Annotated in this window: 105 protein-coding genes and 1 tRNA gene (2 of these 106 cut by a window edge); 40 read left to right on the top strand and 66 right to left on the bottom strand. The window is 68.9% G+C overall.

From position 1 onward, the window contains the following. From ACFWZ1_RS03755 to ACFWZ1_RS03725, 7 genes are all read left to right on the top strand, one after another. Window positions 1-225, top strand: the final stretch of a protein-coding gene (locus ACFWZ1_RS03755) for a PhzF family phenazine biosynthesis protein (RefSeq protein ID WP_439665490.1). The gene continues 651 nt to the left of window position 1, outside the view; the window shows 225 of its 876 coding nt (coding positions 652-876); its start codon lies beyond the left edge, outside the window; the stop codon is at window positions 223-225. Window positions 226-369: 144 nt separating this feature from the next. Next, window positions 370-1689: an APC family permease gene (locus tag ACFWZ1_RS03750; RefSeq protein WP_439665489.1), complete on the top strand. Its 1320-nt coding sequence runs from the start codon at window positions 370-372 to the stop codon at window positions 1687-1689. Between the two features lie 147 nt (window positions 1690-1836). Further along, window positions 1837-2364 carry a (2Fe-2S)-binding protein gene (locus tag ACFWZ1_RS03745; protein WP_439665488.1) on the top strand — a complete coding sequence of 176 codons (528 nt, stop codon included), beginning with the start codon at window positions 1837-1839 and terminating at the stop codon, window positions 2362-2364. After that, window positions 2361-4613 carry a molybdopterin cofactor-binding domain-containing protein gene (locus ACFWZ1_RS03740; RefSeq protein ID WP_439665487.1) on the top strand — a complete coding sequence of 751 codons (2253 nt, stop codon included), beginning with the start codon at window positions 2361-2363 and terminating at the stop codon, window positions 4611-4613. Before ACFWZ1_RS03745 ends, ACFWZ1_RS03740 begins: the two co-directional genes overlap by 4 nt. Window positions 4614-4905: 292 nt before the next feature. Further along, on the top strand, window positions 4906-5232 hold the full coding sequence (locus ACFWZ1_RS03735) for a nucleotide pyrophosphohydrolase (protein ID WP_439665486.1): 327 nt from the start codon (window positions 4906-4908) through the stop codon (window positions 5230-5232). 249 nt (window positions 5233-5481) lie between these two features. Next, a complete protein-coding gene (locus tag ACFWZ1_RS03730) occupies window positions 5482-5715 on the top strand; it encodes a hypothetical protein (RefSeq protein WP_439665485.1) in 234 nt (77 codons plus the stop codon). Window positions 5716-5777: 62 nt separating this feature from the next. Beyond that, window positions 5778-6143: a hypothetical protein gene (locus tag ACFWZ1_RS03725; protein ID WP_231323790.1), complete on the top strand. Its 366-nt coding sequence runs from the start codon at window positions 5778-5780 to the stop codon at window positions 6141-6143. A gap of 240 nt (window positions 6144-6383) precedes the next feature. Here the strand turns inward: ACFWZ1_RS03725 and ACFWZ1_RS03720 are convergent, their stop codons facing one another. From ACFWZ1_RS03720 to ACFWZ1_RS03690, 7 genes are all read right to left on the bottom strand, one after another. Then, entirely contained in the window at window positions 6384-6989 is a 606-nt protein-coding gene (locus tag ACFWZ1_RS03720) for a flavodoxin family protein (RefSeq protein WP_231323788.1), read from the bottom strand. An 80-nt stretch (window positions 6990-7069) separates the two neighbouring features. Beyond that, on the bottom strand, window positions 7070-7351 hold the full coding sequence (locus tag ACFWZ1_RS03715; protein ID WP_439665484.1) for a hypothetical protein: 282 nt from the start codon (window positions 7349-7351) through the stop codon (window positions 7070-7072). Between the two features lie 68 nt (window positions 7352-7419). Beyond that, on the bottom strand, window positions 7420-8583 hold the full coding sequence (locus ACFWZ1_RS03710) for an acyltransferase family protein (protein WP_439665483.1): 1164 nt from the start codon (window positions 8581-8583) through the stop codon (window positions 7420-7422). After that, window positions 8576-9328 carry a queuosine precursor transporter gene (locus ACFWZ1_RS03705; RefSeq protein ID WP_231323782.1) on the bottom strand — a complete coding sequence of 251 codons (753 nt, stop codon included), beginning with the start codon at window positions 9326-9328 and terminating at the stop codon, window positions 8576-8578. Before ACFWZ1_RS03705 ends, ACFWZ1_RS03710 begins: the two co-directional genes overlap by 8 nt. A 69-nt stretch (window positions 9329-9397) precedes the next feature. After that, window positions 9398-10558 (bottom strand): erythromycin esterase family protein, encoded by a 1161-nt coding sequence (locus ACFWZ1_RS03700; RefSeq protein WP_439665482.1) that lies wholly within the window; start codon window positions 10556-10558, stop codon window positions 9398-9400. A 56-nt stretch (window positions 10559-10614) separates the two neighbouring features. After that, window positions 10615-11151: a peptide deformylase gene (gene def, locus ACFWZ1_RS03695; RefSeq protein WP_231323778.1), complete on the bottom strand. Its 537-nt coding sequence runs from the start codon at window positions 11149-11151 to the stop codon at window positions 10615-10617. Between the two features lie 97 nt (window positions 11152-11248). Continuing rightward, complete coding sequence (locus tag ACFWZ1_RS03690) at window positions 11249-12022, bottom strand: DUF4197 domain-containing protein (protein ID WP_439665481.1); 774 nt, start codon at window positions 12020-12022, stop codon at window positions 11249-11251. Between the two features lie 277 nt (window positions 12023-12299). Here ACFWZ1_RS03690 and ACFWZ1_RS03685 point away from each other — a divergent pair, with 277 nt between their 5' ends. Further along, complete coding sequence (locus ACFWZ1_RS03685) at window positions 12300-14384, top strand: carbon starvation CstA family protein (protein ID WP_439665480.1); 2085 nt, start codon at window positions 12300-12302, stop codon at window positions 14382-14384. Further along, the gene (locus tag ACFWZ1_RS03680) at window positions 14381-14575 is read left to right on the top strand and encodes a YbdD/YjiX family protein (protein WP_439665479.1); all 195 of its coding nucleotides are present in this window, start codon (window positions 14381-14383) and stop codon (window positions 14573-14575) included. Before ACFWZ1_RS03685 ends, ACFWZ1_RS03680 begins: the two co-directional genes overlap by 4 nt. Before the next feature lie 82 nt (window positions 14576-14657). Here the strand turns inward: ACFWZ1_RS03680 and ACFWZ1_RS03675 are convergent, their stop codons facing one another. From ACFWZ1_RS03675 to xerD, 6 genes are all read right to left on the bottom strand, one after another. Then, window positions 14658-15554 (bottom strand): DMT family transporter, encoded by an 897-nt coding sequence (locus tag ACFWZ1_RS03675; RefSeq protein WP_439665478.1) that lies wholly within the window; start codon window positions 15552-15554, stop codon window positions 14658-14660. An 87-nt stretch (window positions 15555-15641) separates the two neighbouring features. Next, entirely contained in the window at window positions 15642-16505 is an 864-nt protein-coding gene (locus ACFWZ1_RS03670; protein WP_231325865.1) for a glycosyltransferase family 2 protein, read from the bottom strand. Window positions 16506-17011: 506 nt separating this feature from the next. Beyond that, on the bottom strand, window positions 17012-17698 hold the full coding sequence (locus ACFWZ1_RS03665) for a hypothetical protein (protein ID WP_439665477.1): 687 nt from the start codon (window positions 17696-17698) through the stop codon (window positions 17012-17014). A gap of 25 nt (window positions 17699-17723) precedes the next feature. Next, complete coding sequence (purL, locus tag ACFWZ1_RS03660; protein ID WP_439665476.1) at window positions 17724-21584, bottom strand: phosphoribosylformylglycinamidine synthase; 3861 nt, start codon at window positions 21582-21584, stop codon at window positions 17724-17726. 160 nt (window positions 21585-21744) lie between these two features. After that, complete coding sequence (locus ACFWZ1_RS03655; RefSeq protein ID WP_231323766.1) at window positions 21745-22518, bottom strand: disulfide isomerase DsbC N-terminal domain-containing protein; 774 nt, start codon at window positions 22516-22518, stop codon at window positions 21745-21747. Between the two features lie 154 nt (window positions 22519-22672). Continuing rightward, the gene (xerD, locus tag ACFWZ1_RS03650) at window positions 22673-23584 is read right to left on the bottom strand and encodes a site-specific tyrosine recombinase XerD (RefSeq protein WP_439665475.1); all 912 of its coding nucleotides are present in this window, start codon (window positions 23582-23584) and stop codon (window positions 22673-22675) included. 46 nt (window positions 23585-23630) lie between these two features. On the opposite strand from xerD, the gene ACFWZ1_RS03645 reads away from it, so the two are divergent. From ACFWZ1_RS03645 to ACFWZ1_RS03635, 3 genes are all read left to right on the top strand, one after another. After that, entirely contained in the window at window positions 23631-24131 is a 501-nt protein-coding gene (locus ACFWZ1_RS03645) for an RDD family protein (protein ID WP_439665474.1), read from the top strand. 69 nt (window positions 24132-24200) lie between these two features. Beyond that, complete coding sequence (locus ACFWZ1_RS03640; RefSeq protein WP_439665473.1) at window positions 24201-24947, top strand: class I SAM-dependent methyltransferase; 747 nt, start codon at window positions 24201-24203, stop codon at window positions 24945-24947. A gap of 166 nt (window positions 24948-25113) precedes the next feature. Then, on the top strand, window positions 25114-26391 hold the full coding sequence (locus ACFWZ1_RS03635) for a polyhydroxyalkanoate depolymerase (RefSeq protein ID WP_439665472.1): 1278 nt from the start codon (window positions 25114-25116) through the stop codon (window positions 26389-26391). On the opposite strand, the gene ACFWZ1_RS03630 is transcribed toward ACFWZ1_RS03635, so the two are convergent. From ACFWZ1_RS03630 to ACFWZ1_RS03535, 20 genes are all read right to left on the bottom strand, one after another. Then, on the bottom strand, window positions 26376-27386 hold the full coding sequence (locus tag ACFWZ1_RS03630; RefSeq protein ID WP_439665471.1) for a glycoside hydrolase family 43 protein: 1011 nt from the start codon (window positions 27384-27386) through the stop codon (window positions 26376-26378). The genes ACFWZ1_RS03635 and ACFWZ1_RS03630 overlap by 16 nt on opposite strands. Before the next feature lie 5 nt (window positions 27387-27391). Next, window positions 27392-28420 (bottom strand): low-specificity L-threonine aldolase, encoded by a 1029-nt coding sequence (gene ltaE, locus ACFWZ1_RS03625; RefSeq protein WP_439665470.1) that lies wholly within the window; start codon window positions 28418-28420, stop codon window positions 27392-27394. 96 nt (window positions 28421-28516) lie between these two features. Next, window positions 28517-28592: transfer RNA gene (locus ACFWZ1_RS03620), tRNA-Lys, on the bottom strand. A gap of 140 nt (window positions 28593-28732) precedes the next feature. Next, window positions 28733-29413 (bottom strand): 7-cyano-7-deazaguanine synthase QueC, encoded by a 681-nt coding sequence (gene queC / locus ACFWZ1_RS03615; protein ID WP_231323752.1) that lies wholly within the window; start codon window positions 29411-29413, stop codon window positions 28733-28735. Between the two features lie 106 nt (window positions 29414-29519). Beyond that, window positions 29520-30203 (bottom strand): 7-carboxy-7-deazaguanine synthase QueE, encoded by a 684-nt coding sequence (queE, locus tag ACFWZ1_RS03610; protein ID WP_439665469.1) that lies wholly within the window; start codon window positions 30201-30203, stop codon window positions 29520-29522. Between the two features lie 10 nt (window positions 30204-30213). After that, entirely contained in the window at window positions 30214-31074 is an 861-nt protein-coding gene (ybgF, locus tag ACFWZ1_RS03605; RefSeq protein WP_439665468.1) for a tol-pal system protein YbgF, read from the bottom strand. Further along, window positions 31074-31580: a peptidoglycan-associated lipoprotein Pal gene (pal, locus tag ACFWZ1_RS03600; RefSeq protein ID WP_439665467.1), complete on the bottom strand. Its 507-nt coding sequence runs from the start codon at window positions 31578-31580 to the stop codon at window positions 31074-31076. The genes ybgF and pal overlap by 1 nt, the downstream gene beginning before the upstream one ends. Window positions 31581-31837: 257 nt before the next feature. Beyond that, window positions 31838-33154, bottom strand: coding sequence for a Tol-Pal system beta propeller repeat protein TolB (tolB, locus tag ACFWZ1_RS03595; protein ID WP_231323744.1), 1317 nt, complete (start codon window positions 33152-33154; stop codon window positions 31838-31840). Window positions 33155-33161: 7 nt separating this feature from the next. Continuing rightward, the gene (tolA, locus tag ACFWZ1_RS03590) at window positions 33162-34103 is read right to left on the bottom strand and encodes a cell envelope integrity protein TolA (protein ID WP_231323742.1); all 942 of its coding nucleotides are present in this window, start codon (window positions 34101-34103) and stop codon (window positions 33162-33164) included. Continuing rightward, window positions 34090-34539, bottom strand: a complete 450-nt coding sequence (gene tolR, locus ACFWZ1_RS03585; protein ID WP_231325863.1) for a protein TolR — start codon at window positions 34537-34539, stop codon at window positions 34090-34092. The genes tolA and tolR overlap by 14 nt, the downstream gene beginning before the upstream one ends. Window positions 34540-34558: 19 nt before the next feature. Next, entirely contained in the window at window positions 34559-35245 is a 687-nt protein-coding gene (gene tolQ / locus ACFWZ1_RS03580; RefSeq protein ID WP_231323741.1) for a protein TolQ, read from the bottom strand. Between the two features lie 46 nt (window positions 35246-35291). Next, on the bottom strand, window positions 35292-35702 hold the full coding sequence (gene ybgC / locus ACFWZ1_RS03575; RefSeq protein WP_439665466.1) for a tol-pal system-associated acyl-CoA thioesterase: 411 nt from the start codon (window positions 35700-35702) through the stop codon (window positions 35292-35294). A 93-nt stretch (window positions 35703-35795) separates the two neighbouring features. After that, window positions 35796-36839, bottom strand: coding sequence for a Holliday junction branch migration DNA helicase RuvB (gene ruvB, locus ACFWZ1_RS03570; RefSeq protein WP_231323737.1), 1044 nt, complete (start codon window positions 36837-36839; stop codon window positions 35796-35798). A gap of 103 nt (window positions 36840-36942) precedes the next feature. Then, the gene (locus ACFWZ1_RS03565) at window positions 36943-38865 is read right to left on the bottom strand and encodes a potassium transporter Kup (protein WP_439665465.1); all 1923 of its coding nucleotides are present in this window, start codon (window positions 38863-38865) and stop codon (window positions 36943-36945) included. Between the two features lie 24 nt (window positions 38866-38889). Beyond that, window positions 38890-39489: a Holliday junction branch migration protein RuvA gene (gene ruvA / locus ACFWZ1_RS03560; RefSeq protein WP_231323733.1), complete on the bottom strand. Its 600-nt coding sequence runs from the start codon at window positions 39487-39489 to the stop codon at window positions 38890-38892. Further along, complete coding sequence (gene ruvC / locus ACFWZ1_RS03555; RefSeq protein ID WP_231323731.1) at window positions 39486-40028, bottom strand: crossover junction endodeoxyribonuclease RuvC; 543 nt, start codon at window positions 40026-40028, stop codon at window positions 39486-39488. The genes ruvA and ruvC overlap by 4 nt, the downstream gene beginning before the upstream one ends. 60 nt (window positions 40029-40088) lie before the next feature. Then, window positions 40089-40811 (bottom strand): YebC/PmpR family DNA-binding transcriptional regulator, encoded by a 723-nt coding sequence (locus ACFWZ1_RS03550; RefSeq protein WP_231323729.1) that lies wholly within the window; start codon window positions 40809-40811, stop codon window positions 40089-40091. Window positions 40812-40914: 103 nt separating this feature from the next. Beyond that, entirely contained in the window at window positions 40915-41541 is a 627-nt protein-coding gene (locus tag ACFWZ1_RS03545; protein ID WP_439665464.1) for an esterase/lipase family protein, read from the bottom strand. Between the two features lie 90 nt (window positions 41542-41631). Continuing rightward, window positions 41632-43386 carry an aspartate--tRNA ligase gene (aspS, locus tag ACFWZ1_RS03540; RefSeq protein WP_439665463.1) on the bottom strand — a complete coding sequence of 585 codons (1755 nt, stop codon included), beginning with the start codon at window positions 43384-43386 and terminating at the stop codon, window positions 41632-41634. 100 nt (window positions 43387-43486) lie between these two features. After that, window positions 43487-43774: an FmdB family zinc ribbon protein gene (locus ACFWZ1_RS03535; protein WP_231323723.1), complete on the bottom strand. Its 288-nt coding sequence runs from the start codon at window positions 43772-43774 to the stop codon at window positions 43487-43489. Between the two features lie 245 nt (window positions 43775-44019). On the opposite strand from ACFWZ1_RS03535, the gene ACFWZ1_RS03530 reads away from it, so the two are divergent. Then, window positions 44020-46440, top strand: coding sequence for a TonB-dependent receptor plug domain-containing protein (locus tag ACFWZ1_RS03530; RefSeq protein WP_439665462.1), 2421 nt, complete (start codon window positions 44020-44022; stop codon window positions 46438-46440). Window positions 46441-46489: 49 nt separating this feature from the next. Here the strand turns inward: ACFWZ1_RS03530 and clpB are convergent, their stop codons facing one another. Further along, on the bottom strand, window positions 46490-49081 hold the full coding sequence (gene clpB, locus ACFWZ1_RS03525) for an ATP-dependent chaperone ClpB (protein WP_439665461.1): 2592 nt from the start codon (window positions 49079-49081) through the stop codon (window positions 46490-46492). 173 nt (window positions 49082-49254) lie between these two features. Between clpB and ACFWZ1_RS03520 the strand changes: the two genes are divergently transcribed. Further along, entirely contained in the window at window positions 49255-50010 is a 756-nt protein-coding gene (locus ACFWZ1_RS03520; protein WP_439665460.1) for a lysophospholipid acyltransferase family protein, read from the top strand. Here the strand turns inward: ACFWZ1_RS03520 and ACFWZ1_RS03515 are convergent. Genes ACFWZ1_RS03515 through ACFWZ1_RS03505 form a run of 3 tightly spaced genes read right to left on the bottom strand, consistent with a single transcriptional unit; the run spans window position 49979 to window position 51720 of the window. Beyond that, a complete protein-coding gene (locus ACFWZ1_RS03515; protein WP_439665459.1) occupies window positions 49979-50497 on the bottom strand; it encodes an adenine phosphoribosyltransferase in 519 nt (172 codons plus the stop codon). The two genes, ACFWZ1_RS03520 and ACFWZ1_RS03515, sit on opposite strands and share 32 nt — an antisense overlap. Window positions 50498-50536: 39 nt before the next feature. Continuing rightward, window positions 50537-51448 carry a DMT family transporter gene (locus ACFWZ1_RS03510; RefSeq protein WP_231323713.1) on the bottom strand — a complete coding sequence of 304 codons (912 nt, stop codon included), beginning with the start codon at window positions 51446-51448 and terminating at the stop codon, window positions 50537-50539. Beyond that, window positions 51445-51720 carry a putative signal transducing protein gene (locus ACFWZ1_RS03505; RefSeq protein WP_231323711.1) on the bottom strand — a complete coding sequence of 92 codons (276 nt, stop codon included), beginning with the start codon at window positions 51718-51720 and terminating at the stop codon, window positions 51445-51447. Before ACFWZ1_RS03505 ends, ACFWZ1_RS03510 begins: the two co-directional genes overlap by 4 nt. A 433-nt stretch (window positions 51721-52153) precedes the next feature. Here ACFWZ1_RS03505 and ACFWZ1_RS03500 point away from each other — a divergent pair, with 433 nt between their 5' ends. The 3 genes from ACFWZ1_RS03500 to ACFWZ1_RS03490 are packed head-to-tail and all read left to right on the top strand — an operon-like array spanning window position 52154 to window position 55189. After that, window positions 52154-53920, top strand: a complete 1767-nt coding sequence (locus tag ACFWZ1_RS03500; protein ID WP_439665458.1) for a glutamine--tRNA ligase/YqeY domain fusion protein — start codon at window positions 52154-52156, stop codon at window positions 53918-53920. Between the two features lie 4 nt (window positions 53921-53924). Next, window positions 53925-54485, top strand: coding sequence for a nucleoside deaminase (locus tag ACFWZ1_RS03495; RefSeq protein WP_231325862.1), 561 nt, complete (start codon window positions 53925-53927; stop codon window positions 54483-54485). Continuing rightward, on the top strand, window positions 54482-55189 hold the full coding sequence (locus ACFWZ1_RS03490; RefSeq protein ID WP_231323705.1) for a TVP38/TMEM64 family protein: 708 nt from the start codon (window positions 54482-54484) through the stop codon (window positions 55187-55189). Before ACFWZ1_RS03495 ends, ACFWZ1_RS03490 begins: the two co-directional genes overlap by 4 nt. A 43-nt stretch (window positions 55190-55232) precedes the next feature. Here ACFWZ1_RS03490 and ACFWZ1_RS03485 read toward each other — a convergent pair whose 3' ends face one another. From ACFWZ1_RS03485 to lptF, 4 genes are all read right to left on the bottom strand, one after another. After that, a complete protein-coding gene (locus ACFWZ1_RS03485; RefSeq protein ID WP_439665457.1) occupies window positions 55233-55901 on the bottom strand; it encodes an HAD family hydrolase in 669 nt (222 codons plus the stop codon). Next, on the bottom strand, window positions 55898-56365 hold the full coding sequence (locus ACFWZ1_RS03480) for an OsmC family protein (protein WP_439665456.1): 468 nt from the start codon (window positions 56363-56365) through the stop codon (window positions 55898-55900). Before ACFWZ1_RS03480 ends, ACFWZ1_RS03485 begins: the two co-directional genes overlap by 4 nt. Window positions 56366-56463: 98 nt before the next feature. Then, window positions 56464-57561 carry an LPS export ABC transporter permease LptG gene (lptG, locus tag ACFWZ1_RS03475; RefSeq protein WP_439665455.1) on the bottom strand — a complete coding sequence of 366 codons (1098 nt, stop codon included), beginning with the start codon at window positions 57559-57561 and terminating at the stop codon, window positions 56464-56466. Then, window positions 57561-58673: an LPS export ABC transporter permease LptF gene (gene lptF, locus ACFWZ1_RS03470; protein WP_231323697.1), complete on the bottom strand. Its 1113-nt coding sequence runs from the start codon at window positions 58671-58673 to the stop codon at window positions 57561-57563. Before lptF ends, lptG begins: the two co-directional genes overlap by 1 nt. 91 nt (window positions 58674-58764) lie before the next feature. Here lptF and ACFWZ1_RS03465 point away from each other — a divergent pair, with 91 nt between their 5' ends. From ACFWZ1_RS03465 to ACFWZ1_RS03450, 4 genes are all read left to right on the top strand, one after another. Continuing rightward, window positions 58765-60258: a leucyl aminopeptidase gene (locus tag ACFWZ1_RS03465; protein ID WP_439665454.1), complete on the top strand. Its 1494-nt coding sequence runs from the start codon at window positions 58765-58767 to the stop codon at window positions 60256-60258. Between the two features lie 57 nt (window positions 60259-60315). Further along, window positions 60316-60738 carry a DNA polymerase III subunit chi gene (locus tag ACFWZ1_RS03460; protein ID WP_439665453.1) on the top strand — a complete coding sequence of 141 codons (423 nt, stop codon included), beginning with the start codon at window positions 60316-60318 and terminating at the stop codon, window positions 60736-60738. A 201-nt stretch (window positions 60739-60939) separates the two neighbouring features. After that, window positions 60940-61788 (top strand): PP2C family protein-serine/threonine phosphatase, encoded by an 849-nt coding sequence (locus ACFWZ1_RS03455; protein WP_439665452.1) that lies wholly within the window; start codon window positions 60940-60942, stop codon window positions 61786-61788. 8 nt (window positions 61789-61796) lie between these two features. Next, on the top strand, window positions 61797-62729 hold the full coding sequence (locus tag ACFWZ1_RS03450; RefSeq protein WP_439665451.1) for a LysM peptidoglycan-binding domain-containing protein: 933 nt from the start codon (window positions 61797-61799) through the stop codon (window positions 62727-62729). Window positions 62730-62784: 55 nt separating this feature from the next. Here the strand turns inward: ACFWZ1_RS03450 and ACFWZ1_RS03445 are convergent, their stop codons facing one another. The 4 genes from ACFWZ1_RS03445 to ACFWZ1_RS03430 form a co-directional block, all read right to left on the bottom strand. Further along, window positions 62785-64515 (bottom strand): protein kinase domain-containing protein, encoded by a 1731-nt coding sequence (locus ACFWZ1_RS03445; RefSeq protein ID WP_439665450.1) that lies wholly within the window; start codon window positions 64513-64515, stop codon window positions 62785-62787. Then, complete coding sequence (locus ACFWZ1_RS03440) at window positions 64500-65024, bottom strand: FHA domain-containing protein (RefSeq protein WP_231323685.1); 525 nt, start codon at window positions 65022-65024, stop codon at window positions 64500-64502. The genes ACFWZ1_RS03445 and ACFWZ1_RS03440 overlap by 16 nt, the downstream gene beginning before the upstream one ends. A 289-nt stretch (window positions 65025-65313) precedes the next feature. Then, a complete protein-coding gene (gene recQ, locus ACFWZ1_RS03435) occupies window positions 65314-67128 on the bottom strand; it encodes a DNA helicase RecQ (RefSeq protein ID WP_231323683.1) in 1815 nt (604 codons plus the stop codon). Window positions 67129-67278: 150 nt separating this feature from the next. Continuing rightward, the gene (locus tag ACFWZ1_RS03430) at window positions 67279-67617 is read right to left on the bottom strand and encodes an MGMT family protein (RefSeq protein WP_439665449.1); all 339 of its coding nucleotides are present in this window, start codon (window positions 67615-67617) and stop codon (window positions 67279-67281) included. A gap of 64 nt (window positions 67618-67681) precedes the next feature. Between ACFWZ1_RS03430 and ACFWZ1_RS03425 the strand changes: the two genes are divergently transcribed. Beyond that, entirely contained in the window at window positions 67682-68086 is a 405-nt protein-coding gene (locus ACFWZ1_RS03425) for a hypothetical protein (protein ID WP_231323679.1), read from the top strand. A 97-nt stretch (window positions 68087-68183) separates the two neighbouring features. Here ACFWZ1_RS03425 and ACFWZ1_RS03420 read toward each other — a convergent pair whose 3' ends face one another. After that, complete coding sequence (locus tag ACFWZ1_RS03420) at window positions 68184-69305, bottom strand: inorganic phosphate transporter (protein WP_231323678.1); 1122 nt, start codon at window positions 69303-69305, stop codon at window positions 68184-68186. 10 nt (window positions 69306-69315) lie between these two features. Next, window positions 69316-69945 (bottom strand): DUF47 domain-containing protein, encoded by a 630-nt coding sequence (locus ACFWZ1_RS03415; RefSeq protein WP_231323676.1) that lies wholly within the window; start codon window positions 69943-69945, stop codon window positions 69316-69318. Window positions 69946-70110: 165 nt separating this feature from the next. On the opposite strand from ACFWZ1_RS03415, the gene ACFWZ1_RS03410 reads away from it, so the two are divergent. From ACFWZ1_RS03410 to ACFWZ1_RS03395, 4 genes are all read left to right on the top strand, one after another. Next, complete coding sequence (locus ACFWZ1_RS03410) at window positions 70111-71433, top strand: hemolysin family protein (protein WP_231323674.1); 1323 nt, start codon at window positions 70111-70113, stop codon at window positions 71431-71433. Window positions 71434-71498: 65 nt separating this feature from the next. Further along, window positions 71499-72353, top strand: coding sequence for a trehalose-phosphatase (gene otsB / locus ACFWZ1_RS03405; protein ID WP_439665448.1), 855 nt, complete (start codon window positions 71499-71501; stop codon window positions 72351-72353). A 69-nt stretch (window positions 72354-72422) separates the two neighbouring features. Continuing rightward, window positions 72423-73808 (top strand): alpha,alpha-trehalose-phosphate synthase (UDP-forming), encoded by a 1386-nt coding sequence (gene otsA, locus ACFWZ1_RS03400; RefSeq protein WP_231323670.1) that lies wholly within the window; start codon window positions 72423-72425, stop codon window positions 73806-73808. A 343-nt stretch (window positions 73809-74151) separates the two neighbouring features. After that, complete coding sequence (locus ACFWZ1_RS03395) at window positions 74152-76107, top strand: CocE/NonD family hydrolase (RefSeq protein ID WP_439665447.1); 1956 nt, start codon at window positions 74152-74154, stop codon at window positions 76105-76107. Between the two features lie 60 nt (window positions 76108-76167). On the opposite strand, the gene ACFWZ1_RS03390 is transcribed toward ACFWZ1_RS03395, so the two are convergent. Beyond that, window positions 76168-76773 carry an HAD family hydrolase gene (locus ACFWZ1_RS03390; protein ID WP_439665446.1) on the bottom strand — a complete coding sequence of 202 codons (606 nt, stop codon included), beginning with the start codon at window positions 76771-76773 and terminating at the stop codon, window positions 76168-76170. A gap of 65 nt (window positions 76774-76838) precedes the next feature. Further along, window positions 76839-77288, bottom strand: coding sequence for a RidA family protein (locus tag ACFWZ1_RS03385; RefSeq protein WP_439665445.1), 450 nt, complete (start codon window positions 77286-77288; stop codon window positions 76839-76841). A gap of 193 nt (window positions 77289-77481) precedes the next feature. Here ACFWZ1_RS03385 and ACFWZ1_RS03380 point away from each other — a divergent pair, with 193 nt between their 5' ends. Both ACFWZ1_RS03380 and ACFWZ1_RS03375 read left to right on the top strand, forming a co-directional pair. Continuing rightward, entirely contained in the window at window positions 77482-77955 is a 474-nt protein-coding gene (locus tag ACFWZ1_RS03380) for a GNAT family N-acetyltransferase (protein WP_231323663.1), read from the top strand. 73 nt (window positions 77956-78028) lie between these two features. Continuing rightward, window positions 78029-78268 carry a hypothetical protein gene (locus ACFWZ1_RS03375; protein ID WP_439665444.1) on the top strand — a complete coding sequence of 80 codons (240 nt, stop codon included), beginning with the start codon at window positions 78029-78031 and terminating at the stop codon, window positions 78266-78268. Here ACFWZ1_RS03375 and ACFWZ1_RS03370 read toward each other — a convergent pair. The 5 genes from ACFWZ1_RS03370 to ACFWZ1_RS03350 all read right to left on the bottom strand — a co-directional run bounded on the left by ACFWZ1_RS03370 (window position 78265) and on the right by ACFWZ1_RS03350 (window position 84947). Next, window positions 78265-78612 (bottom strand): GFA family protein, encoded by a 348-nt coding sequence (locus ACFWZ1_RS03370; RefSeq protein ID WP_439665443.1) that lies wholly within the window; start codon window positions 78610-78612, stop codon window positions 78265-78267. The two genes, ACFWZ1_RS03375 and ACFWZ1_RS03370, sit on opposite strands and share 4 nt — an antisense overlap. A 104-nt stretch (window positions 78613-78716) precedes the next feature. Further along, window positions 78717-81803: an efflux RND transporter permease subunit gene (locus ACFWZ1_RS03365; RefSeq protein ID WP_439665442.1), complete on the bottom strand. Its 3087-nt coding sequence runs from the start codon at window positions 81801-81803 to the stop codon at window positions 78717-78719. A 4-nt stretch (window positions 81804-81807) separates the two neighbouring features. Then, on the bottom strand, window positions 81808-82719 hold the full coding sequence (locus ACFWZ1_RS03360; protein WP_439665441.1) for a hypothetical protein: 912 nt from the start codon (window positions 82717-82719) through the stop codon (window positions 81808-81810). Next, window positions 82716-84128, bottom strand: a complete 1413-nt coding sequence (locus ACFWZ1_RS03355) for a TolC family protein (protein ID WP_439665440.1) — start codon at window positions 84126-84128, stop codon at window positions 82716-82718. Before ACFWZ1_RS03355 ends, ACFWZ1_RS03360 begins: the two co-directional genes overlap by 4 nt. A gap of 75 nt (window positions 84129-84203) precedes the next feature. Continuing rightward, on the bottom strand, window positions 84204-84947 hold the full coding sequence (locus ACFWZ1_RS03350; protein ID WP_231323652.1) for a SapC family protein: 744 nt from the start codon (window positions 84945-84947) through the stop codon (window positions 84204-84206). A gap of 252 nt (window positions 84948-85199) precedes the next feature. Between ACFWZ1_RS03350 and ACFWZ1_RS03345 the strand changes: the two genes are divergently transcribed. Further along, window positions 85200-85796, top strand: coding sequence for an HNH endonuclease (locus ACFWZ1_RS03345; RefSeq protein ID WP_231323649.1), 597 nt, complete (start codon window positions 85200-85202; stop codon window positions 85794-85796). On the opposite strand, the gene ACFWZ1_RS03340 is transcribed toward ACFWZ1_RS03345, so the two are convergent. Continuing rightward, window positions 85793-86320: a low affinity iron permease family protein gene (locus ACFWZ1_RS03340; RefSeq protein WP_231323647.1), complete on the bottom strand. Its 528-nt coding sequence runs from the start codon at window positions 86318-86320 to the stop codon at window positions 85793-85795. The genes ACFWZ1_RS03345 and ACFWZ1_RS03340 overlap by 4 nt on opposite strands. A 126-nt stretch (window positions 86321-86446) precedes the next feature. Between ACFWZ1_RS03340 and dxs the strand changes: the two genes are divergently transcribed. Beyond that, complete coding sequence (gene dxs, locus ACFWZ1_RS03335; protein ID WP_439665439.1) at window positions 86447-88336, top strand: 1-deoxy-D-xylulose-5-phosphate synthase; 1890 nt, start codon at window positions 86447-86449, stop codon at window positions 88334-88336. A gap of 79 nt (window positions 88337-88415) precedes the next feature. Here the strand turns inward: dxs and prmC are convergent, their stop codons facing one another. The 5 genes from prmC to ACFWZ1_RS03310 form a co-directional block, all read right to left on the bottom strand. Continuing rightward, the gene (gene prmC, locus ACFWZ1_RS03330) at window positions 88416-89246 is read right to left on the bottom strand and encodes a peptide chain release factor N(5)-glutamine methyltransferase (protein ID WP_439665438.1); all 831 of its coding nucleotides are present in this window, start codon (window positions 89244-89246) and stop codon (window positions 88416-88418) included. After that, window positions 89239-93255: a hypothetical protein gene (locus ACFWZ1_RS03325; protein WP_439665437.1), complete on the bottom strand. Its 4017-nt coding sequence runs from the start codon at window positions 93253-93255 to the stop codon at window positions 89239-89241. Before ACFWZ1_RS03325 ends, prmC begins: the two co-directional genes overlap by 8 nt. A gap of 202 nt (window positions 93256-93457) precedes the next feature. After that, on the bottom strand, window positions 93458-96139 hold the full coding sequence (locus tag ACFWZ1_RS03320) for a M1 family metallopeptidase (RefSeq protein ID WP_439665436.1): 2682 nt from the start codon (window positions 96137-96139) through the stop codon (window positions 93458-93460). Window positions 96140-96325: 186 nt separating this feature from the next. Next, entirely contained in the window at window positions 96326-96865 is a 540-nt protein-coding gene (locus tag ACFWZ1_RS03315) for a carboxymuconolactone decarboxylase family protein (protein ID WP_231323638.1), read from the bottom strand. Between the two features lie 127 nt (window positions 96866-96992). After that, window positions 96993-97532 (bottom strand): peroxiredoxin, encoded by a 540-nt coding sequence (locus tag ACFWZ1_RS03310; RefSeq protein WP_231323636.1) that lies wholly within the window; start codon window positions 97530-97532, stop codon window positions 96993-96995. Between the two features lie 158 nt (window positions 97533-97690). Between ACFWZ1_RS03310 and oxyR the strand changes: the two genes are divergently transcribed. Next, entirely contained in the window at window positions 97691-98638 is a 948-nt protein-coding gene (gene oxyR, locus ACFWZ1_RS03305) for a DNA-binding transcriptional regulator OxyR (RefSeq protein WP_231323634.1), read from the top strand. Between the two features lie 23 nt (window positions 98639-98661). Further along, window positions 98662-99261 (top strand): hypothetical protein, encoded by a 600-nt coding sequence (locus ACFWZ1_RS03300; RefSeq protein ID WP_439665435.1) that lies wholly within the window; start codon window positions 98662-98664, stop codon window positions 99259-99261. Between the two features lie 29 nt (window positions 99262-99290). On the opposite strand, the gene ACFWZ1_RS03295 is transcribed toward ACFWZ1_RS03300, so the two are convergent. Beyond that, window positions 99291-100049 (bottom strand): RNA methyltransferase, encoded by a 759-nt coding sequence (locus ACFWZ1_RS03295; RefSeq protein ID WP_231323630.1) that lies wholly within the window; start codon window positions 100047-100049, stop codon window positions 99291-99293. 112 nt (window positions 100050-100161) lie between these two features. On the opposite strand from ACFWZ1_RS03295, the gene ACFWZ1_RS03290 reads away from it, so the two are divergent. Both ACFWZ1_RS03290 and ACFWZ1_RS03285 read left to right on the top strand, forming a co-directional pair. After that, entirely contained in the window at window positions 100162-100965 is an 804-nt protein-coding gene (locus tag ACFWZ1_RS03290; protein WP_439665434.1) for an inositol monophosphatase family protein, read from the top strand. A 452-nt stretch (window positions 100966-101417) separates the two neighbouring features. Continuing rightward, the gene (locus tag ACFWZ1_RS03285) at window positions 101418-101609 is read left to right on the top strand and encodes a hypothetical protein (protein ID WP_439665433.1); all 192 of its coding nucleotides are present in this window, start codon (window positions 101418-101420) and stop codon (window positions 101607-101609) included. Window positions 101610-101947: 338 nt separating this feature from the next. Here the strand turns inward: ACFWZ1_RS03285 and hda are convergent, their stop codons facing one another. From hda to ACFWZ1_RS03270, 3 genes are all read right to left on the bottom strand, one after another. Further along, window positions 101948-102652, bottom strand: a complete 705-nt coding sequence (gene hda / locus ACFWZ1_RS03280; protein WP_439665432.1) for a DnaA regulatory inactivator Hda — start codon at window positions 102650-102652, stop codon at window positions 101948-101950. Then, window positions 102649-103827 carry an AI-2E family transporter gene (locus ACFWZ1_RS03275; protein WP_439665431.1) on the bottom strand — a complete coding sequence of 393 codons (1179 nt, stop codon included), beginning with the start codon at window positions 103825-103827 and terminating at the stop codon, window positions 102649-102651. Before ACFWZ1_RS03275 ends, hda begins: the two co-directional genes overlap by 4 nt. A gap of 126 nt (window positions 103828-103953) precedes the next feature. Further along, complete coding sequence (locus ACFWZ1_RS03270) at window positions 103954-104943, bottom strand: DUF2066 domain-containing protein (RefSeq protein WP_439665430.1); 990 nt, start codon at window positions 104941-104943, stop codon at window positions 103954-103956. Window positions 104944-105139: 196 nt separating this feature from the next. On the opposite strand from ACFWZ1_RS03270, the gene purM reads away from it, so the two are divergent. The 3 genes from purM (at window position 105140) to ACFWZ1_RS03255 (ending at window position 107691) form a co-directional block, all read left to right on the top strand. Then, entirely contained in the window at window positions 105140-106183 is a 1044-nt protein-coding gene (purM, locus tag ACFWZ1_RS03265; RefSeq protein ID WP_231323618.1) for a phosphoribosylformylglycinamidine cyclo-ligase, read from the top strand. Between the two features lie 103 nt (window positions 106184-106286). Next, window positions 106287-106952 (top strand): phosphoribosylglycinamide formyltransferase, encoded by a 666-nt coding sequence (gene purN, locus ACFWZ1_RS03260; protein WP_439665429.1) that lies wholly within the window; start codon window positions 106287-106289, stop codon window positions 106950-106952. Window positions 106953-106989: 37 nt separating this feature from the next. After that, complete coding sequence (locus tag ACFWZ1_RS03255) at window positions 106990-107691, top strand: DUF3108 domain-containing protein (RefSeq protein ID WP_231323614.1); 702 nt, start codon at window positions 106990-106992, stop codon at window positions 107689-107691. Window positions 107692-108046: 355 nt separating this feature from the next. Here ACFWZ1_RS03255 and murA read toward each other — a convergent pair whose 3' ends face one another. Further along, window positions 108047-109306, bottom strand: coding sequence for a UDP-N-acetylglucosamine 1-carboxyvinyltransferase (gene murA / locus ACFWZ1_RS03250; RefSeq protein ID WP_231323612.1), 1260 nt, complete (start codon window positions 109304-109306; stop codon window positions 108047-108049). Between the two features lie 41 nt (window positions 109307-109347). Then, entirely contained in the window at window positions 109348-109587 is a 240-nt protein-coding gene (locus ACFWZ1_RS03245; RefSeq protein WP_231323610.1) for a BolA family protein, read from the bottom strand. Window positions 109588-109809: 222 nt separating this feature from the next. Here ACFWZ1_RS03245 and ACFWZ1_RS03240 point away from each other — a divergent pair, with 222 nt between their 5' ends. From ACFWZ1_RS03240 to lptC, 3 genes are all read left to right on the top strand, one after another. Beyond that, on the top strand, window positions 109810-110751 hold the full coding sequence (locus tag ACFWZ1_RS03240) for a KpsF/GutQ family sugar-phosphate isomerase (protein ID WP_439666863.1): 942 nt from the start codon (window positions 109810-109812) through the stop codon (window positions 110749-110751). A gap of 67 nt (window positions 110752-110818) precedes the next feature. Then, a complete protein-coding gene (locus tag ACFWZ1_RS03235) occupies window positions 110819-111370 on the top strand; it encodes a KdsC family phosphatase (RefSeq protein WP_231323608.1) in 552 nt (183 codons plus the stop codon). Then, window positions 111361-111496, top strand: the 5' end (the start) of a protein-coding gene (lptC, locus tag ACFWZ1_RS03230) for an LPS export ABC transporter periplasmic protein LptC (RefSeq protein ID WP_439666862.1). 467 nt of this gene lie beyond the right edge of the window; 136 of the gene's 603 nt are visible here — the first part of the coding sequence; the start codon lies at window positions 111361-111363; the stop codon falls past the right edge of the window. Before ACFWZ1_RS03235 ends, lptC begins: the two co-directional genes overlap by 10 nt.

Raw genomic sequence — 111496 nt, 5'->3', positions numbered from 1 at the left:
GGCATCCCGGAAGATCCGGTCACCGGAAGCGCCAATGCGGCCATCGGCGCCTTGCTGCACCACACCGGCGACGTGGCGCGCTACGGCGGCCGCTACGTCGCCAGCCAGGGCCGCGAAGTGGGCCGGGACGGGCGCGTAGCGGTGGCCATCGACGAGGCGTCCGGCACCGTCACCATCGGTGGCCAGTGCGCGATCGGCGTGCGCGGGACGTTCGCGATCGATTGATCCCGCGCGGACGGCGCCATCGTCGCAGCCGAAAACACGCACGGGGCGGGCGACTGAAGCTGCTCCGACGGGGCCTTTCGCGGTCCAGCGCTTGCCCGGGGTACGCCGCACCGGCGATGCTCCCCGCTCTTTCAGGGGAATAGCATGGACACAGGCAACCACGCACCGCAGGGCTACCGGCGCAGCCTGGGCCCCTGGGATGCCGCCCTCGTCGTGGTCGGCGGCATCATCGGCGGTGGCATCTTCCTCAACCCGGGCATCGCCGCTCAGCGCACCGAATCGGGCCTGGCGCTGCTGCTGGCCTGGATCGGCGCGGGGCTGCTCACGCTGGTGGGCGCGCTGTGCTACGCCGAGCTCGGCGCGCGCCGGCCACAGGCGGGCGGCACCTATGTCTACCTGCGCGAAGCATTCGGGCCGCTCGCGGGATTCCTGTTCGGCTGGACCATGCTGCTGGTGATCTACTCCGGCTCGACGGCGGCGGTCGCCACCATCTTCGCCAGCTACACGGTCGCGGCCTTCGCCCTGCCGGCGTCGGCTGCGCTGCCGCTGACCGTGGGCGCGCTGGTGTTCGTGGCGCTGGTCAACCTGTTCGGGCTCAAGCTGGGTGCGCAGGTGCAGAACCTGTTCGCGCTGCTCAAGCTGCTGGCCGTTGCGGTGCTGGTGGCGTGCGGGCTGTACCTGGCGGGGGCACACGCACCGGCCGCGCTGGCGGTCGATCCGGCGCGCGCCGGCGTGGGGTTCATGGGCGCGGCGCTGCCGGTGCTGTTCGCCTACTCGGGCTTCACCTATCTCAACAACCTCGCCGGCGAGATCGACGCGCCACAGCGCAACCTGCCGCGCGCGCTGCTGATCGGCATGCTGGTGGTGATCGGCGCCTACGCGCTGGTCAACCTCGCCTATCTCGCCGTGCTCGGGCACGCGGGACTTGCCGCCAGCACCGCGCCGGCCGCGCAGGTGATGGACCGCATGTTCGGTCCCATCGGCGCGCGGCTGATGGCGGTGGGCATCGCCATCTCCACGCTGGGCTTCTGCAACATCACGCTGGTCGCCGGCGCGCGCGTGCTGCAGGTGATGGGAGCGGACGGGCTCTTCTTCGGCGCCGTGGCCCGGCTGCATCCGCGCCATCGCACGCCCAACGTCGCGCTGGCCGCGCTTTCGGCCTGGGCGATCGTGCTGGCGCTGTCGGGCAGCTACGGCGCCCTGCTGGACTACGCCACCTTCGGCGACTGGCTGGCCTGCGCGGTCGGCGTGGCGACATTGTTCTGGTACCGCCGCCATGACCGGGGCGAAGTGCCTTTCCGTGTCCCCGGCTACCCGCTGTTGCCGCTGCTGTTCGTCGCCGCGATCGGTGCGGTGGTGATCGCGACCATGCGCGACAACCCCCGCAACGCCGGCATCGGCGTGCTGATCATGCTGGCCGGCGTGCCGGTGTATTACGTGTGGCGCCGCAAGGCTCGTCCGTAGGCCCCCCGTGGCCGGTTCCTGCTTCGCCAAAGCGGCCCTGCAGGCGCGAATGCCGCACCCGGCGGCGCCTGAACGCCTCACCCTCCCCCGGCTGCCTCATCACCCGCGCGATGCCACAATAGGCGACCCTCGCGTGGAGATCCTCCGATGCAGCAAGCGCAAGCCCAGGGCCTGCCGCCCGCCACCACCGGCGACATCACGCCGGAACCGGTGCGCGAGGGCATCGACCTGATCGTCAACGGCGAGCGCTTCCGGCACACCGGCGATCCGCTGATGCCGCTGCTTTGGTACCTGCGCGACGTCTTGCGCCTGACCGGCACCAAACTCGGCGATGCGCACGGCGAGGACGGCTACGACCTGGTACTGGTCAACGGCAAGGCGGTCTCGGCAATCAAGCGGCCGATGGCCAAGCTCGCCGGCGCCCGCGTCACCACCGTCGAGGGCCTGGCGCACTCCGATGGCAGCCTGCACCCGCTCCAGCAGGCCTTCATCGACGAGGACGCGATCGGCTGCGGCTATTGCACGCCCGGCTGGCTGATCGCCGGCATCGACCTGCTTACGCGCAAGCCCAAACCCTCCGACGAGGACATCGACAAGCTGCCCAACCGCTGCCGCTGCGGTGTGCAGACGCGTGTGCGCCGCGCGATCAAGCGCGCCGCCGGAGCGAAGGCATGAGCGGCACCCTGCAGGTTTCGCGCCGTCGCTTTCTCAAGGTGATCGCCGGCACCGCCGGTGCACTGGTCGTTGGCGTTGGATACGCCAAGGCCGAGGTGCCGATCCCACCCGCCATGCTCGGCGACGACTTCGGCCAGCTCGGCGCCTACGTGCGCATCGATCGCGACGGCAACGTGCTGATCGGCGCGCGCGACCCGGACACCGGCACCGGCACCGCCACCGCGCTGCCACGCATCCTCGCCGAGGAGCTGGATGCCGACTGGACCCGCGTCACCGTGGTGCCGCTGGGCCTGGGCGTCGAGGCAAAGGACGGCAAGCCGGTGTGGACGTACGGTCACCAGCGCAGCGGCACCGGGGACTCGATTCCCGCCGCATGGGCCGACCTGCGCCAGGCTGGCGCGCTGGCGCGCTGGCTGATTACCCAGGCCGCCGCGCGACGCCTGGGCATCGCCGCCGACCGGCTGCGCTGCGAAGCCGGGATGGTGGTCACGCTGGACGGTCGGCGCTTCCCTTACGGCGCACTGGTCGAGGCGGCCAGCAAGATCGATCCGCCCAACGCACCGCTTCCGCTGAAACCGCCGCAGCGTTACACGCTGGTCGGCCAGCCCGCCGGCGACGTCGACGCACGGCGCATCGTCACCGGCCAAACCCGCTACGCGCTCGACACGCATTACGCCGACGCACTGGTCGCCGTGCTCGCGCAGTGCCCCTGGCCCGACGGCAGCCTGGCCAGCATCGAGACCGCCCCGGCGCTGGCGATCAAGGGCGTGGTCAAGGTAATGCCGATCAACCCCGAGGCCGGCGTGCTGCCCGGCGAAACCGCGATCGCCCCGGCCGTCGCCGTGCTGGCCGAGAACACCTGGGCGGCGCTGCGTGGCCTGGCTGAACTCAAGATCGAATGGAAGCCCGGCGCCCACAGCGCCGAGCAGGACAGCGGCAAGCTCGAAACACAGGCCCTCGCCCTGCTCGACACCGACAGCGCACCCACTACCCGCCTGCGCGACGAGGGCGACCTCAAGGCCGCCAGCCGCAAGGCCGCGCGCCGCGTCGAGGCCACCTACATGCAACCCTGGCTGGCCCACGCCACGCCCGAACCGATGAACTGCCTGGTGCGCCTGGACAAGGACCAGGCCACGCTGGTCGTGCCCACCCAGTCGCCGAAACAGGCCTGGTCCGTAGTGCAGCGCCTCACCGGCCTGGCGCCGGACAGGATCGCCATCGAGGTTCCGCGCGTGGGCGGCGGCTACGGCCGCCGGCTCGACCACGACTACGTCGCCGAGGCGGTGATGCTCGCCAAGGCCGTCGACAAGCCCGTCCGCCTGATGTGGACCCGCGAGCAGGGCCTGACGCACGACTACTACCGCTCCGGCACCGTGCACAAGATCAAGGCGATCATCGGCCGCAAGCGCAAGCTCATCGCCTGGGACCAGCGCATGGCCAGTGCGTCCGCGCTCGCCGGCCGCGGCGTCGCCGCCGACCGGCTGTGGACGTCCGAGGTCGCCGCCGACCAGCTGCCCGCCGGCCTGGTGCCCGCCTACCGCAACGATTGGTACAGCCTCGCCTCGGCGATGCCGCGCGGCCCGTTCCGCGGCGAGCCGCACGTCACCAATGCCTTCGCGGTCGAGAGCTTCATCGACGAGATCGCCCACACCCTGCGCGAAGACCCGCTGGATACCCGCCTGCGCCTCCTCGGCGATGCGCGCCAGATGCCGCTGGCCGGCGGCGGCATGCTCGACGTCGGCCGCCTGCTCAACGTGCTCAAGCTGGTCACCGACCGCATCGACTGGAAGAACTGGCTGCACAACGTCAACGGCATGGGTCTGGCCTGCTGGCACGTCGACGGGGCCTACGTCGCCCACGCCATCGAAGTGGCGATGCACGGCGAGAAGCTCGAGATCGTGCGCGCGGTCTGCGCCGCTGACGTCGGCCGCGTGATCAATCCGCTGGGCCTGCAAGGCCAGATCGCCGGCGCGACTCTCGACGCGTTGTCCAACGCGCTCAATCCGGCCATCACCTTCAAGAACGGCCAGGTCCAGCAGCAGAACTTCAAGGACTACCCACTGGCCAGCATGGCCCAGCTGCCGAACGACGTGGAAGTCATCCTCGTCCCCAACGACCGCGCCCCCACCGGCGCGAGCTTCCTGGCCATGCCCACTGCGGCCCCCGCCCTCGCCAACGCCGTCTTCCGCGCCACCGCCGTCCGCGTACGCCGCCTGCCGCTGATGAAGGAACTGCTGCGGATGCTCTGAGCCCTGGCGGCGTTGTTGTGGCCATCAGGTTCATCGCGTACCACATCATCTGGTCGGTCGCGCTGTTCCATCTTGGTCGCGTGTCACTGCTTCTTCTTACGCTGGCGCAGTATCCGCGAGACCTAGACGCGCAACGTCACGCCAATCGAATCTCGCTCGTTGGCACTCTCGTACTTGTCTTGGCTTGGTCGGCTGTTGCCATCTACAACAACGCTCTTGGCGCCCATGCCTAACATCTCATTCGAGGCGGACGACTACGCCACCGCTCAACTCCACAGTGAGGCAGCATGAAATGCACTTCAGCAATCTCGAACAAGCAGCGCTGCGTCTCAACGAACTCTATGAACAGTTCGAGGTCAAGCGCTGGGGGCGCGTCTGGACCACCCAAGAGGTCGCGCTCGGCTTCATGGGAGATGTGGGCGATCTTGCAAAGTTGATTCAAACCCATGTGGGGGTCCGCACGATCGAAGATCATCGGGCGAAACTCGGCCATGAATTGTCGGACTGCCTTTGGTCAATTATCGTCTTGGCTAACAAATGCGGTATCGATCTAGAGGCAGAATTCGTCAGGAACACCCGTGAAATATCGGAATACGTATCGGGCGAGCTCGCGAAATAAACGGTAACCGCGCAACAGTTCGTCCACGCTCAAGTGCTAGGCGCTCAATTGTGAGTACGCAGGAAAGATCTCCTGTTCTTCGACAAGAGCCTTAAGCGCAACCTGCAAGGTAAGGAGCTGGACACCCGACAGATTGCTCGATCCATCGCACAACTTCGCCATGCCTCTGAGGCATTTCCTTTGAATCCTGCACCCCGCCCACCGAAGCCGTTTACCGATCCACTCACCGTGCGGGTTGTTGGCGGGGTCTTGCTGTTGATCGCGGCAGCTGGCTTGATGATTGGCGTAAACGCGCTCGACACCGGTTGCATTCGCCTCATGCGGGGGCGGCACGGCCCGGGCGTCCTGCACTGCGTTCCGGAGTCGTCGTACTGGATCGCCACTATGCTGTCGCTGGCCCTGGGCATCGCCGTCGCGATTGGCGGCTTGAAATTCCTGCGCCACGCACGCAGCGCGCGCGACGTCCATGCTGCCCGTCGCTGAGGATTCGTCCGGGCCGATGCCGCTTCGCGACGACGCCTGGATCTGATTGGGGAGAAGGTCGAATGATTGCAATGTTCGTTTTTTTTGCCATGTCGGCAGCGACGCCGCAGCTTGGCTTTGATCAGGCCAAGGCGCTTGCGGATAAAAACGAAGCGTCCCTGGATCGCGCGATGAGTTCCCGGCTGCTTGGGGCGCAGGGCAAGGCACTGGAGGCGGCGATGACCGCTTGCGCCCGCCCGGATGCGGACGTTTCGAAGTTCACGGTGGTCTTGTCGTTGAACGCTGACGGCTCGACCGAAGCAAGCTGGCTCCAGGGGACGACAGCGCTGGCAAAGTGCGTGCAATCGGAACTGGCCGGTGCCGGGCTTGCGGGCCGCTGGCCTACGCCTTTCTACACATCGTTCGAGCTGTCGTTCGATAAGCCCTGAAGGTTGTAGGCATCAACGTCGTTGCTCTTCTGATGGCGCTGTAGCTCTTGCGCCAGACGCCCCGCTTGCCGCCTGACGATTCGCCCAAGCCCATGCCGGTGCCTGACACCGCTTAAGCGTCCCGACGGCACGCACGCCACGGGCTGTGTCGCGGGAAGTGCTGCCTTACGCCGCTGCGAGCTCTTGGGTCCCGGTATGCCGAAAGCTGGATAGCCGGATTGCAGTCATCCACCCGCTGCCCTACCGCGTGGGCGGATACGGTTTGTCCCGCAACAACGCCGCCAGGTGCGCCGCGTTGCACGCCTGCGTCTGGATCGCCCCGGCCAGCGCCTTGGGTGTCTGGTCGAGGTCGATGTAGTTCTTCTTGTGCATGGCCTCGCCTACCCAATAGGTCGAGCTGCCGCCCGGGATGGTGAAGCCGACGTCGGCCAATGCCTGGTAGAGCTCGGCGGTGACGTGGTGGGCGCCATCCTCGTTGCCGACGACGCTGACGATGGCGACCTTGCCGAAAGTAGGATAGATGCCGTGCTCGTCGATTTCGCCGAATACGGCATCGAGCCGTTCCAGCACGCGCTTGGCGATACTGGAGGGCTGGCCCATCCAGATCGGAGTGGCGAGGACGAAGATGTTCGCCTCGTCGATGCGCTTGCGGATCGATGGCCATGCATCGCCCGGGCCTTCGTCGGTTTTTACGCCTGGCTTGATGTCGTGGTCGACCGCGCGCTCGTAGGCGGTGCTCACGCCGTAGCCGTCGAGTGCGCGGAGCACCTGATCGAGCAGCTTCTGGGTCGAGGACGGCTGGTTGTCGCGCTTGAGCGTGCAGTTGAGGCCGAAGGCGGAGAGCATGGCGGCTCCTTGGGCAAGCGGGTCCTCCAGTCTGCGCGTGAGGGTGTCGAGTCGGGGTCGGCGCGGCGGGCCTGGTCCTTTCACAATTGGCAGAAGACCTCGGCCATCGCCGAGTCGTCGCGCCTGTAGTGCGGACCGGGACCGTCGAAGTGTCCTTCCAGCAAGGCCAGGTCGGCGATCCCGGCCACGTCGAACAGTCGCTCGGATGGCTCGCCGCCGTTGACCTGCCGTCCGCGCAGCAGTTCGGTGCCGCGGTGTCCCCTGCCGTGGCACTGCGGCTCCACGACGCGCAGGCTGCCGTGGTAGACAAAGCGGACGGGTCGTCGTTCGCGAATGGCCTGGTCGATGAGGAGGCTGGGCATGGGGCGTTTCGGGGCATATCAATCGGGTGGCCAGACGCAAGCCTGCACCCGGCTGCGTGGAAGCCGAGTCACCCCGCCGGCGAAACGGTCTCGACCGGCTCAGTCACTGGACGCAACCAGCGGCCGCGAAGCCAGCGCTCGCACGGCATCGACCAGCACTGCGCAATCAGCACGCCCAGCATCCAGCATGCGGCGAACGCCGGCAGATACCACATGAAACCGGTACGCGCGTCGGCGCCGCTCCAGCGATACAGCCGCATCAGCGCGAACACCACGAACATATGGCTGAGGTAGATCTCGTAACTGAGCCTGCCCCAGCTGCACACCCAGCGCAGGCCCCGCGGCACGGGCGGCGGCTCGCTGCGGAAGGCAAGCAGCAACGCCAGCGTCGAGCCAGTGAGCAGCAGCATCACGCCCTCGTGCAGCAACGGCCACAGCCAGTGGCCGCCCAGCGTGGCGCCAAGTAGGCCGAGCGCACCGCTCCAACGCAGCAGGCGGACGGTGCGCGGCGACACCGGCGCGCCGCGGGCGAACCACAGCGCACCGAGCACGCCGGTAGCGATCGCCGCCATGCCCGGCAGATAGGCCTTCTCCTGCCAGATCTCGTTGCCGTCCAGTGCACCGCGCGTCCACGGCAGCGACAGCGCCAGCAGGAGCAGCAGCGGCACCAGCGCCCAGGTGCGCCTGACCAGCAGGCAAACCAGCGGAAAGCCCAGGTAGAAGGCCTCCTCGATCGACAGCGACCAGAGCACGTCCCAATTGCCCGGCAGATAGCCGGTCTGGCCTTCGTACCAGTTCAGGTGAAGTCCGAGCGCGGCGATCAGCGCCCCGCCCAGCGACTGTCCGGGGCGATGGATGGTGTAGTCCGCCACGCCCAGGCCGTGCAGCGCGGCCAGCACCGCCAGCAGCGCAACCAGGCAAGGCACGATGCGGGCGAAGCGGCGGGCGTAGAAGACGCCCGGCTCGATCCGCGCCAGGCTGCCCCAGCGCTCCAGCGCGTTGCCTGCGATCAGGAAACCGGAGATCACGAAGAACACGAAGACCGCTTCGTAGCCGTTGTAGTTGAGCGCCTGCAGCAACCGTACCGGCAGCACGTCCGCCAGCGCGGAGGCCTTCAGCGGGAGGCGCATCGGCAGACCCAGGTGGTTGAGCAGCACGAACACGATCGCCAGCCCGCGCAGCAGGTCGATGCCTGCATTGCGCGCAGTGGCGGCATGGCGAGGCTCAGCCATAGCGCTTGAGCTCACCCTCGTCCTTGAGGCTGAACGGGGTGAAGTGGGTGTGCTCGTCGTAGGTGTCCACGCCTTCGCGCGACTTGAGGAAGCCGACTACCGCATAGGTGAGCGGCGTGAACACCACTTCCACCGCGACCTTCATCGCCCAGTTGAAGGCGATCACCTTGACGATGGTCTGGCCTTCCCAGATGCCGGTGAAGGCGATCGGGTAAAACGTCAGGCTGTCCACGCCCTGCCCCACCAGGGTCGAGCCGATGGTACGCGTCCACAGCATGCGGCCGCGCGTCCATATCTTCATGCGCGCCAGCACGAAGGAGTTGGCGAAGTCGCCCAGCCAATAGGCAATGATGGATGCCAACGCGATGCGCCAGGTGCCACCGAAGACGATTTCCAGCGCCGGCTGCAGTTGCGCATTGAACGGCTCGCCCGGGCTCGGCGGCATGTGGATGATCGCCTGCGACATCGCCGTGGCGAACAGCATGGCGCCGAAGCCCGCCCAGATCGCGCGTCGCGCCCGGGCGTAGCCGTACACCTCGGTGAGCACGTCGCCGAAAATGTAGCTGGCCGGGAAGAACAGGTTGCCGGCGCCGAAGGACAGCGCGCCCAGTACCGGCAGCGTGATCGTGCAGACCTTGGCCGGCCCGATCAGGTTGGAACACAGCAGCACGGCGACCATGCCGCCGACCAGCAGGTCGTAGTAGCGGAAGCCGCGCATCGGTGCGGCGGGTGTGGATGCGTCCATCGGGCCCCCTGGCGTGTGGCAACGGCGCAGGATAGCGTCAAGCGAGCCTTGGCCGCTGCGGTGCGGAACTCAGGGCCTCGCAACGGCGGCTGATTCCTCGCGCAGCACGATCACCCCGTCCAGCACCTTCGACCAGTCGAGCGTATACGGCGTGCCGTAGGCCAGGGCACGCCCGGAAACCTTGCCCAATGCCCGCAGCTGGCCGCGGTCGAGAAAGCGCAGCGGGGCCCGCTCCGCACGCGCATACGCCACCGCCTCCAGACTACCGGGCGCTGCAGGAACTAAGGGATGCGCAGGGCCTCGACCGCCGACTTGGCCGTAGCTGCCCGCCAAGGCGCTAAAACCCACGGCAGCCGCGTGATCGCCGAAGCTGGCGTGCACATAGCTGCCGAACGGCCGCACGCCCGGCCTTGCACCCTCCAGCGATCTGGCCGCGTGTACGCTCGCGCACCATACGATGAAGCGGGTGCCTGCCGGCCAGCTTGCGCGTATGCGCTCCAGGTTGGCGTACATCGCGCGGTCGCGAAGGCCGCCGGGGTCACCGTCGGCGAACGCCAGGTAGTCGGCGTACGAATCGACCATCGCCCGCACGTCCGGTAAGGCGCCAGCGGGCCGTGCATCGAGCGCCACGCGGATGTCCCGGAGGCACCCACGCAACTGGCTCAGGGCGCGGCCATCGAACGGATGGGCGTCGTCATACGTCCACCGATCATGGCGCCCGATGTGCTGCTCGCAGGTGCGCCGGCGGCTGCCGGCCAGCACCCCCGCCAGCACCTGAGGCAGCCGCTGCTGCGCGTAGTACGCCGTGATACCGCCGACTTGGGGGTCCAAGCCAGCGACGTAGATGCGGCCCGCCCTGGTCTCCTTGAACAGCCAATCCGCCAGCGGCGCAAAGGACGGATAGCGCGACCAGAGCGCCCCGATCGCGTCGGCGAGTTGCTGGCGGGTGCCCGAGCCCGCGGCCAGGCTGCGCTGTGCCGCGAGCATGTCGTAGAACTGGCTTTCGAACACCACGCCCCGGAAACCGCACTGGGCGACCAGTCGTTCGACCAGTAGGGACTTCACCTGGAGCGTCGTGGCCGCGGCATGGTTGGCGTCCTCGCCGAGCAGCACCACGTCTCTCGAGCACAACGCGTGGATGACGGGGTCCAGTGGCGACGCGGCTGGCGCCGTGTGCGCCCACGACGCCGTCGCCACGATGAAGCACAGGAGGGCCAAGCTCAGTCGCATGCGCATTCCCTTGCAGTTCGCCGACGCCGACGCCGACGCCGGGCCATTATGGCGGGTCAGTCCTCGCGTTCGCCTTGACCGGGGAACAGCACGTCGGTGAAGCCAAACTTGGCGAAGTCGGTGATGCGCGAGGGATACAGGCGCCCGATCAGGTGGTCGCATTCGTGCTGTACCACCCGGGCGTGGAAACCCTCGGCAGTGCGATCGATCGGCTGGCCCTTGGGGTCGATGCCCTGGTAGCGGATCAGCGTGAAGCGGCTCACCGCACCGCGCAGGCCCGGGACCGACAGGCAGCCTTCCCAGCCTTCTTCCATGTCGTGCGAAGCCGGCGTCACCAGCGGATTGAGCAGGATCGTGCGCGGCACGGGTGGGGCGTCGGGATAGCGCTCGGCATGGTCGAAGCCGAAGATCACCAGCTGCAGGTCGACGCCGATCTGCGGTGCGGCCAGGCCGACGCCCCCGGCCGCTTCCATGGTGTCGAACATGTCCTGGATCAGCTGATCCAGCTCGGCGCTGCCGACCATCCCGGGCGGCACGGCGGGGGCGATGCGCGTCAGGCGCGGGTCGCCCATCTTGAGGATGTCGCGGATCATCGGGGGCCTCGCGGTGGATGTCGGTACAGGTTGGCGTGTATGCGCTTCCACCGGCCGACGCGCCATTGGTGGGCCGAAGCCCATCCTGCGCAAGCAGTCAGCGACTGCCGAAGACTTTCTTCAGCAAATCGGTGGTGCGTGCGGCCGGATTCTTGCGGATGGACTGTTCCTGCTCACCGATCACGGTGAACAGCCCATTGAGCGTCTGTGTGGTGACGTAATCGTCCAGGTCCAGCGGGTTGCGCTTGTCGTCGTTGCCGCCCAGCGCGCCGAGCACGTTGCCCAGGCCACTGCCGCTGGCGGAGGTGAGTGCCTTGTACTTCTGCGTGACGCCGACGCGGTCGGTCGCCTGGGCGACGATCGGATGGATGCGAGCGGTCAGGGCGTCGCCGGCGACCCGGCGGAAGAAGTCGGTGGCGGCATGGTCGCCGCCGGTGAGGATGCCGCGCGCGTCCTGCAGGGTCATCTTGCGGATGGCGTCGCCGAAGATGTCGGCGACCTGCGGCACCGCCTTCTCCGCCGCGCGGTTCATGCTCAGCTGGAAGGCGTCCACCTTGTCGCCTTGGCCCAACTGGCGGGCGAGGTCGCCCACCTGCTTGAGCTTGCCCAGCAGAGGAATGCGCACCTTGGCATTGCCCCAGAAACCATCGGTCCGCCCGAGCGAGTTGATCGCATGGGTGGTGCCCTTGGCGAGTGCTTCCTTGAGGCCGGCGGCGATGTCGCTGGTAGGAAGGTTCGCGCCGCGAGTGGCATCGCTGGCGTGGGTGCCCTGCTTGAGTTGCTTGAGCAGGTCCTGCAGCTGGCCGCCGGCGACGGCGGGCAACGCGGCGGTGGCCAGCAGAAGGCCGAGGCAGGCGGGGCGCAGGCGCATGGGAGAACTCCGTGGGATGCGTTGCGAGTGTACGCGGCCCAGCGCCCGCGCGCCGTGATCGCACCCGTGACCGGACACATCCGGAGCGTGCCGTCACGCTTCCTCTCTCCGCCGGGAAGCACGTTGGGACGAGGGGCCGAGGCTCACCGGATATCCGCTCGTTCGTGCCGCCAAAAGCAACGGCAAACGGTCACTCCCAGTGATCCGGATGCGCGCTCCGGCATTGACCCGCCACCTTCCCGAGACGACCCTTGCCTGATCCGTCGAGGAGAAGCCCATGCACACCCGCGCCTCCGTTCCGACCAGCCCCGCGGCAAGGATCCTGTGGGCCTCCATCGCCATCGTCGGTGCGTTCTGCCTGGGCGTTGTCGCACTGCGTCGTGGCGAGCCGATCAATGCGATCTGGCTGGTCGCCGCCGCGGTCGCCGTTTTCGTGATCGGCTACCGGTTTTACGGGCGGTTCGTCGAGCGCCATGTGCTGGCGCTCGATCCGAGTCGCGCGACGCCGGCGATGCGGCACCCGGACGGACTGGACTATGTGCCGACCGACAAGTGGGTGGTGTTCGGCCACCACTTCGCCGCCATCGCCGGCGCGGGCCCGCTGGTGGGCCCGGTGCTGGCGGCGCAGATGGGCTACCTGCCGGGCACGCTGTGGATCCTGTTCGGCGTGGTGTTCGCCGGGGCGGTGCAGGACTTCATGATCCTGGCGCTGTCGCTGCGCCGGGACGGGCGCTCGCTCGGCCATATGTTGCGCGAGGAACTCGGTCCACTGCCGGGCGTGGTCGCGATGTTCGGCGTACTGGTGCTGATGATGATCGTGCTGGCGGTGCTCGCGCTGGTGGTGGTCAAGGCGCTCACGCACAGCCCGTGGGGCACCTTTACCGTGGCCGCCACTATCCCGATCGCGCTGCTGATGGGTTCGTACCTTCGCTGGCTGCGGCCCGCGCGCATCCTGGAGGTATCGATCATCGGACTGGCGCTGCTGCTCGCCTCGATCTGGCTGGGCCGGTACGTGGCCGAATCGGCCACGCTGGCGCCGCTGTTCGACTTCGACGCCAAGGCACTGGCGTGGCTGCTGATCGGCTACGGGTTCTGCGCTTCGGTGCTGCCGGTATGGCTGCTGCTGGCGCCGCGCGACTACCTGTCCACGTTCCTGAAGATCGGCACCATCGCGTTGCTGGCGCTGGCGATCTTCCTGGCCGCGCCGGTATTGCAGATGGCCGCCGTGACGCGCTTCATCGACGGCACCGGGCCGGTGTTCCAGGGCAACCTGTTCCCGTTCCTTTTCATCACGATCGCCTGCGGCGCGGTATCGGGCTGGCATTCCATCATCGCCTCGGGCACCACGCCGAAATTGCTCGCCAGCGAAGGCGAGGCGCGGCTGGTCGGTTACGGCGGCATGCTGATGGAAGCGTTCGTGGCGATCATGGCGCTGGTCGCCGCATCCTCATTGCATCCGGGCGTGTACTTCGCGATGAACTCGCCGGCGGCGCTGATCGGCACCACCGCCGCGCACGCCGCGCAGACCATCAGCCAGTGGGGCTTCGTGGTGACCCCGGACCAGCTCACACAGACGGCACGCGACATCGGCGAGGCGAGCGTACTCTCGCGCGCCGGCGGCGCGCCCACGCTTGCGGTCGGCATGGCGCGGCTGCTCCACCAGATCCTGCCCGGCGGCGGCATGATGGCCTTCTGGTACCACTACGCGATCCTGTTCGAGGCGCTGTTCATCCTCACCACGGTGGACGCCGGCACGAGAGTGGGTCGCTTCATGATCCAGGAGATCGCAGGGCTCATCCACAAGCCGTTGCAGCAGACCGAGTCGTGGACGGGCAACCTGCTGGCGACAGCGATCTGCGTGGGCCTGTGGGGTTACTTCCTCTACCAGGGCGCGGTCGATCCATTGGGCGGCATCAACACGCTGTGGCCGCTGTTCGGCATCGCCAACCAGATGCTCGCGGCGATCGCGTTGATGCTCGCCACCGTCGTGGTAGTCAAGCTGAAACGCGAGCGGTATGCGTGGGTGCCCGGCATTCCGGCGCTGTGGCTCATCGTGTGCACGCTGACGGCCGGCTACGAGAAGCTGGTCGGCCCGATCAGTTTTACCGCCGCGGCGCGGAAGTACGCGGCGGCGGCCACCGAAGGAAGGCTGCTGGCGCCCGCGAAGGACGTGGCGGAAATGCAGCGCATCGTCGCCAACAACTACATCGATGCGGCGCTGACCGGGCTGTTCATGCTGCTGGTGCTGGCGATGGTCACCTTCGCCGTGCGCACCATGCTGCGCGCCTGGCGCACCCATCATCCGACGGCGCACGAGGAACCGTACGTGCCGATCGATGCCGCGGCCGGGAGCGCGCCATGAGGCCGTGGTGGCGAGCCGCCTGGTCGCGCGCCGTGCAGACCGCGCGCCTGTGCTGCGGCGTGCCCGACTACGACACCTACGTACGGCACCTGCGCGAGCATCATCCGGAGCGCCCGGTGCCCAGCTACGCGACGTTCTTCCGCGAGCGGCAGGAGGCGCGCTACAAGGGCACTGGTGGACGCTGCTGCTGAGGATGGCGTTTCCCGCAGGAGCGCATTCCGGGCGTGCGCCCTGCACGCTGGCGATCCGCAAGGTGCGCCCAACCACCAGTCGCTAGACTTCGTGATGGCGCGCTTCGGCTTCCAGCGCCATGCTGCGCCGGGGCGCGAGTTCCACCAGGTACATCGCCCCGAGCACCAGAGCGCCACCGGCGAGCATGCGCCAGCTCAGCGCGTCCACGCCCAGCGCAACGGCAAAGCCGGCGGCGAACACCGGCTCGGTGGTCATCACGATTGCAGCGCGCGCCGGCGGCAGGTGCGCCTGCGCCCAGGTCTGCATCAGCATCGCGCCGGCGCCGGCGACCAGCGCCATGTACAGCACCGCCAGCCAGGCGCGGCCGTCGGGCGGCAATGCCGGGCCCTGCGGCGCGGTGGCCAACAAGCAGATGACCGCGATCGCCACCACCTGCACCGTCGACATGCCGAACGCGTCCTGCTCGCGCGACCAGCGTCCGAGGCCCACGATGTGCAGCCCATAGAGAGCGGCCGAGGCAAGCGTCAACCACACGCCCGGGTCCACCGACACCCCACGCAGCGACAACAGGGCCAGCCCGCCCGTCGCCAATGCCACCGCCAGCCATACCACGCCCGCGATGCGCTCGCGAAGCAGCAACCACGCAAGTATCGGCGTGAACACCACATACATGCCGGTGGCGAAGCCGCTGACGCTGGGCGCGATCAGCTTCAGGCCCCACGTCTGCAACAACTGGGCGGCGCCGTAGACGATCCCCAGCAGCAACGCGCGACCGATCTGGCCGTGCGGCAACCGCCGCAGCGGACGCGCGAACAGCACCAGCATCGCGATCGCGGCGATGGCGAAGCGCACGGCGAGAAAGTCCACCACGCGCATGCGCCCGACCACGTCCTTGATAAGCACGAAAGTCGAACCCCACACGGCGGTGAGTGCGAGCAGGCCGAGGGTAGCGGCGAAGGTGCGGGGACGGGTCGTCATGTCAGGCAAACGCTTTTCGTAAGAGGCCGCTTGTGGGCGATGCCGTTGTTGCGCTGAAGGGAAAGTCCATCGCCCATGATCGGGCACCTATCCAGCGCGACGCGAGGCCTTGGCCAGCCGCCAGAGTTGGCCGGGTACCTGCATGGCGAAGTGCGTCCAGATGCCAAGCCACACGGCGCCCGCCACCAGCGGATTGCGCGCAGCCGGGTCGAACTTGCGGAACCAGCGCCACATGCCGCGGTGCTTGTGCCGGCTGACGAATACCGGCCGGTGCCGGCTCGACCCGCCCTTGCCGTGCAGCACGCGCACGTCGCCGGCAAGCAGTACCGTGTAGCCGGCATCGCGGGCGCGCCGGCACAGGTCAAGGTCCTCGCAATGCAGGAAGTAGGTTTCGTCGAAACCGCCCAGCTGCTCGAACACTTTGCGCGGCAGCAGCATGAGCGCGCCGGAAACCGCTTCGGCGGTAACCACGCCCGTCGGGATGTCGCCTTCGATGTTCATCCCGCCACGCGCGCCAAGTAATGTCGCCAACGCCTGGCGCAATAGCGGATCGCGCCGGTACGAGGCCGGGTCCGGGGTGCCGTCGGCAGCGCACACCACCGCGCCGACGATGCCGGCCTGCGGGTATTCGTCCAGGGTGTCGAGCATGCGCGTCAAGGTGTCCGGCTCGAGTAGGCAGTCGGGGTTGAGCACGAGCAGGTGTTCGCCCTTCGCCGCGGCGGCCGCGCGGTTCACGGCTGGGCCGAAGCCGAGGTTGGCGTGGTTGTAGATCACCTTCAGGCGCGAATCGTCCGCATACGCGTGTTCGACCGACTGCGGCATGCCGTCGGTCGATCCGTTGTCGATCACGATCAGCTCCAGCGGCACCGCGCTGTCGAGCGCCCGCCGTGCGCAGTCGCGCAACGACGGGCCGCTGTCGGCGCACACCACGATCACGCTGACCGGCAGCATCCGTGCGAGGGGAATGGGAGTAGGCACCCGGCAAGTATGCGGGAGGTGAGGGGGCGGGAGAACTGCCTGCGGGCTTTCCGCAAGCCCCCGCCTCTCACCGCCGGGCCTCTCCCCGGAGCGGAGAAGGAGCCAGTTCGCCGCACGTCCAGCATTTCGCTCCGGCCTTTCGCTCCGGCCTCGGCTCTTCTGGAAAGTGCGCGCAGGAAGCGCGCTGCTCTTTGGATCCCTATGGCGCGGCGGGTGGGTGGCGGATCAGCCCGCAGGGTGGCCGGCAGGACGCCGGCCAGTTTTTCGTCGGGGCAGGAGCCCGTCGAAAAACCCCGCCGCCCGCCCGCGCACCCGAAGGACGCGCCATCGGGGTGCCCTTCTTTGGTTACTTTCTGTTGGGCAAGCAAGAGAAAGTGACTCGGGCGCCGACAGGCGTCCGAAAGCTCTTGCTCTCAAACTTCGAGGCGAGCCCCGGCCCCTCACCCCACCCTCTCCCTCGGAGGAAAGAGGGAGCGCAGTCAGCGGCGGCCCAGAACTTCCCGCCAAGCCATTGCGGTCCCGCTCCCGCGAGACAGCCACGGACCGTCGTGCCAGCCGCACAACTCCCAACCACGCAGGCGATAGTTGCGCCCATGGTCACGATCCAGCAACGCGACGCCGCGTGGTGTGCATGCGACGAACCAACGGCCATCCGGGCTGAACGAGGCGCGCGCCTGCACGCGCTCCACCGTCGCATCGACGAGCACGAAGCGTCCCGCGTCCCAGCGCGCCTCGCCCCCGCGCGGATCCGGACACCTGCCTTCGGTCCATTCGGGCGGCACCAGCTCGACCACCACCGCCCCCGGCCCGATCGGCGCCAGCGCCAGGCTCGGCCAGTCGCGCAGCTCCGGCAGCGCGATCTTCTCGCGGCGCCCCCGATCGAGCCACGCCTCCAGCCCCGCCAGCAGGGTGAAACCGGCCAGCGCTCCCAGCAACGCCATCGCCCACGCAAAGGGATCGCCTCCCAGCGCCCGCTGCAACGCGAACAGCACGCCGGGAAGGCCCCAGCGCAAGGCCAGGCGCAACAGTGGTGCGTGGCCCTCCAGCCGCTCGGCGGCGAACAGCAGCATCGCCGCGATCGCCAGCAGCAGCGGCAGCCCCAGCCACCAGGGCAGCACCGCCAGCGCCAGCAGCCAGGCCGGCGCGTAGAACCAGCGGGCGCTCATGCGCGCCCTCCCCGGCTATCCCGGATCAGCCGCACCACACCCGCGCGTTGCGGAACATGCGCATCCACGGGGAGTCCTCGCCCCAGCTGTCCGGATGCCAGCTCATCTGCACGCTGCGGAACACGCGTTCCGGATGCGGCATCAGGATGGTCACGCGTCCGTCGGCGGCGGTGAAGCCAGCCAGGCCACCGGGCGAGCCGTTCGGGTTGAGCGGGTAGTTCTCGGTCGGCTTGCCGCGGTTGTCGACGAAGCGCACCGCCGCCTGCGCCTTGGACGGGCTGCAGGCGTAGGGGAAGCTGACCCGGCCTTCGCCGTGCGCCACCGCGACCGGGATGCGCGAGCCGGCCATGCCCTTGAAGAACAGGCTGGGCGAATCGAGCACTTCCAGCGTGGCCAGGCGAGCCTCGTACTGCTCGGAAGCGTTGCGCACGAACTTCGGCCAGTGCTTGGCGCCGGGAATGATGTCCTTCAGCTGCGACAGCATCTGGCAGCCGTTGCAGGCGCCCAGCGCGAACTTCGAGGGATCGTTGAAGAACGCCTCGAACTGCGCGCGCATCGCCTCGTTGTAGAGGATCGAGGTGGCCCAGCCACGGCCTGCGCCGAGCACGTCGCCGTAGGAGAAACCGCCGCACGCGGCGAAGCCGCGGAAGTCGGCGAGCTTGTGCCGGCCGGCGGCGAGGTCGGACATGTGCACGTCCACCGCGTCGAAGCCGGCGCGGGTGAACGCCGCGGCCATCTCGACCTGCCCGTTGACGCCCTGCTCGCGCAGGATCGCCACGCGCGGGCGCGCGCCCTTGGCGATGTACGGCGCGGCGATGTCATCGGCCGGGTTGAAGCCGAGCTTGGGGCTTACGCCCGGATCGGCATCGTCCAGGCGCCATTCGCACTCGGCGTCGGCGCTGGCCGGATTGTCGCGCAGGCGCTGCATGGCATGGCTGGTGTGGTTCCAGGCGCCGAGCAGCTGCGTCCAGTTCCACTTGAACACCGCATCGTCGCCCAGGTACAGCTTGATGCCGAGCTTTTCCTTCGGCCGGCCGATGCGGTGGCTCATGCCGGCCAGGCCGTGCTTGACCAGCAGCGCCTCGAACGCCTCGCGATTGGCGCTGGCCACCTGCAGCACGGCCCCGAGCTCCTCGTTGAAGAGCGCGCGCAAGGTCGCCTCGGCCCAGCCGTCCAGATGGATCTGCAGGCCGCAGTGGCCGGCGAAGGCCATCTCCAGCAGGGTCACGAGGACGCCGCCGTCGGAGCGGTCGTGGTAAGCCAGGACCAGGCCGGCGCGGTTGGCTTCCTGCACCAGTTCGAACAGCGCGCGCAGGCGCTTGGGATCGTCCAGGTCCGGCGGCACGCCGCCGGCGCGATTGAACACCTGGGTCAGCGCGGAACCGCCCAGGCGGTCGCGGCCGGCGCCCAGGTCGATCAGCCAAAGCTCCGAATCGCCGCGGTCGAGCTTGATCTGCGGCGTGAGCGTGCGACGCACGTCATCGACGCGGGCGAAGCCGGTGATGACCAGCGACACCGGAGCGACCGTGCGCTGCGGCTGTTCGCCGTCCTGCCACACGGTCTGCATGGAGAGCGAGTCCTTGCCGACCGGGATGGCGATGTCGAGCGCGGGGCACAGCTCCATGCCGACCGCCTTGACCGCGTCGAACAGCGCAGCGTCTTCACCCGGATGGTTGACCGCGGCCATCCAGTTGGCGGACAGGCGGATCTCGCCCAGCGAGCCGATCGGCGCGGCGGCCAGGTTGGTGATCGCCTCGCCCACTGCCAGCCGCGCGGCATCGGCGCTGTTGAGCAGCGCCACCGGCGCGCGCTCGGCCATCGCCATCGCCTCGCCCTGGTAGCCGTCGAAGTCGGTGAGGGTGACGGCGCAATCGGCCACCGGGACCTGCCACGGGCCGACCATCGGATCGCGATGGTTCAGGCCGCCCACGGTGCGGTCGCCGATGGTGATCAGGAAGTTCTTGCTGCCGACGGTCGGCAGATGCAGCACGCGCTGGACCGCCTCGTCCATGCCGATGCCGGACAGGTCCGGCAGCAGGTCCACGCGCGGCTTGATGCGCTGCGCGTCGCGGTGCATGCGTGGCGCCTTGCCGAACAGCACGTCCATCGGCAGGTCGATCACGGTGAGGTTGCGACGCGGGTCGGTCACGCGCAGCGTGCGCTCGGCGGTAGCGGAGCCGACCACCGCGTAGGGGCAGCGTTCGCGCTTGCAATAGGCCTCGAACTCGGCGAGGTCCTCGTGCGCGATGCCAAGCACGTAGCGCTCCTGCGACTCGTTGCTCCACACCTGCATGGGCGAGAGCGACGGGTCGTCGCAGGGCACTTTGGACAGGTCGATCTCGCCACCCACGCCGGCGTCGTTGAGCAATTCGGGAATCGCGTTGGACAGGCCGCCGGCGCCGACGTCGTGGATGCTGACGATCGGGTTCTTCTCGCCACGCATCCAGCAGCTGTCGATCACCTGCTGGCAGCGGCGCTCCATTTCGGCGTTGTCGCGCTGGACCGAGGCGAAGTCGAGTTCCGCGCTGGAGGCGCCGGAGGCGACCGACGAGGCCGCGCCGCCGCCCAGGCCGATCAGCATCGCCGGGCCGCCCAGCACGATCACCGCGTGGCCCGGCTGGATGTCGCGCTTCTGCACGTGGTCGTGGCGGATGTTGGCCAGGCCGCCGGCGATCATGATCGGCTTGTCGTAGCCGCGGCGCACGCCGGCTTCGCCGGTTTCGTGCTCGTAGGTGCGGAAATAGCCGCCCAGGCAGGGACGGCCGAATTCGTTGTTGAAGGCGGCGGCGCCGAGCGGGCCGTCGCGCATGATCTCGAAGGCGCTCGCCATGCGTGGTGGCAGCGGGCGATTCACTTCCCACGGCTGCGGCGACCCCGGGATGCGCAGGTCGGACACCGAGAAGCCGGTCAGGCCGGCCTTCGGCTTGGCGCCGCGGCCGGTGGCGCCCTCGTCGCGGATCTCGCCGCCGGCGCCGGTGGCCGCGCCAGGCCAGGGCGCGATGGCGGTCGGGTGGTTGTGCGTCTCGACCTTGATCGCGTAATCGACCTGCTCGTCGTGCTTGCGCCAGTTGCCTTCGCCGTCGGTAAAGAAGCGGTGGGCCGTGTGGCCCTCGATCACTGCCGCGTTGTCCTTGTACGCCGAGAGCGTGTGCGCGGGCGAGCACTGGTGGGTGTGCTTGATCATGGCGAACAGGCTCTTGTCCTGCGCCTCGCCGTCGAGCGTCCAGCTCGCGTTGAACACCTTGTGGCGGCAGTGCTCGGAGTTGGCCTGCGCGAACATGAAGAGTTCGGCATCGGTCGGGTCGCGGCCGAGTTCGGCATAACGCGCCGCCAGGTATTCGATCTCGTCGTCGGCCAGCGCCAGGCCCAGGCGCGCGTTGGCGGCGGCAAGCGCCTCGCCCGGATTGCCGCCCAGCTCGATGTGCACCAGGTCGCCCGGCGTGCCGGCCAGGAACAGACCCTGCGCTTCGGCCAGGTCGGTGAGCACCGATTCGGTCATCGGGTCGTGCAGCACGGCCAGTACCGCGGCGCGATCCGGCGTGCCGGCCTCCGGCAGGTTGGCCACCTGCCAGGCCACGCCGCGCTCGACGCGGCGTGCGTCGAAGCCGGCGCCATGCAGGATGTCGGTAGCCTTGCTCGACCACGGCGAGATGGTGCCCAGCCGCGGCACCGTCCACAGGGTGGCGGACTCGGGCGTGGCGTCCTTGGCTTCCAGCACTTCGAGCAGGCGCCTGCGCTCGGCACCCTCGGGAACGTGGTCGGCGTCCAGTACGTAGACGAGCCAGGAAGCCTGCACGCGCGCACCGCGGTGCACCGCGTCGAGGCGGGCGTTCAGGCGATCCAGGCGAAACGGCGAAAGGGCGCTCTGCCCGTCGAAAGCGATCATGCGGGGGATTCGGCGCTGAAAGGGAAGCTCCCTATTCTACCCGATGCGGCCAGGTGGCCCATCCACGCCCGCCGATCCAAGCGGGCCGATCCTTGAATTCAAGGGGCGCTTTTGGACGCGACCGCCATCCGGGCCGCGCCCACAGGCGCCCTTACGGGGATCAGCCGCCTTTTTCGAGCATCTTCAAAAGCTTGTCCGGCGTGACGTAGCCGCCCAGGACCATGCCGTCGGGCCCCAGCACCATCGGCGTACCGGTCACGCCCAGCTTGACGCCGAGGTCGAACTCTTCCTTGACGGGGTTGGCGCAGTCGGCGGACTTGGGCGCCTTGCCCTGCTTGGCCGCGGTGAACGCCGCCTTGCGGTCGGCGGCGCACCAGACCGAGACCATTTCCTTGTAGGTATCGGTGGGAACGCCGGCGGTATCGGTCACGCCCTCGCGCGGCCAGGCCAGGTATTCGACCGCGATCCCCTCGTCGTTGAACTGCTTGATGTGCGAATGGAACATGCGGCAATAGCCGCAGTTGACGTCGGAAAACACGGTCACCGTGTACTTCGGGTTCGGCGGCGCGAACACGATGCGCTGGGACGCCGGCACCTTGGCCAGCTCGGCCTTGCGGAAGCCTGCCCAGGCGCGCTCGCTCAGGTTTTGCTTGGCGCCGAGGTCGACCACGTCGCCGTTGAGCATGTACTTGCCGTCGGTGCTGACGTAGACCAGCTGCCCCGAGGCGATCACCTGGTAGAAGCCTGGCAGCGGCGAGAGGGTGATCTGGTCCACCTTCACGCCGGGGGCGAGCTTCGTCAGGGCGGCGCGCACCGCCTGCTCGGCGGCCGGATCGGTCGCGCCGGCGGGGACCGCGGCGTCCTGGCGGTCGGCGGCGCAGGCGGCGAGCGCGAAGGCACTGGCGAGCAGCGCGGCGGAAAGCTTCTTGAACATCGGGAAACCTCGTGGCCGCGTGGGGGAAAGCGGCGATCAGGTCGATTCTGGCACAGCGGCACAAACGGGGGCTGACGCGTGCGGGAACGCTGCAGGGTGGGCTTCCAGCCACCATCCCCGCCGGTGGGCCGAACCCGCATTACGCCGGCTTGCCTCAGCCGCGGGGATGGTGTTGCGCGTGCAGGCGCTTCAGGCCCTCCTTCGCCACCAGCGTGTAGATCTGCGTGGTGCTGAGCGAGGCGTGGCCCAACAGCAGCTGCAGCGCGCGCAGGTCGGCGCCGTGGTTCAACAGGTGGGTGGCGAAGGAGTGGCGCAGCACGTGCGGGGAAATGCGCTTGCCTTCGATGCCGACCGCCAGCGCGTGGCGCTTGACCAGTGTCCAGAACATCTGTCGCGTCATGCCTTCGCCGCGCTGGCTCAGGAACAGCGCCGCCGGCTGCCGCCCCTTGGCAAGCTGCGGCCGCGCGTCGGCGAGGTAGGCCTCGATGCGCTCCAGCGCCACCTCGCCGACCGGCACGAGGCGATCCTTGCCGCCCTTGCCGGTGACGCGCAGCACGCCCTGGCGGGTGTTGAGCGCGGCCAGCGGCAGCTCCACCAGTTCCGATACGCGCAAGCCGGAGGCGTACATCAGTTCCAGCATGGCCCGGTCGCGCAATCCTAGCGTCGATGCCAGGTCCGGCGCGGCCAGCAGCGCCTCGATCTCGCGCTCGGCCAGCGCCTTGGGCAGGCTGCGCGGCATGCGCGGGCGTTCGATCAGCAGGGTCGGATCCTCGAAGCCCGGCGTGTCGCGCGCGAGCTGACCGTAGTACCGCCGGAACGCCGACTGGCGTCGCGCCATCGAGCGCACTGCCGCGCGCTGGCTGCCATGGAAGGCCGACAGGTCCTCGCGCCGCGCCGTCTGCAGGCTGCGCCCGCGCGAGGCGAGCCAGCGTGCCAGCGCCTCAAGGTCTTGCCGGTACGCCTCGAGGGTGCGATCGGCCAGGCCGTCTTCCGACCAGACCCGTTCGAGGAACGCGCCGATGCTGCGCTGGTCGGCTTCGGCGATACTTGCGCTCTTTTCCTGCATGCGCAGATGCTCGCCGCGAGTCGCGGCGGGCGCAAGCGAAACGCCGATGAATCGACTGCTCGACACCGCCTCCCTCGCCTGCCCCCTATGGCGCCGCCTGACCGCGCTGGTCTACGACCTGCTCGCGGTGGTGGCGATCGTGATGGTGGTCGGCCTGCTGTGCCAGCTGGCTACCGGCGGACAGGTGGTGGCCGCTGGCGCGCATGCCACGATCGCCTGGTGGTACCAGCCGCTGCAGGGCCTGGTGGTGGCCGCGTACTTCGTGATCTCGTGGTTGCGCGGCGGCCAGACGCTCGGCATGCGCCCCTGGCGCATCCGGGTGGTCGGTGCCGATGGCGGCAAGGTGTTGCCGGGCCAGGCGTTGCGGCGGGTCATCGTGGCCGCGTTGCCGCTGCTGTTGCTCGGGCTGGCGCCATGGCTCGGACTTCGTATTGCGGTGTGGGCAGTATTGGTCGGCTGGGCGTTGTGGTTTGCAACGGCGCTGGTCGATCGCCGGCGGCGTGCTGTCCACGACCTGGCGGCCGGCACTGAACTACGTCGGTTCTGATCGCGCCCGGTACGAGAAGTGGTTCGGCGCTTCACACCCGCGGCGGCGGCGCTTGCTGTAAAAGGACGCATGGCCGCCTCCGCACCCGTCCGCACCGATGCCGAATTGCTCCGCGTCAATCGCGGCTTCTACGAAGCGCTGTGGGCGCGGGCGCGATTGATCGATCCCGAGCGCTTCAACACCTGGCCGCTCGTGAGCCGGTTGGCCCCGGCAGCGCCGCGCCGGCTGGAAGTCGCGCCCGGGCTGCGTCCGCGCCTCCCGCTGGACGGCACCTGTTTTGTCGACCTGAGCCACGCGGCCCTGCGCCAGTTGCGGGCACGTGGCGCCAACGCCATGCACGGCATGATCGGCGCCCTGCCCTGCGCCGATGCGCAGTTCGACCTGGTGTGCGCGTTCGACATCCTCGAACACGTCGCCGACGACGAGGGCGCGTTGCGCGAACTCGCGCGCGTGGCGGCGCCGGGCGCGACGCTTCTGTTGTCGGTGCCGTTGCACGCCGATGCCTGGACGGCGTTCGACGAGTTCGTGGGCCATTGCCGCAGGTATGAGCCGGAGGCGATCGAGGCCAAGCTGGCCGCGCACGGATTCGCGCTGGAACGCAGCGCGATCTACGGCATGCAGCCCAAATCCTCGCGGCTGCTGGACCTGGGACAGTGGTTCCTCACTCATCGTCGCGAGCGCGCGATGTGGTGGTACAACCACGTGTTCATGCCGCTGGGACTGAAGTTCCAGAAGCCGTTGCAATGGCGCGACGGGTTGTCCGGGGTGGAAGGGGTCGACGAGGTCTTGCTGGTCTGCCGGCGCGTGGCTGGCTGAGGCGCGCGTCCCGAGTGCGCCCTTTGCGCGCCCCCCAAAGCGGACAGGTAGGGGTTCACCCGCAGCGCACGCACAGCGCCAACGTCGAAGGGCCGCCTTGCCGCACCGCAACATCTGCCACGCAAAGCCACTAGAATGGCGCTTTGCCCTACGTAGCCGGTTGCCCATGCTCTACCAACTCCACGAATGGCAGCGCGCCTTCATGGGCCCGATGAGCTACTTCGCGCAGGCGAGCGCGAAGATGTTCAGCGAGCCGGGCAGCCTGCTCGCGCAGTGGCCTGGCGCGGCGCGCTGGGCGGCCGGTTGCGAATTGATGTACCGCCTGGGCAAGGACTACGAGAAGCCCGCCTTCGGCATCCACGAGATCCAGGCCGGCGGGCACACCGTCGCGGTGGTGGAACAGGCCGCGCTCGAGCTGCCGTTCTGCCAGCTCAAGCGCTTCAAGCGCTACAGCGACGATCCGACGGTGATCGAGGCGATGCGCCGCCAGCCGGTGGTGCTGGTGGTGGCGCCGCTCTCGGGCCACCACGCCACGCTGCTGCGCGACACCGTCCGCACGCTGCTGCGCGACCACAAGGTCTACGTCACCGACTGGGTCGATGCGCGCATGGTTCCCGCCGAGGCGGGCATGTTCCGGCTGGACGACTACGTCGCCTACGTCGAGCGCTTCATCCGCCACATCGGCGCGAGCGAACTCCATGTCGTTTCGGTGTGCCAACCGACCGTGCCGGTGCTGGCGGCGGTGTCGCTGATGGCCGCGCGCGGCGAGGAAACCCCGCGCAGCCTGGTGATGATGGGCGGCCCGATCGACCCTCGCCGCAGCCCCACCAGCGTCAACGACCTGGCCACGACGCAGCCGCTGTCCTGGTTCGAAGCCAACCTGATCCACACGGTGCCGGCGAACTATCCCGGACGCGGTCGCAAGGTCTACCCCGGCTTCCTGCAGCATGCCGGCTTCGTCGCGATGAACCCGGGCCGGCACCTGTCCTCGCACTGGGATTTCTACCTCGACCTGCTGCGCGGCGACCTGGATGACGCCGAGGCGCACCGGCGCTTCTACGACGAGTACAACGCCGTGCTGGACATGCCGGCCGGCTATTACCTGGACACCATCAGCACGGTATTCCAGCAATGCCTGCTGCCGCGCGGGCTGTGGGATGTGGCGGGCGAGCGCGTGAACCCCGCCGCGATCACGCGCAGTGCGCTGTTCACCGTCGAAGGCGAACTGGACGACATCTCGGGCCTGGGCCAGACCGAGGCGGCGCACGCGCTATGCACGGGGATCCCGGCGAAGCGGCATGCGCATCGCGTCATCGAGGGTGCGGGCCACTACGGCATTTTCAGCGGCCGACGCTGGCGCGAAACGGTCTATCCGCAGGTGCGCGACTTCATCGCGCAGCACGCTGCACCATCGGCGCGGCGCACGTCTCAGCGCAAGGGGTGAGCCTCGACGCCCTGTCGCGTCATCCTTACCGGCAGGATGTGGCCACGGGCGTCGAACTCCAGCCGGTCGATGCAGACCACGCGGTGGTTGGCCGCCGTCTCGCCCCTGGGTCGCCGGTGATAGACGATGTACCAGCGGCCGTCGGGCGTGTGGATGAGCGAATGATGCCCGGCGCCGGTGGCGATCGACGGATCCTGCTCGAGGATCTTGCCGATGCGCCGGAACGGACCCAGCGGCGTGTCGCCGATCGCATAGGCTACCGAGTAGTCCGGCCCGGTCCATCCGCCCTCGGACCACATCAGGTAATAGTGACCATCGCGCTTGAACATCATCGGCCCTTCGACGTAGTGCTCGGGCGTGATCTCCTTGAAAATCCTGCCGTCGCCGAAGGGCAGGAAACCGGTGAAGTCGCTTTTCAGCCGAGCGATGTTGGCGTGCTTCCAGCCGCCGTAGATCAGGTAGTACTGCCCGTCGTCGTCGCGAAATACCGATTGGTCGATAGGCTGGGCGCCGTTGTGGAACGCGCCTACCAGGGGTTTCCCGAGCAGGTCGTGGAACGGGCCGTCCGGGCGATCGGCCACGGCCACCCCGATGCCGCCTGCCTCCCGGTCGCTCTGGATGTCGTTGGCGGCGAAGAACAGGTAATAACGCCCGTCCTTCGCGACCACGGCCGGCGCCCACATGGCGCGCCTGGCCCAGCTGATCGCATGCACGTCCAGCACGCGGGGGTGGCGTGTCCACTCGACCAGGTCCGGCGAGGAAAAGGCGTCGAAGAAGAGCTGGCGATCGTAGGCGTCGGACCAGGTCGGGTAGATCCAGTAGGTGTCGCCAAAGATCGCCGCCTCCGGGTCGGCGTACCAGCCCGGTATGACCGGATTGCCCGCATGCCTTGCGTTGCTGCTGTCCCCACACCACGCCGCCGGCGCGGCCAGCGCGAGTGCCAGCGCGACTGTTCGCAGCAGCGGCGCGCTCCAGGGGCGTAGGGCGTCCGCCATGGCACTCAAGCCGCCTGGCCCCGGGCGAAGAACGTGGCGAATGCCTCGACTGTGCGGGCGATGCCGGCATCGTCCACGTCAAGGTGCGTGACCAGCCGCAGCGTCGGCAGGTAGCCGATGCTGATGCGGATGCCGGCTTCGCGCAGGTGTGCATCCAGCGCACGCAGGCGTTCGGCCGGCACTTCGACGAACACCATGTTGGTGTGCTGGCCCAGCAGGCGCAGGCCGGGCACGGCTTCAAGCCGTTGCGCCAGTAGGGCCGCGCGCTCGTGGTCGTCGGCGAGCCGCGCGACATGATGATCCAGCGCATGCAGGCCGGCCGCCGCCAGCATGCCGGCCTGGCGCCAGCCGCCGCCGGTGACCTTGCGCCAGCGCCGTGCCTTGTCGATCAGTGCAGCCGAGCCGACCAGCACCGAACCGACCGGCGCGCCCAGGCCCTTGGAAAGGCACACCGACACACTGTCGAAATGCCCGGCGATCTGGCGCGCCGCCACGCCGGTAGCCACCGCGGCGTTGTACAAGCGCGCGCCATCCAGGTGGAAGGCCAGGCCGCGCTCGCGGGCGAAGTCATGCGCGGCCCGCAGGTAATCCATCGGCAGCACGCGGCCGTGCCAGGTGTTTTCCAGCGCGAGCAGGCGCGTGCGCGCGAAGTGCGGATCGACCGGCTTGATCGCCGCGGCCACGCGATCGAGCGGCAGCGAGCCGTCCGCCTCCTGCACGATCGGTTGCGGCTGGATGGAGCCGAGCACCGCGGCGCCGCCGCCTTCGAACTTGTAGGTGTGCGCGTCCATGCCGACCAGGTACTCGTCGCCGCGCTCGCAATGCGACATCAACGCCAGCAGGTTCGACTGCGTGCCGCTGGGCACGAACAGCGCGGCCTCGAAGCCGAGCTCGTCGGCGAGGCGTTGCTGCAGCTGGTTGACGGTGGGATCCTCGCCGTAGACGTCGTCGCCGACCGCCGCGTCCAGCATCGCCGCGCGCATGGCGGGCGTGGGCGTGGTTACCGTATCGCTGCGCAGGTCGACCCAGTCCACGTTGCACCTCATTGTTGCGGCAAAGAGGGGCAGCTTCGCGCGCGGCCTTGCGCGAGGCAAGCGGGCACAAAAAACCCGCGACGGGCGCGGGCTGGATGGTGGGTCGTCCGGGACTCGAACCCGGGACCAATAGATTAAAAGTCTACTGCTCTACCAACTGAGCTAACGACCCATCAAGCGAGCGGGCGATTTTAGGGTTTGCGTGCGGCCCGCACAAGCAAAGCGCCAGTCGCGCAGGCTCCCGTAGTGTGGGCGCTTCGGCCACCACCGGCGCCGGAGTAGGAGCCGGCGGCCGAACCCCACTCTAGGGGATCAGGCATAGCGGGTGGGATCGGCGAGGCCGGCGGTGCGGAATCCCTCGGCGCGCAGATGGCAGGCGTCGCAATGCCCGCAGGCGCGCCCCTGGGTGTCGGCCCGGTAGCAGCTGACCGTCTGGGCGAAGTCGACATCCAGGCGCTGGCCTTCGCGCGCGATGTCCGCCTTGCTCATGCGCATCAGCGGCGCGTGGATGCGCAACCCCGCGCCTTCGACGCCGGCCTTGGTGGCGACGTTGGCCAACTGCTCGAAGGCATCGATGAAGGCGGGGCGGCAGTCCGGATAGCCGGAGTAGTCGACCGCGTTGACGCCGCAGAAGATGTCGTTGGCGCCGAGCACTTCGGCCCAGCCCAGTGCGATCGACAGCATGATCGTGTTGCGCGCCGGGACGTAGGTGACCGGAATGCCTTCACCACCCTGCTCGGGCACGTCGATATCGGCAGTGAGCGCGGAACCGCCGATGCTGCGCAGGTCGACCTGCACGGTCTTGTGCGCGAGCGCGCCCATCGCGCGTGCGACCCGTTCGGCCGCCTCCAGTTCGGAGCTGTGGCGCTGGCCGTAGGCGACGCTCAGCGCATGGACCGCGAAGCCCTGTTCGCGTGCGATGGCCAAGGTGACCGCCGAGTCCATGCCGCCGGAGACGAGCACGACGGCCTTGCGGAGAGTGGTTTCAGACATGGGATGGATCCTTGCGTACGGTCGGTCACCGGCCGGATGGCGCTCGCGGCGTCACAGGCCACGGCGCGTCTTTACTCTTCCCCAGCAGCAAGTCGGGGAAGAAGCTTCAATGCCCGGCCGCGTCGTTCCAGAGCAGCTTGTGCAACTGCAACTGGAAGCGCACCGGTAGGCGATCCTCGATGATCCACTCGGCCAGCTCGCGCGGCTGCACCGCGCCATGCACGGGCGAGAACAGCACCATGCAATGCCGGTCGAGCGCATGCTCTGCCACAACGGTGCGCGCCCATTCGTAGTCGAGGCGGCTGGCGATGACGATCTTGACCTGGTCGTGCGGCAGCAAGTGGTCGAGGTTGCTCCACAGGTTGCGCGCGCTCTCGCCCGAGTCGGGCGCCTTGAGGTCCATGACCTTGCGCACGCGCGGATCGACGGACGACACATCGAGCGCGCCGGAAGTCTCCAGCGAAACGTCGTAGCCGGCATCGCAAAGGCGGTGCAACAGGATCAGGCAGCGCTTTTGCGCCAGCGGCTCGCCGCCGGTGACGCAGACGTGGCGTGCACCGTGACGGGCAACCTCGGCGAGGATGTCGTCGATCGCGTGCCACTGCCCGCCGTGGAAGGAATATTCGGTGTCGCACCACACGCAACGCAGCGGGCAACCGGTGAGGCGAACGAACACGGTGCGCCAGCCGATCGCGTCGGCCTCGCCCTGGATCGAATGGAAGATCTCGGTGATACGCAGGCGTTCGGCCGGCACCGGCGCGACGGGCGGCTCGCCCGCGTCACTGCCCATCACACGAACCTCAGCGGATCGCCGATTGCAGCTGCAGTCGGCGCAGGCGTTCCTGCGCCAGGCTGGCGGCGCGGGAGTTGGGGTACTTGCTGGTGACCTGCTGCAGCGTGGCCTTCCCGGCGTCGGCCTGCTTGAGCTCGAGCTGGCTGTAGCCGACCTTGAGCAGCGCGTCGGGCGCCTTCTCGCTCTGCGGGAACTGGCTCAGCAGCCGTTGGAAGGCTTCCAGTGCCACCGGATAGTTCATGGTCACGTAGTAGGACTCGCCCAGCCAATACCAGGCATTGGGCGTCAGCGAGTTGTCCGGATACTGCTGGATGAAGCTGCGGAAGCCGCGCGAGGCCTGCGCGTAGTCGCCGCCACGCAGCGCCTGGAAGGCGGTGTCGTAGGCAGCCTGCGCGTTGGCGTCGGGTGCGGCGGCAGGCGCGCTGCTGCCGTTGGCCGGCGCGACCGCGGGCGCCTGTGCCGGGTTGGCCGGGGTCGCCGCAGCGGCTGCCGAAGCGGTGGATGCCGGGGTGTTGCCCGCGGCCGTGGAATTCGTGCCGGCGCCGTTGCCCTCGAGGCGGCCCAGCCGCGAATCGAGGTCGATGTATTGCGCCTTGTTCTTCTCTTCGAGCTGCTGCACGGTGTGCTGCAGTTCCTCGACTTGGCCCTGCAACTGCTGCACTTGCGACTGCAGCTGCTGGACCTGGTTGACCAGGCTGGTACCGCCCTGGTTCTGGGCCTGCGCCTGTTGCTCCAGCCGCGAGACGCGGTCGGCGAGGCTCAAGCGGGAGTCCTGTGCCAGGGCCGGAACGGCAATGAGCATGGCGGACGCAAACGCGCCCGCCATGCCGAGCCTGGCCGAAAAACGCTTAGCCAGTGCGCTCTTCATTACTTCGCCGTGTAGACGATCTCGACGCGACGGTTCTTGCTCCAGCAGTCCTCGTTGTGCTCACGGCACACCGGCTTTTCCTTGCCGTAGGAGATCACTTCGACCTGGCTGGCCGAGCCACCGTTGGCCTGCAGGGCGTCCGACACGGCATTGCCGCGGCGCTCGCCCAGGCCCAGGTTGTACTCGCGGGTGCCGCGCTCGTCGGTGTTGCCTTCCAGGCGGATGTGCGACTCCGGGCGGTCCTGCATGTACTTGGCGTGGCACGCCATGATCTGCTGGAACTCCGGCTTGATCTCGGTCTTGTCGAAATCGAAGTACACGACGCGCTGGCGCAGGCAGGCGTCGGTGTCGAGGTCGGCCGGGGTGTACTTGTTGCTTTCCGGGGCCGGCTGGGTGGTCGGCTGCGGCTCCGGCTGGGGCTGCGGCTTGACTTCCTGCTTCTTCGAGCAAGCGGCTGCGCCGATGCAGAGCAGGGCGACCAGGGCGACGCGTGCGGTCTTATTCATGGGTGACGTTCCTTCAAAACGGGTTTGAGTTCCGACAGTCAATGACGATTGCGGTGTTGGGACAGTGATCGCCGGTGGTCCGGCTTGTTGTGTGACGCTTGGTGTTACCGCGGGCCAGTCGCTCCTCGCGCCCGGCAACCGTTGGCTGGACGCCTTTGGCTGCGCCCCGCCATAAGCGAAATGGCGCCAAGGCGCCGTTTCGGCCCATTCCATGGGCATTCCGCCGGAGCGCTCGCGCGCCCCAACGGACAAAAAACTCAACGCTTCCGATACGGACCCCAGGCCGGTTCACGGACGTCCCCGTCGGACAGCACGAGGCGCTGGCGGACCTGGCCATCGGCCGAAACGGCATACAGCACGCCACGGCGACCTTCCGTGGCCGCGTACAACAGCATGCTGGCGTTCGGTGCGAAACTCGGGGAATCGTCAATCGGGCCGGGGGAGATGAAACGCACCTGCCCACCCAGATTGCGATCCATAATGGCAATACGATACACGTTCCCATTGCCCTGCACCATCGCGATCAGCTTGCCGTCGAAGCTGACATCGGCATTGGCGTTGTTCTGCCCCTCGAAGCTGATGCGCGTGGGCGAGCCGCCGCTGGCGGACATCTGGTAGACCTGCGGCCGGCCGGAACGATCGGACGTGAAATAGAGGCTCTGCCCATCGGCCGACCAGGTCGGTTCGGTGTCGATCGACAGGCTGTTGGTCAGGCGCGTTTCGTGGCGCGAGGCCATGTCGATCACGAAGATCTCGGGGTTGCCCACGTAGGACAGCGACACCGCCAGCTTGCTGCCATCGGGCGACCAGGCCGGCGCGCCGTTGATGCCCTTCTTGTGCGCCGCGACCAGCTGGCGCGCGCCGGTGGTGATGTCCTGCACGTAGACCTGCGAGTTGCCGCTCTCGAAGGAGACGTAGGCGATCTTGGTTCCGTCCGGCGACCAGGCCGGCGACAGCAGCGATTCGCGCGAGCGGGCCACCACCTGCGGGTTGTAGCCGTCCGAATCGGCCACGATCAGCGAATAGGTGGTGTTGTTGCCCAGGCCCACGGCGGTGACGTAGGCGACGCGGGTCCAGAAGGCACCACGCACGCCGGTGATCTTCTCGTAGATCTGGTCGGCGATCTGGTGGGCGACGCCGCGCAGGTCGCCGGCCGGCGCGGTGAACGCCTGCGCCAGGAGGCTCTGCTGCTTGTTGACGTCCCACAGCTCGTACTCGACCCGCAGCAGGCCGCCGCCGGCGTCGCTGATGCGCCCGACCGTGATGTAGTCCTGCTTGAGCAGTCGCCAGGTGGGAAACTTGATGTCGGCACCGCGCGAGGGCGACTCGACGATCTCGCTCTTGGCCAGCGCGCGGAACTTGCCCGAGCGGTTGAAATCGTTGCGAATGACGTCCGCCACGTCGGTCGGCAGCGGCGCGCCGCCGTTCTGCGCAAAGGGCACCACGACGATCGGAGTGGCCGTCTTGACGCCGCCGACGATGTCCACGTTGAGCGCCTGCGCACCCGCGGGTCCGGCGACGAGGGCGGCCAGACACAGCACGGCGAGGGCGAAGAGCGTTTTCATTCTGGACATGAAGATCTCACTGCGGCCTGAAGGTTAGGGTCAGATCGCGGCTGAAGACGCTCTCGAAACCCTTGTACGGCAAGGTCTTGGTCCTGAGCACGGCGTTTTCGATCGAGCGCTTGCCAGCATCGTCGTACGGGCAGCTTGGATCGACCTTCGCACTCATCACGTCGCCCCCTACCAACTGGACGATATGCACCTTGCACGGAACATCCGGCATGTTATCCGGACGTAACCAGTTGGGCGTGACCGCATTCTGAATGGCCGCTGCATACTGGTCGGCCAGGGAGCTGTTCTGGGCGTTGTTGCCGGTCTGGCGCTGGGCCGCGTGCGGCACGTCGGGCAGGCCTTCGTCCTGCGCGTCCTTCAGGTCCTCCATCTGCTGCTTGGCCTGTTTGGCGCGGTTTTCCGCCTTCTGGCGCGCCGCGGCGGCCGCATCCATCTTGGCGAACAATTCGTCCAGCTGCTTCTTCTGCTCTTCCTTCTTCTTGGCCGCCTGGGCGTCCAGTTCGGCCTGGCGCTGGCGCTGCTTCTCTTCCTGCTCCTTCTTGGCCTCCTCGGCCTTTTCCAGCGCGTCCGCCACGATCTTTTCCTGGTCGACCGTGTCCGGGTGCTCCGGCGGCGGCGGCAGGGTCTTGATCTCCGGGGGCGGCGTCTTCACGTCCGGCGGCGTCACCGTGGGCGGCGGCGGGATGGTCGGCACCGGCTTGGCCTTCTTCTGCGCCTTCGGCGGTGGCGCGCCCGTGGGGCCGATCAGCGTGGCCTCGATGACCGGGCCTTGCAGCTCCAGCGGCTTGGCGCAGGTGATCGGATTCCAGCCCGCCGGCAGGTGCAGCGCGCTGAACAGGCTCTCGTAGAACGAGCACGGCACGATCGCCAGCGCGAGGAAGCCGACGATGCCAAGGTGCAGGACGGCGGAAAGCAGGACCGCCGTGGAGGTGCCCTTATTTTCCCGCATTGCCCGCGCCCGACCCCTGCGGCTGGCTCATCAGGCCGACCTTGCTGACGCCGGCCTGCTGCAGGTCGGCCAGCACCTGGTAGACGCCGTCGTACTTGCCTTCGCGGTCGCCGGCCACCAGCACGCTGATGTCCGGGTTGGCCTTGACGAAGGCGCCGACCTTGGCCTGCATGGTGGCCACGTCGACCGGCTCCTTCTTGGCCCCTTCCAGGGTCAGGTAAAGGCTGCCGTCGGCGTCGACCGAGACGATCACCGGGTTCTTCTTGTCGGCCATCGACCGCGCGTTGGCCTGCGGCAGGTTGACGTCGACGTTGGCGTTCATCATCGGCGCAGTGACCATGAAGATGATCAGCAGCACCAGCATCACGTCGATGTAGGGGACGACGTTGATCTCGGACTTGAGCTTCATGCGCTTGTGGCGCGCGGCGTTTCGCATGGCCATGGACTTGCCCTCGTCAGGCCACTTCGTCGGTCTGGATCTGCCGCTGCAGCACCGAGGAGAACTCCTCCTGGAACACTTCGTAGCGCGAGGCCACGCGTTCGACCTTGTTGGCGTAGCGGTTGTACGCCCACACCGCCGGGATCGCGGCGAACAGGCCCATCGCGGTGGCGATCAGCGCCTCGGAGATGTGCGGGGCCACCACGGCGATGGTGACGTCCTTGACCTCGCCCAGGCCCTGAAAGGCGCCCATGATGCCCCACACGGTGCCGAACAGGCCGATGTACGGACTGATCGAACCGACGTTGGCGAGGAATTCCAGGTTGCGTTCGAGGCCGCCGATCTCGCGGGTCCCTGCCACGCGCATGGCGCGTTCGGTGCCTTCCATCACCACGCGCATGTCGTGCGTCTTGCGCTGGCGCTGGCGGGCGAACTCGCGGAAGCCGGATTCGAAAATCGTCTCCATGCCGCCGTTGTCGGCATTACGGCCGCTGACCTCGCGGAACAGGCCGGCCAGGTCACCACCGGACCAGAAGCGCTCCTCGAACGCCTCGGCGTTCTCCATTGCCGCCTTCATCTGCGAATACTTGCGAAGGATGATGACCCACGACAGGAAGGAGAACATCAGGAGCAGCAGCATCACCAGCTGCACGGGCAGGCTGGCCTCGGCGACCAGCTTGAAAATGTTCAATCCACCGTTCATGGCTTGGGGAGTCTCCGGGGTGTGCTGCTTTTAGAGGCGGGAAGGCTTAAGGGGCGAGGCCGGGGATGAGGTCGGCCGGGATCGGCGCCGGACGCATGCGGTTGAGGTCCACGCAGGCGACCCGCACCTGGGCACGAACCAGCTCCGCGCCGTCCGCCCGGCCGATCGCTTGACTGAACAGGATACTGGCTGAACGCCATTCTTTGACGGCGACCGTCACCGCCAATTCATCATCCAGCAGGGCCGGCCGCAGGAAGTCCAGCTGCATGGAACGCACCATGAAGGCCAACCCGGTCGCCTCGCGCAGGGCCGATTGGTCCACGCCCCGGGCGCGCAGCCACTCGCTGCGGGCGCGCTCCATGAAACGCAGATAGCTGGCGTGGTAGACAACGCCGCCGGCGTCGGTGTCTTCCCAGTAGACGCGGACGGGCCAGGCAAAGGGGGCGATCGAGGACATGGAGGACAGCTCGCGTTTTGCGGAAGCCCCGAGCATGCGTGTTGCCGCCGCCAGGTTCAAACCGGCTTGTCAGGAGCGCGCTTCAACAGCAGGTCAGACTTCGCCGCCGTCGAACATGTCGCCCACCAGCGCCTGCCGCGGTGGCGGGTTGCGGCCCAGGTGGCGCCAGGCCCTGGGCGAGGCCATCCGGCCGCGCGCGGTACGGATGAGGAAACCCTGCTGGATGAGGTAGGGCTCCACCACGTCTTCCAGCGTGCCGCGGTCTTCGGACAATGCGGCGGCCAGCGATTCGACGCCGACCGGACCGCCATCGAAATTCTCGATGATGGTGGCAAGCAGGCGCCGATCGAGGTCGTCGAAACCTTCGGCATCGACTTTCAGCATGGTCATCGCCGCCTGCGCGGCAGCCAGCGTGATCTTCCCGCCGGCGCGCACTTCGGCGTAGTCGCGCACACGGCGCAGCAGACGGTTGGCGATGCGCGGCGTGCCGCGGGATCGGCGGGCAATCTCCTGCGCGCCCTCGATCTCGCAATCGATCGCCATGATGCGCGCCGAACGGCGCACGATTGCGGTGAGCTCGTCGGGCGAATAGAACTCCAGCCGCTGCACGATGCCGAAGCGGTCGCGCAAAGGCGCCGTAAGCAGGCCGGCACGCGTGGTGGCGCCGATCAGGGTGAACGGCGGCAGGTCCAGCTTGATCGAGCGCGCGGCCGGGCCCTCGCCGATCATGATGTCGATCTGGAAGTCCTCCATCGCCGGATACAGCACTTCCTCCACCACCGGCGAGAGGCGGTGGATCTCGTCGACGAACAGCACGTCGTTCTTTTCGAGGTTCGTCAGCAATGCCGCCAGGTCGCCCGCACGCTCGAGCACCGGACCGGAGGTGGAGCGGACGTTGACGCCCAGTTCGTTGGCGATGACGTGGGAGAGCGTGGTCTTGCCCAGGCCCGGCGGGCCGAAGATCAGCACGTGGTCCAGCGCCCCGCCGCGCTTCCTGGCAGCCTCGATGTAGATCGACAGTTGCTCGCGCACCGCCTGCTGGCCGAGGTATTCGTCCAGGCGCCTCGGGCGGATGGAGGCTTCCAGCGCCTCGTCGTCGAGATGGGCGGCGGAGGTGATGATGCGGGCTTCGGTCATGCAGCCATTATGGCAGGGCCGCAAAAGGCCCGTAGGGTGGGCTACAGCCCACCTTTCATCTCGCGGGAACCGGCGGTGGGCTGGAGCCGCCCACGCCTTCCCGCTAGATCTCCACCTGCGCGCCCAGTTCGATCAGGCGGTTGCCCGGAATCTGGAAGAACGCCGTGGCCGGCAACGCGTTGCGGGCGAGGAAGGCGAACAGCTTGTCGCGCCACAACGCCATGCCAGGGCGGCGCGCGTCCGCGACGATCGTCTCGCGCGAGAGGAAGAAGGTCGTATCCATCAGGTCGAAGGTCAGCCCTTCCCGCCCGCACAGCGACAGCGCGTGCGGAATGTTCGGATCCTCGGCGAAACCGAAGCGCAGCTCCAGCCCGAAGAAGCCGCCTTCCATCGGCGTGATCTCGATGCGCTCGTCCGCATCGGCCACCGGCGTCTCCAGGATCTGCACGGTAAGCATCACGTTGCGCTCGTGCAGGACCTTGTTGTGCTTGAGGTTGTGCAGGAGCGCGTGCGGCACCGCGTACTGGTTGGCGGTGAGGAACACCGCCGTGCCGGGCACCCGCAGCGGCGGATGCTCGGCCATGTTCTCGATGAACGGCGCAAGCGCCAGCCCGCCTTGCTTGATCTCGCGCACCACCAGTTCGCGGCCGCGGCGCCAGGTAGTCATCACCGCGAACAGGAACAGCCCCAATACCAGCGGGAACCAGCCGCCGTCGGGGATCTTGAGCGTGTTGGCGCCAAAGAAGGAGAGATCCACGCACAACAGGCCGATGGTCAGCGGGATCACCGCGGCCAGGCTCCAGTTCCAGCGGCGCCAGGCCACCAGCATCACCAGCAGCGTGTCGATTGCCATGGTGCCGGTCACCGCGATGCCGTAGGCGCCGCCCAAGGCCTTGGACGAGCCGAAGCCGACCACGGTCAGGATCACCATCACCATCAGCGCGCGGTTGACCCACGGCAGGAAGATATGGCCGATCGCCTCGCGCGAAGTCTGCACCACCTGCATGCGCGGCACGAAGCCGAGCTGGATCGCCTGCCGGGTGACCGAGAATGCACCGGAGATCACCGCCTGCGAGGCGATCACCGCCGCCGCGGTGGCCAGCACGATCATCGGGTAGCCGGCCCAGTCCGGCACGGCGTGGAAGAAGGGATTGACCGCCGCCTGCGGTTCGTGCAGCAGCAGCGCGCCCTGGCCGTAGTAGTTGAGCAACAGCGACGGCAGCACGAAGAAGAACCAGGCCGCGCGGATCGGGAAACGGCCGAAGTGGCCCATGTCCGTATACAGCGCCTCGGCGCCGGTCACGCATAGCACCACCGCGCCCAGAGCCACGAAGGAGATCACGCCATGCGAGGCGAAGAAGCGCACCGCGTACCAGGGCGAGAGCGCCTTGAGTACCTCCGGCGCCTGGATGATGTTCCACACGCCGATCACCGCCAGGGCGAGGAACCATACGACCATCACCGGCCCGAACAGCGCACCCACCTTTGCCGTGCCGTGCTTCTGCAGCCAGAACAGGAACAACAGCACCAGCACCGCCAGCGGCACGACCCAATGCTCCAGCGAGGGAGCCATCACCTCGAGACCTTCCACGGCCGAGAGCACCGAAATCGACGGCGTGATCACGCCGTCGCCGAAGAACAGCGCGGCGCCGAGCAACGCCATCAACATCACGATCCGCCGCGCCATGGGCGAGCCGCCGACCGCGCGCTGGGCCAACGTCATCAGCGCCATGATGCCGCCTTCGCCGCGGTTGTCCGCGCGCATCACCAGCGTGACGTACTTGATGGCCACCACGATGATCAGCGCCCAGGTGACCAGCGAGAGCACGCCCAGCACGGTGCTTTCGGACGGGTGAAGGCCGTACTCGGGGCGGAACACTTCGGCCAGCGTGTACAGCGGGCTGGTGCCGATGTCGCCGAACACCACCCCGACGGCGCCCAGGATCAGCGCGGCCTTGGTGCCGTGCAGCTTTTCGTCGCCGCCGGACTCGACCGGCGGCGGCGTGTTACGGGTTGCGTCGTTCATGTCTCTCGCTCATGCCACCGGGCCTCATTGACCCAGCGCGGCGCGCAGCGCCTTGCGGATGATCGCCTCGGCGTCGTCGCCCTCGGCGGCAACTTTCTGCACCAGACGTGTGACTTCGGCAGGTTTGTAGCCCAGCTGCTGCAAGGCCACGGTGGCCTCGCCGGCGGGATCCAGCGGAGCACCGCCGCCCTTGCCCGCAAGACCGGGCAACGCTGCGCCCAGGCCTTCGACCCGGTCGCGCAGCTCGACCACGATGCGCTCGGCCGTCTTCTTGCCGATACCCGGGATCTTGGTCAGTGCCACCACGTCGCCGGCCTGCACCAGCCGCGCGAAGTCGGCGGTGGAAACGCCCGACAGCACGGCCAGCGAGATCTTCGCGCCGATGCCGGACACCTTCTGCAGGTTGCGGAACAGGGCGCGCTCGTCCTCGCGCAGGAAGCCGTACAGCGCGACGCTGTCCTCCTTCACCGCGTAGTGGGTGAGCAGGGTGACTTCCTTGCCGGTCTGCGGCAGGTCGTAGATGGTCGACATCGGCGCTTCCAGCTCGTAGCCGACGCCGCCGACTTCCACCAACAGCCACGGCGGCTGCTTGGAAACCAGCATGCCGCGCAGTCGTCCGATCATCGCCTTCTCCATGCCGTACGGGGAATGCCCACGCGCGCGAGGCTCGCGCGCGTGTGCGCATGGGTCACCGCGATCGCCAGCGCGTCGGCCGCGTCCGGCTGCAACGGGCCCTTCAGGCCGAGCAGGATGCCAACCATGTGCTGCACCTGGGTCTTGTCGCCGCGGCCGCTGCCGACCACGGCCTGCTTGATCTCGGTGGGCGCGTATTCGTGCACCGCCAGCCCTTTGGCCGCCACCGCGCAGATCGCCGCGCCGCGTGCCTGGCCGAGCTTCAGCGCCGAATCGGGATTGCGCGCCATGAACACCCGCTCGATGCCGCACTCGGCCGGCTGGTGAGCCTCGATGATGGCGGCCAGCCCGTCAAAGATGCGTTTCAGGCGCAGCGGAAAGGTTTCCTCGTCGGCCACGGCCAATGCGCCGTGGTGCACGTGCGTGAGCTTGCCTGCCGCATCGACGTCGATGATCCCGAAGCCGGTGCGCTGGCTGCCGGGGTCGATACCGAGGATGCGGCACGCCGACGGTTCGGACCGGATGTTCATGCTGGACACGGGTGCGTTCACGCGCAGGGCCGGCCGCGTACGCGCGCGCCGGCCGGTCCGTCAGCCATCGGCCGGCAGCAGGGCGTTGTGATAGACCTCGCTCACGTCGTCGAGCGCGTCGAGGCGCTCGAGCAGGTCGGTGAGCGGTTCGAGCACGTCCTCGGGCACCGCCACGCGGTTGTTCGCGCGCATGCCCACGCCGGCGTGCAGCGACTCCAGGCCGGCATCGGCCAGCGCCTGCTGCACCGATTCGAAGTTTTCCGGCGTGCAGATCACGATGCTTTCGCCGTGCTCGTTGATCACGTCGTCGGCACCGGCTTCCAGCGCCGCTTCCAGCACTTTCTCCTCGGCCGCCTCGTTACCGCCGGTGGCGAAGGTGAGTTCGCCGCAACGGGTGAACTGGAAGGCCACCGAACCGGAGGTGCCCAGGTTGCCGCCGTGCTTGGTCAGCGCGTGGCGGACGTCGGCGACAGTGCGGGTGGGGTTGTCGGTGAAGCACTCGATGATCATCGCCACGCCGCCGGGGCCGTAGCCCTCGTAGCGCAGCTCCTCACCGGCGCCCTCGGCACCCGAGCCACGCTTGATCGCGCGCTCGATGGTGTCCTTGGTCATGTTGGCCGACAGCGCCTTGTCCACCGCCGCGCGCAGGCGCGGGTTGGCGGCAGGGTCGGCCACGCCGGCGCGGGTGGCGACGGTGATTTCGCGGATCAGCTTGGTGAACACCTTGGCGCGCTTGGCGTCTTCGGCATTCTTGCGGCCTTCGATGGACGGGCCTCTACCCATGGCGGGAAAACCTGAACAATGGACAAGCGGGCGATTTTACTCCAACCCGTGCCGCAGCCGACAAATCCCCGTACCGCCGTGTGGTCGCGCGCCGAAGGCGCTCCTACGGGGAAGCGAATCGCCCGTTCTGCAGGAAGTGCACCACTTGTTGGGCGGCATCGGCCGACAGCACCAGGCCGGTGTGGCTGGTTTCGACCACGCAATGGTCGGTGAGGCCCGCCAGCCGCGTTTCGGCGACGGCGACCGTGCCATCGTGCTCGCCTTCCATGTGCGTGAGCATGGCGCCCAGGCCGATCGGCACGCGGCCGGCGATCACGCCCACCTCGCGCTCGCCGTCCCAGCGCTCCATGCCGTGCTCGAGCAATTCACGGTTATGCCCCAGCAGGGCCTCGCCGCCCTGCCCGAAACCGGCGAAACCGCGAGCCGCGGCGCTGCCCTGCAGCGGGGAACCCAGGCAAACGATCCGCCCCGGCGGCAGGTCGACCGCTTCGCGGCAGGCCTGCAGCGCCAACAAGCCGCCCAGGCTGTGGCCAACCAGATGTACCGGGCCGGGTGCGTAACGCTGCATGCGCAGGTGCAGGCGCTCGACGATGCGCTCCTGCGAGGACACCACGCTCATGTAGTCGAAGCGGTCGACCGCGAAGCCCGCGTCGGCCATCCGCTTGTGCAGCAGGCCCAGCGCAAAGCCGCGCATCCACAGGCCGTGCAGCAGGATGATCTGGTCGGGCATGGCGCGGCCTGTCGTAGGGTGGGCTTCAGCCCACCTTGGGGCGTGCGGCGGGGTGGCAAGGTGGGCCGAGGCCCACCCTGCGGGTACCGGTCAGCCGGCGACCTTGACGTGCAGTTCCTTGAGCTGCGCCTCGGCCACGGCCGAGGGAGCGTCGGTCATCAGGTCCTGCGCGCTGGTGGTCTTGGGGAAGGCGATCACGTCGCGGATCGACTCGGTGCCCGCCATCAGCGCGGCGATGCGGTCGATGCCGAAGGCCAGGCCGCCGTGCGGGGGCGCGCCGAACTTCAACGCCTTGAGCAGGAAGCCGAACTTCGCCTCGGCCTCCTCCGCGCCGATGCCGAGCAGTTCGAACACCGCGCTCTGCATCTCCGGGCGGTGGATACGGATCGAGCCACCACCGATCTCGTTGCCGTTGAGCACCATGTCGTAGCCACGGCTGACCGCAGTGGCGGCGTTGGCCTTGAGGTCGGCGATGTCGTCGACCTTCGGCGCGGTGAACGGATGATGCAGGGCGACGTAGCGCTGCTCTTCGTCGTCGTACTCGAACATCGGGAAGTCGGTGACCCACAGCGGCTTCCAGCCCGCCTCGACCAGGCCGCGGTCCTTGCCGACCTTCAGGCGCAACGCGCCCATGAAGTCGGTGACGGCCTTCCACTTGCCGGCGCCGATGAAGACGATGTCGCCGGTCTGCGCGCCGGTGGCGGCGAGCACCGCCTCAAGCGCCGTGTCGTCCAGGAACTTGGCGACCGGCGAGCTGACACCCTCGCGACCCTTGGCGCGATCCTCGACCTTGATCCAGGCCAGGCCCCTGGCGCCGTAGCGCGCGACGTACTCGGTCAGGCCGTCGATGTCCTTGCGCGAGAGCGCCGTACCGCCGGGCACGCGCAACGCGGCCACGCGGCCCGCCGGATCGTTGGCCGGTTCGGCGAACACCTTGAACTCCACGCCCTTCAGCGCGTCGGCCACGTCGACCAGCTCCAGCGCGATGCGCAGGTCCGGCTTGTCCGAACCGTAGCGGCGCATGGCTTCGGCATAGGTCATGCGCGGGAACGTGGCATCCAGCTCGACGTCCACCACTTCCTTGAACACATGGCGGATCAGCCCCTCGACGAAGTCCTGCACGTCCTGCTCCTGGACGAACGCGAACTCCAGGTCGAGCTGGGTGAACTCCGGCTGGCGGTCGGCGCGCAGGTCTTCGTCGCGGAAGCAGCGGGCGATCTGGTAGTAGCGGTCGAAGCCGGCCATCATCAGGATCTGCTTGAACAGCTGCGGCGACTGCGGCAGCGCGTAGAACTGGCCCGGATGCACGCGGCTGGGCACCAGGTAGTCGCGCGCGCCCTCGGGCGTGGCCTTGGTCAGGATCGGCGTCTCGATGTCCTGGAAGCCGCGCGCGTCGAGATAGCGGCGCAGCGCCTGCACCAGCTTGATGCGCCGGCGCATCATCGTCTGCATCTCCGGGCGGCGCAGGTCGAGGTAGCGGTAGGTCATCCGCAGGTCCTCGTTGGGGTTCTCGTGCATCGCGAAGGGCAGGTCCTTCGCCGCGTTGAGCACCTCGACCGTGTCGGCCACCAGTTCCACGGTGCCGGTCTTGAGCTTGTCGTTGATGGACAAGCGCTTGCGGATCGTGCCGGTGACCTTCAGGCAGTACTCGTTGCCAACCTCGCCCGCCACCGCGAACGCATCGGCGTTCTCGCGCTCGACCACCACCTGCGCGATACCTTCATGGTCGCGCAGGTCGATGAAGGCGACGTGGCTCTGCAGGCGGATCGTGTTGAGCCAGCCGCACAGGGTGACGGTCTGGCCGACCAGCGACTCGTCGATGAGGCCGCAGTAGTGCGTGCGCATAGGAAGGAAAACTCCGGGACTGGTGCCGATGAGGCGGGCGAACGGGCGATTTTAGCATCCGCGCTGGCCGCACATCCGCTCCCACGGAATGTTCGCCAGGTCAGTCCCCGCTTGCGGCTGGCTTGCTCTCGGCAGCCGCGGCGGGTGCGGGCGCCGCGGCCGGCTTGGCCTCGGCATCACCGGCCAGGTTGCGCTTCTTGTCGCCGTCTTTCTTGAAATCGGTCTCGTACCAGCCGCTACCGGCCAGCCGGAACGAAGGTGCGCTCACCTTGCGCTGCACCCGCGGCGCCTCGCACGAGGGGCACGCCGAGGGGTCCGGATCGGACAGCTTCTGCAGGCGATCGAAACGGTGCCCGCACTGGGCACACTCGAATTCGTAGATAGGCATGGATGACAAACTCCGGGCACGCGGCCCCGTGAAACGCTGGTGCGCATTATCGAGTCGCCGGTCGCGATTTCAATGGTGCGTGCCTTGGCGCGACCCATCGCCGGGAGTAGCCTGCCCCTCAGCCGCGCATGGCCCCCTCGCGATACCCACGCCTGCGCGCGCATCTTCGCTGGACGTTGCTTCCCGTCCGCCGATCCCGATGCCGGCATCGACCGCGCATCGCCCGCACCGCTACAGGAGTTGCCGTGAACCGTCCCTGCCTCTTTCCCCGACTCGCGCTGCTGCCGGCGGCGCTGTTGCTCGCCTGCTCCGCGCACGCCCAGAATGCCAACGACGCGGCGCAGAAGGCCAAGAACCTCGGCACCGTGATCGTCACCGGCACGCGCGCCGACAACCGCACCGAAAGCAGTTCGCTCACGCCTGTCGACGTGGTGTCGGCCCAATTGCTCAAGCAGACCGGCACCACCGAACTCTCCACCGCGCTGGCGCGGGTGATTCCCTCGCTCACCTTTCCGCGCCCGTCCGCCGCCGACACCGCCGACTCGCAGCGCCCCGCGCAGCTGCGCGGCCTCTCGCCCGACCAGGTGCTCGTGCTGGTCGACGGCAAGCGCTGGCACCCGGGCGCGATCATCCTGACCAACGGCGTGCTGGGCCGCGGCTCGCAGGCGGTGGATCTCAACACCATCCCGATCGATGCCATCGACCATATCGAGGTGCTGCGCGACGGCGCCTCGGCACAGTACGGCTCCGACGCCATCGCCGGCGTGATCAACATCGTGCTGAAAAAGGGCGCCGAAGGCGGCGACGTGGCGGTGTCGGGCGGCCAGTATTCGGCCGGCGACGGGCGCAAGTGGCAGGGTTCGGCCAACGCCGGCATTCCGCTGTCCGACGCGGGCTTCATCCGCTTCACCGCCCAGGCCGGCCACCAGGACTACACCAACCGCGCCGGCCCCAACCGCACCCGCCCGCAGGAAGGCGTCACCCAGCGCTACGGCGACCCCGAAGTGACCGACCGCAACCTGATGCTCAACGGTCAGTACGACCTCGGCGGCGCGCAGTTGTACGCGTTCGGCCACTACGGCAAGCGCGACTCCGTGTCGCCGGCGTTCTTCCGCAACCTGGACAACGCCAACGCCGTACCCTCGCTCTACCCCAACGGCTATCTGCCACTGGAAAACGCCAAGGCCACCGATCGCTCGCTGGTGGTGGGCATCCGCGGCAAGACCGACGGCGGCTGGCGCTGGGACGTTTCCGGCAATTACGGCGGGAACCGTGTTTCGTACGCCACCTTCAATACGCTCAACCGGGCCTACCTCAACGACTTCGGCAGCACGCCGACGCGTTTCCACGACGGCATCCTGGACGCCGCGCAGCAGTCGCTGGACGTGGACATCGCCAAGGACCTGTCGGTGGGCTGGCTGCCCAATGACGTGACGCTCGCCTTCGGCGCGGAGTACCTGCGCCAGAGCTACCAGATCCGGGCGGGCGACCTGCCCTCCTACTACACCGGCACCTCCGGCTTCTCCGGCGGCGCGCAGGGCTTCGGCGGCTACCAGCCGGCCAACGCCGGCTCGCACCAACGGCACGACGTGGCCGAGTACGTCAGCCTGGAAACCAACCTCACCGATCGCCTGGGCACCTCGCTGGCGGTGCGCCACGAGGACTACTCCGACTTCGGCACCACCACCTCCGGCGCGCTGGCGGGCCGCTTCGACTTCACCGACAGCTTCGCCCTGCGCGGCAGCGCCTCGACCGGCTTCCGCGCGCCGTCGCTGGCGCAGCAGTACTACTCGTACACCTCCTCGCTCTATTTCGGCGAGGGCAACTCGCTGGGCCTCCCGGCGGGCATCTACAACACCGGCCTGGTGTCCTCCACCAGCGCCATCGCCACGCTGCTGGGCGGCGAACCGCTCAAGCCGGAGAAGTCGCGCAACCTGACCTTCGGCGCCGTGTGGAGCCCGGCCGACGGGCTGGACCTGAGCGCGGACATCTACCAGATCAAGATCCGCGACCGCGTCACGCTCTCCAGCACGATCTCGACGACCTCGCCCGCGGTGCGCGACTACCTGGCCGCCAACGGCATTACCAACACCAACTTCAGCGGCATTTCCTACTTCACCAATGCGGTGGACACGCGCACGCGCGGCATCGACCTGGTCGCCAGCTACCTGTTCGACGTGGGTGACGGCGCCTCGCTGCACACCACCGTCAGCTTCAACTACAACAAGAACGAAGTAACCGACGTGCGGCCCAACCCGGCGGTGCTCGATGCCCTGGGCGTGAGCTTCAAGCGCATCGACAGGCGCGACCAGTACGGCCTGCTGGCCGACACCACGCCGCGCAGCAAACTGATCTTCAACTGGCTCTACACCAACGGCCGCTGGAGCCTGGACAGCACGCTGACCCGCTACGGTGGCTTCACCTCGTACAACTCGACCGACCCGACGCTGGACCAGCGCTTCGACTCGAAGTGGCTGTTCGACCTGGCGCTCAACTATTCGATGGATCGCTGGATGTTCACGGTGGGCGCGGACAACCTGTTCGACAGCTATCCGGACCGGGTCATCGAGGCCAGCGACAACAACGGCGCGATGCCTTACAGCGTGTTCTCGCCATTCGGGTTCAACGGGGCCTACGTGTACGGGAAGGTGCGCTACAGCTGGTAGCGGCTCGGGACGGCTCCCCTCCCCGCCGTGGAGAGGGAGCCAGCCGGCGTCAGGCAGCCTTGAAGGCCAGGCGTCCACCCTCGGCATCCACGTGGATCGTGGTGCCGGGTGAGAAGCGTCCCTCCAGGATCTCCCTCGCCAACGGGTTCTCGAGCTGCTGCTGGATCGCCCGCTTGAGCGGACGGGCGCCGTACACCGGATCGAAGCCCACGTTGCCCAGCAATGCCAGCGCGTCGTCGCCGATCTCCAGCTTGAGGTCGCGCTCGGCCAGCCGCTTCTCCAGATACGCCAGCTGGATCTTCGCGATCGCGCGGATCTGGTCCTTCTCCAGCGGCCGGAACACCACAAGCTCGTCCAGGCGGTTGATGAACTCGGGGCGGAAGTGCGCCTGCACCACGCCCATCACCGCCGCCTTCATCTTGGTGTACTGCTCTTCCGGATCGCCACCCGTTTCGGCCGCGTCCTGGATCATCTGCGAACCCAGGTTGGAGGTCATCACGATGACGGTGTTGCGGAAGTCCACCGTGCGGCCCTGGCCGTCGGTGAGGCGGCCATCGTCCAGCACCTGCAGCAGGATGTTGAACACGTCCGGGTGGGCCTTCTCCACTTCGTCCAGCAGGATCACCGCGTAGGGGCGGCGACGCACCGCCTCGGTGAGATAGCCGCCCTCCTCGTAGCCGACATAGCCCGGGGGCGCGCCGATCAGGCGGGCGACGGAGTGCTTCTCCATGAACTCGCTCATGTCGATGCGCACCATCGCTTCGGACGTGTCGAACAGGAATTCGGCCAGCGCCTTGCACAGCTCCGTCTTGCCCACGCCGGTCGGACCCAGGAACAGGAACGAACCGTACGGGCGGTTCGGATCGGACAAGCCCGCTCGCGCGCGGCGGATCGCATCGGATACCGCCCGCACCGCCTCGTCCTGGCCGACCACGCGCTTGTGCAGCGCGCCTTCCATCTGCAGCAGTTTCTCGCGCTCGCCCTCGAGCATCTTGCTGACCGGAATGCCGGTCCAGCGCGACACCACCTCGGCGATTTCCTCGTCGGTGACCCGGTCCTGCACCAGCTTGAATTCCTGCTGCTCGGCGGCCTGCGCGGCGGCAAGCTGCTTTTCCAGTTCCGGCAGCTGGCCGTACTGGATCTCGCTCATGCGGGCGTAATCCTGCCGGCGCTGGGCCGATTCGAGTTCCACGCGTGCCGCCTCGATCTGCTCCTTGATCTTAGTCGCGCCCTGAAGCGCGGCCTTCTCGGATTTCCATACCTCGTTCAAATCGGAGAACTCGCGCTCGAGTTTCTCGATGTCGCTTTCCAGGTCCGCCAGGCGCTTCTTGGAGGCCTCGTCGGTCTCCTTCTTGAGCATCTCGCGCTGGATCTTCAGCTGCGTGAGGCGGCGCTCCAGGCGGTCGAGCTCCTCCGGCTTGGAGTCGATCTCCATGCGGATGCGCGAGGCCGCCTCGTCCATCAGGTCTATCGCCTTGTCCGGCAGCTGGCGGTCGGTGATGTAGCGGTTGGAGAGCGTGGCGGCCGCGACGATCGCCGGATCGGTGATCTCCACGCCGTGGTGCACGGCGTAGCGCTCCTTCAACCCGCGCAGGATGGCGATGGTGTCCTCCACGCTCGGCTCGCCCACGAACACCTTCTGGAAGCGTCGCTCCAGCGCGGCGTCCTTCTCGATGTACTTGCGGTACTCGTCCAGCGTGGTGGCGCCAATGCAGTGCAGCTCGCCGCGGGCCAGCGCGGGCTTGAGCATGTTGCCCGCATCCATCGCGCCCTCGGCCTTGCCGGCGCCGACCATGGTGTGCAGCTCGTCGATGAACAGGATCACCCGGCCTTCCTGCTTGGCGAGGTCGTTGAGCACGGCTTTGAGGCGCTCCTCGAACTCGCCGCGGAACTTGGCGCCGGCGATCAGCGAACCCATGTCCAGCGCCAGCACGCGGCGGTCGCGCAGGCCCTCCGGCACCTCGCCCTTGACGATGCGTTGGGCCAAGCCCTCGACGATGGCGGTCTTGCCCACGCCCGGCTCGCCGATAAGCACCGGATTGTTCTTGGTGCGCCGCTGCAGTACCTGGATAGTGCGGCGTATCTCCTCGTCGCGACCGATCACCGGATCGAGCTTGCCGCTCTCGGCGCGCGAGGTCAGGTCGACGCAGTACTTCTCCAGCGCCTGGCGCTGGTCCTCGGCGTTCTCGCTCTGCACCTTCTCGCCCCCGCGGACCTTGTCGATCGCCGCTTCCAGGTTGGCCTTGGTGGCGCCGGCGGCCTTCAGCGCCGCGCCGACCTCGCCCTTGTCCTCCAGCGCCGCCAGCACGAACAGCTCGCTGGCGATGAACTGGTCGCCACGCTGCTGCGCCAGCTTGTCGGTGAGGTTGAGCAGGCGCGTCAGGTCGTTGCCCACGCTGATGTTGCCCTCCTGCCCGCGCACCTGCGGCAGGCGGCCGAGGATCTCGCCGACGCGCTCGCGCAGCGCCGGCACGTTGACGTGCGCCTGGGTCAGCAGCGGTGCGGTCGACCCGCCCTGCTGGTCCAGCAGCGCCGCCATCACGTGCGCCGGCTCCAGAATGTTGTTGTCGCGTCCCACCGCCAGCGACTGCGCGTCGGCCAGCGCCTCCTGGAAACGCGAGGTGAGTTTGTCCATCCGCATGATGTGGATCCTTCGAATGCACAGGCGGCCCCGCCGCGATGCGCTTGAGATAGGGGCGTCGCAGCGGCCTTCAAGACGATCGGCACCGTCTGTTCGACGCAGGGGTCTGACCCGTATCATTTTCGGCCCCGCCTGCAGGGACGCCCTGTGATGAAACCTTCCGGATTGCGTGTATGAGCCGCCTGGCCTGGGCGCTGTTCAACACGCTGCAACTGCTTTTCACCCTGCTCTGGACTGCCGGCTGGATCTGCCTGGCGCTGCTGGTGCGCCTGCTGAGCGGTGGGCGTCACTGGCCGCTGCGGATGGCCTCGCGCTGTTGGGCGCCCGGGCTGCTGCGCGGCGCCGGCGCACGGCTGGAGGTACACGGGATGGAGCGGATCGACTGGTCGCAGCCGCACGTGTTCGTGGCCAACCATCAGTCGATGATCGACATCTGCGCCCTGTTCCGGGCCTTGCCGGTGCCGGTGCGCTTCGTGCTCAAGCAGGAGTTGGCGAAGGTGCCGTTCGTGGGCTGGTACGCGCGGGCGATGGGCATGGTGTTCATCGAGCGCGGCAGCGCGCGCAGTTCGGCGCGGCGGTTGCACGCGGCGGTGGACCTGCTGCGCGATGGCGCCAGCGTATGCGCCTTCCCCGAAGGCACGCGCGGTCGTGGCCGTGTGGGCCCGTTCAAGGGCGGGGCCTTCCAGTTGGCGATCGAGGCGGGCGTCCGGGTGGTGCCGGTGGCGATCGAAGGCAGCGGCGGGGTGTTGCCGGCGGCCGGATTTCGCGTGCGGCCGGGGCGCATCGTGGTGCGTCTGGGCGAGCCACTGGCCACGCAGGGCCTGGTGCCGCACGAGCGCAACGTGTTGGCCGGACAGGCCCGCGACGCGGTGATCGCCTTGCTGGAAGGCCGACCGCTCAGTAGCGCAGCAATGCGTGCAGCGGCGTAGCGCCCTTCCAACGCGCCCTGCCTCCCAGCGCCTCCAGTTCGATCACCACGCCGGCACCCACCAGTTCGACGCCGAGCCGATCCAGTAGCGCCTGCGCCGCCGCCAGCGTGCCGCCGGTGGCAAGCACGTCATCGACCAGCAGCGCCCGCTCGCCGCGGGCCAGTGCGTCGGCGCGCACCTCCAGGCGGTCGTGCCCGTATTCGAGCGCGTAATCGACGCCCACCACGGGCGGCGGCAGTTTGCCCGGCTTGCGCAAGGGCACGAAGCCGGCATTGAGTTTCTGCGCCAGCGCGGCGCCAAAGATGAAGCCGCGCGACTCGATCCCGCACACGGCGCGCACGCCCTCGCCCAGCCAGGGCGCGGCCAGCGCATCGATACAGCGCGCGAAGGCGCCCGCATCGGCCAGCAGCGGCGTGACGTCGCGGAAGACGACGCCCGGCTGCGGGAAGTCGGGCATAGCGCGGATGAGGTTTTCGAAGTCGTGCATTGCGTGGTCCGTGTGAGGAAACCCCCTGAGGAGCGTCGCCTATTTCCGCCGGGCGCCGCGCAAGGTTCCCAGCAGGATGCCGGCCAACGCCAGCGCCAACCCCACCCAGTCGCCCGCGCCGGTCGGGCGCCTGAACAACAGCACGTCCAGCACGAACGCCAGCGCCGGTTGCAGCAGCAACAACAGTCCCACCATCGAGGCAGGCAACAGCGGCATCGCGCGCACCATCAGCAACCAGGCCACCACCTGCCCAAAGAAACCCAACGCCAGCAACGCGCTCCAGCTGCGCGCCGTGACCAGCGCGAAGGTGTCCCGCTCGAACGCGCCCCATGCCAGGAGCAACAACGCGCTCAGCAGGCTCATCAAGCCCAGGAACTGCGCCGCCGACAGGGCGGTGTGCCCGGACAGCGCCCGCCGGAAGCTGAGCAGATACAGCGTGTAGGCCACACCGCTGGCCAGCCCGAACCACACGCCCAGCCGATGCCGCGCGTCGAACAGCGCCCAGTGCGCGCCGACCAGCAACCAAAGGCCCGCGAGCGCCACCACCAGGCCCGGCGCGAACCACCGTCCCAGCCGCTCGCGATAGACCCACCAGCCGACCAGCGCCATCAGGAACACCTGGAAGTTGGTCAGCAACGTAGCCACGCCGGGCCCGACCCAGAGGATGGAGCGGTGCCAGAAGACCAGGTCCAGCGAGAACCCCAGCGCCGGCAGCAAGGCCAGCCCGAGGTCGCGCCAGCCGATGCGCACCCAGCGCCGCGTCAGCGCCACCCAGCCGAGCAGCATCGCGCCGCCGAACAGCATGCGATAGAAGGCCGAGACCGTCGGGGCCACCTGCGCCAGCACCACGAAGATGCTGGTGGTGGACAGCAACATCGCGCCGAGCGCCATGCGGCCGACCGCCGCCGGCGGCGCCGCTGGCACCGCGGTCGCGGGAGCCTGTGCGGTCACGGCGTGTCGGTCGCCAGCTGCGCGTCGCCGTCCCAGTCGTCGATCGACGCGCGCGCCTCGGCCAGTTGCGCTTCGATCCGACGCACCACCGCGTCGGCGGCTTCGGCGGAGGACTCGGGCACCATCACCGCGACATAGTCGAGCGCCGGCAACTGGCCCACCGCACCGGTCAGGTACTCGCCGGAGACGAACGCGGGAATCTCCTCGCGTTCCAGCGCATCCTTCACCAGATGGGCGTCGATCAGGCTTTCGGCTCGGTAGGCGATGCGCATGCGGCCACGCTACTGCGCGCCCTGCAGGCCGGCAAGCCCGGCCCGTGAAGGCTCGGACCCCGATCTCCCGCGGGCCGGTTCGTCCAGGTAGCCGTCGCGGTCCCGCGCCTGGCACAACGGAGCGTTTTCGCAAGGAGCATTCGGATGGGATCGACGCGCCGCTCCGGCTATTCCCTGGCCCCGCCCACGTGGCGCGCAAGCCTCGTCGATAGGGCCGGAAGGCCGGCCGTTGTCGTCGCAGGTAATGAGTCGGGGCGAATTTTTCCTGGTTGCCGCCTTCGCCAGAAAGAAAGCGCGCAGTCGAGCGCCGCTGTCCGTGCGCCGATTGTAGAGGGCGGGCCCGTCCGTGACGCCCTGCCGCACCATCCGCGGGGAGATGCGCAACTCAGGGTAAACTCCCCTGTTTCCGCCCGTACCTGCCCGAGCCGCACCGATGTCCAGCGAGAACACCGCCGCCGAACCCGCCAGCCACGACAACACGCCGCGGACCGACGTGCAGCGGGATTTCGTGCGCCAGATCATTCGCGAGGACCTCGCCAGCGGCAAGCACACCGCGATCCGCACACGCTTCCCGCCCGAGCCCAACGGCTACCTGCACATCGGCCACGCCAAGGCGATCTGCCTGAACTTCGGCATCGCGCGCGAGTTCGGCGGCTGGTGCAACCTGCGCCTGGACGACACCAACCCGGGCAAGGAAGACCCCGAGTTCGTCGCCGGAATCAAGGACGACGTGCGCTGGCTGGGCTATGAGTGGCACGACCTGCGCCACGCGTCGGATTACTTCGACGTGTTCTACCGCGCCGCGCTCAAGCTGATCGAGGACGGCAAGGCCTATGTCGACGACCTTTCCGCCGATGAGGTGCGCGAGTACCGCGGCACGTTGACCGAGCCGGGCCGCAACTCGCCGTATCGCGAGCGTTCGATCGAGGAGAACCTCGACCTGTTCCGGCGCATGCGCGCGGGCGAGTTCGCCGACGGCAGCAAGACGCTGCGCGCGAAGATCGACATGGCCTCGGGCAACATCAACCTGCGCGACCCGGCGCTCTACCGTATCCGCAAGGTTGCGCACCAGAACACCGGCGACGCCTGGCCGATCTACCCGATGTACGACTTCGCCCACGCGCTATCCGACGCGATGGAAGGCATCACCCACTCGCTGTGCACGCTGGAGTTCGAGGACCACCGCCCGCTCTACGACTGGTGCGTGGACAACGTCGACCTGACCGCGCATCCGCAGCTGTGGCAGTCGGTCGTCGACGCCGGGCTCGAGGCCAAGCCCGCCAAGCCGCGCCAGATCGAGTTCTCGCGCCTGAACCTGTCCTACTGCATCACCAGCAAGCGCAAGCTCGCGCAGCTGGTGAACGAAGGCCTGGTCGACGGCTGGGACGACCCGCGCATGAACACCCTGCGCGGCCTGCGCCGCCGCGGCTTCACGCCGGCCGGCCTGCGTCTGCTGATCGAGCGCCTCGGCATCAGCAAGCAGAACAGCGTGATCGACTACGCGATCCTCGAGAACTGCGTGCGCGAGGACCTGGACGCGACCGCGCCGCGGCGCATGGCCGTGCTCGACCCGCTCAAGCTGACCATCACCAACCTGCCCGGCAACCACGAGGAAACCCTGCGGTTCGCCAACCATCCGAAGGACGAGGGCTTCGGCACGCGCGAGGTGCCGTTCGCCAGCACCGTGTGGATCGAGCGCGAGGATTTCGCCGAAGTCCCGCCGAAGGGCTTCAAGCGCCTCGTCCCTGGTGGCGAGGTGCGCCTGCGCGGCGTGGGTATCGTCAAGTGCGAGGAAGTGGTCAAGGACGCCGCCGGCGACGTCATCGAGCTACTTTGCACGCTCGACCCGGAGACGCGCGCCGGCCTGCCGGGCGCCGACCGCAAGGTCAAGGGCACCATCCACTGGGTCAGCGCGCGCCACGCGGTCGCCGCCGAGGTGCGCATGTACGACCGCCTGTTCGACGCGGCGGCGCCGGATGACGAGAGCGATGGCAAGAGCTGGATCGAGCACATCAACCCGGACGCCAAGCGCATCGGCCGCGGCTGGCTCGAGCCGGCGGCGGCGAACGCCGAACCGGAACAGCGCTTCCAGTTCGAGCGGCTGGGCTACTTCGTCGCCGACCGCCTCGACCATCGCCCGAACGCGCCGGTGTTCAACCGCACGGTGACGCTGCGCGACACCTGGGCCAAGCAGGCCTGACGTGCTGCTGCCGCTGCAACTGCATCTCACCCTGCCGCCCTGGGTCGGCGAAGTCGCGGATACGGGCCGGCGCTACCTCACCGATGAGGAACGCGTGGGCCTGGCGATCGAACTGGCGCGCCAGAACGTCAAGCGCAGCCACGGCGGACCGTTCGGCGCGGCAGTGTTCCACGAGGACGGCCGCCTGGTTTCCGCCGGCATCAACCGGGTCGTGCCGCAGACCTGCTCGGTGGCGCACGCGGAAATGATGGCCTACATGCTCGCCCAGCAGCGCCTGTCGAGCTTTCGCCTCAACGCGGGCGACAACGGCCGCTTCATCCTGGCCACCAGCGCGCAGCCGTGCTGCCAGTGCTATGGCGCCACCGTGTGGGCCGGCATCGACGAGCTGCTGATCGGGGCACGCGCCGAGGACGTCGAGTCGCTCACCACCTTCGACGAAGGCCCGCTGCCGGCCGACTGGATCAGCCAGCTCGAACGCCGCGGCGTCGCCGTGCGCCGCGATATCCTGCGCGAGCAGGCCCGCACGGTGCTCGCCGAGTACGGCCAGGGCGGAGCGCACTATTGAGCCGGCTGCGCGCCGCCTTGCCGTTGCTGCTGCTGGTGGTCGCCGGCGTGGTGCTGTTCGCCTCGGGCGCGCTGGACCGGCTCAATCCCGAGCAACTGGTCGCGCACCAGGGTGAACTGCACGCCCAGATCGCGAGCCACCCCTGGCTCAGCCGGCTGGCCTACATCGGCCTGCTGACGCTGGCTATGGCGACCGGTATCCCCGGCACGGTCATCATCATTTTCGCCGGCGGGTTTGCCTTCGGCGTGGTCGAGGGCACCACCTGGTCGTCGATCGGCCTGACCCTCGGTTCGCTGATCCTGTTCCTGGCCAGCCGCTACGCCTTCGGCGCGGGTAGCCGCCATCCGCCGGCGCTGGTGGCGCGACTGCATCATGGCTTCGAGCAGCACCCCGTGAGCTACACGCTGTTCCTGCGCTTCGTGCCGGTCGCGCCGTTCGGCCTGATCACCGTCTGCCTCGCGTGGCTGCGCTGCCCGATGTGGCTGTTCCTCGGCACCACGTGGCTGGGTGGAACCGTGGCGCTGATCTTCGAAACTTCGATCGGCGCTGGCCTGGGCCACGCGCTGAGGCAAAGTGACCGGATCGGCTTCGGGCTGTTCATGCATCGCGAAGTGCTGCTGCCGCTGGGCGCGATCGCCCTGCTTGCACTGGTGCCGCTGCTGATCGGCCGCCTCACGCGCCACTGGCGCCAGCCGGAAGGCTAGACGCCAGCGCGACCACGGATGGCCGTCGCGCCCGAGGGCGCTCCTACACGGCGTTGGGGACTCGCTCGTCCAGCAGGGCAGGCAGGGCGTCCATCGAAGTGAACACGCGATGCGCGCCGGCCTCGCGCAGGCGCACGGCCGGTGTCCGGGCGGCGAACCCCAGCACGCGCATGCCCGCCGCCACGCCGGCGGCGACGCCGGCCGGCGAATCCTCGACCACCACGCAGGCCGCGGGCGCCACGCCCATCCGGCCGGCGGCATGCAGGAACAGGTCCGGCGCCGGCTTGCCGCGCGCCACGTGAGCCGCGCTGAACAGGCGGCCTTCGAAGCGAGGCAGCAGGCCGACCCGGCGCAGGCTGAAACGCATCTTGTCCGGACCGCCGTTGGAGGCGACGCAGTACGGCAGCGCGAGCCCGTCGAGCATCTGCACTACGCCCGGGACCGGCGCGAGTTCTGCCGCCAACGCATCGAACAGCTGCCGGTCGTGTTCGGCCTCGAAGTCGGCCGGCAACGGTCCTCCCAGTCGCTCGACGACGAGCGCAAGGCAATGCGCCATCGTGCGCCCGAGGAACAGCTCGTCCATCTGCGCGTCGTCCAGAACCAGCCCCTGCCCGGCGAGCATCCGCCCGAACACGCGGTTGGCGATCGCTTCGCTGTCCACCAGCACGCCGTCGCAGTCGAAGATCACCAGGCCGGGCGGAGCGGCGTTCATTCGAAGACCGGTTCGCAGCGCACATCGCAGCGCACGGAATGGGCCAGGTAGCAGGTGTCGTGCGCCTGGTGGTGCAGCTGCTCGACCTGTTCGCGGCTGGGCAGGGCGTCGCCGGAAAAATCCACGCGCGGACGCAACAGCACGTCGCGCATGACGGTGCGCCCCTGGTCGTCACGGCCCATGGTGCCGGTCGCCGCATCGCGATAGCTGTCCACACGGAAGCCCTGGCGCGCCGCCAGGTTGAGGAACCACAACATGTGGCAGCTCGCCAGGGAGGCGACGAACGCCTCCTCCGGGTCCACCGCGGACGGGTCGGACATCGGCGCCGGCACCACGTCCGGCGAGGAGGACATCGGAAGCTGTTCCCCGCCATCGAAGCGCGCCATGTGCCGGCGGCTGTAGCGGTTGTCCAGGAAAGGCTGGTCCTCGCGGATCCAGGTCAGCTCGGCAGTGTGCTTGCTCATGTCATGCCCTCTGGTTGCACTGCCCGGACCCTTGCGGGAGCGCATCTGTGCTCGACCGTCATGATCCCGGTCGCGCACGGGTGCGCTCCTGCAGGACGTCAGCTGCGCTTGCGGAAATACAGCCATGCCCCGAGCGCCAGCACTCCCGCGGGCAGCAGGTTGGCCGGCAGCGGCGGCACGCCGTAGATGGTGGCGAAATTCACCAGCGCCTTCTGCAGGAAGTACCAGCCGATCGCCAGCAGGATGCCCACGAAGATGCGCTTGCCCAGCCCGCCCGAGCGCAGAGCGCCGAAGGCGAACGGCATCGCGCACAACACCAGCACCAACGCGTTGAGCGGATACAGCACGCGGCCCCAGAAGGTCACCGCGTAGATGCCGGGGCTCTGCCCGTTGCGCTCCAGGTAGCTCATGTTGCGATAGAGGTCGCGCATGGGCAGGTACTGCGGCTGGGTCACCGACTGCTCGAGCACGCGCGGGTTGAGTTGCGAGTTCCAGCGCTCGCTGGCGCGGGTGGTGGTGCGCGTGCCGTTCGCATCGAGGGTGGTGGTGCGCACGCCCTTGAGGACCCACTGCCGACCGTCGTTCTCCGCCGATTGCGCCCAGTCGAAACGGTTGATCTGGCCATCCGGCGTCAGCGTGAAGACGCGCACGTCCGCCAGCTGCACCACGTTGTGGCCCTGCACCTGCTTGATCAGCGTGGCCTTGGCGTTGACGATGCGCTTGCCGTCGCGCGCCCACAGGCCGGTGCTGCCGGACAGGCCCAGGTGGTTTGCCTTCATGCGCAGCTGGATGGCCTGCGCCTTCTGGTCGCCCCACGGCGCGGCGGTCTCGCCCAGGATGGTCACGCCCACGATCAGCACGGCCACCACGCCTGCCGCCGAGGCGGCGATGCGCAGCCGCGACATGCCGGCGGCGCGCAGCGCGGTCAGCTCGCCGTTGCCGGCGAGGTTGCCGAGCCCCATCAGGCCGCCAATCACCGCGGCGAAGATGAAGTACTCGTACAGCCGCCGCGGCACGGTGACCAGCACGTAGCTGACCGCGTCGAACGTGGTGAACCCGTTGCGCCCCACGAATCCGAGCTGGCGCAGCAGCTGCGTCACCACGTCGAAGCCGGTCAACACCAGCCAGGTGGTCAGCAGCGAACCAAGGACGGTGAGGCCGACCAGCCGGTCGACCCGCTTGATCGTCCAGCCCATCACGCCACCGCCTTGCGCGGGCCGCGCGGCTTGCTGGGAGCGTGCTGCTTCCAGAACAGCCACCCCGCCAGCGCCAGCGCCAGCAGGTGCACCAGCAGCAGCGGCATCGAATTGGCCCAATGTCCCTTGCCGATCTGCGCGCGTCCGAGCGCCAGCAACAGGTAGTAGAAGTAGAAGCCCAGCAGCGCCAGCAGGATGCGCCCGTAGCGCGGTTCGCGCGGGCTCTGTCGCGACAGCGGCAGGGCCAGCATCAGCAGCACGAACGCCATCGGGGGCGCATGGATGCGCCAGGCGAACTCGGCGCGCGCGTCGGGCGACGGCGAGGTGGCCAGCGCCCAGGTGCCCTGGGAGTGGGCGGGATCCTCTTCGTCATCGGCCTTCACGTCGGAGAGCGCCACGTCGTTGCGCGCGTACTGCATGCGCCACCAGTCGTCGCGACCGAGCGGAATCTTGTATTGCCAGCCGTTGCGCAGCGCCATGAAGCGGCCCTCGCCACTGCTCTCCTGGTACAGCTGACCGCCCGCGGCGGTGACCACCTTGAGTTGGCGGACCCCGTCGCTGTCCTCGCTCTCGGTGGCGACGAAGGTCTTGCCCAGCACGCTGCCGTCGCGGCTCAGGCGGTCGACGAAGATGATGCCGCCCTTGCCCGGCAGTTCGGTAAAGCGGCCGGCATCCAGGCCGGCGGCGATCACCGAACGATTGGCCTCGGCCACCAGCGCATCGGCGGTGCGCACGGCCCAGGGTCCGAGCCACAGCGACACCACGCCGGTGACCAGCACGATGATGCCGGCCAGGATCGCCACCGGCTTGAGCAGGCCGCGCGGCCCCATGCCGGAGGAAGCCAGCACGTGCATCTCGCTTTCGCGGTACATGCGTCCCAGCGCCATCATCACGCCGAGGAAGCCGGCCAGTGGCAGCAGGTTGGTCAGGCCATCGAGCGTGCGCAGGCCCAGCACCGGGAACATCACGCTGGCGGGGAAGCTTCCGCCCGCCACTTGCTGCAGGACCTTGGCGAAGGTGGTACCGGTAATGATCGCGACCAGCACGATGGCCGTGGCCGCCACGGTCTGGGCCAGCTCGCGCAGGAAGTATCGGTCGAGGATGCTCAGCATGCGATAGGATTGAAGGTCTCGCACCGCAGGCCGGCGCTAAAGCGCCAAGTCTAGCCGGTCCGCACCTTTCCCGACTCGCAGGACCCACTTCATGACGCTTCAGTTCAGTCTGGTCGCCGCCAGCACCTCGCCCGAAACCGTCGATACGCCCTGCCTGGTGGTGGGCGTCTACGAGAACGGTTTGCTGACCAGCGCCGCCGCCCGCGTGGACGGCGCCGCCGAGGGCGCGATCAAGCGCCAGGTCGAGAGCGGCGACGTCAACGGCAAGGCCGGCAGCGTCAGCGTGCTGTTCGCGCCGGCCGGCGTGGCCGCCCGTCGCGTGCTGGTGGTGGGCCTGGGCGCGCAGAAGAGCTTCGACGCGGCGCGCTTCCAGAAGGTGAACCTCGAAGCGGTCCGCGCGCTGGGCAAGCTCCCGGTCGATTCGGCCGTGTCGTTCCTGACCGAGGTCGAGGTGCCCGGCCGCGACGCCGCCTGGCGCGTGCGCACCGCGGCGCTGGCCGCCGACCACGCGGCCTACCGCTACACCGCTACCTTCAAGCCGCGCGAGAAGAGCGCGCAGCCGGAGCTGAAGTCGGTCGCCTTCGCCGCCGGCGACGAGGCGCAGTCAGGCCTCGACCAGGCGGTGGCCATTGCCGAGGGCGTGCGCTTCGCCCGCGAACTGGCCAACCTGCCGCCGAACATCTGCACGCCCTCCTACATCGCCGCGCGCGCGCAGGCGTTCGCCGAGGCCAGCGAGGGTGTCAGTTGCCGCGTGCTCGACCACGAGGAAATGGAAAAGCTCGGCTTCGGGTCGCTGCTGGCGGTCGGCCGCGGCTCGACGAACAAGCCGCGACTGATCGCGCTTGAGTACAAGGGCGGCACCGCGGGCGACAAGCCCTACGCGTTCGTCGGCAAGGGCATCACCTTCGATTCGGGCGGCCTCAGCCTCAAGCCGGGCGCCGGCATGGAAGAGATGAAGTTCGACATGGGCGGCGCGGCCGGCGTGCTGGGCGCGTTCGTCGCCGCGGTCAACATGGGACTCAAGCTCAACCTGGTCTGCGTGGTGCCCTCGGCCGAGAACATGCCGGACGGTGACAGCTACCGTCCCAGCGACGTGCTCACCAGCCTCTCGGGCCTGACCATCGAGGTGCTCAACACCGACGCCGAGGGTCGCCTGATCCTGTGCGACGCGCTGACCTGGACGGCACAGACCTACCAGCCCAAGGCCATCGTCGATGCCGCCACGCTCACCGGCGCGTGCGTCGTGGCGCTGGGCAAGCACGCCACCGGCCTGATGAGCAAGCACGACGACCTGGCCGCCGAGTTGCTGGATGCCGGCGAGCAGACGCTCGACCGCGCCTGGCGCCTGCCGCTGTGGGACGACTACCAGGTGCAACTGGAATCGGGTTTCGCCGACGTGGCCAACATCGGCGGCAAGAGCGCCGGCGCGATCACCGCCGCCTGCTTCCTGTCGCGCTTCACCGAAGGCCAGCGCTGGGCACACCTGGACATCGCCGGCACCGCATGGGACGAGGGCCGCAAGGGCCTGGCCACCGGCCGCCCGGTGCCGCTGCTGGCGCAGTGGCTGATCGATCGCGCCGGCTGACCGCCGCCGGCGCCGCACTCGCGGCGCCGGCCTTCCAATCATCCTGCCGAGTCGACCATGCCCCGCGCCGACTTCTACCTGATCGACAAACCGCGCTTCCGCGAGCAGCCTCTGCTGCTGGTGTGCGAACTGGCGCGACGCGCCTATGCGGCGCAGCAGCCGACCCTGATCCTCACCCGCGATTTCGAGCAGGCCGAGGCAGTCGACGAACTGCTGTGGGACTTCGACAGCGACGCCTATATCCCGCACCAGCTGGCCGGCGACGACGACGACGCGCACACCGCCGTGCTGATCGTGCCGCCCGGCATCGACACCGCCGACCGCCCGCTGCTGATCAACCTGCGCGACGCCTGCCCGAACGGCCTCTTCGAGCGCGTGCTGGAAGTCGTGGCCGCCGACGAAGCCGAGCGCACCGGCTCGCGCGAACGCTGGCGCGAGTACCACCAACGCGGCTTCCAGCTCGCCAAGTTCGACATGTAGGCGCGCGCTCCGCCAGGAGCGTCAGGCACGTCGGCACCGTTGCCTCCCGCAGCGCACCTGCGCGCGACCGGCGGACCCGCTGTTTGCGCATACCCCGGTCGCGCACGGGTGCGCTCCTGCAGGGACCGCGAAGCCTGGTGGGTCCGCACCGCGCCGGCCCAAGCGGTATGCTCTTGGCCATCTTCGGACAGGGGCCGGACGATGGATCACGGGATCGAGGAAGCGCAGGCGGTGCCGTCGGTCGTGGCCGGCCGCGCACGCGGCGGGCGCGCCACGCAACAGGACGCCTGCATCTGCCTGCATGACCCGGCCACCGATACGCGGTTGCTGGTGCTGGCCGACGGCATGGGCGGCGATGGCGCCGGCGAGCTGGCGTCCGCGGGCGTCATCGAGGCCACCCGCCGGCTGTGGCAGCAAGGCCTTTGGCGCGAACAACCCGGCCCGCTGTTCCTGGAATCGCTTTGCCAGTCCGCCCACGCCGAGCTGCGCCGGCGCGGCGAGGGACTGATCGGCGCCGAACCGCACTCGACGGTCGTCATGCTGCTGATCCGCGGACGCCGCGCCTGCTGGGCACACGTGGGCGACAGCCGGCTCTACCGCTTCCAGCGGGGACATTTCCTCGGCCGCACCGAGGACCACAGCGTGGCGCAGCTGAAGGTGGCCCGCGGCGAACTCGAGGCCGAGGCGATGGGCGAGGACATCGACCAGCACATGCTGCTGCGCGGGCTGGGCGGGCCGCATCCGCCCCAGGTCGAGCATGGCCTTGCCGCCTTGCGTTTGGGCCAGTCCTTCGCGCTGTGCAGCGACGGCGTGTGGGAGCGTCTGTCGACCGAGGAGCTCGCCCGGCTCGCCCGCCGGCGCAACCAGCGCGAGGCGCTGCACGAAGCGCTGGGACAGGCGGTGGAGCGCGGTGGCGAGGACGGCGACAATGTCTCCTTGATCTTCGCCCGGATAGGCTGGATGCAATGGTTGCGCGCCCGCAGTCGCGGACTGTGGAAGCGCCTTGCCCGCCGCCGCATGGCGGGCGACTTGGGTATCGGACAGGTATGAGGCAATCGGTGCAGAACACGGATTACGCGCGCAATGTCGCGCAGGGCCAGCGACTGGGGCCGCTGGTGCTGGTCGGCTTGTTGGCGATCGGGCTGGGCGGCTGCGCCCAGTTGCAGCAACTGAAGGCGCGCATGACCGGCCACAACAAGCCGGCGGTAACGGTGACGCCGACGCCGGCCGCGGCGCCGGTTCGCACGCCGGCCGACGAGGCGCCGCCGCCCTCGCTCGCTTCCATCATCAATGACCAGCTGCAATCGGGCCACTATGCCGAGGGCGAGCGGCAGCTGCGCCGCTACCTGCAGGTCTACCCGGATGATCGCGCGGCCCAGTCGGTATTGCGCCAGCTCACCGTCGATCCGGAAGAGGCGCTGGGACACGCCTCGCGCCCGTACGTGGTGCGTCCGGGTGATTCCTACAGCACGCTGGCCGCCCGCTTCCTGGGGGACGGCGGACGGTTCCTGATCCTGGCGCGTTACAACGATTCGGCCGATCCGTCGATGCTGCGCGTGGGCCAGACGCTGCGCGTGCCCGCCTCGCGCCTGGCCGCCGGCACGCGACCCGAAGGCCCGGTGCAGGCCCCCGATGCCGCGGCTGCAGCGCCATCTTCCGGCGACGATTCCGGCACGGCCAGGGCGCGCCACCTGCAGGACGAAAGCCTCGCGCTGCTGCACAAGGGCCAGCACAGCCAGGCGCTGGAACGGATGGACCAGGCGCTGGACGTCGACCCGCGATTGCCGCCTTCGGGCGCGGACGCCAAGGCGCTGCGCAAGCAGCTGGTGTCGGTCTATCACCAGCGCGCGATCGTGCTGTACCGCGATCAGCAACTGGACCAGGCGATCTCGCTCTGGAACCGCGTGCTGGCGATCGAGCCGGATTTCGAGCCGGCGACGGTGTACCGCGCGCGGGCGCTGGAGCTCAAGCAGCGGTTGAAGCAGTACTGAGGAATGCCGGATGGCGGGGGCGCCCATCCCGTTCCGGCGCCCGGCAAGCTCGCCGCTAATGCCGCGTCGCCTCGTCCTCCACCCGCTGCTCGGTGGGCATGATCCGGGTGGGTAGTTCAAGCGGGACCGTCGGTTTGGAAGTGGGCCGGCGCGGTCGTCGCTCGCGTGCCTGCAGGGCATTGCACATCAGGTTGAAGGCGGTGAACAGGCGGCCAAGTTCGTCGTGGCGCACCAGCCGGATGCGGTGGCCGAAATCGCCGCGGCCGACCCGCAACATCGCCTCGCCAAGCACGTCCAGCAAACCGAGCAGGCGGCGGAACAACCAGTAGGCGGCACCGGTCACCGCCGCCAGCGTTACCAGCAGCACGGCCACGATGGCTTTGAGCGTGGTCTTCTGCGCGGCGCGCAGCGGCGCGTCGCTGATGCCCAGGCGCAATTGGCCGACCTTGGCGGTCTGGTAGTTGACCGGCACGTCGAACACGAGCATTTCGCCGGAGTCGTCGCCGTCGGGCAGGCGCACGCGGTAGCTGGCGATGTCGGCCGCACCCGGCAGGAACTCCTCGTTGGTGCGCTCCGGCAGCGGCTTGTCCTGTTCGTCCGCGCGGGTGCTGGCGATCACTTCGCCGTAGCGGTTGGCCACGGCCAGGTAATAGATCTGCTTGTTGCGCGCGATGTCCTGCACCAGCGCGCGCGTGGCGGCGCGGTCGTCCAGCAACAGGTTCTCCGCCGCCTCGCTGGCGACCATGCGGCCTAGCGACCGTCCATAGTCCTGCGCCAGGCCGGTAACCGCGGCGTTCTGCCGGGTGTAGATCGCGGCCAGGCCGATCAGAAGCGTCAGGCTCAATACCGCGGCCAGGATGCCGGCCCAACGCAGGCGCAGCGAGATCAGCCGCGTGGCGATCGGCTTCGCGTGCAGGCGCTCGTACTCGCGCAGGGCCAGGCGCAGGTCGTCGACCAGCTCGGCGCCGCGCTGGTAGCGGTCCTGCGGCGCGGGCGCGAGCAGCGTCTGCACGATGTCCAGCAGGATCGAGGGCGTGAACGGGTCGCGCAGTTGCAGCGTGGGCTGCGGCACGCGCTGGCGCTCGGCCTGCAGGCGCCGGACGTCGCCGGTTTCCTCCCACGGCAGCTTGCCGCTCAGCAGCCAGAACAGCACCACGCCCAGCGAGAACAGGTCGCTGCGCGCGTCGGTACGTTCGCCGGACAGATGCTCCGGCGCCATGTAGGCGGGCGTGCCGCCGACCTCCCGGCGCGGCCCGCCGGGACTGCGCGGGTCGCGCCGCTCGGCGATGCCGAAGTCGCTCACCTTGGCATGCTGCCAACCGTCGGAGAGCATGATGTTCTCCGGCTTGATGTCCTGATGGACCACCCCTTGCGCGTGCGCGTAATCAAGCGCGCCCGCGATCTGCTCGACCAGGCCCAGGATCACCGGCAACGCAGGAAAGCCCTCGCGCGCCACCCGGCTGGCCAGGGTGTCGCCCGAAAGCCGCTCCATCGCGATGTACGGGCGGCCGTCCTCCATCTCGCCCACGTCGAACAGGGTGACGATGTGCGGATGGGTCAGGTGGCCGACCGCGCGCGCCTCGGTGACGAAGCGCGCGCGATAGACCGGATCGGCCGCCACCGCGTTGCGCAGGCATTTGATCGCGACCTGGCGCTCGATTTCCGGATCGAAACCGGCGTAGACCACCGCCATCGCGCCGGCGCCGAGCACGCCCTCGATACGGTAGCGTCCCACCGTCGGCGGGACGGTCCGTTCCTCGGCGACTGGAGTCAGGCCAGCCACCATGCCGCCACTCCCATCGCCACCAGCGCCACGGCGCCGAGCGCCAGCCAGGCGTGCCGGGCCGCAGCCCCTGCACCACGTTCGCGGGTGAGGAAGGTGAATTCCATCTGCCCGAAGCGGACGCGGTCGCCGTGGCGCAGGGTCGCCTCGTGGACGCGCTTGCCGTTCACGAAGGTGCCGTTGGTCGACAGTGTGTTCATGACCACGTAGTGGTTTTGCTGGTTCATGATCCAGGCATGCGAGGCCGACACGCTCAGGTCGTCCAGCACGATGTCGTTGTCGCCGCGCCGGCCGATCGTCTGCCGGCCCGAGCGCAGGGAGATGCGCTGGCCCTGGAGCGCGCCGGTGGCACCCTCCAGCACCGGGGCGGCGGCGCTGGCGCGGCCGAGCAGGACGGGCGCGGCCTCACGGGCGACCTGGCGCAGTTCCTCGGCGGAGAACAGCCGGGTTCCCTGCGGTCCAGACGATCGCTTGCTGCGGGAAAGAACGGGTGTCTGGCCAGGGCTTTCCATCGATATGCCTCGGTGGGATATCCGCGCACTATAACCAAGCGTCTGTCATCAAGGCATCGGGACGCTCGCACCGCACCCTTGGCAACCCTTGGGGAGCGGCGACGTTCATACAGCCAGTCCGGCCACGGCGACGCGTCACGCTCTGCCTCCGCACTCCATCAGCGCAATCCAGGGCGTCCATGAAGCGTATTCCCGCTTGAAGACGCGGCGAACCTGTGCGGCAGCGCGTGAATTCGGCGTATAGGCCGGTCACGCGGCTGCGGTGGGTTCCGGCCGCAGCGCGGGACTCCTACTCCGGCGCGTTGATCACCGCCAGGAAATCGCGGCCGTATCGCTTGAGCTTTGCCTCGCCTACGCCACTGACCTCCGCCAGCTCATCCTCGTTGGCGGGCATGGCGCGCAACATCGCCAGCAGCGTGGCGTCGTGGAACACCACGTAGGGCGGCACGCCCTGCTGTTTGGCCAGCCGGGTGCGCAGGCCGCGCAGGGCATCCCAGAGGGGTTGTTCGTAGGCTTCGATGCCCAGGCTTGCGCCGGTCACCAGCTGGCTGTCGCGGCGGCGGCGGGTGCTGCGCACGGGGCGTGCGTCCTCCCGCAGCAGCACCGGTTGGCCGCCGGTCAGCACGGCCCGGCTGGCGGTCGTGAGGCGCAGGGTGCCGTAGCCCTCGGCGTCGGCTTCCAGCAGCCCGGCGGCGAGCAGCTGACGGAACACCGAGCGCCAACCTTTCTCGTCCATGTCGGCACCGATGCCGAACGTGGTCAGGCTGTCATGGCCGAGCTGGCGCATGCGTTCGCCCTCGATGCCGCGCAGGATGTCGATCACATGCCCGGCGCCGAAACGCTGCCCGCTGCGATAGACCGCCGATAGCGCCTTCTGCGCAGGGACAGTGGCATCCCAGGTCTTCGGCGCCTCGATGCAGTTGTCGCAGTTGCCGCAGGGTCCCTCGTAGTCCTCGCCGAAGGCGCCAAGCAGTAGCTCGCGCCGGCAGCGGGTGGCCTCGGCGAAGGCGAGCAGGCCCTCGAGCTTCTGCCGTTCGATGCGCTTGCGTTCGTCGGCCGAGTCGGACTGGGCGATCATCTGGCTCATCGTCACCACGTCGGACAGGCCATAGAGCATCAGGGCTTCCGCCGGCAGGCCGTCGCGACCGCCGCGGCCGGTCTCCTGGTAGTAGCCCTCCATCGAGCGCGGCAGGTCCAGGTGCGCGACGAAGCGCACGTCCGGCTTGTCGATGCCCATGCCGAAGGCAACCGTGGCGACCATCACCACGCCATCCTCGCGCAGGAAGCGCTGCTGGTTGGCCGCGCGCACCCGCGCTTCCAGGCCCGCGTGGTACGGCAATGCCTCGATGCCGGCCTCGGCCAGCCATGCTGCGGTTTCGTCGACCTTCTTGCGGCTCAGCGCATAGACGATGCCGGCCTCGCCACGGTGGCCATCGAGGAACTGCATCAGCTGCGTGCGCGGATTGTGCTTGAGCGCCACGCGGTAGCGGATGTTCGGCCGGTCGAAGCTGGAGACGAACCGGTGCGCTTGGCCAAGCCCGAGCCGTTCGACGATTTCTTCCCGGGTGCGCTCGTCGGCGGTGGCGGTGAGCGCGATGCGCGGGATCTGCGCAAAGCGATCGGCCAGCACCGCCAATTCGCGGTACTCCGGACGGAAGTCGTGGCCCCACTGCGAGACGCAGTGCGCCTCGTCGATGGCGAACAACGCCACGTCGATCTGTTCGAGCAGGCCAAGGAAGCGCGACGTGAGCAGCCGCTCGGGCGCTACGTAAAGCAGTTTCAGGCCGCCGGCGAGCAAGCGCCGTTCGACCTCGCGCTGATCCTCGGGCGGCAGGCTGGAATTGAGGTAGGCCGCGGCCACGCCCGCCTCGCGCAAGGCGTCGACCTGGTCCTGCATCAGCGCGATCAGCGGCGAGACGACGATCGCCGTGCCCGGTCGCAGCAGTGCGGGAATCTGGTAACACAGCGACTTGCCGCCACCGGTGGGCATGAGTACCAGCGCGTCGCCGCCCTCGGCCACCGCGTGCACGATGGCTTGTTGCTGGCCGCGGAAGCTGGCGTAACCGAAGACGCTGTGGAGAAGATCGAGGGCGCGGGAGGACATCGGGTGAATGCTACCAAAGCGGCGTGTCGCGCCCGTCCGCGACACACGCCGGTAGCGGTAGGCAAAGCCGGATGCGGGTTGTAGGTCGCCGGCTGCGTGGGTTGGCTTCCGCCCACCGCGTCCCAGCCGTCACGGTGGACTGAAGCCCACCTACAACGTCATGCCCCAAAGCGCGCGGTCCAGGTCCGCATCCAGTCCAAAGCGCGACAGGGGCACGCGGCCATTGACCACCTCGATGCCCTCCGCGCGCAGCAACCGGCACTGCTCGCGGAAGCCGCGACTGCCCGGCGGCAATGCGACGTGGCCGTTCGCGCGCAGCACGCGATACCAGGGCAGCTCCATCCCCTCCGGGGTCTCGCCCAGCAGCTTGCCGACCAGCCGCGCGCGGCCCGGCAACCCGGCGCGGGCGGCGATCGCGCCATAGCTGGCGACGCGGCCATGCGGGATGGCGGCGATGGCGGCGTAGACGCGGGCGTGGCTTTCCTGCATGGCTCGTCACTTGGGCACGATGCGGCGGGAGGTTACCATCGGCGTCGCATCAAGGAGTCCGCCCATGCGCCATTTCGAAGCCGTGCGTTCCCACGTCGGCAGCCAGCACGCGCTGCGACAGAACGATCCGTACCTGATCAGCTTCGATCTGGCCCTGCCGCTCGGGCGCCACCAGGGCATCTACCTGGCCGAACTGGAGGACGAGGGCGGCCGTCGCTACCTGCGCCTGTCCACGCCGATCGGCCCATTGGCGGGCACCGATCCGCGCCGCTGCCTGCGCTTCAACTGGGAACAACGCACCGGCTTCCTCGCCGTGGCCGACCTGGACGGCTCGCCCTATCTGCACCTGTGCGAGAACCGTCCCTACGAATTCCTCGACGGCGGCGAGCTCGAGCGCCTGATCGGCGAACTCGGCCAGCTCGGCGACCAGTTGGAGCAGGTCATCGCCAGCGGCGGCGACAGCTTCTGACGCAAACGGTGCGCGGCTTTTTCGTGAAGCCGCTGCCAGCGTGCTTTTCCGCCGGGAGCACCGGCCGCAAGCGCAGCTTCTACGAAAAAATCCCGGATCAGTGCGCGAACAACTGCGCGAGCCGCACGAAACCGTAGGCCAGCAACGCGGTGATCGGAAGGGTCAGGATCCAGGCCCACACCATGCGCTCGACCACCGACCAGCGGATCGCGTTGAAGCGCTTGGCCGCGCCCACGCCCATGATCGAGGCGGACACGTTGTGCGTGGTCGACACCGGGATGCCGAACGCCGAGGCGGTGAGGATCACGGCGGCGGAGCTTCCCTCGGCCGCGAAGCCGTTGATCGGATGCAGCTTGACCATCTTGTGGCCGAGCGTCTTGATGATGCGCCAGCCGCCACCGGCCGTACCCGCCGCCATGGTCAGCGCGCACACCACCGCGACCCACGCCGGCACGTTGAAGCCACCCTCGGCCGAGCCGGCGACGCGCAGGAACCCCAGCCAGTGCGGGAGGTGGTCCATCTGCCCCGCCGCGGTGCCGCCGGCCAGCGCCAGCGCGATGATGCCCATGCTCTTCTGCGCGTCGTTCATGCCATGGGCCAGCCCCATCGCGCTGGCCGAGACGATCTGCGCCTTGCCGAAGAAGGCGTTGACGAACGGCGTGCGGCCCAGCCGCTGCAGCCAGCCCTTGCGGTTGGCGAGCCAGGCGAACAGCGCATAGAGCGCGCCCATCAGCGCAAAGCCGATGACGAAGCCCATTACAGGCGAGACCACCATGGGCACGATCACCTTGGGGATCACGCCCTTGCCGGCCCACCAGCCGCCTTGGGACCAGATCACGGCGCCGAAGTTGTCGCCCGCCGCGGCGACCGCCGCGCCCACCAGCGCGCCGACCAGGGCATGGCTCGAACTGGACGGCAGCCCCCACCACCACGTGATCAGGTTCCACACCGTCGCGGCCAGCAGCGCGCAGATCAGCAATTGCGGGCCGGCGTCGACCACGTGCGTGTCGATCAGTCCAGCGGCGATGGTCTTGGCCACCGCGGTGCCCCACAGGGCGCCGATGAGGTTCGTCACCGCTGCCAGCAAGACGGCCTGGCCCGGGCTCAGCACCTTGGTCGCCACCACCGTGGCGATCGAGTTGGCGGTGTCGTGGAAGCCGTTGATGTAGGTGAAGGCGAGTGCGATCAGCACCACCGCGAAGACCAGGCCCAGGCTCATGCGTGCGGCCTCAGGAGTGCTTGAGCACGATCGAGTAGACGATGTTGCCGACGTCGCGGCACTTGTCGATCGCCTTCTCGATCAGCTCGAACAGGTCCTTGGCGAGCATCGCCTTCATCGCATCGCTGCCCTCGACGTAGAGCGAGCGGTAGGGCGCCAGCAGCATGCGATCGCCCTCCGATTCCAGCGCCTGCAGGCGATCCTGCAGTTTCCTCACCGGGTCGATGTGCAGGCCGCGGCGCAACTCGCCGATCATCTCGCTGACCACCGCCGTGGACTCCTCCAGCACGCAGGCGCGTTGGGCGAAATCCACGTCCGCCACGCGCTCGGCCACGATGGAGTAGCGCTCGGCGAATTTCTCCACCGTCTTGGGAATCTTGTACAGCGCCGAGTTCAGGGCCTCGATGTCTTCACGATCCAGCGCGGTGACGAAGGTGTTGACCAACGCCTCGCTGATCTGCGCGGCGAGCGCCTTTTCGCGGGCGCGGGCACCGGCGAAATCGGCCATGACCGGCGCGCGCTCCTTGTGGGCGAGCATCTGGTGCAGTGCCTTGGCGCTGCCATGCGCCGCCTCGGCGCTCTGCTCGAGCAGGCCGTAGAACTTGTCGCCCTTACCGAAAATCGTCTGCAATGAAAACATGCGCGTGCCTGGAAGCCGGAGTGAGGGGTCAAACAGGCGACATGTTACAGGAGCCACCGCGGCAACGGCTGACGCGGGCCTTCACCGGCCATGCACGCCCCACTGCGCGCTTGCCGGGCATCCCGTACACTGCGCACCCATGCGACCCCGAAGTCACCCGCCGCGATGCTGACCGATATCGCGCTCGTCATCCTTCTGTCGGTCTTCAACGGCTTCTTCGCCTTGTCGGAAATGGCGCTGATCGCCTCGCGCAAGAGCCGCCTCAAGCAGATGGCCCAAGGCAGCGGCCGTGCCCGCGTGGCGCTGCGCCACGCCGAGGCGCCGGAGCATTTTCTCTCGACCGTGCAGGTGGGCATCACGCTGGTGATGCTGGTCACCGGCGCCTTGGCCGGTGACCGGCTGGGCGAGCACCTGTCAACCTCGTTGCGGGGCACCCCGGCCGACTGGCTGACGCCCTACGCGCACATCCTGGGCGTCGTACTGAGCTTCGTGGTGATCTCCTACATCCAGGTGGTGATCGGCGAACTGCTGCCCAAGCGGCTGGCGCTGTCGGCACCCGAGCGCATCTCCAGCGTGGTCGCGGTGCCGATGCTGATCCTGGCGCGCATCACCGCGCCGTTCGTGTGGCTGGTCAACGTTTCCAGCGGCTTTCTGCTGCGCCTGTTCGGCGTGCGCCGGCAGGGCCAGGGACGGGTCACCGAAGAGGAAATCCGCCTGCTGGTCGCCGAGAGCGCCGAGCAGGGCGTGCTCGACGCGGATGAGCACAACATGGTCAATCGCGTGCTGCGCCTGGGCGACCGCACCGTCGACAGCGTGATGACCCCGCGCATGCGTATCGCCTGGCTGGACCAGACGGCCTCGAGCGAAGAGAACACCGCGGTGATGCGCGAGACGCCCTACTCGCGCTACCCGGTGTACCAGGGCGACGAGAGCGACGTGGTCGGCGTGCTGGAGGTCAAGAGCCTGATCGGCGGCATGACCGGCGACACGCCGGAACTTTTCCGCCAACTGGCCAAGCCGTTGTACGTGCCGGCCACGGCGCGCGCGATGGACCTGCTGGAGGAGTTCCGCGACGCCGAAACCCCGATGGCGCTGGTGGTGGACGAGTATGGCGACATCGAGGGTCTGGTCACGCTCAACGACCTGCTCGCGGCGGTCGTCGGCGCCAGCCAGCTCGGCCACGGCGGCAACGAGGAGCACCCGCCGATCGTGCCGCGCGAGGATGGCAGCTGGCTCGTCGACGGCTCGCTCTCCACCGAGGACCTGCGTGAACTGCTCCACGTCGAGCGCCTGCCCGGCGAGGAGGAGCACGAGTTCCGTACCGCCGCCGGCATGGTGATGACCGCGCTGGGACACATCCCGCAGGTGGGCGAGGTCTTCGCCTGGCGCGGTATCCGCTTCGAGGTGGTCGACCTCGATGGTGCGCGTATCGACAAGCTGCTGGTGACGCCCGCCCCGCGCATCGAGGCGGCCGACGACGAGCAGTAGCTGGAACCTGCAACGGCATCGGCCCCGTTCGGCCTTTCACGTTCCCCTTTGCTAGTCTCGGACCGATGTCTTCGTCCAAGCCCGCCAGCGTGAGCCCGTCCCTGCCGGCGCCACCGTTGCCCCGGCCGGGCCAGCGCTGGGCCCTGTTCCTCGACGTGGACGGTTGCCTGCTGGAATTCGCCGACGATCCGGCCGCGGTATTCGTTTCCCCCCGACTGCGCGCGCTCCTGCAGGCGCTGCACGACCGGCTCGATGGCGCGCTGGCGCTGGTCAGCGGGCGCGGCGTGAAAGATCTGGACCGGCTGTTCGACACGCCGGCCTGGGCGCTTGCCGGCCTGCACGGCTACGAGCTGCGCTACGGCGACGGCCGCCACCGCGAGCTCACCGCCGATCCGGCCGACCAGGCGCGCATGCGCGCCGCGGTGCAGGCATTGGCCGACCGGCTCGATGGCGTGCAACTGGAAGACAAGCAGCACGCGATGGCGCTGCACTGCCGGCGCGATCCGGACCGCCTGCCGGCCCTGCGCGCGGCGGCCGAGGCGGTCGCCGCCGACCTGCCCGGTTACGAGTTGCAGCCGGGCAACCTGGTGATGGAGTTCAAGCCGACCGGAATGGACAAGGGCCGTGCCGTGGACGAGCTGATGCAGCAGCCGCCGTTCGCCGGCCGCACCCCTGTGTACCTGGGCGATGACCTGACCGACGAGCACGCTTTCGACGCGGTCAACCGCGCCGGCGGCATGAGCGTGCGGGTCGGGCAACGCGAGCCCAGCCATGCCCGGTTCACGCTGCCTAGCCCGGCCGCCGTCCAGGCTTGGCTGGAGCGGGTGCGGGACGCACCCAGCCACGGACAAGACCTTCCACAGGGAGTACCGATCGATGCCGACAACGGCGGAGGACAACCACCCGACCGCCAGCCTTGAGCTGGACCTGACCGGCGCCTGTCGTACCACCGCGCCGCGGACCGCCCGCGCGCGCACCGGTGGCGCACGATGACGCGCACCGGCAAGAAGCCCGGCCGGCTGGTGGTGGTCTCCAACCGCGTCGCCATGCCAAAGCAGACGGCCACCGGCGGCCTCGCCTCGGCCATGCGCGCGGCGCTGCAGGAGCGCGGTGGACTGTGGTTCGGCTGGAGCGGCAAGCTCGCCACGCATACCGCCGAGGAACTGCACCGGCTCAGCGACGGCGCGATCGAGTACGTCACCATCGACCTCTCGCGCGCCGACCACGACGACTTCTACGCCGGCTTCGCCAATCGCACGCTGTGGCCGCTGTTCCACTACCGGCCCGACCTGGTCGATTACCAGCGCAGCCATCTGGAAGGCTATCTCCGGGTCAATGCGATCTTCGCCGACGAGCTGGTCAAGCTGCTCGAGCCGGACGACATCATATGGGTGCACGACTACCACCTGATCCCGCTGGCCGCGATGCTGCGCGAGCGCGGCGTGCGCAACCGCATCGGATTCTTCCTGCACACGCCGCTGCCGGCAGCCGCGCTGCTGATCGCGCTGCCCAAGCACCGCGAGCTGCTCGAAACGCTCGCCAGCTACGACCTGGTCGGCCTGCACACCGCGCGCGACCTGCGCGCGCTGGAGGATTACTTCCTGCACGAGGTCGGCGGCGCGATGCGTCCGGGCGGCCGGCTGCGCGCGGCCAATGGTCGCCTGTTCCGCGCCGGCGTGTTCCCGATCAGCATCGATACCGCCGAGGTGGCCGACGTGGCGCGCAAGGCGATGGGCGAAGACGCGGTGCGCGAGTTCAAGCAGAGCCTGGACGGGCGCGACCTGGTCATCGGCGTCGACCGGCTGGACTACTCCAAGGGCCTGGCGCAGCGCTTCGAAGCCCTGGCCCACGTGCTCGAGCGCTCGCCCGCGCTGCACAGCCACGTCACCCTGCTGCAGATCGCCCCACCCTCGCGCGGCGCGGTGCCCGAATACCGCCTGATCCGTCGCGAGCTCGAGCGCATGGCCGGCCACATCAACGGCAAGTTCGCCACGCCCGAGTGGGTACCGATCCGCTACGTCAACCAGTCCTTTCCGCACAGCCTGCTGGCCGGCTACTACCGCGTGGCGCGGGTGGGCCTGGTCACGCCGTTACGCGACGGCATGAATCTGGTCGCCAAGGAATACGTGGCCAGCCAGGATCCGAAGAATCCGGGCGTGCTGGTGCTGTCGCGCTTCGCCGGTGCAGCCCAGGAGCTGACCGAGGCGCTGCTGGTCAATCCTGCCGATACGGTCGAGGTGGCCGATGCGCTGGAGCGTGCGCTGGCGATGCCCCTGCGCGAGCGGATCGCGCGGTGGCGGTCGATGATGGACGTGCTGCAGCGGCATGACCTGACCGCGTGGCGCATTGCCTTCCTGCATGCGTTGACGAGTTGATCGGGCGGGCTTGCGCTCCCGCTGCACTTTAGCAACCGCTCAACCGGGCCCACGCAGGCCGGCCTGCACCCCTTCCGGCCGGAGGTGGGGCTGGATGCTTTGCCGCAGGCGCTTCCACGTCGGCACCTGCGCCTGCGCCCGGCAGGAACGGCTGTCCGGGAGCGGCCAGGTGCTCCCGGACAGCCAGCCCAGCGCGAGCGGCTATTGGCACGCGCGCCGAACAAAAAGTCCTTTCGCCCTGGGCGCCACATCTCCCAAGCGCCCCGCCCCGAGTTGTGCGACCCGCCCGCACACCCGCCCCCGATCCGATTACGCTAGCCCGGTTGCCCCAGGGAAGCCCGCCATGAAGTCACGCCTCGTCGTCCGACCGATCCTGCTGGCCCTGCTGTTCGCCGCCAGCGCCGCCCTGCCCGCCGCCAACGCGCCGCAGTCGGCATACCCGAACTATCCCAGCGAAACGCCAGCGCGTTTCACGCCCGCCACCGCGGGCTTCGACTACGAGCGGCGCGAAGTGATGATCCCGATGCGCGACGGCGTGAAGCTGCACACCGTGATCCTGGTGCCGAAGGGCGCAAAGCACGCCGGCATCCTGCTCACCCGCACGCCCTACGATGCCGATGCGCTGACCAGCCACACCATGAGCGGCCACTTGGCGCCGATGCTCCAGGGCTACGACAACGCCACCGACGTGATCGTCGAGGACGGTTACATCCGCGTGGTGCAGGACGTGCGCGGCAAGTACGGCTCCGAGGGCGACTTCGTGATGAACCGCCCGGTCCACGGGACGCTCAATCCGACGCCCGTGGACGACGCCACCGACACCTGGGACACCATCGACTGGCTGGTGAAGAACGTCCCCGAGTCCAACGGCAAGGTCGGCACGCTGGGCATCTCCTACGACGGCTTCGAGCCGCTGATGGCGCTGATCGACCCGCACCCGGCGCTCAAGGTGTCGGTGCCGATGAATCCGATGGTCGACGGCTGGATGGGCGACGACTGGTTCCACAACGGCGCCTTCCGCCAGCAGAACATGTCCTACATCTACGAGCAGGAAGCCAGCCGGGACAACGCCATCCGCTGGTGGACCAATTTCCACGACGAATACGACCTGTTCATGCACTACGGTTCGGCCGGCGCGATGGGCGAGGCGTACGGCATGGGCCAGCTGGGCTTCTGGAACAAGATCGTGGCGCACCCGGCCTATGACGCGTTCTGGTCCGACCAGGCGGTCGACAAACTGTTGGCGAAGCAGCCGTTGAAGGTCCCGGTGATGCTGGTGCACGGACTGTGGGACCAGGAGGACATCTACGGCGCAACGGCGGTGTACCGCGCGATCAAGCCCAAGGACACCGGCGGCACCATGGTCAGGCTGGTGATGGGGCCGTGGTACCACGGGCAGCAGATCGACGAGGGCAGCGCGCTGGGCGCGATCCGCTTCGGCAGCGACACCGCTAAATACTTCCGCGAGCAGATCCTGCGGCCGTTCCTGGCGCAATACCTGAAGGACGGCGCGCCCGGGGCCGACATCGCGCCGGTCACCGCCTTCCAGACCGGCACCAACCGCTGGCAGCGCCTGGACCACTGGCCGCTGGCGTGCGCCAAGGGTTGCGCCACCACGAGCCGCGCACTGTATCTGGAGCCGGACCATGCGCTGGGCTTCGACGCGCCGGGCCAAGGCGCCGCCTATGACGAGTACATGTCCGACCCGGCGCATCCGGTGCCGTTCCGTGCCCGCCCGATCCAGCCGGTCGGGTACGACAATGGCCAGACTTGGCAGGAGTGGCTGGTGGACGACCAGCGCGAGGCATCCGGCCGCACCGACGTGCTGACCTACGTCTCCGAGCCACTGACCGCGCCGCTGACCATCGCCGGCGCGCCCGAGGTCCATCTGGTCGCCTCCACCAGCGGCACCGACAGCGACTGGGTGGTCAAGCTGATCGACGTCTATCCCGACCAGGTCGCCGAGCAGCCGCAGATGGGCGGCTACCAGCTGGCGGTGGCGATGGACATCTTCCGCGGCCGCTACCGCACCGGCTTCGACAAGCCGGCGCCGCTGGCCAGCAACCAGCCGCTGGACTACCGCTTCAGCCTGCCCAACGCCAACCACGTCTTCCTGCCCGGCCACCGGCTGATGGTGCAGGTGCAGTCGAGCTGGTTTCCGCTGTATGACCGAAACCCGCAGACCTACGTGGCGAACATCTTCAAGGCGAAGGCGGCCGATTACGTGAAGGCAACCCAGCGCGTGTACCACGCGCCGGGCAGGGCCAGTTTCATCGCGCTGCCGGTCGTGAGCCGCTGACGCGGGTCCTTCCCCCGCCACGCGGGGGAAGGATTCGGGTGGGAGCCGTACGGCGATCGGTCAGGCGTGCGCCAACTGTTCCTGGCCGCGATAGAAGCGGTGGTGCGCGAGATCCAGCAACGCGAGGTCCTCGTGCGTGTCGCCATAGGCATAGATGCGCCCGAACCTCGCCAGGTCGTAATGGACGCGTACCCGCCGGGCCTTTTCCTCGTTCACGCACTGTGCGCCCAGGTATCGGCCGGTGAGGCGCCCATCGCGATGTTCCAGCGTGGAGCAGACCAGCGCCAGGCCGTGCCGGCGGCACCAGGGCGCGAGATAGACGTCCAGCCCGCCGGAAACCACCACCACGGTGTCGCCCTGCCGCTGGTGCCAATGGACGCGCGCCATCGCTTCCGGCCGCAGCAGCGGCGGAAGTGCCTCGTCGGCAAACGCCGCGCCGTGGGCCTGTACGCTCGCAAGCGCCACGCCGGCGAAGCCGACCCGCACCACGGCGGCGCGCACCGCCACGCCCGAGACCACGCCACACTTGTAGCCGGCGACCCAGGGAGCCAGCAGCAGCCTCCCCCACGCCTGCCGGCGCGCCGGCACGGCGCGATACATGAAAGCCGCCATGGTCTCGCGGGTGGTGATCGTTCCGTCGAAGTCGAACAGCGCAAGGTTCGCCACGCATCAGTCCTTTTTTGCGTCGGCGGATTCTAGCGCTGCTGCACGGGCAGCCTGGGCGATACGGATCAGCGTCGCGGTTTTCGCCCGGACGGCTGGACCGCCTCGGCGGCTACCTCGATCATCAGTTCGGGCCGGAACAATGCGTCGACCTTCACCAGCGTGCTGGTGGCCGGCGCGTCGGCGGGCAGGTAACGCGCCCGCACATCGCGCAACACGTCCAGGTGCGCAAGGTCGGTGACATACATGTCGGTGCGCACTACGTCCTTGAAGTCCAGCCCCGCACTCCTCAGCGCGATGCGCAGGTTTTCGAACACCTGCACGCACTGGGCACGGAAATCGCCTTCGCCGACCACCCTGCCCTCGCGGTCCATCGCGACCTGGCCGGAAATCGACACCATCCGCCCCGGCGGCGCGACCACGACGTGCGAATAGCCGTGCGCTGGCGGCAGCTCCGGCGGGTTGATGGCCTGTAGTGTGTCCTGGGCCTGCAGGGCAGCGGCGAGGACCAGCCCCATGCAGCCCAGCAGGGCAAGTGGCCTGCGCGAGGCGCGGGGCGCGGGGCGCGGATGGACGTCCGTTCATCGGTATTCCTTCTGGGAGAAGAGGCTTGCACCGTAGCAAAGCCCGACCAGATGCGCGGCGGGACTTCCCCGCCGCGCCTGCTCGGTGGTAGAACCGCTCCATCGTTGCCAACCGAACGACCGCCGCATGAGCGATTCGAATTTCCTGATCCGCCTGGCCGAGGACGACGACGACTTCATCCTCGGGTTGGTCCCGCGTTTCGTGGAGTTTCCCCTCCCGCCCTGGCGCAAACGGCACACGTGCATCGAGGGCATCCGCAAGGACTTGCTGCGCCACCTCGAGGACGGCACCGCCAACGATTTCCTCTTCATCGCCGAAGACGGCGACGGCACCGTGGTCGGTTTCATCGAACTGCAGAAGACGCAGGACTTCTTCACCGGCCGCACCAACTGTCACATCAACAACGTGGCGGTGGCGCCCGCCCATGAAGGCCGCGGCGTGGGCAAGGCGCTGATGACCCACGCCGAGGCGTGGGCCCGGGAACACCGCTGTGCGCTGATCACCCTGGCGGTTTTCCCGGGCAACGAGCGGGCACGCGCGATCTACGAGGCCGCCGGCTACGGCGTCGACCTGCTGCGGATGGTCAAGCCGGTCCAGTAACTAGCGCAAGACGCGGATGGCCGCCACCAGGGGCGCGGCCGGAGGATGGCCGCCCGCACCGCGGAGCCACGCCATGCCACGACCGTTCCTGTTCCTTGCCCTCGCCGGCATGCTCGCCAGCGGCCCGCTGCGGGCCGACTGCGAGTTGCTGTATGCACCGCCGGAGGTACGCGCCCGGCTGCTGGCCTTCCATTACACCAACGAGCTTCGTCGGGCGAGGGAGCAAAAGCGCCACCAGGTGATCGACGGCGCACGCACGTCGCCACCCGCCACGAGGGCGCGCGATCGCGGGGCGATCGGCAGGACGCGCTAGAAGCTGCGTCCGTCCACCGGCACGCGCTTGAGTGCAGCCAGGTCCAGTCCTTCCAGGCAGCGCGCGTTGATCGCGGCCATCGACTGGCCATCCGGCGCGGTGCCGAACGCCAGCGGCGCACAACCGCATTGCGGGCAGAAGCGGTGCTCGATGGCATGTTTGTTGAAAGTGTAGGTCGCCATGTCGGCTTCCGGCGTGGCCAGCTCACGCTGGCCACGCGGCACGAACCAGAGCAGGTAGCCCTTGCGGCTGCAGTGCGAGCAGTTGCAGTCGATCACCTGGTCAAGCTCGCCCTCGACGTCGAAGGCGACGCGGCCGCAATGGCAGCTTCCGTGGTAGCGCATGGTCGATCCGGTATCCGTGGCCGAAGCGTATTGGAGCACGCCACGCGCGCGCCCGTAGGTGGGCTTCGGCCCACCATGGATGACCCACGGTGGCAAAAGCCCACCTACGCGCGATCGGACCGGGTGGCAGGCCGCAGGTAGCGGCCGGCAAGCGCCGGCATGACGAGCAGGTTGAGCACGGTGGACGTGAGCAGGCCACCCAGGATCACGATCGCCATCGGTCCCTCCACCTCGCGCCCGGGCTCGCCGCTGCCCAGCGCCAGCGGCAGCAGGCCCAGCGCGGTGACCAGGGCGGTCATCAGGATCGGCGTCAACCGCTCGCGCGCTCCGCGCAGCACCGTGTAGCGGTTCCAGTGCGCGCCTTCGACGGCGACCAGGTGCTCGTAGTGGGCGATCAGCAGGATCGTGTTGCGCGCGGCGATGCCGAACAGCGTGACGAAGCCGACCAGCGCGCCGATCGACAGCACGCCGCCAGCCAGCGCCGCGGCGAACACGCCGCCGACCAGCGCGAACGGCACGTTGGCCAAAATCAGCGCCACGCTGCGCCGGTCGGGGAAGGAGAGCAGCAACAGCGCGATGATCGCCGCGCCCGCGAGCGCGCTGTGCAGCAGCAACGCGTGCCGCGCGGCCACCGCGCCTTCGGCGGCGCCGCCGAACTCGACGTAATAGCCGGCCGGCAGCGTCAGTTGCCGGTCCAGCTCTGCGCGCGCCTGAGCCACGAAGCCGACCACGTCGGACGTGGCCGGCGTCACCGCCAGCACGAGCCGACGCCGGCCTCCCTCGTGCTGCACGCTGGCGCGACCCTTGACCAGGTCGACCGTGGCGACCTCGGACAGCGGCACGCTCTGGCCGTCGGCGGCCGGCAGCAGCAACGCGCCGACGGCCTCCGGGTCGCGCACGGCTGTGTTGTCGAGGGTCAACCGGATCGCGACCGGCTGGACGCCGCGGTAGACCTCGCCAACGACCACGCCCTGGTGCGCGGCGGCCACGGCGTCCAGCACGTCGGTCATGCGCAGGCCGCGTGCGGACAGCCGGTCCGGGTCGGGCGCGATACGCAGGGTCGGCACGTCGGCCGATTCGGCCAGCCGCACGCTGCCGGCGCCGGGAACGGCCTTTACGATGGACTGCGCCCGCGCCGCCAGCGCGTCGAGGCGATCGAGGTCCGGGCCGTAGAGGCTCAGCGTGACCGGCGCCGTTTCGCCCGAGAGCGATTCGCTGATGCGGTCACCGAGGAAGGTCACCACCTCCGAGTTCAGGCCGGGATAGCCGTCCAGCAATTTGCGCAGCGCGTTCTCGATGCGCACCTGCGCGTCCGCCGCCAGGCCCGGCTTCAACTCCACATGCAGCTCGCCGCGGTTGGGCGGCCAGGTGTCCTGCACCGCTTCGGCGCGGCCCATCTGCAGCGACACGCTGGCCACGCCGGGGATCGTCAACACGCCGCGGCTGATCCGCTCGCCGATGCGGTCCATCTCCGCCAGCGAGGCGCCCGAGGGGCCGGTCAGCTGCAACACGAAATGCCCTTCGCGGAACTCGGGCAGCAGCGAGGCGCCGAAGAACGGCAACGCCGCCACCGCCAGCGCACCGACGACCAGCGCGGCCGCCAGCAGCGCGCCGCCGTGCGGCAGCGCGCGTTCGAGCAGGCGGTGCTGGGCGAGTTTGATGCGCTTGAGCCAGCGCGGCTCGCGATGGCGTCGGCCCGGGCGCAGCAGCCACAAACACAGCGCCGGCGTCACCGTCAGCGCCACCAGCAGCGAAGCGAAGGTGGCCAGCAGGAACGCGCCGGCCAATGGCGCGAAGAAACTCCCCTGCAGGCCCGGCAGCAACAGGATCGGCACGAACACCAGTCCGACCACCACGGTGGCCAGCACCACCGGCCGGCGCACTTCCAGCGAGGCGGCCAGGACCGTATCGATGCGTGGTGCCGTGCCCCCCGCCGTGCGCAGGCGCCGGTCGATGTTCTCCACGTCGATGATCGCGTCGTCCACCACCACGCCCAGCGCCACCGCCAGACCGCCCAGCGTCATCGTGTTGATCGTCCAGCCGAACCAGCGCAGCGCGAGCACGGCCAGCGCCAGCGACAACGGGATGCTGACGAAGGAAATCAGCGCCGTGCGCCAGTCCTTCAGGAACAGCACCAGCACCAGCAACACCAGCGCGGCGCCTAAGGCCAGCGCATCGCGCATGTTGGCCAGCGCAACCTCGACGAAGGTCGCCGGGCGATGCAGCGCCGGCACCAGCGTGACGCCCTGACCGGCGAGCATGGGTTTGAGATCGTCCAGCGCCTTCTCGACCGCGCGGGTGACTTCCAGCGTGTTGCTGCCGTACTGGCTGGTCATCGCGATGAGGATGCCCGGCCGCGCGTCGATGCGCGCGTCGCCGAACGCCGGCGCGGCGCCCACGCCGACGCTGGCCACATCCGCCAGCGTGATGTTGCGCCCGGCATGGCGGGTCACCACGGTGCGGCCCAGTTGCGCCGGGTCGCTGAGGCCGCCATCGGCTTCGAGCACCACACGCTGGTTGGGCGTGTCCATGTAGCCGGCGCCGCGCACGCCGCTGGCGGAGGAGGCTGCCGCGCGCACGTCTTCAAGGGTGAGGCCGTAGGCGGCCAGGCGGTCCGGATACACCCGCACCTCCCATTCGCGCACGCCGCCGCCGAACACGATCGCGTCGGCCACGCCCGGCACCGCAAGCAGGCGCGGCTTGACCGTCCAGTCGGCAAGATCGCGCAAGGCCAGCGGATCGAGCCGGTCGCTGACCAGGCCGATCTTGAGCAGGTCCATGGTCGAGGACGTCATCGGGCTCAACGAAGGCGTATCGACGCCGGCCGGCAGGCTGGCGGCCGCCTCGCCGACCCGCTCGGCCAGCAGCTGGCGATCGCGGAATGGATCGCTGCCTTCCTTGAACACCACGTCGATCACCGCCAGGCCCTGGATCGACTGCGAACGCACCACGTCGACGGCCGTGGTTCCGTTGACCGCGTTCTCGATCGGCTGGGTGACGCGCTGCTCGACCTGCAGCGCGGTGAAGCCAGGCGCCTCCACCTGCACGGTGGCCTGTGCCGGCACGAAATCGGGAAACACGTCGTAGCGGGCCTCGATGAGCCGCTGCACGCCCAGCGCCAGCACCAGCGCGGCCAGCAACACCACCCAGCCGGCGGCGCGCAACGCGCTGCGGACGATGGCGACGAGCACGGCGTCAGTCGTCCGAGGCGTCGGCGGCGCTGCCCTGCACCGGCGCGGCATCGACCGCGACCAGCGCCTCGGCACCCTGCACCACCACGCGCTCGCCCGGCATGAACGGCGAACCGACCAGCCAGCCAGCCGCGGTCATCGCCCGTGGGTGCACCGCGCGGCGTTCGAACCGCGTGGTCCCGGTGGCGACGTAGGCCCAGTCCAGCCCGTTCCAGCGCACGATCGCCGCTCGCGGCAGCAGCACGCCGCGCACGGGCTTGCCCTCGCCGTGCAGGTTCACGGTCAGCACCATGCCGGGCACCAGCGGGCCGGCTTCGGCCTGCAGCAGCCATCCGACGGCCAGCCCCGAGCTGCTGCGTGGCAGGCGGCCGAGCACCTGCGCGGAAACGTCGGCGCCGTGCGGCAGCTGCAGCGTGGCGGCCTGCACCTTCAGGGTTCCGTCGGGACGGCCCAGCGGCTCGGCCTTGAGCAGCACCTGGCGGCCACGCACGAGGGCGTCGAGCAGGCGGTCGCGGCGTGCGGACGCCATGTCCGCGAGATCGTCACCCCATGCGCTGCGCAGTGCCACGCGCGCCTCGCGCAGTCGCGCCTGGTCGGCCGTCGCCTGCGCCCGTGCGGCCTCCAGGGCCTTGCGCGAGGCGTTGCCCGCGGCGGCAAGCAACGCCTGCGTGCGCAACAGCTCCGCATGCGAAGCCTGCGCCGCCGCCTGCGCCGCCTCGAGCTCATCGATGGCCTTGGCCAGCGGCACCGGATCGAGCACATCGGCGACCGCGCGCGTGGTCGGCGGCATCTGGCCCTCGGCCAGCGTGGCCAGCCGAAGGCCGAGCCGCGCCTGGGACGCGGCGTCCAGTTCGGTGGCCATGGCGCGGGTGGCAAGCATGGCCAGCGCAAGGGCAATCGATGCGAGGAATTTCATGAGTGATCTCCCGCGGCGGGCCGCAACGCGGCCTCGGTCGGATCGAGGGGAGCGCGCAGCGCATCTTCCAGCGCCGCCTCGGCCTGCCAGGCGGCGTCGAGCGCGGTGAGCGTCGACTGGCCCATCGCAAGCGCGGCCAGGCGTGCGTCCAGCAGGGCGGCGCGGTCGATGGCACCGAGCTTGAATGCGTGTTCGGCCTGTTCGCGCGCACGCACGGCGGCCTGCTCTCCCGCGCGCGCGGCCGACAGCGCCGGCAGCGCCGCGGCCAGCCGCGAGCGCGCCGCGTCGATGGCGCTGGCGATATCGGCCTGCACCGCGCGTACGTGGGCCGCGGCCGCTTCACGTCGCGCGCGCGCCTCGGCGATCGGCCCCTGGTTCTGGTTGAACACGGGCAGGCTGAGGCTGGCGTTGAAGGTGAGCTTGCGGATGCCGTGGTCGTAGGTGTAGCCCGGACCGAGCGAGAGCTGCGGGTACTGCGCGTGAACCTGCTGGTGCAGTTCGCTCTCGCGATCGGCGTAGTCCACCAGCGCACGCTCCAGGTCGCTGCGCGCCAGCAGGGCGTGGTCGGCAAGCGTGTCCAACCGGGCAGGCGACGGCGCGGCGGGCCGGTCGAAATCGTCCCAGCGCAGGTCGATCCCCTGCAGCGCCGCGACCGGCACGCCGATCGCACGCGCCAGTTGCGCCTGTGCGCTGGCGGCGCGCTGGATGGCGGCAGCCTCATCACTGCGCGCCCGGGCCAGCGTCTGCACGGCCTGCAGGTCGACCTGCGGCGCATCCTCGCCCCATGCCACGCGTTGGCGCGCGGCCAGCTCCAGTGCAGTGGCGGCGGCCACCGTGCGGGAGGCCAGGGTCTCCTGGCGACGGGCGATCCATTGCTGTTCCAGTGCGTCGCGCACGGCGCTGCGCACGCTCCACAGCTTGCCTGCGTAATCCAGCCGCGCGCCGCGCACGCCCTGGTTGGCCAGTTGCACGCGCAGGCGCCGGCGCAGGCCGCCATCAAGCAGGAAATCCGTGCTCAGGCCCCACAACCAGGGCGCGCTGCCGGCCTGCGCCTGCGTGTAGCGTTCCAGCGCCAGACCCAACGTCGGGTTGGCGCGCGCCTCCGCCGTCGTCACCGCTGCGCTGGCCTCGGCCAGGTGAGCGCGCGCCTCGGCGACGTCCGGGTTGAGCGCGAAGGCCGCCAGTACCAGTTCGGCGCGGCCGTAACGCGCGGGCGGCCACCGCCCGTGATCGCGCGCTGGCAGCCACGGTCGCAACTGCGCGGCGAGGACCGGATCATCCAGCCGGCGCGCCTGCCACTGCGCACGCGTCTTGGCCGGATCGACCGGCGCGGGGCGGTAAGTGGCACAGCCGGCCAACATGGTCGCCATCGCGGCGCCGGCGGCCAGGCAAAAAAAAGGATGGCGCATGGGCGCCATCCTTGCAGAACGTGCTTAGCGCTCTCTAAGGCCGCCCGGCAGGGCGGCCACGGCGCCGGTCCGACGTCAGGCCTTCGCCCGCTCGCGCTGGTCCAGGCGCTGCACCAGGCGGTCGATGTTGGGCAGCGACAGCAGGTGCGCGTAGATCCAGCCCATCACGCCTTCCTTGAGGAACTCGTGCGCGGTCTTCTCGTCGAGCTGGCGCAGCTTTTCCTCGTTGACCACGAACAGGCCGTTGAGGTTGATCGCGTTGCCGTCCTTCTCCAGGCGGATGTTGCGCGGCTCGAGCAGGTCGTGCTTGCGCAGCTGTTCCATGAACGCGTGGGTGCGCGTCACGTGTTGCTGGAACTCGCCCAGGAAGCCGACGGCGTTGGCCAGCATTTCGCTGTCGGTGCCGTCTTCCTTGAACAGGCGCTCGCCCTCGTCGCTGCCAAAACCCTCGTAGGACTCGTCGAGGAAGACGGTGAAGTCCTCACCCTCGGCGCCCGCCGGCTTCTCGGCCAGGATGAACGGGTAGCGGCGCACGAAGGCCGGCACGTACACGCCCTGCGCCCACTTGCCGTTCTCGTCCACCAGCAGGTTCTCGTTCTGGCGCAGGCCCAGCAGCGCCATCGGGCCGGCGTCCTCGATGCTCTGGCCAGCGAACAGGATCGGCACGTCGCGCGCGGCGATCGGGAACTCCGCGGCCGTCAGCGGCACCGAGTGCGCCGCGGCGGCGAACTTCACGCCGGGGATGCTCTTCAGGCGCAGGTCCTTGTGCTGGTTGCGGTTGAGCGGCACCGGGCGCTCGTAGAAAAGTACTTCAGCCACGTCTTCTTACCTCTGCCCCGCCGTGCCGGGGTCGCCACCGATGGCTCCCCCTCCCAAACCCGGCGTCGGGTCGCGAATCCGTGACTATATCAGCGGCCACGCGCCCGGGCGAATGGCCTCCGGTGACGGCGATCTGCCAAGCGCGTCAAGTGCTTACCGCGCGCGAAGCGGCGAAATTGGGCTATGCTCGAAACACGAGCGCATCGCTGCACCACCTCCGCCGAATCTCATGAACTGGCTGAAGGAACCCGCATGCTGATGGAAGTGCCACGCCGGGACCTCAACGCGACCCGGGTGCTGTCGCTGGACGCCGCCGGCCGGATCCTGGACTGGATCAGCTGGCAGGACGCCGTTTGCCTCTACGTGCGCGAAGCGGTCGCCTGGACGCTGGGCGACCCCTGCCTGACCGTGCACGGCGGCCACAACCGCGCCCGCGGCGAGCGCAGCAGGCTGGACCTGCATCCGATCATCGCCAGCACCGGCCATTGCCGCGACCACGCGATCGATCCGGCGCCAGCGCTGACCAATACCGCGCTGTTCGCCCGCGACCGCCACCTTTGCCTGTATTGCGGCAATCAGTTCTCCCGCGGCGAACTGACCCGCGACCACGTCGAGCCGGTCTCGCACGGCGGCAAGGACGAATGGGAGAACGTGGTCAGCGCGTGCCTCAACTGCAATTTGAGGAAAGCCAACCGCACCCCGCAGCAGGCCCACATGCCGCTGCTGGCCGTGCCCTACCGGCCCAGCTGGGTGGAGCACCTGATCCTGTCCAACCGCAACATCCTGGCCGACCAGATGGAATTCCTGGTCAATCATCTGCCGCGCGACCGGCGGCGGGCGATGGGCTAGGCGGGTTTCGTCTTTCCGTCCGAATCTTCGTCCGCGTCCGCCTGATCCGCACTGGCCTTGGCCAGCTCGCGCTCGATCTCCCGGATCTCCTCGCAGGCCTCGTCCGACTCGTCCTCGGCGCGGACGCGGTGGCCAGCCCGTTTCGCCTGGCGTGCCTCCTCTTCCTTGTTATGGGCGAGCTTGCGGTAGCTCTCCCGAATGCGCTCGAGCGCTTCCTCGTCCAGGTTGTCCACGTCGAGCAGGCTGTTGCGGGCCCGCGTGGCGCGAATCAGCTCGTCCAGCTTGATCTGCAGGGCGGCGCTGTCGCGGTTCTGGCTGTTCTGGATCAGGAACACCATCAGGAAAGTGATGATGGTCGTACCCGTGTTGATCACCAGTTGCCAGGTGTCGTTGAAACTGAACATCGGGCCGGTGATCGCCCACACGACGATGACCGCGGCGGCGATCAGGAAGGCGGCGGGCTTGCCCGAATAACGGGCGGTCGCTTCGGCGAAGCTGCGGAAGGCCTGCGATAGCTTGGACATGGAGGCATCTCTGGCCGTGGTCGCATCCAGCTTGCGAGCGGTTTCGTGTGCCCCGTGTGCACGGCGCCCGGTTTCGTTCACGTCGCCGCCCTTGCCCCGCCCTGCGGCTGGGCCAACAATATGCGGATGATCGACCCATCCCGCTATCCCCACCTGGCCCACATCGAGGCGCCGGACGACCTGCGCCGCGTGCCCGATGCCGAACTGCCCGACGTCGCCGACGAACTGCGCCAGTACCTGATCGAATCGGTCGCCAGCTCCGGCGGCCATTTCGGCGCCGGTCTGGGCGTGGTCGAGCTCACCGTCGCGCTGCACCACGTGTTCGACACCCCGCGCGACCGCCTGGTGTGGGACGTGGGCCATCAGTGCTATCCGCACAAGATCCTGACCGGCCGGCGCGACCGGATCACCACGATCAAGAAAAAGGATGGCCTGGCGCCGTTCCCTCGCCGCGAGGAAAGCGAGTACGACACCTTCGGCGTCGGCCACTCTTCCACTTCGATCTCGGCCGCGCTGGGCATGGCCATTGCCGCGCAGCGCAAGGGCGACGACCGCAAGGTGGTGGCGGTGATCGGCGATGGCGCGATGACCGCCGGCATGGCGTTCGAGGCGCTCAACCATGGCGGTGACGTGGAGCCGAACATGCTGGTCGTGCTCAACGACAACGGCATGTCGATCAGCGAGAACGTCGGTGCGATGACCAAGATGATGGCGCGCGCCATGGCCAGCCGTCGGCTCAACGCCGTGCGCGAGCGGGCCAAGAAGGCGATCCCGCGGCAGTCGTTCTTCGGCCGCTTCTTCAAGAACTGGGAGGAGCACGCCAAGGGCATGTTCCTGCCCTCGACCCTGTTCGAGGAACTGGGCTTCCATTACACCGGCCCGATCGACGGCCACGACATCCCGGCCCTGCTGCGTGCGCTGCGCACGGTCAAGAACCTGCCCGGGCCGCAGCTGCTGCACGTGATCACCACCAAGGGCAAGGGCTACGCCCCGGCCGAGCAGGCGCAGATCGAATACCACGCGGTCGGCCCCTTCGACCCGGTTGCCGGCGTGGTGAAGAAGAACGCGCCGGCCAAGCCGAGCTATACCGACGTCTTCGGCGACTGGCTGTGCGACATGGCCGCCCATGACGAGCGGCTGCTCGGAATCACGCCGGCGATGCGCGAAGGCTCCGGCCTGGTGCGCTTCTCCAAGGAATATCCCGAACGCTACTTCGACGTGGCGATCGCCGAGCAGCACGCGGTGACGCTGGCCGCCGGCATGGCCTGCGAAGGCGCCAAGCCGGTGGTGGCGATCTACTCGACCTTCCTGCAGCGAGCCTATGACCAGGCGATCCACGACGTGGCACTGCAGAACTTGGACCTCACCTTCGCCATCGACCGCGCCGGCGTCGTCGGCCCGGACGGCGCCACGCATTCGGGCAGCTTCGATCTTTCGTTCCTGCGCTGCCTGCCGAACATGGTGATCATGGCGCCCTCGGACGAGAACGAGTGCCGCATGATGCTCAGCACCGGCTTCGAGTACGACGGTCCGGCGGCGATCCGTTACCCGCGCGGCACCGGCCCCGGCGCCGCCGTGCGCAAGGAGCTGGACACGCTGCCGATCGGCAAGGCCGAGCTGCGCCGGCGTGGCCGCAACCTGGCCATCCTCTCCTTCGGTGCGATGCTGGCGCCGGCCGCGGTAGTGGCGGCGGAGCTGGATGCGACGCTGGTCAACATGCGCTTCGTCAAGCCGCTGGACGAGGCGATGATCCTGGAGCTGGCGAAGACGCACGATGCCTTCGTCACGCTCGAGGACAATGCGATCGCCGGTGGCGCGGGATCGGGCGTGGCCGAGTGCCTGGCCGCCCACGGGATCGTCAAGCCGCTACTGCACCTTGGCCTTCCGGACGTCTATCTGGAGCACGGCAGCCGCGAGGAAGTGCTCTCGATGGCCGGGCTGGATTTGCCTGGCATCCGCAACGCGATACGAGCACGGTTCCCGCAGCTTGCGAGCGTCGCGGCCAGCGCGGGTTGATGAAGGCGCACCCAGGGTGCGCTCCTGCATGCGCGCCAATCCGTAGGGACGCATCCCGTGCGCGCCCGCTGGCTCCCCGTCAGGAACCATCCAAACTGCCGCCGCTCACCCGATCACGCTGCTCCAGATCCTGCGCCGTGAACACGTCACGATAGCCTGCCGCATCGAGCAGCCCGCGCACGGCCGTGCCCTGGTCCCAGCCGTGCTCGAACAACAGCCATCCGTCACCCGCCAGGTGCGAGCGGGCGCCAGCCACGATGCGCCGGATGTCGTCCAGGCCGTCGCTTCCCGAGGCCAGCGCGCTACCCGGCTCGAAACGCAGGTCGCCCCGCTCCAGGTGGGGATCGTCCGCCGCGATGTAGGGCGGGTTGGACACGATCAGATCGAACCGCTCGTCGCCAAGCGCGGCGAACCAGTCGCCTTGGGCAAAGCCGACATTGCGGATGCGGTTGGCTTCGGCGTTGCGTCGCGCCACCGCCAATGCGGCGGCGCTGGCGTCGGTGGCGAGCACGCGCGTGTGCGGACACTCGCGTGCGATCGCCAGGGCGATGGCGCCGCTGCCGGTGCCCAGGTCGGCGACGCGCGGCGCTCCCTCCCGCGGGAGCTTCGCCAGCGCCAGTTCGACCAGCAACTCGGTCTCCGGTCGCGGGATCAGCGTGGCGGGCGTCACTTCCAGGTCCAGCGTCCAGAAACCGCGGTGGCCGGTGAGATAGGCCACCGGTTCACCGGCGGCGCGACGTTCCACAAGTTCGGCGAAGGCCGCGGCACCCGCCGTGTCGGCCGGATCGTCGGCATGCGCAAGCAGCCAGCTGCGCGGTTTGCCCAGCGCGTGCGCGAGCAGGATGGCTGCCTCGGCGCGGTCGCCCAGGCGTGTGGTGGCTTCGGCCAGCAGTTGGCGCACTTCAGGCATCCGGCGGCACCTCCGCGGTGGGCAGTTGCGGCGGCATGGCGGGTTTTGGCTTGTCGCGACGCCAGTAGCCGCCGCGGGACCAGGCGTCGAAGCCCCAACGCAGCCAGCCGATCAGCGCATTGGCCAGCCACAGCGCCCAGGCCAGCATGGCCAGCTTGTAGGTCCACAACGGCAGGCTGAGCACGCCCGCCCGCGGCAGCGCGTCGGTGGTGCGATCGGCGAACCAGTGCAGTTGCAGCGCGCTGGAACCCATGCCGGCGACGTGCATGTCCGGCTGTCCCAGCAGGCCGCCCGGCACCGCGGCCACCAGCACGCCGAGCGCAAGCGCGGTGAGCAGCGCCAGGCCCACCTGCATCAGATCGAACGGGCCGGCGCGCCAGGAGGCGACCGCGGCGCGCGCGCGCAGGCCGAGCAGAATCAGCCAGGCCACCACCACCGTGTACGCGCTCCAGGCGAAGGCGGAGAAACCCAGGCCCAGCAGCAGCCAGTGGCGGAAGCGCAGCGGCGTGGGCGCGTAACGCGAGAGCAGCCAGGCTGCGGCCAGCAGCACGATCAGCTGCGCCCAGTACAACACCGCGGGGCCGGCGCCCGGGCCCCAGGTCCACAGCACCCAACGGTCCTGCGGCAGTTGCAGGAAGGTATCGAGGTTGGCCGCCGGTGCGTGCAAGGCGATGGCCGGCGAGCGGGTGCGCATGGCCGTGCCGACCGATTCGCGCAGCCGCAGCTCGTAACGGTGCGTGCCCGGCAGCAAGGGCAGCGACAGCGCGCCGTTGCGCACGGCGAGCGGCAGGCGCTCGCCGTCGCGGCTGGCTTGCAACAACTCGGCACCCGCCGGCAGGCCCAGCGCGTGCTCGCCACCACGGGTGCTGCGCGCCTGCAATTGCAGGGTGGTCTCGGTGGCCCGCTCGCCAATGGTGCTGCTCGATTCCGCCCGGTCGAACGCCAGGGTGCCTCCCGCGACGGCGGCCGGTTGGCTGAGTACCAGCGTGAGTCGCTCGCCAGGCAGCGGCTGGAAGCGCGGCACGTCGCCGCCGCTCGCCGGCACGCCACTGGCGTCGACATGCCATATCGGTGCGGCATCGATCTCCCACACTTCGGCGCGTTCGGCCAGCGCCGGCGCGGTCAGCTGCAGTCGGGCCGCGCGGTCCAGGCGGCTGGTCCATTCGACGCTGTCCGTGCCTGCGTTGAAGGCGAGCTGGATGCGCCCGCCGCGCACCGGCGCGTCGGTATCCAGCGGGTGCTCGCCCGGAAGGAGCGGCAGGGCGATGCTGAAGCCGCCGGCCTGCGGCGCGATGCGCTCGACCTCGTTCTGCACCGTCCACTCGTTGCCGAGCACGAGATGGCGGGTCAGCCGCACGTAGGGCGGAAAGTCCTGCGCGGGTGCCCCGACCGTGCCCCCGGCGGCGACCCGCTGGCGGTCGAAGGCCAGGCTGTCGCCAAGCAGATGATCGGTATCCAATCCGTCGGCCGTCCAGCCGTCCATCTGCAGCGTGACGCGCTGCGGCGCCAGGGCGAAGCGCAGCCGCGCGCTGTCGATGCCGTCGAGCCGGTAGCGCAAGGCCAGATCGTGCACGCCTGGATCCAGCCGCAGCCAGAGCTGGTCGTCGTCGCGACGCGCCAGCACGGCCGGGCGCCCGTCGACCGTCACCGCGACCAGCGGCAGCGTCGTGGCCGGCAGCGGCAACGCGACCGCGGCGCCTGCGTGTGCCTGCAGGGTGAGTTCCAGCGCGTCGGCGGCCAGTACAGCGCGCGCCTGCGGCAGGTTCGCGCACGCGGGCGAGCAGGCCGGGGCCTCGACCAGGCGTTGGCGAAGTTGATCAAGCAGAGGCTGGCTCGGAAGCGTTTGGGCGTGGGCGTGCCAGGGCAGCAATGCCAGCGCCAACAACGCGGCCGATGCCGCGCCACGCCCGCCTTGCCAGCGCCCGCGCCAAGGCGCCAGCAGCGAGGGCAGCACGCGCGCAAGCAACGTGGCCAACAGAGCCACCATAAGCACGCGCAGCAGGCTCACCAGCCATGCGGGCGCGATCACCAGGCGCAGGGTCTGCTGCGGCGTGACCGGACCGGACCAGCCGAGCCGGTAATTGCTGCCCAGGCGCCAGGTCGGCATCCCGGGCCCCGCCTGGACCAGGCTGCGGTTGTCCGTCGCTGCATCCAGCGTGGATAGCTTTGCGGCGCTGACCGACACGGCGCCCAGCGATTGCATCGCCTCCGACACCTGTGGCGCCGCCGCGGAAGGCGCTGGCGGAGCAGCCAGTTCCGGAGGCGCGACGTTGTAACCCGGCTCCAGTCTTCCCGCCTCAAATTCGATGCGGGGGGCCTGCGGCTCCAGCTGCGGATGCAGCGCGTATTGAAGCTGCGTCGCCACGAACGGCAGCGTCCACAGCGTCGCGAGCACGAACGAGGCCAGGGCGGCGACGTTGGCGACTCGCCGCAGGCGCCCTTCCGGCAGCGCGCGCAACAGCAACACCAGCGCCAGCAGCAACGCCAGCGTCCAGCGCGGCGCGCCCGGTTCGTGCTGCGCCAGCGCAAGGAAGCCGGCCGCCAGCAGGGCCCATGGCCAGCCCAGCAGGCGCCCTGCCAGCAGGGCGATCAGCGCCACGCCGAACACGTCCAGCAGGCTCCATCGGGCCACCCATGAATCGGGCGAACTGTCCGCGCCGGGCGCGCCGAGCAGGCGATAGCCCGGCGGCAGTTGCAGTGTGGCGTCGATGCGCTCCAGCGGGACGTTCCAGCCGGTCACCGGCAAGGCACCGCTCGCGGGCACCCGCAACCCGGCGCCCAGATTGAGCTGTTCGCTGCGAACCTCCACGCCGCCGCGGCCGTCCTTGCCACGGCTGACCAGAAGCGGCTCGCCATCCTGCTCGGCGCGCTGCAGTTGCCAGGGCGCGCCGACTTCCAGTCGCTGGCGATGCAGTTCGCCTTGCAACTGATCGTCCACGGCCAGGCCCTTGCCGTCGAAGTCCAGCCACAGGCGGCGCGACAGGCGCAGGCGATCGTGCCGCCCTGCTCCGCGCTCGCCCGGCTGCACGGTGAGCGTGGCCTGGCCGTCCATCACGAAGGCGGGAAGCTCGCGCCAGTCGTCCGGGGCGCCGGCCTGCGCCGCGTCGGTGGCCTGGCCTTCGGCATGGCTGCCGCGCAGGTCGGGATCGTCGGCGTAGCTCCAGATCTCCTGCCGGGGCCATGGCGCGGGCGGCAGGCTGGTCGCGACACGCGCGAGTGGCGCGCTGGCGCGGGCATCGAGGGTAACCGTCCAGCGACCGGGCTTCAGTTGCACGCGCAGTCGGCCGTCGCTCTCCAAGCGCGCAGGCAGCTCTCCGTCCAGCGCGGTGGCGACGAACCCTTCTGGCAGCGCCGGCCCGAGTATCAGTTCGCGGGCGCTGCCGGTGACGTCGAAGCTCAGGCGGGTTTCCAGTGTCGGCGGTAGCCCGACGGCAAGTCGGCGATCGACGCGCAGCGACAACGCGTCGGCCACGCGCTGGGCCGCGGCCGCCTCGCCCAGGGTCAGCTGGTCGCCATCGCGCTGCAGGCGTGCGACCGGCTTGCCGTCCAGGGTGAGATCGACCAGGCCGATCGACGCCGGCACCTGCAGGCGCGCCGGCCGTGCCGACCAGGGCAACAGTCCCTGCAGACGGTGGTCCCCGGGTGGTACTCGCACCATCGGCTGGTTGTCGCGCTCCAGCACCACGGCCGGCTGGCCGTCCAGCCGTACCTGTTCCGGCCAGTGGCGCGCATCGCCCGGCAGGGCGATCCACGCCGGTGCATCGGCATGTGCTTCGAGGGTGAACTGCCCCCCGCTCGCGCCGGCCACCAGCGCCAGTCGTCCCGGCCAGGCGCATTGCCAGGCCTCGCCCTCGCCGGGCATGTGCGCCAACCGCGGGCAGGCATGCGCCGGCACCTCGTGCAGCACCCAGTCCTGCCAGTCGCGCAGTGGAGGCGGCACCTGCTGCGCGGCGGCCGGTACGGCCACCAGCAGACCCATGAGCAACAACCATCCTGATCGAGCACGCATGCCTGGTCTCCCTGTCGCCCGGCGGGCGCGGGACAGTTTAGGGGGAACGTGCAAGGCCCAGGCGAGTCGGCGCCCTTGCAGGAGTGAGACGACGCACCCGATGGCTCCCTCTCCCTCCGCTCAAAGGGCTGGAGTGAGCAAGGGCTCAAAAAAAACGCCGGGCGTCACGGCCCGGCGTTCTGTTTCAGCTTGGATCGCCGCCTCAGTGCAGGATCGCCTGCGGATCCTGCTTGGCCTTCAGCGCGGTGCACAACAAGGTGTCCTCGGTCGTCTGCGCCAGGCCACGCTCGGCGCCGGTGACGTCCTTGGCGCGGGTCTTGAAGAATGCCTGCAGGCGGTTCGCTTCCTCCTGCGAGCAACCGCCACCACCCATCAGGCCCGGCAGGCGGCCGCCGGCGAAGCTGCCGGTGCGCTCGACGATGCGGTCGTAGTTGGCGACCGCCCACTTCCACATGGCGTCGCGCTGGGCACGGGTCTCGCGGCTGCCGCGCAGCAGGGCGGCCATCTCGCCGACCTTGACCTGCTTGTCCAGCGCGAAGTTGCGTACCTGTTCGGCCAATGCCGGATCCTCGACCGCGCTCAGGCCGGCCAGCATGGCATTGCGCTGGGCGGGATCGGAGGTCTTGGGCAGTTCGGCGATCAGCGCATCGACCGCGCTCTTGCCGTGCTCCTGCACCGCCACCGCGAGCGCGGCGTCGAGCAGGTCCGGATCGGCCGCATCGAGGCTGAGGCGGCCGTCGGCCTTGCGCTTGAGCGCTGCCTCTCCCTGCTTGAGCAGTTCGGCACGCACCTTCGGCAGCTTCACGTCCAGCGCCAGGAAACCGGCCAGCGTGCTGCGCAGCAGGGAATCATCGTCCGCCTCGCCGGGCTTGCGGTGGTAGCCCAGCAGTTCCATGCGCGGCAGGTAGGCGGACGTGGCCCAGGCGTGGAGGGCGTTGCGCTGCGCATCGGTCCCGGCCAGGTAGCGGTTGATCCATTCGAAGCTGGCGATCGGCGCGGTCGCCACGGCGCGCACGCGCGAGGCAGTGAGCGGCTTGAGCGCGGCCAGCAGGTCGCCGGCGTTGATGTCGCCGTGGTGGAAGCTGGCGTCGGCCGCGTCGGCATAGGCGAGCTGCTCGCCGTCGGTCAGGTGGCTGACCTGGTCGCCCAGCCGCGCCAGGTCGGCCTTGTCCATGCCGAAGCGGTAATAGCCGCTGGCATTGGCATTGGGCATCACCCACGGGTTGGCGCTGGCGCCCGGCAGCGCGATCGTGCCGGTGGCCGTCTCCAGCAACTCGCAGTTGACCTTGCTGCCGTCGGCGGTGCCGTAGCGCACGCACACCGGCACGCCCCACACGTGGCTGGCGTTGCCCTTGCTGCCGACCGGCAGGTAGCGGCTCTGGCTGAGCTTGAGCACGGTCTGGCCGTCCTTCTGCATCAGCTGGGTCTGCACGTAGGGCACGCCGGGCTGGTTGAGGAAGCTCTTGAAGGCCTGCTTGAAGTCCTCGCCCTTGTCGGCCGCCTTGGCGATCGAGTCGACCAGGTCGTCCGCCGTGGCGTTGCCGAACTTGTGGTCCTGGATGTACTGACGCATGCCTTGCTGGAAGGTCTTCTCGCCGACGTAGCCCTCGAACATGCCGAGCACGCTGGCGCCCTTCTGGTAGGTGATCGAGTCGAACGCGGTTTCGATGTCGCCGTTGCCGGTGATCGGCTGGCGGATCTTGCGCGCGGTGACCAGGCTGTCGTTGTCCATCGCGTACTGGGCGCCGCGCACGCGGTCGAGGTCCGCGCGGTACTGCGGATGGACCTTCATCGTCACCTTCTGCTGCATCCAGGTGGCGAAAGCCTCGTTGAGCCAGATGTCGTTCCACCAGTCGGTGGTGACGGTGTCGCCGGTCCACTGGTGGGCCAGCTCGTGCGCGTTGACGTTGAACGAGCCGCGCACGTACTGCGCCGGGGAGTCCGGATCGAGCAGCAGCAGCCAGTCGCGGAAAGTCACCAACCCGGCGTTCTCCATCGCGCCGGCGGCGAAGTCCGGCGCGGCGAGCAGGTCGAGCTTGTCCCACGGGTAGCCGAAGCCGTAGTAGTCCTCCAGCGTGTGGATGATGCTTGGCGTCTCCGAGAGCACGTGCTGCATGCGGTGGCCCTCGCCCTTGGCGGCGATGCCGCGCAGCTGCAGCGGAGTGGCGCGATAGGCGTCCGGCGAGATGTCCGGGCCGGCGACGATGTCCCACGGACCGACACCGAAGGCGACCAGGTAGGTCGGCAGCGGCTTGGTGGTGGAGAAGGTCAGCGTCTTCCAGCCGCTTCCGGCCGGGACTTCCTTGATCTGCTTGGTGTTGGCAACCGCCTTCTCGTCGTTGGGGATGGTCAGGCTGATGTCGAACGGGGTCTTGAAGTCGGGCTCGTCGAAACCGGGGAAGGCATAGCGTGCGCTGATGGGCTCCATCTGCGTCATCGCATAGGGCACGCCCTCGTGGCTGACCTTGTAGAGGCCCTGCAGCTGCTGGTTGAGCGGCGCGGTGTACTCGAAGCTCAGGGTCAGCTCCTGCGGCTTGAGCGTATCGCCGAAGTCGACGCGGACAACGCCTTCCTTCGGCGCCGCCTCGACGTACTTGGCCGCATGCACCTTGCCGGCGGCGTCGGTCACGCTGACCTTGGAGACCTTCAGTGCATTGCCATGCAACCAGACGTGGTCGGAGGCCTGCTTGAGCTCGACCTTGATGCGCGTGGTGCCGGAGAAATCCTGCTGGCGCGGATCGACCTTGAAGGACAGCGCATAGGATTCGGGCACGGCCCAGCGCGGCAGCTTGCCGTGCGGCACCTGGTCGGCGGTGGCGGCGAAGGCGGCGCCGCAACAGGCGGCCATCGCGGTGAGCACGAGCGGTTTGACGAGTCGACGCATGGTGGTTTTCCCCAGGGACTGTGAAGGCAAGCTCCCGAAGCTAGGCCGGGCATGACTTGTGACACAGTGCCAAAAGGCATGGCCGGGGTTCGACGCGACGTGAAAGCGTCGACCCGGTCGGCAGCGCGCCCAAAACAAAGCCCGGCCATCGCTGGCCGGGCTTCGCCGTTCCTCCGTGGTGGTGGCTCAGCCGGCGACGTCGGCCTGCTCAAGCGCCACGGCCACGGCGTGCACCACCGCCGCGATGCGGATCGCGCTCTGGATCGGCTGCGCCGACAGCCCGTGCTTGCGCAGGGTCTTCTCGTGCGAGTCCACGCACATGCCGCAGCCGTTGACCGCGGCCACGGCGAGCGAGGCCAGCTCGAAGTCGATCTTGGTGCCGCCGGGATTCATCATCGCGTTCATGCGCAGCCCCGCGCGCAGCGTGCCGTATTCGGGCTCGCTGACCAGGTGCACGAAGCGGTAGTAGATCGTGTTCATGCCCATGATGGACGCGGCCACGCGGGCGCCGTTGAGCTCCTCGGCACTGGCGTGCTGCGCGGCTTCCTCGGCCACCGCCTGGGTCAGCGGCTTGTAGCGCGAGGCGATCGCCGCGGCGAGCGCGACCACCATGATCTGTTTCTGGGTCAGCCCCGGCGCACCGCCCTCGCTCAGCACCGAATCGAGGTTCAGGCGCAGGTCCTTGGCGTAGTCGGGGAGCTGGCTCTTGAGGTCGGCAAGACTCATGGGGACACCTTCTTGAAGTCAAAAAAAGACCGGCGGCGAAGCGGGCTTCGCCGCCGGCTGGGGAGTCCGCGCGTCCGTGGGGGAGGGGGAGGGATCCGGACGCGCGGTTACTGCAAGCGAGAGGCGATCAGGCGACCTTGAGGGTGTCTTCGCCCTGGTGCCAGTTGCACGGGCACAGCTCGTCGGTCTGCAGCGCGTCGAGCACGCGCAGCACTTCCTGCGGGTTGCGGCCGACCGAGCCGTCGGTCACGTAGACGAAGCGGATGATGCCGTCCGGATCGACCAGGAAAGTCGCACGCTGCGCCACGCCGTCGGCGGTCAGGATGCCCAGCGCATTGCTGAGGTCCTTCTTGATGTCGGCGAGCATCGGGAACTTGAGGTCGCGCAGGTCCTTGTGGTCCTTGCGCCACGCCAGGTGCACGAACTCCGAATCGGTGCTGGCGGCCAGCACCTGGCAGTCACGGTCGGCGAACTGCTGGTTGACGTCGGAAAAGCCCTTGATCTCGGTCGGGCAGACGAAGGTGAAGTCCTTCGGGTAGAAGAACACGCACAGCCACTTGCCCTTGTAGGTGTTGTTGTCGATCGTGCTGAACGCCTTCTCCAGGTTCTCGATCGAGACGGTGGCCGGGACGCTGAACTGGGGGAACTTGTCGCCGATGGTGAGCATGGAGCTTCTCCTTGAAGTACTGAGGGTTAGAGCGATCGGTGAGAGCATCATGGGCGCCGTGGATGGCGCGTCATGAGGGCAAGGTTACGCACCGCCCGGGCATTGTTCAAATTGATTGTTGCCATCACACTCATAGGCATGACCTATCGGATCAAGCCATGAACCTGCGCGACCTCGCCTACCTGGTGTCGCTGGCCGAGCACCGCCATTTCGGGCGCGCCGCGGAGGCGAGCTTCGTCAGCCAGCCGACCCTCTCCACGCAGATCAAGAAGCTGGAGGACGAGCTCGGCGTCGCACTGGTCGAGCGCACGCCGCGCAAGGTGCTGCTCACCGAGACCGGCCGCGAGATCGCCCGCCGCGCCCGCGGCGTGCTGGCCGAGGTCGACGAGATCCGCGCGATCGCCCAGCGCACGCGCGACCCGGAGGCAGGCAGGCTGCGCCTGGGCGTATTCCCCACGCTGGGACCCTACCTGCTGCCGCACCTGGTGCCGGCGGTGCGCCAGCGCTTTCCGCGGCTGGAACTGCTGCTGATCGAGGAGAAGACCGAACAAGTCATCCGCATGTTGCGGGAGGGTTCGCTGGACGTGGGCATCCTCGCCCTTCCGATCCACGAGGAAAGCCTGCACACGGAGTTCCTGTTCGAGGAACCGTTCGTGCTGGCGGTACCCGACGACCATCCGCTGGCCCATCGCAAGGCGCGCCTGAAGCTGGCGGACCTGGAGGACGAGAGCCTGCTGCTGCTGGAGGACGGCCACTGCCTGCGCGACCAGGCACTGGAGCTGTGCCAGCTGGCCGGCGCCGGCGAGAAGGTAGGCTTCCGCGCCACCAGCCTGGAAACGCTGCGGCAGATGGTGGCCGCGAACGTGGGCATCACCCTGCTGCCGACGCTGGCGATCAAGCCGCCGGTGGCGCGCACCGAGAACGTGAAGTTGCTGGAATTCGCCGGCCACGCGCCCAGCCGCCGCATCGCGCTGGTCTGGCGCAAGAGTTCTTCGCTCGGACCCTTCCTCAAGCGTTTTGCCGAAGTGGTGCGCGACCTGCCGGCCGAACTGCTCAAACCGGAACTGGCCGAGCCCGTCAAAAACACGCGGCGCAAGCGCGCCTGAGCGCTTCCAAAGAGGGGATACCGATGCGGCGACTGGGGTGGCTGGGATTGGCCGTACTGCTGGGCTGGGGCGCGCTCGGCTGGTGGCAGCAGCGTCCGCTGCACCCACCGCCGGGGGTGCTGGCCGCGCAGGCGCCCGAGCAGGTCGACCTGGATGATGGCACCCTGCTCCGGCAGGGCGAGACCACGTTGCGCACACGCGCCCACATCGCACTGACCGCGCGCGTGCTCTCCCGCGAGGATTACCGCTGGGACGCCGGCGCCTCGCTCGCCCCGACGGACCTGGCGCTGGGTTGGGGACGGATGTCCGACAGCGCGGTGCTGGCCGGGATCGATATCAGCCAGTCCAGCCGGTTCTTCTACTGGCACGTGCGGGAGTTCCCGATCCCGCGCCGCGAGATCGAAACGTCCGCGACCAACATGCACCTCATCCCGGCCGACGATGGCGTGCGCTACGCGATGAAGCACGTCCGCCCGGGCGAGCTGGTGCACCTGGAGGGTTTCCTGGTCGACGCCAGCCGGCCGGACGGCTGGCACTGGCGCAGTTCGCTCACGCGCGAGGACACCGGCGACGGCGCCTGCGAGCTGGTGTACGTGGAGGAGCTGGAGCCGGTCGCGCCGTGATTTCCCTGTAGGAGCGGACCGGTGCGCTCCTACGAGCGCTTGGCGAGCGAGGCCATGCGCTGCGCATCGGCCAGCACGCCGTGCAGGATGCGCAACTCGCGCTCGTCCGGTTGCGCGCGCTGGAACAACCGACGCAGGCGCAACATGATCGTGGTCGGTTCGCGTCCCTTGTGGAACTCGATGTCGTCCAGGGTCTGTCCCAGATGTTCGAAGAAGCGCTCCATCCGCGCCGCGTCGGCTGGCGGCTCGTCGTGTTCCGGCGGCGCGGCCACCGGCGTGGCGCCCAGCATCGCCAGGCGCTGCTCATAGGCCATCACCTGCACTGCCTGAGCCAGGTTGAGCGAGCTGTAGTCCTCCACGCTGGGGATGCGCACCATCGCGTGGCAGCGCGCCAGTTCCTCGTTCTCCAGCCCCGTGCGCTCGTTGCCGAAGACCAGCGCCACCTGTTCGCCGCGGGCCGCGGCCGCGAGTGCCTGCGCGGCGCCCTCGCGCGGGGTCAGCTCCGGCAGGTTCACGCCGCGCCGGCGTGCCGACAGGCCCAGCGCGAAAGTCACGCCCGCCAGGCCGTCGACCAGCGCATCGTGCACGCCCGCCTCGGCCAGCACCTGCACCGCATTGGCCGCCAGCGCGTCTGCCTCGCGGCTGGGAAACTCGGCCGGCGACACCAGGTCCAGCCGGGCGAAGCCCATCGTGCGGATCGCCCGCGCCGCGCTGCCGATATTGCCCGGGTGCGAGGTGCGTACCAGCACGAAACGGAACAGGCGGGCGAGATCGGCGTGGTCGGTCATGGCGGCGAAAAAGTCAGGCGGGGTCGCCAAGGATAGCCGCCCCGGGGCACCGCCACGCCGGCTCTGCTAGAATCGCCGGCCGCATTTCCGCTCTTTTCCCAAAGCCGAAGCCATGCCAAGACCCGCCGTCACCATCGCGGCACGTGCCGCGCGCGCCGCAGGCAACGTGATCCTGCGCTACATGAACCGCATCGATGGCCTGCACGTGGTCGAGAAGCAGCGCATGGACTTCGCTTCGGAAGTCGATCGCCTGGCTGAGGCCGAGATCGTCAAGGAACTGCGGCGCGCCTACCCGGATCACGCCATCCTCGCCGAGGAAAGCGGCGCCACCGGCAAGAGCCAGCACACCTGGGTGATCGATCCGCTCGACGGCACGCACAACTACCTGCGCGGCATCCCGCATTTTTCCGTCTCGATCGCGCTGCTCGAGAAGGGCGTGCCGGTCTACGGGGTGGTGTTCGATCCGCTGCGCGACGAGTTGTTCACGGCCAGCAAGGGCGATGGCGCCTTCCTCAACGACCGGCGCATCCGCGTAGGCAAGCGCGAGAACCTGGGCGGCGCGATGATCGCCACCGGCTTCCCCTACCGCCAGCGCGAACACCTTGATGCGCAACTGGCCATGACCCGCGCCCTGCTCGGCCAGGCCGAAGACATCCGCCGTTCCGGCTCCGCCGCGCTGGACCTGGCCTATACCGCGGCCGCACGCTACGACGGCTATTTCGAGATCGGCCTCAAGCCCTGGGACATGGCCGCCGGCGTGCTGCTCGTGCACGAGGCGGGCGGTCGCTACGGCGATTTCGCCGGACGCGACGGCATGCCCGCCAGCGGCAACCTGATCGCCGGCAACCTCAACATCGCCAAGGCGATGACCGACGCCATCGGTGCACAGGCGACGCCGGTACTGCTCAAGGCCTGAGCACGCATCGCCGCTGGACAAAAGGGCGCCCACGTGGCGCTCTTTTTTTTGCGCGCGCAAACATCGCCCTGCAAGGGCGCACCGCATGCTGCCGGGCGCCGGCAGTCCTGCGCGGGTCGCTCCTACAGGGCACGCAAGCGAGCCCTCGCCTGCCTTCGCGGCAGCCGGGCGTTGCTGTAGATCTTTCCAGCCGGAGCGCTTTTTCCAGCCGCGCGAATGCAAGGGTTGCCGGTAGGCGGCGCACTGCGCGCTGGCATCCGCATTGCAACGCCCCTGTTCGTCCGAAGGGCCCTCGACGCATCGCGAGCCCCTGCGGGCGGGGAAGCGTCCGTCGCCATCGTGCCGCGTGCCGATGGCCGAAGCTTCTGACCGCCGGACCTGCCGTTCTTTCCGGGTGCCGGAAAAACCAGCAGCGTCCTGCCAACGACGATCGGATATCAACGGAGATAACCATGAGCCGGCAACCGTCCCCAGAGAGTCAAGCCAGCAGCAAGACCCACCGCCCCGCCCAGGACCCGGTCGACGCCACGCGCGGCAAGCTCAGCGTGCGCGAGGCGGGCCGCAAGGGAGGCCTGCGCGTGCGCGAACTGATCAACCGCGGCCGCGAGGTCGAAGCACGCCAAAGCGAACAGCGCCCGCATTGAAGGGCATGCCCGCGGGTCATGTGAGGAGTATCCGAAATGAGCTCGCCAAAGCGGCAGAATCAATGCAATCAGGCCGTCGACAGTTATCACGCCGGGGCGGCATGACGGTGCCAAGCTGGTCAGAAGGGCGGCCACAAGGGCGGCGAGACCCGCAAGCAACAGCTCGGACCCGAAGGTGACTCGAAGCTCGGACGCAAGGGTGGTCAGCGTTCGCGAGTTGATCGCGGAAGGCATGCGAGCCGAGCACCACCGGATCTAGACCTCGCCCGTCACAAACGGGCGCGCCCGCCTTGGCCCTGCATGGCGGGCTTACGTCACCGTGCGGGCCGCAGTGCCGACTACGCGTGCCCGCGGTCTTCGCGCAGGAATTCGCGCAGGAACGGCACGGTGATGCGCCGCTTGGCGGCGAGCGAGGCCTGGTCGAGCCGGTCCAGGAGGTCCAGCAGCGCGGTCAGGTCACGTGCGTAGCGAGTGAACAGCCAGTCCAACACGGCCTCGTCCAGGCCGATGCCGCGCGCGGCGGCCTGCTCGCGGAGCACTGCGCGACGCTCGGCGTCGTCGAGTGCCTTGAGCGCGAACTGCGTGCACGCGCCCAGGCGCGAGCGAAGGTCCGGCAGGTCGATGCCCAATTGCGCCGGTGGTGCATCGGCGGCAAACAGCATCGCCCCACCCTCTGCGCGCACCTGGTTGTACAGGTCGAACAACGCGTGTTCGGCGGCGCGCTCGCCGGCGAGCACACCGAGATCGTCGATGGCCAGCAGTTCGCTGCTGCCCACTCCGCGCAGTGCGCCGATGTGTTCATGCATCGCCGAGAGCGGCAGGTATTGCACGCGCCGGCCCGCCGCACTGGCGGCGTGACAGGCGGCCACCAACAGATGGCTGCGTCCGCTGCCGGCCGGGCCGTGCAGATAAACCCAGGGCGCCCCCGGCGTTTCGGCCACCCTCTGGACTGCTGCCACCGCGGCGGCGTTGGCGCCAGCGTGGAAGTGCTCGAAACGCTGCCGCCGCGGCCAGCGCAAGGCGAGCGGAAGTTGCGGGATCATGGCGCGCCGTCGTCCGCAGGCCCGCGGCGCACGGGTACCGTGGCCGCGCCCTCGTCCGTACCGCCTGGGCCGCTCACCGTGACGTCGACCTCGGCGATCACCGGATCGTCGGGACCTGCCTGCCTGTACAGCTCGCTCATGCGGTAGCGCTCGAGCAGGTAGCGCAACAGCACCATGATCACCGAGGCGGCCGGCAGCGCCAGCAACACGCCGAGGAAGCCGAACAGGTAGCCGCCGGCAAGGACGGCAAAGATCACCGCCACCGGATGCAGGCCGATCTTGTCGCCGACCAGCTTGGGCACGAGCACGTAGCCTTCCAGCAGCTGGCCGACGATGAACACGCCGCAGACCATCAACGGGTGGGCCCAGTCGCCGTACTGCACCAGCGCGGCGACGATCGCCGCGCCGAAGCCGACCATGAAGCCGAGGTAGGGCACGAAGCTGAGCAGGCCGGCGACCATGCCGATCAGCGGGCCGACCGACAGGCCGACCAGGGTCAACGCCCCCCCGTAGAAAACGCCCAGCCCCAGCATCACCAGCAGCTGGCCGCGCACGAAAGCACCCAGCACCGCATCCGATTCGCGTGCCAGGTGCGCCACGGTCGGCTGCACCGAACGCGGCAGCACGCTGTCGATGTAGGCGATCAACCGATCCCAGTCGCGCAACAGGTAGAACGCGACCACCGGGACCAACACCACGTTGGTCAGCCACATCACCGCCCCGAGACTGGAGCGCGAGACGGTACCGAGCACGGTGGTCGCCACTGCGCCGATCGAGCCGATGTGCGCGCGGATCGCCGCCATCAGCCGGCTGGTGTCGAACGCATCCGGATCGAGGCTGAGTTTGCGTTGCAGCCACGGCAGCGCGGTGTTCTGGACCCAGTCCACGTAGCCCGGCAGGTTGTGGACGAGATTCTCGATCTGGTCGGAAATCAGCGGCACCAGCAGCAGCAGCGCGCCCACCAGCAGCAGGATCAACACGAAGAACACGATGCTGACCGCCCAGGTGCGATTCATGCCCAGCCGTTCGAGCCGGTCGGCCAGCGGGTCGCCGAGGTAGGCCAGCATGCCGGCCACCGCGAAAGGCATCAGCACCGGTGCCAGCAGCCATATCAGGAAGCCGATCGCCAGCACGATCGCGAGCAGTTGCCAGCGGCGGGAAATGTCGTGGGTCACGGAGGGGCCTCGTTCAAGCGATGCACGGCGTTTCCTCCCACAGTGGGAATCCGCTCGCGGGCGATGCTCTTCTCGATGTACGGAAAGGGCATCGTCCGAAAGCGGACTCCTGCAAGGGGCGTTGTTTCAATGCAGCCATTGCAGGCTGGCGTCCGCCCCTGCGTGCGGCGTGCCCTGGATCACCCGCCCGCCCGCGGCCAAACTGGCGGCCAGCACGGCCGGCGGCATGCTTGCCTTGATGCCCAGCAGGAAGCCGTCGTTGTCGGCGGCGAGCGTGTTCACCTCGCGCACCGACGGATCGGCGCGCAGCATCGCCAGCAGGTTGGCGTAGGCCTGCGCCGAGTCGACCTTGCTTACCCACAGCTTGCCGCTGCTGATGCCCGCGCCGATCACGTTGAGCTGCTTGCCCAGGCGATCGGCCATGCCGTTGCCGCCGTCGGTGAGCAGCGCGTCGGCGCTGACCCCCTGGCCGGCCCACGGCAGCGGCTTGCCACCGGCCACCAGGGTCCAGTCCGCGCTGCCACCCTTCAGGTTGCCGACCAGGATCAGGCCGGTGTGGTAGCGCTGGGTGATCATCGCCAGCGCGGTCGGGTCGGCGTTCGCCACGGCCGACGCATCGGGCACGTGCGACGGGTCCGGATAGGCCAGCTGGTAGCCGCGCGCCGCGGCGGCCTGCGCCAGCGCTCCCAGCGCATCCTGACCGAGCAGGCTGCCGTCGCTGCCATGCACCAGCACCAGCACGGGCGGCTTCACGCCTGCGGCCGGCACGCCGATCTGCGTGATCAGCCGGCGCACGGCGCCGGGGTCGAAGTTCACCTGCAGCACGATGCCGCTGCCCGCGCGCTGGTACTGGAACTGCTGCACCAGCCCCGGCGCGCCCTTCAGCGCGTCGTCGTAGCCGGGCTTGCTGCGCAGGTCCTGACCGCCGGCGACGCGTTCGAGCACCTGCGCGAGCGCAGTGGCGAAGGCCGTGTCACGCTGCGCCTCGCTGGTGTCGGTGACCGGCACCACCACCGCGTACGGCGAGACCGGCACGGGTGCTGGCACCTGCGCCCACGCCGCCGGCGCGAGGAAACCCAGCAGGAGGAGGGCGAAAAGCAGGCGTGGCAGGCGCATCGGCAAGGCTCGTCCGTGGAAGCTCGGATAACACGGGAGTCTGCCCAATCCCGCCCGCAGCGTCCATCGGCGCGGCCTGGCGCAAGACCGCGAAGCCAGCCTTTTCCACCGCCCGCGACTTTCGCACCGAGGACGAACCGCGCCCGCGGGAGCGTGCTGGTAGAATTGCGCGCTTTCCTCCAGGCCTCCTCCCGCCATGTCCGACGCCCTCACCTACCGCGCCGCCGGCGTCGATATCGACGCGGGCAATGCCGTGGTCGAACGCATCAAGCCGCTGGTCAAGCGCACCTTCCGTCCCGAGGTGATGGGCGGGCTGGGCGGTTTCGGCGGCCTGTTCGACCTGGCCGGCCGCTACAAGGAACCAGTGCTCGTCTCCGGCACCGACGGCGTGGGCACCAAGCTCAAGCTCGCCCAGCAGCTGGGCCGCCATGACACCATCGGCATCGACCTGGTCGGCATGTGCGTCAACGACGTGCTGGTGCAGGGTGCCGAGCCGCTGTTCTTCCTGGACTACTTCGCCACGGGCAAGCTGGACGTCGAGACCACCGTCGCGGTGGTGGGCGGCATCGCCAGGGGCTGCGAGCTCGCCGGCTGCGCACTGATCGGTGGCGAGACGGCCGAGATGCCGGACATGTATCCGCCGGGCGAATACGACCTGGCCGGTTTTACGGTCGGCGCGGTCGAGAAGTCGCAACTGCTCTCGGGCGAGGCGATCGCGGCCGGGGACGTGATCCTCGGCGTGGCGTCCTCGGGCCCGCATTCGAACGGCTATTCGCTGGTCCGCAAGATCGTCGAGCGCGCGGGTGCCACGCCCGACAACGGCGGGCTCGAGCTCGATCTCGGTGGCGTGAAGCTCGCCGACGCGCTGATGGCGCCGACCACGATCTACGTCAAGCCGATGCTGGAACTGCTGAAAAGCCAGCCGGTGCACGGCATGGCGCACATCACCGGCGGCGGCTTGAAGGAGAACATCATCCGCGTGGTGCCCGACGGCCTGGGCCTGGCGCTCGACGCGAACGCGATCGTGCTGCCGCCGGTGTTCGACTGGCTGATGCGCGAAGGCAAGGTGGCGCGCGAGGAGATGTGGCGCACGTTCAACTGCGGCGTGGGCTTCACGGTGATCCTCCCGCGCGATGCGGTCGATGGCGCGGCCTCGCTGCTGGCGAAGCATGGCTTGGCCAGCCGCGTGATCGGCGAGGTCGTGAAGGCGCAGGGCGACGAGCGCGTCCACATCGGCTGAAACAGGAAAACCGTTCGCCCCGAGCGCAGGCGCGCAGCGTCGAAGTCGAAAAGCGGTCCGACCGGCCGCGGTTCGACGCCTACGGCGAACGGCAGAGACAGACATGCCCCATCCTCTCCGCATCGCCGTCCTCGCCTCCGGACGCGGCAGCAACCTCGCCGCCTTGCTCGCCGCGCGCGAGCGCGGTGAGCTGGCCGCCGAGTTCGTGCTGGTGGCGAGCGACAAGTCCAGCGCCGGCGCTTTGCGGCTGGCCGAAGACGCGGGCATCCCCACGCTGGTGCTCGACCCGAAGGCTTATCCGGATCGCCGCGCATTCGACCTGGACCTCTTCGGCCGGCTCGCCGCCAGCGGTGCCGAGCTGGTCGTGCTGGCGGGTTTCATGCGCATCCTCGATGGCGAGGCGATCGCGCCCTGGGCCGGCCGCATGCTCAACATCCATCCTTCGCTGCTGCCCAGATACCGCGGCCTGCACACGCACCGGCGTGCGCTGGAAGCCGGCGACCTGGAACATGGCGCCAGCGTGCATTTCGTCACCGCCGAACTCGATGGCGGCCCGGTGGTGGCGCAGGCGGTGTTGCGGATCGAGTCGAACGAAGACGAACACCGCCTCGCGCAACGCCTGCTGCCGCTGGAACACCGTCTGTTGCCGGCGGTAGTGAGGTTGATCGCCGAAGGCCGCCTGGCCTGGCGCGACGATGGCCCCTCGCTGGACGGCGCGCCACTCACCGTGCCGCTGCGGCTTACCGAACGCGGGCTCGCGCCGGCCTGAATCCGATGTTCAGCGAGCGGCGGGCACACTGGGCCACATGACTTTCCGCCACCTCCTGCGCCTCGCCGGCGCCCTGCTGCTGGCCAGCGCCAGCGGACTCGCCCTCGCCGCCCCGCCCAAGGCCTTCACCGCCACCTACCGCGTGCTGCGCGACGGCTCGCCGATGGGCGACGCCACCGTGAGCCTCAAGCCGCTTGGCAACGGGCAATGGGCCTACAGCAAGCACCTGCGCGGCACCTCCGGCCTGGCCGCCCTGCTGGGCGCGAACCTGGACGAGGTTTCGCATTTCCGCTGGAAGGGCGACGTGCCCGAGGCGCTGAGCTACGACTACCGCCTCGATGCGGCGATCAAGTCCAAGCAACGCCACGTCACGGTGGACTGGGGCAAGCGCCAGGTCACGGTGGACGAAGGCAAGGGTGCGATCACCTATCCGACGCAGCCCGGCATGGTCGAGCGCAACACCACCGCGCTGGCGATCGGCCTGGCGCTGCGCGACGGACAGAAGCAGATCGCGCTGCCGGTGGCGGTGAAGCAGGAAGTCCAGACGCAGCGGTTCAAGGTCACCGGCAAGGAGAAGGTGACCGTGCCGGCCGGCAGTTTCGACGCCGTGCGGGTGGATCGCACGGACGCCGACCGCGGCTTCAGCGCCTGGTATGCGCCGGGGCGGTACCCGTTGCCGGTAAAGCTGTCGCAGAAGGATGGCGGCAACCTGACGATGGAGCTGGTGAGTTTCCGGTAGCGCTCGCTTCCCTCGCCGGAGAGAGGGACCGGGTTCGCGGAGCTGGGCGCGGGAGCGCCAGCGCGGTCGCTCTTGCAGGTTTCTCCCGCAGCTTGGCTTCCGCGGCGGGCTTTCAGTCGCCTGGCGGCGCTCGAAAGAAATTGGTTTGCCGAACCGATGAGGTGGAGGAACTGCCGCCGCTTTACCGCGGATGCTCGGGCGCCGAGGCCAGGGAGAGTGCGGGCTTGTGTGCGCGCCACGCACAGCTCCCTACGTGCCAGGGTTGGAGGGGTCGGGAGCCATGGCCCTTCGCAGGTAGGCGCCAGCCCACCCCCAAATCGTGCCGCTTGCCCGGCTGGTGGCCTGAAACGGGAACTCAGCTCGGCAAACGGCGGATCTTCGCGCCGAGTACGCCGAGCTTCTCCTCGATGTTCTCGTACCCGCGATCGATGTGGTACACGCGGTCGACCGTCGTATCGCCATGCGCCACCAGCCCTGCCAGCACCAGGCAGGCGGAGGCGCGCAGATCGGTCGCCATGATCGGCGCACCGCTCATGTGATCCACGCCCTGGATGATCGCGGTGTTGCCTTCCAGCCGGATGTCCGCACCCAGGCGCTTGAGCTCCTGCGCGTGCATGAACCGGTTCTCGAACACCGTCTCGGTGATCACGCCCACGCCCTCGGCCACGCAGTTGAGCGCAGTGAACTGCGCCTGCATGTCGGTCGGGAATGCCGGGTACGGGGCGGTGACGATGTTGACCGCCTTCGGGCGGCGGCCGCCCATGTCCAGTTCGATCCAGTCCGGACCGGTGCAGATGTGCGCGCCGGCCTCCTCCAGCTTGGCCAGCACCGCGTCCATCGTGCCGGCCCTGGCGCCGCGGGCGCGCACCTTGCCGCCGGTCATTGCAGCGCCGACCAGGAAGGTGCCGGTCTCGATGCGGTCGGGCAGCACTTCGTACTCGGCGCCCTCGAGGCGCTCGACGCCATGGATCACCAGGGTCGCGGTGCCGATGCCCTCGATGCGCGCGCCCATCGCCACCAGACAGTTGGCGAGGTCAACCACCTCCGGTTCCTGCGCGGCGTTCTCGATGATCGTGGTGCCGTCGGCCAGCGTGGCGGCCATCAGGATGTTCTCGGTGCCGGTGACGGTCACCATGTCCATCGCGATGCGCGCGCCCTTGAGGCGTTTGGCGCGGGCGCGGATGTAGCCGTTTTCCACGGTCACTTCGGCGCCCAGCGCCTGCAGCCCGCGGATGTGCTGGTCGACCGGACGCGAGCCGATCGCGCAACCGCCGGGCAGCGAGACTTCCGCCTCGCCGAAGCGTGCCACCAGCGGGCCCAGCACCAGGATCGAGGCGCGCATTGTGCGCACCAGGTCGTACGGCGCGATGTGGCTTTCGATGGTGCGCGGGTCGACGTGCATCTTCATGCGGTCGTCGAGCACCAGGTTGACGCCCATGCGGCCGAGCAGCTCGATGAAGGTGGTCACGTCGTGCAGGTGGGGCACGTTGGAGATCGTCACCGGGCCGTCCGCCAGCAGGCAGGCGGCGAGGATCGGCAACACGGCGTTCTTCGCGCCGGAAATGGCGACTTCGCCATGGAGCGGCTCGCCACCGCTGATCAGGATCTTGGCCATGAGGGTCCTTAGCTTGGAGTGAGCGAAGCGAAGCGCTGCCTTTAGCGGCGCGCCGCGGCTTCCTCGGGAGTCAACGTCTTCAGCGCCAGCGCATGGATCGCGCCGCCCATCAGCTCGCCCAGCGTGGCGTAAACCATGCGGTGGCGCGCCAGCGGCAGCTTGCCGGCGAACTGGCTGGCCACCACGGTGGCTTCGAAATGCACGCCGTCGTCACCGCTCACCTGCGCATTCGCGCCGGGCAGGCCGGTTTCGATCAGTGCCTGGATGCGGGCAGGGTCCATCGGAGGGGTCCATCGTCGGCGCGCGGGGCGCGGATTCACCAGGCTTGATGAATCCAGTGCGCGGCCATATGACGCTAAAATGCGGATATGCCATGGTAATGGAAATCCCGTGGCACAGAAATGCCGAAGGCCGCCGGCCACCCCAGCAGAGACCCCATGAACGCACGCATCGCCCCGCCCGTCGCCAAGCTGGACCCGGACGCCATCGCCCGCAGCGGGCGCATGGTCATCGCCACCGAGGCGGCCGCGATCCGCGCGCTCGAACCGCGGGTGGACGCCAGCTTCGTGGAGGCCTGCCGGCTGATCCTGGCCTGCCGCGGGCGCCTGGTGGTCACTGGCATGGGCAAGTCCGGCCACATCGGGCGCAAGATCGCCGCCACCCTGGCCTCCACCGGTACGCCCTCGTTCTTCGTACATCCGGGCGAGGCCAGTCACGGCGACCTGGGGATGATCCAGCCCGACGACGTCGTGCTGGCACTGTCCAATTCCGGCGAGACCGATGAACTCCTGTTCATCCTGCCGGTGATCAAGCGCCAGGGCATCCCGCTGATCGCCATGACCGGCAACCCGAAGTCTTCGCTTGCACACCAGGCGGACGTACACCTCGACGCCAGTATTTCCAGCGAAGCCTGCCCGCTTGGCCTGGCCCCCACCGCCAGTACCACCGCGGCGCTGGTGATGGGTGATGCACTGGCGATCGCGCTGCTCGAGGCGCGCGGTTTCACCGCCGAGGATTTCGCCCGCTCGCATCCGGCCGGCAGTCTCGGCCGCCGCCTGCTGCTGCACATCAGCGACATCATGCACACCGGCGAAGGCGTCCCGATGATCGCACCGGATGCGAGCCTCACCGAGGCGCTGATGGAAATGACCCGCAAGCATCTGGGCATGACTGCAGTAGTCGACGCCGAGCGCCGCCTGCTCGGCGTGTTCACCGACGGCGACCTGCGACGCGCGCTCGACGACGAAGACGTGAACCTTCGCGGCGCGAGCGTCCAGGCGCTGATGACACGCGGCCCGAAGACGATCACCTCCGACAAGCTCGCCATCGAAGCGGCGCAGCTGATGGAGAAGCATCAGATCCATGCGTTGCTGGTGGTGGACGAGCAGCAGCACGTGGTCGGCGCGCTGAATATCCACGACCTGCTTCGCGCAAGGGTCGTCTGATTCGTCCAGACAAACCGGACAAATCAGGCAAGGTCCCTTTTGACGTTACCCACCACAGTTCCGAACCGTGCCCACTTCTTCCTACCTCACCAACCTTCCTCCTGACCTCATCGCCCGCGCCGCCGGTATCCGGCTTGCGGTCTTCGACGTGGACGGCACGCTGACCGATGGGCGGCTGTACTACGGCGAGGATGGTCGCGAGACCAAGGTGTTCTTCGTGCAGGACGGCCTGGGCCTGAAGCGCCTGCAGGTGCATGGCGTGCAGGTGGCGATCATCAGCGCGCGGATCAGCCATCCGGTGGCACTGCGCGCCGAGGAGCTGGGCATCGCCCACGTCTACCAGGGCCAGGGCGACAAGCGCGTCTGCCTGCTGGAATTGCTCGACGCGCTGAAGCTCGCGCCCGAGCAGGTCGCTTTCGTCGGCGACGACCTTCCCGACCTGCCCGCCATGCGCATCGCCGGACTCGCCGTGGCCGTGGCCAACGCCCACCCGTGGGTGATCGAGCAGGCGCAGTGGACCACCAGCCGCGCCGGTGGACAGGGTGGCGCGCGCGAGGTCTGCGACCTGATCCTGCATGCCCAGGGCAAGGCCGGCAACGAGAAGGAGCGCTGGCGGTGAGGGAGTGGTTGCGCGACCGTCGCCTCGCGGCGGCCATCGTCGTGGTCGCGCTGCTGGCCGGCACGGCCCAACTGCTGTTGTGGTGGATCGGACCGCCACCGAAGGTCAACGAGTTCGTCGGTCCGC

This window comes from Frateuria sp. GZRe14, assembly GCF_051900395.1.
In the GTDB taxonomy this organism is placed as follows: Bacteria; Pseudomonadota; Gammaproteobacteria; order Xanthomonadales; family Rhodanobacteraceae; genus Frateuria_A; species Frateuria_A edaphi.
This window is presented reverse-complemented; position numbering and strand designations above follow the sequence as displayed.

Bases quoted from the DNA above. Each gene is read 5' to 3' on its own strand.
- ACFWZ1_RS03750 (WP_439665489.1), top strand. From the start codon at position 370: ATGGACACAGGCAACCACGCACCGCAGGGCTACCGGCGCAGCCTGGGC.
- ACFWZ1_RS03745 (WP_439665488.1), top strand. From the start codon at position 1,837: ATGCAGCAAGCGCAAGCCCAGGGCCTGCCGCCCGCCACCACCGGCGAC.
- ACFWZ1_RS03740 (WP_439665487.1), top strand. From the start codon at position 2,361: ATGAGCGGCACCCTGCAGGTTTCGCGCCGTCGCTTTCTCAAGGTGATC.
- ACFWZ1_RS03735 (WP_439665486.1), top strand. From the start codon at position 4,906: ATGCACTTCAGCAATCTCGAACAAGCAGCGCTGCGTCTCAACGAACTC.
- ACFWZ1_RS03725 (WP_231323790.1), top strand. From the start codon at position 5,778: ATGATTGCAATGTTCGTTTTTTTTGCCATGTCGGCAGCGACGCCGCAG.
- ACFWZ1_RS03720 (WP_231323788.1), bottom strand. From the start codon at position 6,989: ATGCTCTCCGCCTTCGGCCTCAACTGCACGCTCAAGCGCGACAACCAG.
- ACFWZ1_RS03715 (WP_439665484.1), bottom strand. From the start codon at position 7,351: ATGCCCAGCCTCCTCATCGACCAGGCCATTCGCGAACGACGACCCGTC.
- ACFWZ1_RS03710 (WP_439665483.1), bottom strand. From the start codon at position 8,583: ATGGCTGAGCCTCGCCATGCCGCCACTGCGCGCAATGCAGGCATCGAC.
- ACFWZ1_RS03705 (WP_231323782.1), bottom strand. From the start codon at position 9,328: ATGGACGCATCCACACCCGCCGCACCGATGCGCGGCTTCCGCTACTAC.
- ACFWZ1_RS03700 (WP_439665482.1), bottom strand. From the start codon at position 10,558: ATGCGACTGAGCTTGGCCCTCCTGTGCTTCATCGTGGCGACGGCGTCG.
- def (WP_231323778.1), bottom strand. From the start codon at position 11,151: ATGATCCGCGACATCCTCAAGATGGGCGACCCGCGCCTGACGCGCATC.
- ACFWZ1_RS03690 (WP_439665481.1), bottom strand. From the start codon at position 12,022: ATGCGCCTGCGCCCCGCCTGCCTCGGCCTTCTGCTGGCCACCGCCGCG.
- ACFWZ1_RS03685 (WP_439665480.1), top strand. From the start codon at position 12,300: ATGCACACCCGCGCCTCCGTTCCGACCAGCCCCGCGGCAAGGATCCTG.
- ACFWZ1_RS03680 (WP_439665479.1), top strand. From the start codon at position 14,381: ATGAGGCCGTGGTGGCGAGCCGCCTGGTCGCGCGCCGTGCAGACCGCG.
- ACFWZ1_RS03675 (WP_439665478.1), bottom strand. From the start codon at position 15,554: ATGACGACCCGTCCCCGCACCTTCGCCGCTACCCTCGGCCTGCTCGCA.
- ACFWZ1_RS03670 (WP_231325865.1), bottom strand. From the start codon at position 16,505: ATGCTGCCGGTCAGCGTGATCGTGGTGTGCGCCGACAGCGGCCCGTCG.
- ACFWZ1_RS03665 (WP_439665477.1), bottom strand. From the start codon at position 17,698: ATGAGCGCCCGCTGGTTCTACGCGCCGGCCTGGCTGCTGGCGCTGGCG.
- purL (WP_439665476.1), bottom strand. From the start codon at position 21,584: ATGATCGCTTTCGACGGGCAGAGCGCCCTTTCGCCGTTTCGCCTGGAT.
- ACFWZ1_RS03655 (WP_231323766.1), bottom strand. From the start codon at position 22,518: ATGTTCAAGAAGCTTTCCGCCGCGCTGCTCGCCAGTGCCTTCGCGCTC.
- xerD (WP_439665475.1), bottom strand. From the start codon at position 23,584: ATGCAGGAAAAGAGCGCAAGTATCGCCGAAGCCGACCAGCGCAGCATC.
- ACFWZ1_RS03645 (WP_439665474.1), top strand. From the start codon at position 23,631: ATGAATCGACTGCTCGACACCGCCTCCCTCGCCTGCCCCCTATGGCGC.
- ACFWZ1_RS03640 (WP_439665473.1), top strand. From the start codon at position 24,201: ATGGCCGCCTCCGCACCCGTCCGCACCGATGCCGAATTGCTCCGCGTC.
- ACFWZ1_RS03635 (WP_439665472.1), top strand. From the start codon at position 25,114: ATGCTCTACCAACTCCACGAATGGCAGCGCGCCTTCATGGGCCCGATG.
- ACFWZ1_RS03630 (WP_439665471.1), bottom strand. From the start codon at position 27,386: ATGGCGGACGCCCTACGCCCCTGGAGCGCGCCGCTGCTGCGAACAGTC.
- queC (WP_231323752.1), bottom strand. From the start codon at position 29,413: ATGTCTGAAACCACTCTCCGCAAGGCCGTCGTGCTCGTCTCCGGCGGC.
- queE (WP_439665469.1), bottom strand. From the start codon at position 30,203: ATGGGCAGTGACGCGGGCGAGCCGCCCGTCGCGCCGGTGCCGGCCGAA.
- ybgF (WP_439665468.1), bottom strand. From the start codon at position 31,074: ATGAAGAGCGCACTGGCTAAGCGTTTTTCGGCCAGGCTCGGCATGGCG.
- pal (WP_439665467.1), bottom strand. From the start codon at position 31,580: ATGAATAAGACCGCACGCGTCGCCCTGGTCGCCCTGCTCTGCATCGGC.
- tolB (WP_231323744.1), bottom strand. From the start codon at position 33,154: ATGTCCAGAATGAAAACGCTCTTCGCCCTCGCCGTGCTGTGTCTGGCC.
- tolA (WP_231323742.1), bottom strand. From the start codon at position 34,103: ATGCGGGAAAATAAGGGCACCTCCACGGCGGTCCTGCTTTCCGCCGTC.
- tolR (WP_231325863.1), bottom strand. From the start codon at position 34,539: ATGCGAAACGCCGCGCGCCACAAGCGCATGAAGCTCAAGTCCGAGATC.
- tolQ (WP_231323741.1), bottom strand. From the start codon at position 35,245: ATGAACGGTGGATTGAACATTTTCAAGCTGGTCGCCGAGGCCAGCCTG.
- ybgC (WP_439665466.1), bottom strand. From the start codon at position 35,702: ATGTCCTCGATCGCCCCCTTTGCCTGGCCCGTCCGCGTCTACTGGGAA.
- ruvB (WP_231323737.1), bottom strand. From the start codon at position 36,839: ATGACCGAAGCCCGCATCATCACCTCCGCCGCCCATCTCGACGACGAG.
- ACFWZ1_RS03565 (WP_439665465.1), bottom strand. From the start codon at position 38,865: ATGAACGACGCAACCCGTAACACGCCGCCGCCGGTCGAGTCCGGCGGC.
- ruvA (WP_231323733.1), bottom strand. From the start codon at position 39,489: ATGATCGGACGACTGCGCGGCATGCTGGTTTCCAAGCAGCCGCCGTGG.
- ruvC (WP_231323731.1), bottom strand. From the start codon at position 40,028: ATGAACATCCGGTCCGAACCGTCGGCGTGCCGCATCCTCGGTATCGAC.
- ACFWZ1_RS03550 (WP_231323729.1), bottom strand. From the start codon at position 40,811: ATGGGTAGAGGCCCGTCCATCGAAGGCCGCAAGAATGCCGAAGACGCC.
- ACFWZ1_RS03545 (WP_439665464.1), bottom strand. From the start codon at position 41,541: ATGCCCGACCAGATCATCCTGCTGCACGGCCTGTGGATGCGCGGCTTT.
- aspS (WP_439665463.1), bottom strand. From the start codon at position 43,386: ATGCGCACGCACTACTGCGGCCTCATCGACGAGTCGCTGGTCGGCCAG.
- ACFWZ1_RS03535 (WP_231323723.1), bottom strand. From the start codon at position 43,774: ATGCCTATCTACGAATTCGAGTGTGCCCAGTGCGGGCACCGTTTCGAT.
- clpB (WP_439665461.1), bottom strand. From the start codon at position 49,081: ATGCGGATGGACAAACTCACCTCGCGTTTCCAGGAGGCGCTGGCCGAC.
- ACFWZ1_RS03520 (WP_439665460.1), top strand. From the start codon at position 49,255: ATGAGCCGCCTGGCCTGGGCGCTGTTCAACACGCTGCAACTGCTTTTC.
- ACFWZ1_RS03515 (WP_439665459.1), bottom strand. From the start codon at position 50,497: ATGCACGACTTCGAAAACCTCATCCGCGCTATGCCCGACTTCCCGCAG.
- ACFWZ1_RS03505 (WP_231323711.1), bottom strand. From the start codon at position 51,720: ATGCGCATCGCCTACCGAGCCGAAAGCCTGATCGACGCCCATCTGGTG.
- ACFWZ1_RS03500 (WP_439665458.1), top strand. From the start codon at position 52,154: ATGTCCAGCGAGAACACCGCCGCCGAACCCGCCAGCCACGACAACACG.
- ACFWZ1_RS03485 (WP_439665457.1), bottom strand. From the start codon at position 55,901: ATGAACGCCGCTCCGCCCGGCCTGGTGATCTTCGACTGCGACGGCGTG.
- ACFWZ1_RS03480 (WP_439665456.1), bottom strand. From the start codon at position 56,365: ATGAGCAAGCACACTGCCGAGCTGACCTGGATCCGCGAGGACCAGCCT.
- lptG (WP_439665455.1), bottom strand. From the start codon at position 57,561: ATGGGCTGGACGATCAAGCGGGTCGACCGGCTGGTCGGCCTCACCGTC.
- lptF (WP_231323697.1), bottom strand. From the start codon at position 58,673: ATGCTGAGCATCCTCGACCGATACTTCCTGCGCGAGCTGGCCCAGACC.
- ACFWZ1_RS03465 (WP_439665454.1), top strand. From the start codon at position 58,765: ATGACGCTTCAGTTCAGTCTGGTCGCCGCCAGCACCTCGCCCGAAACC.
- ACFWZ1_RS03460 (WP_439665453.1), top strand. From the start codon at position 60,316: ATGCCCCGCGCCGACTTCTACCTGATCGACAAACCGCGCTTCCGCGAG.
- ACFWZ1_RS03455 (WP_439665452.1), top strand. From the start codon at position 60,940: ATGGATCACGGGATCGAGGAAGCGCAGGCGGTGCCGTCGGTCGTGGCC.
- ACFWZ1_RS03445 (WP_439665450.1), bottom strand. From the start codon at position 64,515: ATGGTGGCTGGCCTGACTCCAGTCGCCGAGGAACGGACCGTCCCGCCG.
- ACFWZ1_RS03440 (WP_231323685.1), bottom strand. From the start codon at position 65,024: ATGGAAAGCCCTGGCCAGACACCCGTTCTTTCCCGCAGCAAGCGATCG.
- recQ (WP_231323683.1), bottom strand. From the start codon at position 67,128: ATGTCCTCCCGCGCCCTCGATCTTCTCCACAGCGTCTTCGGTTACGCC.
- ACFWZ1_RS03430 (WP_439665449.1), bottom strand. From the start codon at position 67,617: ATGCAGGAAAGCCACGCCCGCGTCTACGCCGCCATCGCCGCCATCCCG.
- ACFWZ1_RS03425 (WP_231323679.1), top strand. From the start codon at position 67,682: ATGCGCCATTTCGAAGCCGTGCGTTCCCACGTCGGCAGCCAGCACGCG.
- ACFWZ1_RS03420 (WP_231323678.1), bottom strand. From the start codon at position 69,305: ATGAGCCTGGGCCTGGTCTTCGCGGTGGTGCTGATCGCACTCGCCTTC.
- ACFWZ1_RS03415 (WP_231323676.1), bottom strand. From the start codon at position 69,945: ATGTTTTCATTGCAGACGATTTTCGGTAAGGGCGACAAGTTCTACGGC.
- ACFWZ1_RS03410 (WP_231323674.1), top strand. From the start codon at position 70,111: ATGCTGACCGATATCGCGCTCGTCATCCTTCTGTCGGTCTTCAACGGC.
- otsB (WP_439665448.1), top strand. From the start codon at position 71,499: ATGTCTTCGTCCAAGCCCGCCAGCGTGAGCCCGTCCCTGCCGGCGCCA.
- otsA (WP_231323670.1), top strand. From the start codon at position 72,423: ATGACGCGCACCGGCAAGAAGCCCGGCCGGCTGGTGGTGGTCTCCAAC.
- ACFWZ1_RS03395 (WP_439665447.1), top strand. From the start codon at position 74,152: ATGAAGTCACGCCTCGTCGTCCGACCGATCCTGCTGGCCCTGCTGTTC.
- ACFWZ1_RS03385 (WP_439665445.1), bottom strand. From the start codon at position 77,288: ATGGGGCTGGTCCTCGCCGCTGCCCTGCAGGCCCAGGACACACTACAG.
- ACFWZ1_RS03380 (WP_231323663.1), top strand. From the start codon at position 77,482: ATGAGCGATTCGAATTTCCTGATCCGCCTGGCCGAGGACGACGACGAC.
- ACFWZ1_RS03375 (WP_439665444.1), top strand. From the start codon at position 78,029: ATGCCACGACCGTTCCTGTTCCTTGCCCTCGCCGGCATGCTCGCCAGC.
- ACFWZ1_RS03370 (WP_439665443.1), bottom strand. From the start codon at position 78,612: ATGCGCTACCACGGAAGCTGCCATTGCGGCCGCGTCGCCTTCGACGTC.
- ACFWZ1_RS03360 (WP_439665441.1), bottom strand. From the start codon at position 82,719: ATGAAATTCCTCGCATCGATTGCCCTTGCGCTGGCCATGCTTGCCACC.
- ACFWZ1_RS03355 (WP_439665440.1), bottom strand. From the start codon at position 84,128: ATGCGCCATCCTTTTTTTTGCCTGGCCGCCGGCGCCGCGATGGCGACC.
- ACFWZ1_RS03345 (WP_231323649.1), top strand. From the start codon at position 85,200: ATGCTGATGGAAGTGCCACGCCGGGACCTCAACGCGACCCGGGTGCTG.
- ACFWZ1_RS03340 (WP_231323647.1), bottom strand. From the start codon at position 86,320: ATGTCCAAGCTATCGCAGGCCTTCCGCAGCTTCGCCGAAGCGACCGCC.
- dxs (WP_439665439.1), top strand. From the start codon at position 86,447: ATGATCGACCCATCCCGCTATCCCCACCTGGCCCACATCGAGGCGCCG.
- prmC (WP_439665438.1), bottom strand. From the start codon at position 89,246: ATGCCTGAAGTGCGCCAACTGCTGGCCGAAGCCACCACACGCCTGGGC.
- ACFWZ1_RS03325 (WP_439665437.1), bottom strand. From the start codon at position 93,255: ATGCGTGCTCGATCAGGATGGTTGTTGCTCATGGGTCTGCTGGTGGCC.
- ACFWZ1_RS03320 (WP_439665436.1), bottom strand. From the start codon at position 96,139: ATGCGTCGACTCGTCAAACCGCTCGTGCTCACCGCGATGGCCGCCTGT.
- ACFWZ1_RS03315 (WP_231323638.1), bottom strand. From the start codon at position 96,865: ATGAGTCTTGCCGACCTCAAGAGCCAGCTCCCCGACTACGCCAAGGAC.
- ACFWZ1_RS03310 (WP_231323636.1), bottom strand. From the start codon at position 97,532: ATGCTCACCATCGGCGACAAGTTCCCCCAGTTCAGCGTCCCGGCCACC.
- oxyR (WP_231323634.1), top strand. From the start codon at position 97,691: ATGAACCTGCGCGACCTCGCCTACCTGGTGTCGCTGGCCGAGCACCGC.
- ACFWZ1_RS03300 (WP_439665435.1), top strand. From the start codon at position 98,662: ATGCGGCGACTGGGGTGGCTGGGATTGGCCGTACTGCTGGGCTGGGGC.
- ACFWZ1_RS03295 (WP_231323630.1), bottom strand. From the start codon at position 100,049: ATGACCGACCACGCCGATCTCGCCCGCCTGTTCCGTTTCGTGCTGGTA.
- ACFWZ1_RS03290 (WP_439665434.1), top strand. From the start codon at position 100,162: ATGCCAAGACCCGCCGTCACCATCGCGGCACGTGCCGCGCGCGCCGCA.
- ACFWZ1_RS03285 (WP_439665433.1), top strand. From the start codon at position 101,418: ATGAGCCGGCAACCGTCCCCAGAGAGTCAAGCCAGCAGCAAGACCCAC.
- hda (WP_439665432.1), bottom strand. From the start codon at position 102,652: ATGATCCCGCAACTTCCGCTCGCCTTGCGCTGGCCGCGGCGGCAGCGT.
- ACFWZ1_RS03270 (WP_439665430.1), bottom strand. From the start codon at position 104,943: ATGCGCCTGCCACGCCTGCTTTTCGCCCTCCTCCTGCTGGGTTTCCTC.
- purM (WP_231323618.1), top strand. From the start codon at position 105,140: ATGTCCGACGCCCTCACCTACCGCGCCGCCGGCGTCGATATCGACGCG.
- purN (WP_439665429.1), top strand. From the start codon at position 106,287: ATGCCCCATCCTCTCCGCATCGCCGTCCTCGCCTCCGGACGCGGCAGC.
- ACFWZ1_RS03255 (WP_231323614.1), top strand. From the start codon at position 106,990: ATGACTTTCCGCCACCTCCTGCGCCTCGCCGGCGCCCTGCTGCTGGCC.
- murA (WP_231323612.1), bottom strand. From the start codon at position 109,306: ATGGCCAAGATCCTGATCAGCGGTGGCGAGCCGCTCCATGGCGAAGTC.
- ACFWZ1_RS03245 (WP_231323610.1), bottom strand. From the start codon at position 109,587: ATGGACCCTGCCCGCATCCAGGCACTGATCGAAACCGGCCTGCCCGGC.
- ACFWZ1_RS03240 (WP_439666863.1), top strand. From the start codon at position 109,810: ATGGTCATCGCCACCGAGGCGGCCGCGATCCGCGCGCTCGAACCGCGG.